Genomic DNA, 107,232 nt, shown 5'->3' on the forward strand with positions numbered 1-107,232 from the left:
GGCACGGCCTGCAGCGCGGCCGCGCGCAGCGCCTCCAGCCGCGTCTGGCGGCCGGGCGCCAGCCAGCCCAGGCCCACGCACAGGCCGGCCGCGCCGGACAGCACGATGCCGGTCAGCTCGAAGGCCGAATGCGTGGCCACGAAGGGCCAGAAGTTGTGCCCCAGGTCCACCCGCGTCAGATGCCCGGCGATGGCGCCGATGAGCAGGCCGTTGTAGACCAGCACCAGGGCGCTGCCCACGCCGGCCAGGATGCCGGCGCCGAAGCAGCGGAAGCCGATGCCGACGTTGTTGAAGATGTAGAAGCCGAACATCTGCCAGTCGCCGCCCGCCTCGCGCAGGCGACCGACCGACTGCCTGCCATCGGCATACATCTCCTCGTAGCGGCGCAGCTGGCCGGCTTCCAGCAGGCGCAGCGCAAAGTCCGGCCCCCACAGTGCCAGCAGGAAGGCCAGCAGCAGCGGCAGCGCGAACAGGCCCAGCGCCAGCAGCACATGGCGGCCTTGCGCACGGACAGCGCGCGGCAGCTCCACGCGCAGCAGCCGGCCGAGGGAACGCAGGCCATAGTCCTGCCGGCGGTAGATGAGCTGGTGGGCGTCCTGGGCCAGCGCCTCGAGCCGCGCCACCAGATGGATGGGATAGGCGCGCGACTGCGCCAGCGCCAGGTTCTCGCAGATGCGCCGGTAGCCCGCCGCCAGCCGCGCGGCGTCCACGCCCTTGCCCTGCCGGGCCAGCGCGAGCTGCTCGGCGAAGGCATCCCAAGAAGCGGCGTACTCGGCCTCGAAACGCATCGGAGTCATGACCGCCGTCCCATCACCCATTGCGCCACACCGAGCAGCCGTTCGGCGGTGTCGCGTTTGGGTTCATCGGCCTGCACGGCGGGCAGCACGGGGGCGGCGAGCTGGGCCAGCTCCTCGAAGCGCGCCGGCGTCAGCCGCTTGGACCGGCCGGCCCACGACAGGATGGCCGCTTGCTCGCGGGCGCTCAGCGGCCGGGCGGGCGCCAGGGCCGCGGCCGCCGGCGGCGCGTCGTGCAGCACGACGGGCTCGGCATGCACGACCAGGGTGCCCGCCGCCAGGTCGCCCAGGCGCTTGCAGTCGCGGTTCAGCAGCATGGCCACGATGCCGAAGCCGTAGGCCAGCGGCAGGAAATCGGCCACGCGCAGCATGTTGCGCGTGAACGAGGCCGCCGGTGTCACGGGCAGGCCCGTGTCCATCACCACGCGCAGGCCCAGGGCGCGCTTGCCCGGCGTCGCGCCCCAGCGGCTCAGCTCGAACACGATGGGATACAGCCATTCGACGCAGAACATGCCGATCAGCATCAGGCCCGCACCCGTGCCGGCCCAGGCGCCGAAGACCATCAGGATCACCAGGTCGATGCCCAGGCGGATCAGCAGGTCGAGCAGGAAGGCCATGGTCCGGGCCACCAGGCCCGCCGGCTGCAGGGACAGGCCTATGCCTTCCGGGGTCTCGACGAGGGCCAGCGTGTCGATACGCGGGGCCGCCGCCGCGTGCGGCGCGCTCAGAGCTTGATCACCTGGGTGTCGGCGATCGAGTCATGCAGACACTTGCGCGACTCGCGGAAGATCAGCAGCGAATCGACCAGCGCATAGATCATGGAGGTGACCATGTTCATGTTGAACGCGATGCCGATGCCATAGCGCAGTCCGAGCAGCCGCCAGGCTTCGGGCTTGGAGCCGTCGGAGCGAACGATGCGCAGCTTGAACAGGATCTTGCCGATGGTCTGGCCACGGGTCAGCAGCGGCCAGCCCTGCACGACGAGGAAGGTCACGAAGCCGAGGACGAAGGACAGCGGATTCCAGTGCCACATGCCCCGCATGGCCGACTTGGCCTGGTACTCGGCCAGCGGCTGCATCACGGGGATCATGAACACGGCCCAGAGGATGCCGGCGACGATGACGCCGTCCACGATGGCGGCCATGAGGCGCGTGCCGCGCCCGGCCAGCACCATCTCGCTCGTGGCGAGGTCAGCCACATGCGCCTGCGGCGGCGCGAAACGCTGGTCTGCAGCATCCGACATTTCTAACTCCCTGACTTTTGCCGTCCATTCTCAGCGCCGCATGGTGGCATGGTCGATTGGTGTCTTTACCAGCGGGCGGATGTGCTTATTTCCATGCGGCGGGCCGCGGCTCCCAGCCTTCCGAAGAAGGCGCCTCGACCAGGGCCGCGGCGCAGGCGCCGAGCGCTATGCCCAGCGTGCCGCGGGCGGCGCCGGCACCTGCATCCTCAGCATGGGCAGCGGCACGCACGAAGGCGGCGAAGCCCTCCCATGGCCGCGACATCTGCTCGACCAGGATGCGCGCCAGCTCATAGGACAGCAGCGTGTCGTCGCCGTCGATGCGGAAGAAGGACTCGCCCGACCACAGCTGCTGGACCCGGCCCGCATCCCAATGCGCACGGTGCATGGCGTGCAGCTCATGCGGCGTGTGCAGCGATGGCTGCGGCCCGGCCACGCGGCGCTCGCTGTTGACGGCGATGCCCTCGTCCAGCCAGCGCGGCAGCCGCAGATGGGACAGGGCGCTGTGCGTCAGCTCATGCGCGATGACGGGCTCGAGGACATTCAGATGCGCTCGCGCCACGACGAAATGCGGGCAGCCGGCGTCGATGAACATGCCACCCGAGGTGGCGAACTCGCCGTCCGCGTAGTAGAGGGACACATAGCGGTAGTAGACCGCCTCGCTGTCGAGCACCAGCACGAGGCTGCGCTGGCCGGCTGGGAAGCGGGCCAGGTCGCCGAGCAGCTTGGCGATGCGTGCGCGGGCGGTGCCGACATAGTCCGCGACGCCGCGCTCCTGGCGCTCGCCCAGCGAGGACAGCACGCAGGCGTGCGCGCTCTCCAGCAGGCCCATCCGGGGGCCCAGGGCCTCGGCCAGGTGCAGCAGCCAGGCGCGGCGGCCCTGCTCGAGGGCGGCGATGTGCTGAGCCTCGCCGGCTGGCGCGGCTGCGTCGCCGCGCGCCCAGGCATCGAGGGCGGCCCAGTCCAGCAGGGGCAGGCCGTCGGCCCATTGCAGATGGTCCGCGACGGTGAAGGCCGCGCCGCCCGCCGCGTGCGTCAGCGAGACGGGCGCCGGACCGCGTTCAGCGCTGCGGTCGCGCCCCTGCTCCTCGGCGATGGCGTCGTCCACCGTCCGCCGCGACGGCGTGCTGACGAAGGCGAAGAAGGCGCCGACGAAGGGCAGCAGCCAGATCGCAGCCAGCAGCATGTTCACTGGCAGGTGCACCCGCCGCCCCATGGCGATGACGCGACGCGACGCCCACAGGTTGACGGCCAGCCACAGGCCCAGGGCGAAGATGAGTTCAGCCATCGCGCCTCACATCAGCGCGTCGCCGGCGTCCGTGTCGCTGCGCTTGCGGCGCGCCGGCTGGGCCAGCGGCAGGCGCTTGTTGAGCACCAGGTCGCCATTGGCGAGCACGCTGTAGAGGAAGGGCCAGTCGTGGGCCAGCAGGCGCACGGGCAGGCCCGGGTTCAGCACCGTGGGCGGCAAGGGCTCGGCGGCCGGTGGCGGCTGCGCCTTCCTGCTGCGCGAGGCCATGGGTGGCGCGCGCTCCGGCCGGGGTCAGAGTTTCAGCTGCGCGAACGCCGCCTGCAGGCCGGCGACGCCGCCGACGCGCTGGTCGTTGATGAAGACCTGGGGCATCTGGCGCACGGCCGGGCCACATTTTTCATAGAAGGCCAGGCGCTGCTCTTCGTCGTCGATCTTGATCTCCTCGAAGGCCAGGCTTCTGGCCCTGAGCAGGCTCTTGACGGTATCGCACTGAGGGCAGGCGGACTTGGAATAGACGACGATGTTGAGCTGCATGCCTGAAGTCTAGAGGCTGCCGCTTCAGCCGGCCGCGCGCAGGGCTGCCAGCTCCTGGCGCAGGGCCGCGTTCTCGGCCTCGAGGGCGGCCACGCGCTGGCGCAGAGCGTCGACTTCAGAGTGAGCCGAGGCCGGGGGCGTATCACCCGCCGGCTCGCCCGTCTCCGCCGCTGGCGGCCTGCGCCGGGACTCGCGCACCCGCTTGGCGGCCTGCTTGATCTCCTCGGCACCCGCGGTCGCGGCGGCGGTCTGCTCCTCGGCCGGCAGCGTGGCGACGGCGGCCGCCGCATTGATCGAGACCCGGCCCGCCTTGACGGCGGCCACCAGTTCCGGCGCGCCCTGCTTCTGGATCTTCTCGATCAGCACCACCTGGCTGCTGCTCAGGCGCGCCGCCTTGGCCAGGGCCTCGCGCGTTTCCAGGGCTTCGTGCGCAGGCGCGGCGGCCGGCGCCTGCGTCGGGCCGCTCTCGGGGGCCGGCGCGGGCGGCGCGCTGCGGGCGCGGCGCTCGGCGACGATCTCGCGCTTGCGCAGGGCCAGCACGCCGCGCTGGAAGTCCGACAGGCTGCGCCGGCCCAGGTGCTGGTCGATCATCCACAGGTGCACGTCCTCCATGGACTTGAAGCGCGGGTTCTGCACCGTCTGGAAGGGCAGGCCATGCTTGCTGCAGATGCCGTAGCGGTTGTGGCCGTCCACCAGCACATTGCCCCACAGCACCAGCGCATCGCGGCAGCCTTCGGCCAGGATGCTGCGCTCCAGCGCCTCATGCTCCTCCTGCGTCAAGGGTTCGATATAGGCCTTGAGTTCTTCGTTGACGACGATATCCATGGAAAACCGGGAAGCAGGGGCTGGCGCGAAAGGGGCCGGATTCTAGAGACGGCCGGCGGCCGACAATCCGCGCCCATGCCCCGCCGCCCGACCCGCAGCCACCACCACGTCTATGTCGTGCTGCTGTCCGAGCGCGTCTGGAACGAGCCGGCCTTCCGCAAATCCAACCCCGGTCACGACATCCTCAAGCCCTGCGTCTATGTCGGCATGACGGGTCTGGACCCCGACCTGCGCTTTGACAAGCACATGGCCGGCGTGCAGGCCAACCGCTTCGTGCTGAAGTACGGCGTGCGTCTGATGCCCGAGCTCTACGAGTTCTACAACCCCATGCCCTATGAGGCCGCCCGCGACATGGAGGTCGAGCTCGCCATCGGGCTGCGCGAGGCGGGGTATGGGGTCTGGCAGGCTTAGTAGCCGAGGCGACAGCCGCGCCGAGGCCAGCGGCCCAGAATCGGCAACAACCGACCTCGGAGACACCCCATGACCGCACGCGCCAGCTTCACCCGCATGGACGAAAGCACCCGCGAGGACTGGGGCCTCATCGTGCCCGAGGCGATAAAGATGTCGCGCAGCCTGCCCGACCGCGTGCTCGAGCATCTGCGCCTGCTGGACGGCGATTTCGGCGGCTTTCCGGTCGACCGGCTCACGCATTGCCTGCAGACGGCCACGCTGGCCCACCGCGATGGCCGCGATGAGGAGTACGTCTGCTGCGCCCTGCTGCACGACATCGGCGACACCCTGGGCAGCTTCAACCACCCCGACATCGCCGCGGCCATCCTCAAGCCCTTCGTGACGGAGGACAACCTCTGGATGGTGCAGCAGCACGGCATCTTCCAGGGCCACAACTTCTTCCACCACATCGGCCTGGACCGCGACATGCGCGAGCAGTTCCGTGGCCACCCGCATTTCGAGCGCACCGCCGAGTTCGTCGAGCGCTACGACAACCCGGCCTTCGACCCCGAGGCCGAGGCCCTGCCGCTGGAATTCTTCGAGCCCATGCTGCGCCGGCTGATGGCCCAGCCGCGCCAATCCATCTACAAGGCGGCGATGAAGCCTTAGGCCTTCTGGTTCGCCTTCACGGCGGCCTTGATCAGCGCCTTCAAGGCCGTCTTGTCGATCTTGTCGCCCTCCTTGAAATCGATGGCGCGGCGCACATTCCCCTCCAGGCTGGAGTTGAAGAGGCCCTTGGGGTCGGCCAGCGAGGCGCCCTTGGGAAAGGTCATCTTCACGGCGCTCTTGTAGGCCTCGCCGGTGCAGACGATGCCGTCGTGCGACCAGACCGGGTTGCTCCACTTCCATTCCTCGACGATGCCGGGGTCGGCCTCGTGAATGAGGGCGCGCAGGGCCGTCAGCATCTCGGCGCGCCAGCCGCCGAGGCTGGCGATGCGCTCGTCGATGAGGGACGATGCCGGGGGCGTTGGGGTCGAGGCGGGTTTGCTGCTCATGGCAATGGCCGGTTGTCTTGCGGGAACTGAAGCCTAACGGCCGTCTGCCCGGCGCGCTTCTTGAAAACTGACGGCTTCAGGGCCGCCAGGCCGGCAGCATCAGCAGCCCCAGCAGCAGGAAGACGGCATACAGGGCCCGCTGGAACAGCAGGGCCGGCAAGCGCTCACGCAGGCGAGCGCCCAGCGCCATGCCGGCGAAGGCGGCCGCCAGGGCGACACCGCTGGCCCAGGCATCGGGCGGCGCCGCGGCCTCCAGGCCGCCCAGGCGCGCGGCCAGCGCGAGCGAGGCCGTCATGAAGCTGATGCCCAGGGCCTGGATCAGCACGCCCCGGCGCAACTGCAGCGACTGCAGATAGGGCACCAGAGGCAACACGAAGACCCCTGTTGCCGCACTGATGGCGCCGCCGAGCAAGCCCGCCAGCGCACCCAGCCAGCCGGCGTGCCGCCCCGGCTCCGGCAACCTCGGCCGGCACAGGCCGAACACGCCATAGGCCACCAGCACGGCGGCCAACGCCTGCCTGGCGCCACCGCCTCCCGTGCCCAGGCTGGGCACCGGCGCGAACAAGGTCCCCACCACCAAGCCCGCCCACAGCGGCCAGAGCCGGCGCCACAATTGGGCCGCATGCGGGCCGAGGCACTGGGCCACATTGGTCAGCAGGGCCGGCAGCAGCATCAGCGCTGCGGCCGGTGCCGACGGCAGGAAGAGGCTCAACAACGCCATGGCCAGCGTCGGCAGGCCCATGCCGGACACGCCCTTGACGAGGCCGGCCAGCAGGAATGTCAGCCCCACCCCGCCCAGCAGGCTTGCCGACAGCCATTCGATGTCATCCATGCCGGCATGGTCGGTGCCGTGCCGCCACGCGTCCATCGCGCAATGCCGCGCTTATCCTCCGGCATTGCCGAAGGATGGGCCATGAGCACTCGCAATCCTCACTACCGCATCGACCCCTTCGACCTGCGCCTGTTCACCGCCGTGGCCGAGACCGGCACCATCACGGCGGGCGCGCGGGCGGTGCATCTGTCGCTGGCGGCGGCCAGCACGCGGATGCAGGCCCTGGAGCAGGCCGTCGGCGCGCGGCTGATGCAGCGCGCCAAGACCGGCGTCACGCTCACCGATGCCGGCCGCACCCTGCTGCGCCATGCGGGCCGGCTGCAGCGCGAGATGGAGGCCCTGCATGCCGGCATGGCCGGCCATGCCCACGGCGTGCGCAGCACCGTTCGCCTGCTGTGCAACACGGCCGCGATCAGCGAGCACCTGCCGCCCCTGCTGGGCCCGTTTCTCGCCGCCCACGCCGACATCGACGTCGAGCTGCGCGAGCTGCAGAGCCAGGATGTGCTCTACGCGATGCGCCAGGAGCGCGCCGATCTCGGCATCGTGTCCGACCATGTCGGCACCGAGGGCCTGGACACGCGCACCTTCCGCGAGGACCGGCTCGTCGCCGTGCTGCCCGCCGCCTGGCAGCGCCGCCTGGGCGTGCGCAAGGCCGGCATCGCCTTTGCGGCGCTGCTGACTCAACCTTTTGTCGGCCTGTCCGCCGAGGCCGGTCTGAGCCGCTTCCTGCAGGCCCGCGCGCTGCAGCACGGGCGCGGCCTGCACCATCGCGTCCAGGTGCAGGGCTTCGAGGCCGTGCTGCAGCTGGTGGCCGAGGGTGTCGGCGTCGCCATCGTGCCCGCGCTGACGGCGCAGCGGCTGGCCCGCCCTGGCGTTTCAAGCGTGCCGCTGACCGAGCCCTGGGCCAGCCGCCAGCTGCTGCTTTGCTTCGGCAAAACCGAAGACCTGACGCCGGGCGCCGCCGCGCTGCTGGCCGCGCTGCAGGCCTAGGACCGGGCTTCGGTGAAACCGATGCCGGCGTGCTTTTCGTCGTAGAAGGCCATGCGGCCCTTCAGCGCGGCGTGCTCGTCATAGGGCGACTCATAGGACCAGATCGCATCCTTCAGCGTGCGGCCGCCATGGGTGACGCTGTAGTAGGTGGCGTCGCCCTTGAAAGGGCAATGCGTCGTCGTGTCGCTGCGCTCGATCTTGTCGACCTTGACCGCCTCGCGCGGGAAGTAGAAGCGCGGCGGCGCGCCGGTCTCGTCGACGCGGATGGCGTCGCTGGACTGGGCGGCCGTCCTGCCGTCGATGCTGGCCGTGACCTGGTGGGCCACGCGGGTTTCGGCCACGGTGTGCTCGGGATGCGCGTGGTGGCCAGGGGATTTGCTCATGGCGGGCCTTTCAGGAGGCGGCCAGCCGCCGGGCCAGCTGGGCCGGGCTTTCCTGCACCACGTCCTTGTCCTGGGTGCTGGCGATGATGGCGGCCAAGCCCGGTCCCAGCGCCTTGCGCAGATAGCCCAGCAAACGGGGTGCCGCCATGACGTGCAGCAAGTCGTACCGCTTTTGCCGATGGAACTCGGCCAGCCGGTCGACGATGCGCTGGGCAAACAGCTGCGCATGCTGGTGGCGCTCGCTGTCGGCGGCGGAGACGGTCGCCCCGCCCGAGCGGCGGCCATGGGCGTCATGGCGCATTTCGGCCTCGCGGGCATGGGCGCCGTGATCGGTCAGGTCTTCCACGGGCACCAAGTCGGCGCCGCCGGGCGGCTGCTCGAAGATGCGGGCGATGGCCTCATCGGCCACGAGAACCCAGGTGGTCTTCATCTCGACACTCCTGTCTGCATGGATGACGGACGACGGGCAATCGGGATGCCCATTGCATTTGCATGCCTTTGCGTGCCTCAGGGCGAACACCCCCATGGCGTGTCGGGGCGTTCCGCTTCGGCTACACCAGGAGGCAGTTCATCCCCCCAGGAAGGCATGCCATGGACCTGCAACTGAAGAACCGCCTCGCCCTCGTCTCCGGCAGCACCGCCGGCATCGGCTTCGCCATCGCCCAGGCGCTTGCCGCCGAGGGCGCGCGCGTCATCGTCAATGGGCGCATGCAGCCGGCGGTCGACGCGGCCGTCACGTCCATCAAGACCACCACCGGCCAGGACGCCCTCGGCTTTGCGGGCGACCTCAGCCAGCCCGACGTGGCCGAGGCGCTGGTCCGCCAGCACCCGGGCATCGAGATCCTGATCAACAACCTCGGCATCTTCGAGGCCAAGCCCTTCGAGGAGATCCCGGACGCCGACTGGCTGCGCTTCTTCGACATCAATGTGCTCAGCGGCGTGCGCCTGGCGCGGCTGGTGCTGCCGGCGATGAAGGCCGCCGACTGGGGCCGCATCGTCTTCATCTCCAGCGAGAGCGCGGTGCAGATCCCGGCCGAGATGGTTCACTACGGCATGACCAAGACGGCCCAGCTGGCCGTTTCGCGCGGCCTGGCCGAGTCGCTGGCCGGCACCGGCATCACCGTCAACAGCGTGCTGCCCGGCCCGACGCGCTCGCGCGGCGTCAACGACTTCGTCGAGCAGGTCTCCCAGGGCAAGTCCTTTGCCGAGTTCGAGACCGAGTTCTTCGAGAAGGTCCGGCCGACCTCGCTGATCAAGCGCTTCGCCACGCCCGAGGAGGTGGCGTCCCTGGTGGCCTATGTCGCCAGCCCGCTGGCCTCGGCCACGACGGGCGCGGCCCTGCGGGTGGACGGGGGCACGACGAAGAGCGCCTTCTAGGGCCCGCCAAGGCCCATCGACACGCCGCTTTCAGCCGGTCTGGCGAAGTCCCCTGACGAAGGCGTTGATGGTCAGCCGCCCCGGTTCCTCGCGGTAGGCGGCCAGCGGCGCGCCGCCGATGTCGCCGGAATGGAAGATGCCGCCGTCATAGAAGACGGCGCGGTTCCATTTCGCCGGCACGCGGCCGATGACCTCGAAGAAGCGGTTGCTCCGGGTCATGTAGCCCTGCGGGATGTCGTACTTGTCGCCGAAGACCGCAGGGGCCAGCGTGTTGGCGTCGCGCCAGAACTGCAGCGTGTCGGCACGCGACATCAACGGGCGGAAGAACACCGTGCCGCCCAGCGCCTCGTCCCGGAACAGGTAGTGGACGCACGCGGCCACCATCTCGCCGGATGGAAAGCCCGCGTCGTCGCGGTGGCAGACGCGCTGGCGGGCGTCCAGCGTGCCGGCCTCCTGCGTGACGCGGCCGAAGCGGGCGTACAGGCCCAGGAAGGCGCGGGCGCCCAGGCGCACGCGCATCTGCTGATCGAAGAAGTTGCCCAGTTCGCGGGACACGCCGTCGGGCAGATGCAGCTGGGGGCCGGGATAGGGATGGCCCGGCATGGGCTGGAACCGGCTCGCCGATTCACGCGCCAGTTCCACGAGGGCGTCCGGGTCCTGCACGAAGTCGTCGATGACGAAGATCCTGGCGCCGCCGTCCAGCGTCATCGTCTCGAGGCGCGCCGCCCGGTTGATCTGCAGCGCCGGCGCGGCGGCGATGCCTCCTGCGTCGGGCATGGGTGTCGGGCTCTGTGCGCCCAGCGGTTGCAGCATGGGGAGGTCGGATGCGGTGGTGGGCGGCACGACTAACGCCGCCATTGCGCATCAATATGACCTCGAAATGTTTCCCGAGTGCTAACACCTTCACCCTAGGGGGTCAGGCCGGAAAGGCTTGCAGCGGCTCGCCCTTGGCGCTGGCCATCGCGGGCGTGCGCGCGACGTTCATCACCCAGTTGACCATCGTGAAGTAGCCGATCAGCGTGGTGAGCTCGACCACGCCCTGCTCGCCGAACGCCGCCAGCGCCGCCGCGTAGCTGGGGTCGCTCACGCCATGCGTGCGCAGCAACTCGTGGGTGAAGTCCAGGGCCAGCTCTTCGTCGGCCTGCAAGCCCTTGGGGCGGGCGCCCAGCCGCAGGGACTCGATCGCCTCAGCGCTGACGCCCGCCTGCACCGCGAGCGGCGCGTGCATCAGCCACTCGAACTGGTTGCCCTCGTGGCGTGCGGTCGCGCAGGTCACGAGCTCTCGCACGCGCGCATCGATCACGCTGCCGAAGCGCAGGTATTCGCCGACCTTGGCGACGCGCTCCAGCAGGTCCGGGCTGCGCAGCAGCGGCAGGAAGGGGCCATAGACGCCCTTGCGCGGGCCGTCGATCAGGGCCTGTGCCGCGGCGCGCTGCGCCTCGTTCATCGCCTCGGCGGCGGGCATCGGCAGGCGCTCAGCGGCCTGCGCGGCAAAACCTTGTTCAGTGGGCATGGGAAGTCTCCGTGGGCAAGCGAGGGGCGCGCGACTCGCGCAAGAGCCAGGCGGCGGTGGCGAAGAGCGACGCTGCCGCGACCTGCAGCGCGATGTCAAGGCCGTTCGCGCGCAGCGCTGGCATATTCAACAGCAGGGCCGACATGACGGGGCCGGCAATCTGCCCGATGGCGAACGCCGCCGTCATGCGGCCGACCGCGCCGCGCGGGTCTCCCAGCGTGCGGGCCCGCGCGACCTGCACGCCGGCCAGCGTGACGATCATGAAGCTGCCACCGACCAGCAGGGCCGACAGCAGGATGGCAAAGCCGTTGCTCCACAGGCTGGGCAGCAGCGTCCCGGCCCCCATCAAGGCCTGGCAGACCGCCCACACCTCGACGTGCGGCCGCCGCTGCATCCAGCGCCCCGCGACCAGGGTGGAGACGGCGGCGATGCCACCGAACACCGGCCATGCCAGGCCGAACGAGGCCGGGTCATCGATCACGTTGCGCGCGAGCACGGGCAGGAAGGTGGCCGGCAGGATGTAGCCAAAGCCCATCACCCCGTAGCAGCACAGCAGGCCCCACGAAACGCCGCCGGCTGTCGTAGGCGCGGCTGGGGCCGCGGGCGCTGGCGCAGGCTTCGGCATCTGGTGCAGCACGAACACGACAGGCAATGACAGCACCAGCGCCAGCAGCGCGAGCCCAAGCCACAAGGCCGGCGTGCTCACATCGGCCACGCCGGCTGTCCATCCGAGCAGCCCGGCGAGCGCGATGCCCGAGCCGACACCGGCATAGACCAGGCCGGCCGCCTGCGCCTGGCCCGACTGAGCCAGGGCACCGAGACACCACACGGCCGTCGCGACGAACACCCAGGCCGAAGCCATGCCCGCGAGGAAGCGCCACGCGCCCCAGCACCACGCGCCAGGCCAGGCCATGGCGGCCGTCAGCACGACGGTCAGCACCAGACCCAGCAGTGCGAGCCGGCTGGCGCTGCCGGGCAGCTTGCGGGCAGTCAGCGCGCCGGCAAGGTAGCCAAGATAGTTGGCCGCCGCTATCCAGCCACCGGCGGCCACATCGAGCTGGCCCTCGCGGATCATCAACGGCAGCACCGGGGTGAAGGCAAAGCGGCCAATGCCCATCGCGACCGCCAGCGACAGTGCACCCGCGATGCACAGGGCGAAGGTTGATGGGGGACGTGCTGCGGTTGCCATGGCTCTGCAGTAGACCGAGAATTGGTGCCGCCGACAAATGAATAATCCTGAACAACCGTTCTCTTCATGAGAAGCATTGATCTGGACTCGCTGGAGATCTTCCGCGCCGTTGCCCAGGAGGGCGGCGTGATCCGCGCCGCGCAGAAGCTGAACCGCGTGCAGTCGAACGTGACCACGCGCGTGAAGCAGCTGGAGCAGCGCCTGGGCTGCCCGCTGTTCCGCCGGCAGGGCCGCGGGCTGGTGCTGTCGCCCGAAGGCGAGCGGCTGCTGGCCTATGCGCAGCGGCTGTTCCGGCTGGCCGACGAGGCCGAAAGCGAGCTGCGCAGCGGCAATCCCACCGGCGTGCTGCGACTCGGCTCGCTGGAGAGCACGGCGGGCAGCCGGCTGGCGCCCATCCTGTCGCGCTTCCATGCGCAATACCCCGACGTGGTGGTGGAGCTGGCCACCGGCACCACCGGCGCCCTGGTGCATCGCGTGGCCAGCTTCGAGCTGGACGCGGCCTTCGTGTCGCAGCCCTTCACGGCGCCCAGCCTCCACGCGATCCAGGTGTTCGAGGAGGAGCTGGTCTGCATCACCGCCCGCGGTGTCGCGCCGGTCAAGCGCGCGGCCGACCTCGCGGGCATGACCCTGATCGCCTTCGCCGACGGCTGCTCCTACCGCAAGCGCATGCAGGACTGGCTGGGCGCGTCGTCGGTGATGCCGGCGCGCACGCTGGAGTTCTCGTCCTACCAGGCCATGGTGGCCTGCGTGGCGGCCGGCACCGGCTTCGCCCTCGTGCCGAAGTCCTTGCTGGCAACCCTCAAGGCCTCCCGGGAAGTGCAGCAGCATGAAGTGCCGGCCAAGGTGCGCAGGAATTTCACGCATCTGGTCTGGCACGGCCAGGCGACGACGGCTTTGGAGAAACTACAGGAACTGCTGCAACCCGCATGAACAACATGCCGCTTCTTCTCATCATCGACATGCAGGTCGGCATGGCCTGGCCCCAGTCCGGTGTGCGCAACAACCCTTCGGCCGAGAACCGCATTGCGCGTCTGCTCGATGCCTGGCGCCGTGCCGGCGCGCCCGTCGTGCATGTGCGCCACATCTCGCGCACGCCCGGCTCGCCCTTCTGGCCTGGCCAGCCCGGCGCCGAGTTCCAACCCGCGCTGGCGCCGCTGGACGGCGAGCACGTCGTCGAGAAGAACGTGCCCGATGCCTTCACCCACACGGGCCTGGAGCGCTGGCTGCATGCGCGCGGCCAGCGCTCGCTGGTCATCGCCGGCGTCAGCACCAACAACTCGGTCGAGGCCACCGCCCGCAGCGCCGGCAACCTGGGTTTTCAGACCCGGGTGGTGGCCGATGCCTGCTTCGCCTTCGACCTGACCGATCTGCGCGGCACGCGCCACGTGGCCGAGGAGGTGCACCAGATGTCGCTGGCCAATCTGCAGGGCGAGTACGCGGCCGTTATCGACACCGAGGCGGCCATCGCGCTGCTGGCGGGCTGACGCGATGCGCCTGCTGCTTGTCGAAGACGACGCCATGATCGGCGACAGCCTGCGCGAGGCCCTGCGCCGCCAGGGCTTTGCGGCGGACTGGGTGAGAGACGGCCAGGCGGCCGACGCCGTGCTGGCCAGCGGCGAACGCTTTGACGCCGTGCTGCTGGACCTGGGCCTGCCCAGGCGCGGTGGCATCGAGGTGCTGAAGAGCCTGCGCGCCCGCGGCGATGCCACGCCCGTCATCGTGCTGACCGCCCGCGATGCGCTGACCGACAAGGTGGCCGGCCTGGACGCCGGCGCCGACGACTACCTCGTCAAGCCCTTCGAGCTGGACGAGTTGCTGGCCCGGCTGCGCGCCGTCACGCGCCGCCAGAGCGGCCGCACCGACACGGCCCTGGCCGTGGCCGACCTGCGCCTGGACCCGGCCACCCGCGAGGTCACTCGCGCTGGCCGGCCCGTCCTGTTGTCGGCGCGCGAGTTCGCGCTGCTGGAGGCCCTGCTCGAGCGCCCCGGCGCCATCGTGTCGCGCGCCCAGCTCGAAGACCGCCTCTATGGCTGGGGCGAAGAGCTGGAGAGCAATGCCATCAGCGTCTACATGCACCAGCTGCGCAAGAAGCTGGGGGCCGACCTGCTGCACACGGTGCGCGGCCTGGGCTACTACGCCGGACCTGAAAAGTCATGAAGCTGCTCGGTACCTTGCGTGGTCGTCTGTTCGCGCTGCTCGCCGTGCTCGGAGCGGTAACGGCCATCGCCGTGGCCGGCGCCACCTATATCAGCGTGCGCGCCGAAGCCGACGAGCTGTTCGACTACCAGCTGCGCCAGACCGCGCTGTCGCTGCGCGACCAGGGCCGCATCGCCGGCGACGAGGCCGCGGCCCTGGCCGACCCCAGCCTCGACTACCTCGTGCAGATCTGGTCCGTGCAAGGCCTGGAGATCTATTCCAGCCGACCCCAGGGCATGACCGAGGCGCTGCCGCCGCGCGCGGTGCTGGGCTTCTCCAATCTGCACCTGGCCGGCCAGGACTGGCGCGTGTTCAGCGCGGCGACGCCGCAGCGCGTCGTGCAGGTGGCCCAGCCCCTGGCCGTGCGCCAGCGCCTGGCCGCGGTGGCCGCGCTGCGCAGCGTGCTGCCGATCGCCATCGCCCTGCCCCTGGTCGCGGCGGCGATCTGGTGGCTGCTGGGCGTGTCGCTCGCGCCGCTGGCGCGTGTGACCCGCGCGGCCCAGGCCGGCGGCGCCAATGCGCTGGACCCGCTGCCCACGGCCGGCCTGCCCGGCGAGGTCGCGCCTCTGGTCGACGCCTTCAACGGCCTGCTGGGCCGGCTGTCATCGGCCTTCGAGGCCCAGCGCAGCTTCGTGGCCGACGCGGCTCACGAGCTGCGTTCACCGCTGACGGCGTTGAAGCTGCAGCTCGGCCTGCTGCGCGACTCGGCGCCGGGCGAACAGCAGGACCAGGCCATCGCGCGGCTGCGCGGCGGCATCGACCGCGCCGTGCATCTGGTCGAACAGCTGCTGGCCCTGGCGCGCGCCGAGCCGGGCGCCGCGTCGGCCGAACTGCCCCTCGATCTCGCCGAGCTGGCCCGCCAGGCCCTGGCCGACGTGCAGCCGCTGGCCGACAAGTCCGGCGTCGTCCTGTCACTGACGGCCCCAGATCCCCTGCCGCTGACCGGCGACCCGCAGGCCCTGCGCGGCGCCTTGCGCAACCTCATCGACAACGCCGTGAAGTACGGCGCCCGAACGGTTCAAGTGAGCGCATTGCGGGGCACGCGGGGTGCGCCGCTGCTGCGCGTCGACGACGACGGCCCCGGCATCCCGCTGGAGGCGCGCGAACGCGTCTTCGACCGCTTCCAGCGCGGCGACAACGCCGACGTCGAAGGCAGCGGCCTGGGCCTGGCCATCGTGCAGGCCGCCGCACGCCAGCAAGGCGCCACCGTCAGGCTGGCCACCTCGCCGGCCGGCGGGCTGAGGGTGGAGATGGCCTGGCCCGAAGGCTGACGGCGTTACTGGCCGCCGGTGCCCGTGGCCAGCAGGCCGTTCGATCCCCAGAACCAACCCGTCTTGGCGTCGATGAACTGCAGGCCCGTGAGCTCCATGCTGGAGCCCGTGCGCTGGACGGTCCAGGTCTTGCCACCGTCCACCGTGCGCAGCAGCTCGCCCGGTCGCCCGCTGTCCAGCCAACCACGCTGGGCATCCAGGAAATGGCCGGCTCCGATGGACGCGCCAACGCTGCCCGGCAGTTCTACCCGCACCCAGGTGGCGCCGACGTCCGTCGAATGCCAGACCTGGTTGTCCTTGTCGGCGACCCAGAGGTCCCGGCTGCCGGCACGTATCAGCACACGCAATCGCGCCTGATCCACGTGCAGGGTTTCGTTCCAGGTGCGCCCCGCATCGGTGCTCAGCCAGACCCCGGTCTCCCGCAGCATCACGAGCTCGGTATCGCTGAGCGCCCGCATGGCGGTGACGCTGCTGCCGCCCCCCGGGCCAGCGCCAACTTTCGTCCAGCTGACGCCGCCGTCCTTGGACTCGCTCAAGGCCGGGGGGCCGCCGTCGTTGGGTTCATTGCCATATCTCCAGGCATGCGCGTCGTTGGCAAAGGCGATACTGCAGCCGAACTGACCTTCGACAAGCGCCCAGGTCTGGCCCCCATCGCGGGTCAGCACCAGGTTGGCGCCGCACCTCCAGCCGGTCTTGGAAGACACGAACTCAAGCCGTCCGCCGAGGTTCAAGTCCTGGACCTTCTGCCAGTTCACACCGCCATCGCTGGTGCGCCACAAGGCCGGACCGGTATAGCTTGCGTCGCTTTCAATCTTCAGCCACTCCTTGGCATTGAAGGCATGGAAGCCCTGGACCAGTCGCTGAACACGCGGCGCCATGGTGGCCCGCCAGGTCTTGCCGCGGTCAGTGCTGACATAGACCCCGCCGAGAGTCCCGTCAGCAACAAGCAGCTCAGGGCCGGCCTGATGCAGCCGGCTCACGGCGTTGCCCGTCTGGATGTCGAGCTTGGCCATTTCGGTCCAAGTGTCTCCGTTGTCGAAGCTGATCCATTGCCCCCCCATCTGCAGGGTCAGCCAATAGGCCGATCCACCATCGACGGGCATCGGACTGCTGACCGGATTGCCCTGGGGCGGCCCGGCCAACGCCTGCCAGGTCGAGCCGAAATCCTTGCTCCGATACAGCGTGGAGCCATCGAGCAGCCATGCCAGGCCGGCCGGCGACAGTCCGCCCACACGGTAGACGATGTCTACGAGATCGAAATTGGCCGGCACGGGCAGCGTGCTCCAGGTGGCTCCGGCGTCGCGCGACAGATGGATGCGCCGATCGGCAACGCCGCCCTGGCTGAGTCGCCAGCTCAGCACCAGCACGACGGCCTCGTCCGGCACCAGGATGCGGCCGGTCCTGTCCTCCTCGAAGGGCAACACGGTCGACCAGGTCAGGCCGCCATCGCTGGAGCTCTGCAAGGGTCCGCTGGGCCTGTTGGCCAAAGGGCTGACGAACTGCAGCGTCTCGAATCGCCAGCGCTTGCCGCGGGGCGTCGCGATCCCTGTATTGACGCTGACCTCGCGCCAATGGGCGCCGCCGTCGCTCGAATGCTGCGCCATGCTGAAGCTGGTGATGCCAGGCGCGTAATAGCTGGCTACCAGCAACTTGTCGGTGCCCCGCGAGCTCAACGTCGCACCGGCACGGGCGCCAAAAACGTCCCCCGCGGTGGCGACCCTGCCCAGGGGTTGCCAGCTCTTGCCGCCGTCGCCGGTGGTCCACACATCGGTCTTGTAGCCGGGCGCCCTGCCCAGCGCCCAGCCGCGCGATGCGTCGGCGAAGTTCAGCTGGAAGAGCGACTGGCGAACATCGTTCGCCTGCTGCGCCCAGTTGAGGCCGCCGTCCACGGTCTTCCAGACCTCGCCGGCATCGCCGACCTGCCAGCCGGTCTGGCCTCCCAGCCAGACCGTCGGCGCCAGTGCGTTGGCCCCAGAGATCCAGCACCAGCCGCGGCCCTCCGCGCCGGTACAGCTGCGGCTCTGATAGGCCTGCGTGCGTTCAACACTGACGCGGCTGCGCTGCTCGATGCTCTGGCCGGCCTCGTTGCTGACGACCAGCTTGACATCGAAGTCGCCGGCCTGGGCATAGCTGTGAGTCGGGCTGGCCTGGTTGCTGCTGCCGCCATCGCCGAAATCCCAGGCGTAGCGCAGGCCGGCAGAGGCCGCGGCGCTGCTGCTGAAGCTCACGCTTGCGTCGGCCTGGGCCGTCGCGGGAACGGTCAGGGTCAGCGACGACGGCAGCACCACGGGTTCGGGCGGACTGCTGCCGCCCCCACCGCCGCCGCCGCAGGCCGAAAGCACCACCACCAGCGCAAGCGATGACAGCTTGCGAGGCCAATCCAGATTCACTCTCTGCACATCGACTCCCGTACCGCATGCGCGGCAAGTTGCAGTTATGTCTTGTCGTTGAATTGTGGTGGACGCCGGCGCGCCCCGCAGTGACGCCACCCTCGCGCTTGCATCCGGATGTGACGGTGCGCACTCGCGGCCTACTGCCCGCCCGAGCCCGTCATCAGCAGGCCGTGCGTGCCCCAGAGCCACCCCGTCTTGGCATCGATGAACTGCAGGCCGCTGGCCGCCATGCTGCTGCCGGTCCGCTGGACGGCCCAGGTCTGGCCGCCGTCCTCCGTGCGCCACAGCTCGCCTCTATCCAGCCAGCCGCGCCGGGCGTCCAGGAAGTGGGCCGCGCCCCAGACGGCGTTGTCGGGCCCGGGAACATTGACGCGCGTCCACGTCGCGCCGCCATCGGTGGAACGCCAGACCTGGTTGCGCCCACCCGTGGCCCACAGGTCGCGCGCTCCCGCGCGAACCAGGGCGCGGATGTCGCCTTCCTCGATCTTCAGCGTCTGGCGCCAGGTCTTGCCCGCATCGGTGCTGAGCAGGACCTGCTGCGACGCGCCGACGACCAGTTCCGTATCGCCGAGAGCGCGCACCACGCCCATGCTGACGTACTGGGGCAGGCTGCCCACTTCGTTCCACGTCGCGCCGCCGTCCTGGGTCTCGCGAACCGACGTCGTGCCATCGATGATGACAAAGGCCCAGCCATGCTGCTCGCTCGCGAAGACCAGGTTGCAGCCGCCGCCGGGGCGGGTCACCTCGGCCCAGGTCTGGCCACCATCCTGCGTCGCCTGGTAGACACCATCGCGGCACACCCAGCCGCGGTTGGCCGAGACGAAATCGAAGCGCGCCGCACTCGCGATGGCGGTATCCATCAGCTTCTGCCAGCTGCGCCCGCCATCCACGCTGCGCTGCAGGCTGTTGCGGTCCTGTCTCAGCCAGCGCTGGCTGTCCAGCGCCTGGAAGGCCAGCACCGGCGACCATTCCTGCACGGGGGCCAGGCTGTTGCGCCAGATCTGGCCGCCGTCGCTGCTGACGTAGACCGCGCCGCTGTTGGCCGACTGCAGCAGCAACTGGCGGGCCCCGGTCTGGCGCAGCGTCACCCAGGTAGCCTGGCTCTCCGGATAGCGGACCTCAGTCCAGGTCAGGCCTTCGTCAAAGCTGACATGCGCCGCGGCGGAGCCGCTTTGCTGCCACATCCAGTAGGCGCCCTGCTCCAGCCGGGAGGGCAGCACGACGGCAGTGCCCGGCGCCGTCACGGCGCTCCAGCTGGCACCGAAGTCTTCGCTGCGGTAGAGGCCGCCGCTGCGGGTCATCCACAGCACGCCGCTGGGCGACAGCCCGCCGATGGGGCCCGTCGATTCGGGGATCGCATAGGTCCGCCAGGTCAGGCCCCGGTCGCGGCTCAGGAGGTAGCGATTCGACTGCGGCTCGGTCGGCGAGTTGAGCCCCTGCTGGCGCCAGCTCGTCACCAGCACCGTGTCTTCGCCGGCCAGCGAGATCACGCCGGTCGTGCTGTCGGGCAGCGGCAGCTTCGTCTCCCAGGTCACGCCGCCATCGAGCGAACGCTGCAGGGAGCCATGGGCCAGGAAGCCGCCGAATTCCGTGCCCCAGCGCTGCTCGAAGCGCCAGCGGATGCCGCCCGGCGTGGCCTCCCCGGTGTTGGAATCGATGGTGCTCCAGGTCTTGCCGCCATCGGTGGACCGTGTTGTCGACTCGAACAGGTATTTGCCCGGCTGGCTGAAGCTGCGGACCTGCACGGCATCGCCTCCCAGCGAGCTCAAGACCGCGCCGCTGTAGTTGGTGGCGGCACTGCTGACCGTCGTATGGAAATTGTTCAGCGGCTGCCAGCTCTGGCCGCCGTTCTCCGTTGTCCAGAGCGTGTAGGTGTCGTTGGCCGTCCCCAGCGCCCAACCCCTCTGCGCGCTGCCGAACACCACCTGCCGCAGCGACTGGTGGATATCGGTGGATTGCTGGATCCAGCTGCCGCCGGCGTCGACGGTCTTCCAGATCTGGCCGTTGTCGCCGGCAATCCAACCCGTCTGGGCGTCGGAGAAGCTCATGCTGTAGCGCAGATTGCCATTCGGCTTGGGCTGCAGCCAGCACCAGCCATGGGCATCCGCGGCGCTGCACTCCAGGCCCGCGAGGCCAGCGGTGCGTTCGACGCTCAGGCGGCTGCGCTTCTCGATGCTCTGGCCGGCGTCATTGCTGACGACGAGCTTCACGTCGTAGTCGCCCGCCTGGGCATAGCTGTGGGTCGGGCTGGCCTGGCTGCTGGTGCCGCCGTCGCCGAAATCCCAGGCATGGCGCAGGCCGGCGGACGCTGACGCGCTGCTCGTGAAACTGACGCTCGCATCCGCCTGGGCCGTCGCGGGCACGGTCAATGTCAGTGACGACGGCAGCACCACCGGCTCCGGTGGGCTGGTGCTGCCACCACCGCCACCCCCACAGCCGGTGAGCACCGCCGCCATCGCCAGCGGGGCCAACCCGAGTGTCAGGGCCCCATGAAATCGTTGCACCCACATGCCTGCGTCCTCCACTTCAATGCGCAGTTATCCCTTGTGTTCTTTGGCGCATTGTGAAGGCGCCGGAATGCGCCATTCGGCAGCACCGCCCCCTAGGTCCATCGGGTCAGCGGCGTCCTCAAACCTGCGGACATCAACTTGACGTTTTGCTAACAATTCAGCCATCGTCACTGTATAAATAAACAGTATCAACAGCTTCCATCGATACCATGACTCCTCACGAAGCCCAGCGTGTCATCGATGCCCTTGCCGATGGCGCCGACCCCGAGACCGGGGAAATCTTCCCGAGCGAAAGCATTCTGTTGAGGCCCGCAGTGATCCGCGCGCTGTTCCTGGCGTCCCGGGCGCTGGAAGGCGCTCGCAGTGGCGCGGCTGGCGCCAGGGAACAACCGGCCCAGGCGGGCAAGCCCTGGTCGAAGGAGGAGGATCAACGCCTGCTCGAAGCCTTTGATCAAGGCGCCGACCTCGCGACGCTGACCGCCTCGCATGCCCGCTCCAAGGGCGGCATCGCCTCCCGCCTGGTGCACCTCGGCCGCATCCAGGAGAGGGCCGGGATCCGCGCCCGCGGCAAGGCCGGGACGCCCGCCGTGGCGCCTGCGGGCCCGCCTTAACTTTCGGCTTAACTTTCGCCTCATCTTCGCCTCACCCAGCCCTCATCTGGTGTCCCCAGACTCCCGGCATCGGCTGCAACCGCAGCCTGCTTGAGGAGCCCTTCGATGACCCAGACCGCCAAGACCACGCTGATCGCCACCGCCGCCGCGCTGCTGGCCGCCGGCGTCACCGTGACCACGACCGCTTCGGGCTGGACGGCGCCGGCCTGGCTGCCGGGCAGCAAGGCCCCGGTCAGCGCGCCGGTGGCCGGCGAAGCCGCGCCTGCAGCCACGGCCGCCACCGTCGCCGCCGCCACCACGCTGGCCGCGCCCGCCGTAACCCTGCCGCCGGCCCAGTTGCCCAACTACCGCGCCATCGTGCAGACCCAGGGTCCTGCCGTCGTCGGCATCACCGTCGCCGGCCTGCACAAGGCGGGCAGCGACGACGGCGAGGACAGCCCGGTCGCGCGCGGCGACGATGACCCCTTCTTCCGCTTCTTCCGCGGCATCCCCGGGCTGCGCATGCCCCAGCAAGGCCCTCAGCCCTTTCGCGGCCAGGGCTCGGGCTTCATCATCAGCAGCGATGGCCTGGTGCTGACCAATGCCCATGTGGTGCGCGAAGCCAAGCAGGTCACCGTCAAGCTCAGCGACCGCCGCGAGTTCTCGGCCAAGGTGCTGGGCAGCGACCCGGCCACCGACATCGCCGTGCTCAAGCTCGATGCCAAGGGCCTGCCCACCGTGCAGCTCGGCGACCCCAGGCAGGTGCAGGTCGGCGACTATGTGCTGGCCATCGGCGCGCCCTATGGCTTCGAGCAGACGGCCACGCAGGGCATCGTCAGCGCCAAGGGCCGCTCGCTGCCGGGCGACAGCGTCGTGCCCTTCATCCAGACCGATGCGGCCGTGAATCCCGGCAACTCGGGCGGCCCGCTGTTCGATGCCTCGGGCCGCGTCGTCGGCGTCAATGCGCAGATCTATTCGCAGAGCGGCGGCTTCCAGGGCCTGGCCTTCTCGATTCCCGTGGACGTGGCGCTCAAGGTCAAGGACCAGATCGTCGCCCACGGCAAGGTCGAGCATGCCCGCCTGGGCGTCGCGCTGCAGGACCTGTCGGCGCCGCTGGCCTCGTCCTTCGGCCTGGGCGCGCCCGACGGCGCCCTGGTGTCCAGCGTGCAGCCGGACAGCGCCGCCGCCAAGGCCGGGCTGAAGGCGGGCGACGTCATCACCGCCATCGACGGCGAGCCGGTGCGCGTGGCCGGCGATGTGTCCAGTCGCGTCGGCCTGGCCCGCCCCGGCGACAAGCTCAAGCTGGAGCTGTGGCGCGACAAGTCCCGCGTCAGCGAGACCGTCAGCCTGGGCCGCGCCGACAAGGACACGCAGGAGGCCAGCGCCTCGCCCCAGGGCGGCTCGCTCGGCCTGGCTCTGCGGCCGCTGGAGCGCCAGGAGCTGCGTGGCTCCGGGCTGGACCATGGCCTGCTGATCGAGCGCGTGACCGGCCCGGCCCAGCTGGCCGGCGTGCAGCCCGGCGACGTGCTGCTGGCCTTGAACGGCAAGCCGGTGCAGAACGTCGAGCAGGTGCGCGACGCGCTGAAGACCAAGCCGGCCTCGGTGGCCCTGCTGGTGGCGCGCGACGGCCAGCAGATCTTCGTGCCGGTGCGGCTCGGCTAAGGCCCGTCCACACGGCGGCAACAGGACCCGGTTCGACCGCCGGGTGGCTCGCACACCACCCGGCTCTGGCCCGCGCGCTTCACCGCCGCGGGCCTTTTTTCTGCATGCACGGCTCGCCCCAGGTGAAAACTCACCCGGCCGCCTGCGCGAGGCGCGCGCGATTGCTGAGCTAGGCTGCGCGCCTCGCACGCGTGGAGGCCTGCCCTGGAAATCCTGTTGACGTTCGCCATCCCAGGCGACAAGCGCGCGGCTGAAGCCCCATGAGCGCCCTGCGCTGGATCTTCATCCTGCTCGCCATCGGCGCCGCTGCGGCTGCCACGCTGTGGTGGGCGCTGAGCGAGCCGGCCCCAACCCCGGCTTCGACGGCGGCATCGCCCGTGGCGGCCTTGCCGCTGGCGCTGCCGGCCGCGGCCTTCACAGCCTCGGCGGCGGCCAGCAGCGCCCCGGCACGCGCCACGCCTGCGGCAGCCTTGCCTGCCGCGAGGGCAGCCGCACCCCGCGTAGGCTCCGAGGGCTATGGCCCGCACATCGAACGCGCCCAGGCCGGCGCCGACACCGCGGCGGCCTGGGAAGCCGTGCAGTGGCTGCGAAGCTGCGCCGACACCGAGCACCGCCGCCACAGCTTCGAGCAGATGCGCAACATGGGGGTGTCGCCGGAGATGATGACGCAGCTGATGCAGGAAGCCGACGCCGAGGGCCGGCGCTGCCAGACCGTCACGGACCAGCACCGCGCGCTGCTGCCGGAGCTGGCCCTGCGGTCCCTGCGCGCCGGCGTGCCCGAGGCCGCCTCGGTCTATGCGGGCGCGACCCGGCCCGAGGCTCTGGCGCCGGCACTGCGCGAAGAGGTCACGGCCGCGATGCGGCGCGACGCCCAGGCTGGCCATCCCGGCAGCCTGCTGGGCGCCGTCATCGCGGTCGAAGGCTGGCAGCTCGACCAGACCGAGAGGCTGGGCTATCTGTACGCCTACGGCGAGATGGCCGGCGCCCACGGGCAGGCGGTGGCCAAAGCCTTGATCGAGCAGCGCAGCCTGCGCCTGTCGTCGATGCCGACGCCCGAGCAGCTCACCGCCGCCACGCAGGCGGGTCGGCAGATCATCGACCGGGCACGGGCCAAGCCCTGATCAGGGCATGCCGTTGTTCACGTACTCCGCAAAGCCGGGCCGCCGGCTCAGGCGCTGCATCCAGGCCTCGACGGCCGGCAGCGCCACCCGCTCGATGGGTGCGTTCTTCCAGCGCTGGGCCGACAGGCCGAGCACGACATCGGCCAGCGTGAAGTCGTCGCCGGTCACATGGGCGCCGGTCTTCGCGAGCTGCGCATCCAGCATGCCCATGTGGCGATTCCAGCTCGCCACGCCCGCCGCAATGGCCTCAGGTGCCGCGGGCTGGCCGCGCACCAGGGCCATGAAGGCGACCCGCCAGCTGTTGTTCAGCTCGCCGGCCTGCCAGTCCATCCACTGCTCGACCCGGGCGCGCGCCTGCGCCTCGGTCGGCAGCAGCGTCGTCGCATAGCGCTGCGTGGCGAGGTAGCGGCAGATGCTGTTGCTCTCCCACAGCGTGAAGTCGCCGTCGACGAGGACGGGGATGAGGCCATTGGGATTCATCGCCAGATAGCCCGCTTCCTGCGGCGAGCGGAAGCCCGCGCCCCAGTCCTCGCGCTCGAGGTCCAGCTCGAGCTGGGCGGCGGTCCACATGACCTTGCGGACGTTGATGGAAGTGAGGCGGCCAAGGAGTTTCATGGCCGCGAGTGTGTCAGCTGGAGCGCTTCAACCACATCCCGAAGAGCAGTCCGGTGACATACATGCTGACGGAATACAGCGCCGCCGGCAGCGCGACCGGAAACTGCTGCAGCACGCCCAGAGCCAGATAGAGGGCCAGCGTCGAGTTGTGGATGCCCACCTCGAAGCCGATGGCGATGCACAGCGGGCGCGGCAGCTTCACCAGCCGGCCCAGGCCATAGCCGGCACCCAGGCTCAGCAGGTTGAACACCAGCACCGCGCCGCCCAGCTCGCCGGCGGCGCCCAGCAGGGCCTCGCGCTCCTTGGCGATGGCCAGCACGGTCAGCACCACCAGCAGCACGGCGGACAAGGCCTTCACCGGCTTGTCCAGTCGCGCCGCGATGTCGGGCCGCGAGCGCCGCACCGCCATGCCGGCCAGCACCGGCACCGCGATGACGCCAATGACCTCGGCCAGCTTCTGCCAGGGCAGGGGCACGACCTGGCCCCCGCCAGCGTAGTGGCTGATGGCCCAGTTGGCGATCAGCGGCAGGGTGACGAGGGACAGCAGGGTGTTCAGCGCCGTCAGCGACAGGTTCATGGCCACATGGCCGCCGAACAGATGGCTGAACAGATTGGCTGTGATGCCGCCGGGCGACGCGGCCAGCAGCATCAGGCCGACGGCGTAGAGCGGCGGCAGCTTGAAGGCCGCGATGACGCCGATGCAGACCAGCGGCAGCACCAGCAGTTGCAGGCCCAGGGCCAGCACCGCGGCCAGCGGGTGCTCGCGCAGGCGGCGGAAGTCTTCGACCGTCAGGCTCAGGCCCAGGCCCGCCATGACGACGGCGAGGACGGCGAGCAGCGCATTCGTCAGCACAACGGCGGTCATGGCTTCAGTCCTTGTATTGACTACCCATACGGTCCAGCTTGCGCAGCAGCGCCGGCCAGACAAAGGCACCGCCCATGCCCCCGGTCTGCACGCGCATGGCCTCGGCGGTGCCGCGCAGGATAGCCGGGTCCACCGGGGTCAAAGCGCCACCGCCGCTCTGCGCGGCCAGCTGGATGCGGCAGGTCGCCTCGAAGGCATGCATGGCCAGGAAGGCATCGGCCACCGAGGCGCCAACGGTCAGCAGGCCATGGTTCTTCAGCAGCAGGAAGGTGTTGGCGCCGAGGTCGGCCTGCAGGCGCGGGCCTTCATCGGGGCGGAAGGCCACGCCCTCGTAGCCATGCGTGCCCAGCGACGCCAGCACGAAGGTGGACTGCTGTGAGATGGGCAGCACGCCGCCGGCCTGGGCGCTGACGGCCACGCCGGCGGTGGTGTGGGTGTGCAGCACGCACTGCACGTCATGCCGCGCCGCATGCACGGCGCTGTGGATGACGAAGCCGGCCGGGTTGACCGGATAAGGCGACTCGATGACCTTGCGGCATTCGGCGTCGACCTTGACCAGGCTGCTGGCCGTGATCTCGTCGAACATCAGGCCATAGGGGTTGATGAGGAAATGGTGCTCGGGGCCGGGCACCCGGGCGCTGATGTGGGTGAAGACCAGGTCGTCCCAGCCCATCCAGGCCACCAGCCGGTAGCAGGCCGCGAGGTCCTCGCGCAGCTTCCATTCCTCGGCCGACACCTGGTCGCGCACGGTCATCGTCATGTCTGTCTCCTGGGTTGTTGTGCCGCGATTGGGGCATGCCAGGGGCGGGGCGCTCTGTCTGAAACCAGACAATCCAGGGCATGTCCGAACTCCAGGCCCTGCGCGCCAACCCCTGGTTCGCCTCCCTGCCCGCCGCGCTGTCCGAGGCGGTGCTGGCCGCCGGCCGCGTGCACAAGCTCAGCCCCGGCGAGGTGCTGTTCCGCCAGGGCGATGCGCCGGGCGACTGGCACGCCGTCTGCCGTGGCGCCATCAAGGCCAGCAGCACCTCGGTGGACGGCACCGAGTCCATCCTCGCGGTGCTGGAGCCCGGCAACTGGTTCGGCGAGATCTCGCTGCTGGACGGCGGTCCGCGCGTGCATGACGCCACCGCTGTTGGCGCCACGGCCGTCTTCGCCGTGCCGGCCGAAGCCTTCGCGCGCTTCATGCAGGACTCTGTCTTCGCGACGGCTCTGGCGCGGCTGATGGCCGGCCGGCTGCGCACGCTGTTCGGCATCGTCGAGGACGCGACGCTGCGCCCCACCCGGGCACGCCTGGCGCGCCGCCTGGCCCTGCTGGCGCGCGGCGACGCGACGCTGTCCAGCGAGCCGCGCCAGCGCCTGCCGGTGTCGCAGGAAGCCCTGGCCATGATGCTGGGCCTGACGCGCCAGACCCTCAGCAAGGAGCTGGGCGAACTGGCCAAGGCCGGCGCGCTGAAGCTGGGCTATCGCAGCATAGACATCGTCGACGCGGAGCTGCTCGATCGGCTAGGCGAGTAGACGAACCGTCCACCGCCCGGCGTCGTCGCAGGCCAGCTCCACCAATCCCGGCCCGGCCACGCCGCCGACGCGGGCGTCACTGAGCGCCGTCAGCTCACGCAGCAGCACGCTGACCCGCTCGTCCAGACGCTTGGCCAATCGCGTCAGCGCGACCGGCTCGCCGCACGGCGCCAGCTCATGCAGGGTCTGCAGCAATTGCTCGCGCATGCGGGCTCAGCACGACCGGAATGGACTTGGACGTCGGCGTGCGCGCCGTGATGGAAAAACTCTCCAGCGGCACCAACGGATTGGTCTCGGGGTAGTAGCTGGCCAGGCAGCCACGCGGGATGTCGTAGGCGACGAGCAGGAAACGCTCGGCGCGGCGCTGCTGCACCTCGCTGCCGGTCTCGCTGAAATAGAGGCTGGTGATGTCCACCCAATCGCCGGCCTTCAGGCCCAGGTCCTTGATGTCCTCGGCATGGATGAAGACGACGCGGCGGTGGCCGTAGACGCCCCGGTAGCGGTCGTCATGGCCGTAGATGGTGGTGTTGTATTGGTCGTGGGAGCGCAGCGTGGTCAGCGTGAAAACGCGGACGTCGCGTTGGCGGTCGGCCACGCGTTGCACGGCCAGGTCGGTCGGCATCGCGTGGGTGCTGAACTCTGCCTTGCCACTGGCCGTGGCCCAGACGCGCTCGCTGGCGGTGTTGCGCAGACGGAAGCCGCCGGGCGCCTTGATCTTGTCGTTGAAACCGGCGAAGTCGGGCAGCACGGCCTCGATCTTGTCGCGGATGCTGGCGTAGTTGCTGGCCAATTGCAGCCAGGGCGTGCGGCTGTGCTTCAGCGTGGCAGCGGCCATGCGCGCCACCAGCATGGGCTCGGAGATCAGGTGCTCGCTGGCCGGCGCATTCATGCCCGCCGACAGATGCACCATGCTCATGGAGTCTTCCACCGTGACGCCCTGAGGCCCCGTGGCCTGCACATCGATCTCGGTGCGGCCCAGCACCGGCAGCACCAGGGCCTGGCGGCCATGCACGACATGGCTGCGGTTGAACTTGGTGGTGATGTGCACGGTCAGCTCGCACTGGCGCAGCGCGCGCCAGGTGGCGGCCGTGTCAGGCGTCGCGGCGGCGAAGTTGCCGCCCATGGCGATGAAGACCTTGCCCTTGCCGTCCAGCATGGCCTGGATGGCGCCCACGGTGTCATAGCCATGCGCGCGTGGCGGCTCGAAGCCGAACACGGCGCCCAGCTTGTCGAGGAAGGCCGGCGCGGGCTTCTCGTAGATGCCCATGGTGCGGTCGCCCTGCACATTGCTGTGGCCGCGCACCGGGCAGGCGCCAGCGCCCTCGCGGCCCAGGTTGCCGCGCAGCAGCAGCAGGTTGACGATCATCTGGATGGTCGCCACCGAATGCCGGTGCTGGGTGATGCCCATGCCCCAGCAGGCGATGACGCGCTCGCTGCCGGCGTAGATATCGGCGGCCTGCTCGATCTGCTCGCGCGTCAGGCCCGAGGCCTCGACCAGGGGCTCCCAGGGCTGCTCGCGCAGCTCGGCGATGAAGGCCTCGAAGCCCGTCGTGTGCTCGGCGATGAAGGCCTGGTCCAGCTTGGCCGTTTCGACCACGCGCTTGCACATGCCCTTGAGCAGGGCGAAGTCGCCGCCGACCTTCAACTGGAAATAGTGGCTGCTGATGGGCGAGTCGCCCAGCGTCGCCATCTCCATCGCGTTTTGCGGATCGGCAAAGCGCTCCAGGCCCCGTTCGCGCAGCGGGTTGAAGCTGACGATGCGGGCACCTCGCTTGCGGGCCGCGCGCAGCTCGCCCAGCATGCGCGGGTGGTTGGTGCCGGGGTTCTGGCCGAAGACGAGGATGCAGTCGGCCTGCTCGAAGTCGTGCAGCGTCACCGTGCCCTTGCCCACGCCGATGGTGGGCCTGAGCCCCGAGCCGCTGGGCTCGTGGCACATATTGCTGCAGTCGGGGAAGTTGTTGGTGCCGTACTCGCGCACGAAGAGCTGGTAAAGGAAAGCAGCCTCGTTGCTGGTGCGGCCCGACGTATAGAAGATGGCTTCGTTGGGATCGGGCAGCGCCTGCAGCTCGCGCGCGATCAGCGCGAAGGCGGCGTCCCAGCTGGTGCGTTGATAACGATCAGTCTCGGCGTCATAGACCATGGGCTCGGTCAGCCGGCCGGTGGCTTCCAGGTCGAAGTCCGAGGCCTCGGCCCACTCCTTCAAGGTCTTGGCACCGATCACCTCGGGCGTCGCGCGCCGCGCGGTGGCCTCGGCGGCCACGGCCTTGGCGCCGTTCTCGCAGAACTCGAAGGTCGAGCGGTGATCGCGATCAGGCCAGGCGCAGCCGGGGCAGTCGAAGCCGTCGGTCTGGTTGGCATGCAGCAGGGTCTTGGCGCCCTTGATGGCCACGCCCTGCTCGTTCAAATGCTTGGCGACGCTCTTCAGCGCGCCCCAGCCCCCGGCGGGGCCGTCGTAAAGCTCGATCTTCTTTTGCTCGCTCATGCGGGCAGACTAGCACTGCGCCGAGAAGCTAGCGTCAGCGCGCTACATAGCCCGACCACGCACAAATGAGCAAAATGAGGATGCCGCCGATGATGCAGACAAGGTAGTGCTGCCTGGCCGAAGGACGGCTTTCTCGCCCCGTGTCAGCAGGCAGAAGCGCATCTGGTGGCGTGCGCGAGAAGCGCACCGCACCAAAGAGGATGGCGCCGGCACCCAACGCGACTCCGCAGAGCCAAAGATAGGACGGCGCGACGGCGTTGACACACAGGAAGATGAGCCAAACGGGGAGTATGAGGAAGCCAAGCACTCTCAATCCTGAGAGGAATTCAGCCAGTCTCCGTTGCCGCCATCGCTCGCGTTCTGCTGGTGTCATTGCACTCCTACTCATGGTCTATGCCGCACGGTGCGCTGCTCAACTCCAGCCTTTGACGCTCAACGCCACGCTGTTCGCGCCAGCCAACCTCTTGTCCGGCAAGCGAATTCGCCCTCCTGGCCATCGTTCCGCACAGCAATCCGGTTGCGCACCGACGCCGAGACTCTGCCAGCCGGGCCAGCGGCATGCAACGGCGGTTTGCACCCCAGCAAGCGAGTTCTGCTCTGCAGGTTTGCCCGCAAACGTCTGGTCTTGACGGACGCTGCGCGACAACAGACCCCGCAGTGCGTCCCGCTATCCTCCCCCCATGCCCCGCCTCCTCGCCACCCTGGCCCTGTGCCTCGCCCTTGCTGCCTGCAGCGAGGTCGCCCATGGCCCGGGCATGATCAGCCAGCGCATCGGCGATCTCGTGCGCGATCCGGCGGCCCAGGTGGTGGACCTGGCCAAGCTGACCAGCTTCGGCTGGGACCGCTTCTATGTCTTCAAGCCCGGCAGCAAGCGCGAGGAGATCTGCGAATTCATCGGCGCCGGCCGCACGCAATGCGGCCGCATCCTCCGCTACACCGTCGTCCCCGAGGACTGCGTGGCCCTGGTCTTCGCGCTCGGCCCCAACCTCACCCACACCGAATTGCACGCCCTGGCCAACGGCCGCTTCGACTTCTCGCCGCCACCCGGCGGCCAGCCGCGTGCGGCCGCCACGTTCCGCATCCGCCGCGAGACCTCGGAGCGCGTCTGGCTCGAGCCCCAATAGATCCCCCATGCGACGTGTACTGATCATCGACGACCACCCCGGCGTGGGCCAGGCCCTGGAGCTGCTGCTGTCCCTGCATGACATCGAGGCCAGCGTCGCCGCCAGCCCCGAGGCCGGCCTGGCCCTGCTGGACCAGCGCGCCTTCGGCCTGGTCATCCAGGACATGAACTTCACGGCCGACACCACCTCGGGCGAGGAAGGCGAAGCCCTGTTCCGCGCCATCCGCGCCCGCCGGCCCGACCTGCCCATCATCCTGCTCACCGCCTGGACACGGCTGGACGCCGCCGTGGCCCTGGTCAAGGCCGGCGCCGCCGACTACCTGGCCAAGCCCTGGGACGACGCCAAGCTCGTCGCCACCGTCGAGAACCTGCTCGAGCTGGACGAAGCCAACCGAGAGATCGCCCAGCTGCGCGAGGCGCGGCGCGAACGGCGCACGGCGCTGGCGCGGCGCCACGACCTCGCCGGCCTGGTGTTCGGCTCGGACGCCATGGCCAATCTGCTGGAGCTCGCCGGCCAGATCGCCGCGGCACCCGTGCCGGTGCTCATCACCGGGCCCAATGGCGCCGGCAAGGAGCGCATCGCGGCCTTCGTGCACGGCAACTCGACGGCCAAGGATGGCCCCTTCATCGCGCTGAACTGCGGCGCCCTGCCCGCCGATCTCATCGAGGCCGAGCTGTTCGGCAGCGACAGCGGCGCCTATACCGGCGCGGCCAAGGCGCGGGTCGGCCGCTTCGAGGCGGCCGATGGCGGCACCCTCTTCCTCGACGAGATCGGCAACCTGCCGCTGGCCGGCCAGGTCAAGCTGCTGCGCGTGCTGGAGACTGGCCAGTTCGAGCGCCTGGGCTCCAGCAAGACGCGCCAGGTCAAGGTGCGCGTGCTGAGCGCCACCAATGCCGACCTGCGCTCGATGGTGAAGTCAGGCCAGTTTCGCGAAGACTTGTTCTATCGCCTCAACCTCATCGAACTCAAGCTGCCCGCCCTGGCTGATCGCCGCGACGACGTGCTGCCGCTGGCTGAACACTTCCTCGCCGGCCGCGCCCGCCTCAGCGAGGCCGCCCGCGAGGCCCTGCTGGCCCACCGCTGGCCGGGCAATGTGCGCGAGCTGAAAAACGCCGTGGAGCGCGCCGCCCTGCTCTGCCAGGGCGGCGAGATCACGCCGGCCCTGCTGGGGCTGGAGGAAGCCAGCGGCAGCGGCGCCTACCGCAACCTGGACGAACCCAGCCGCGAGGCCGTCGTCGCGGCGCTGAACGCGGCCGGCGGCGTCGTCAGCCGCGCCGCCAGCCAGCTCGGCCTGTCGCGCCAGGCGCTGTACCGGCGGTTGGAACGTTACGGAATCGCGCCGTAAACATGGCACCCCTCGTCCAAGGATTACCTTGGCCGGTCCCCCGCGGGGACGGCGATGCTTGCGGCATTGAGCCGCAAGCACATCGCCAAAGCGGGCCGGCTAGGGAGCGGCCCGGCGCTCGGCCCGCAAGTATTCGAGTGATTCACCCATGAGGCCTTTTCTCTCGCTGCGGGCTCGCGCCCTGCTGGCGCTGGCGATCGCCGCCGTGATCCCGCCCATCGTCATCCTCGGCGTGCGCCGCATGGGGCTGGACGCCGGCGTCGCGCTGGCCGTGGCGGTGCTGGTCATGCTGCCGCTGATCGCCTGGCTGGCGGCCTTCTGGCTGGCGCCCCTGCTCAAGCTCACGCGCGCCCTCGAAGGCGCGGTGCTGAGCTACCGCGACGGCGACTTCAGCCTCAACCTGGCGCCCGACGGCCCGCCCGAGCTGGCCATGCTGACGCGCCTGCATGCCGAACTCGGCCTGGCCTTGCGCGAGCAGCGCCAGCACCTGGCCCAGCGCGAGCTGCTGCTGGACACCGTGGTGCAGAACACGCCCGTCGCCCTGGTGCTGACCGCCCCCAGCGAGCGCATCGCCATCGCCAACCTGGCCGCGCGCCAGCTGCTGGGCGACGGCCGCAGCCTGACCGGGCTGGACTTCGGCACCGTCATCGCCGAACTGCCCGAGACGCTGCGCGAGGCCCTGGCCGGCGACGGCGACCGCCTCTTTGCCGTGACCCTGCCCGACGGGTCGGAAGAGACCTTCCACCACAGCACGCGCGCGTTCCGGCTGCAGGGCCAGCCGCATCGCCTGCGGCTGCTCAGGCGCATGACGCGCGAGCTGTCGCGCGCCGAGGTGGCCACCTGGAAGCGCGTCATCCGCGTGCTCAGCCACGAGCTGAACAACTCGCTGGCGCCCATCTCGTCGCTGGCCCACAGCGGCGCCGAGCTGGCGCGCCGCGGCGACACCGAGCGCCTGACGCAGGTGCTGGCCAGCATCGGCGAGCGCGCCGCGCATCTGCATGGCTTCCTGGCCGGCTATGCCAGCTTCGCCAAGCTGCCGGCGCCGCGGCGCGAGCCCGTCGCCTGGGCCGCCTTCCTGAACCGGCTGGCGACGCTGGGCGAGTTCAACCTGGACGGCGAGCTGCCCGCCGAGGCCGGCTGGTTCGACCCGGCCCAGATCGAGCAGGCCCTGCTGAACCTGATCAAGAACGCCCACGAATCGGGCAGCGACCCGGACGAGATCGCGCTGCGCCTGGGCCTGGTGGGCGGCGAGCTGCGCATCGAGGTGCTGGACCGCGGCCCCGGCATGAGCGAGGCGGTGCTGCACCAGGCCCTGCTGCCCTTCTATTCCACCAAGCGCTCCGAGCCCGGCTCCCAGGGCGGCACCGGCCTGGGCCTGGCGCTGGCGCGCGAGATCGCCGAGGCCCATGACGGCCGCATCGCGCTGAGCAACCGCGACGGCGGCGGCCTGCGCGTGGCGATCAGCCTGCCGCAGCAGCCGCAGGCCAGGCCCTGCTGACGCCACGGCAATGGGGCCTACATGAGCAGGGTGGCCAGCGCGCTGAAGGTCAGGAAGGCCAGGGCCGTCGACGCCAGGATGATGCGGGCGATGCGGCCGTTGTCGGCACCGTAGCGCTCGGCCAGCAGGGACACATTGCTGGCGCTCGGCAGGGCCGCCGCCAGCGTCAGCGCGATGAGCTGGCCGCTGGACAGCGGCGCCCCCAGCCAGCGCGCCGCCGCGCCCAGCGCAAACACCAGGGCCGGATGCAGCAGCAGCTTGATGGCGGCCACCGGCAGGTAGAGACGCAGCGGCGTCACGCGGCTGGCGGCGCGGTTGGCGCGGCCCGAGCGGCTCAGCACGGCGCCGATGGTGAACAGGGCCACCGGCGAGGCCGCATCGCCCAGCATGGCGATGGTCTTGTTCACCGGCCCCACCAGCTCCAGGCCGCTGGCGCCGAGCAGGGCGCCGATGGCGATGGCCCAGGGCAGGGGGTTGGAGGCCGCGGCCTTGATGGCCTGCAGGAAGGCCGCCCGCTCGGCGCGCAGATTGGTGCCGGCCTGGGCCAGGGCGATGCAGAGCGAACTGGTCACGAAGAGGTCGGCCAGGATGGTGCTGACGACGACGCCGCCCGCCTGGCTGCCCAGCAGGGCCACGATGAGGGGCACCCCCATGAAGCCGGTGTTGGGGAAGGCCGCCACCAGGGCGCCGAGGGCCGCGTCCTTCATGCCCACCGGCGGCGCCAGCGTCACCGCCAGCGTGAAGAAGACGATGAGCAGGGCCGAGGCCAGGTAGACGCCGATCAGGGCCGGGTTCAGCAGCTGCAGGAGGGGCGTGTCGCGGCCGAAGCGGAACAGCAGGCAGGGCAGCGCGAAGAACAGCACGAAGCCGTTGAGGCCAGGGATGGCGCTGTCGGGCAACCAGCCGCGCTCGGCGGCCAGCCAGCCGCACAGCACCAGGGCGAAGAAGGGGAAAGTGGTGGCGAGGACGTCCAGCATCGATGGGTCAGTATCCCGCCAGGCCGGTCCGTGAAGCTTTCGGCAGCTGCGAGCCTAGCCCTCGGCAAAGCCGCGTGAGCGAATGCTCGGACGGTCGCCGTTTGTAACAACGAGGGGTGGCCGCACCCCTGGGGTCACCCCTAATATGCCGCGCCATGCGCATGCCCAACCTCTCACTGCCACCGCCAGCCGCCGCCGCGCCCCTGGACGAGGGGCAGGCCCTGGGCGTGTGGCGGCTGGAGAAGCCCCTGCCCGACGGCGAACAGGCCCATGCCGGCCAGTGGTACAGCGCCCACCATGCACTGGCGACGGAGCAGAAGTCCGCCGTCCTCGTGCTGGACCGCAGCGACCAGGGCGCGGGCGTCATGCTGCGCTATGCCGACCAGGCCGGCGACCTCGCCAAGCTGCAGCACCGCCACATCGCCGTGCCTAGCGACAGCGGCGTCACGCCCGACGCCCATCCCTATCTGATCATCGAGGGCGAGCATGGCGAGCCGGTGCTGCCGCAGCTGCACGGCCTGGGCCTGCGCCAGCGCGTCGACCTGCTGGTGCAGCTCTGCGAGGCCCTGCGCTCGGCCCACCAGCAGGGTTGGCTGCTGGCCGAGATCGACCCCGCCATGATCTGGCTCGGCCCCGAAGGCGACGTGCGCCTGATGGGCCTGGGCCTGACCAAGATTCCCGACCCCACCGATCCCTTCGACCGCGGCCTGAGCCTCGGCGCATCGCCCGCCTTCGTCGCCCCCGAGCGCCGCAACGGCGAGCCGCCCACCCTGGCCAGCGAGGTCTTCGGCCTCGGGGCCCTGGCGCGCGTCTTCATCTGCGGCTGGGAAGACACGCCCAAGGGCCTGGCCCCGCTGCGCGGCAGCGCCGGCGACCAGTGGCCGACGCTGAAGGAAGCCCAGCAGATCAAGCTCGACGCCGTGCTGCGCTCGGCCATGGCCGACTCGCCGGAGCTGCGCATGCGCGGCGCCGAAAGCCTGGCCGACGAGCTGCGCGAGTGGCTGGGCCTGAGTCCTTCCCGCAGTGCTGGCAGCGCCACCGCCCCCGCCCCGCTGGATGCCCTGCCCCCTCCCAAGCCCGGGGCCTGGTGGAAGCGCTGGCTGTGGCTGGGTGCCGCCGCCGGCGTCGGCCTGCTGGCGATGGCGGCCCATATCGCCGACCGGCCAGCGGCCACGGCCAGCACCCAGAGCCAGCCGCCCGGCTGACCCCCGGACCACGGGGGCAGGGAACTGTCTAGGGATGTCGCCGGGGCAGGCCCTCGGCCACCATGCGCGCCCCAACTGATCCTGGAGCGCCTGCCATGGCCCGTCGTCTTCTTGCGCCCTTCGTCGCCGCCGCCCTGGGCTTCGCCGCCTCCGCCGCGCTGGCCGCCGGCTTCGACACCGATGCCGAAGGCTGGACCACCAGCAACGGTGGCGACCAGGTCTGGATGGCCACCGGCGGCAATGGCGGCGGCTGGCTGCAGATCACGGACACCACCAGCGAAGACTTCCTGCTCAACGCCCCCGCGGCCTGGCTGGGCAACTGGTCGGCCTACGCCGGCGGCACGCTGTCCTTCGACGCCAAGAACATCAACGGCGACGCGCCGGACTGGGCGCCCTTCGGCGAGGTGACCATCACCGGCGCCGGCGGCAGCGTGGTGTTCGACATGGCCGCCGTCAACACCCCGCCGGCCGACGGCCAGTGGCATCGCTACAGCTTCGTGCTGCCGTCCTGGGCGGTGCTGTCCAACGTGACCAGCCTGACCATCAAGGGCGAGTTCCACAACGGCGTGTCCGAGATCGTCGGCTTCGACAACATCCAGGTCACCGCCGTGCCCGAGCCCGCCGGGGCGGCCCTGCTGCTGGGCGGCCTGGGCCTGCTCGCGCTGGCGCGGCGCAAGCGCTGAGCCGCGGGCTTCGGCCGGGGTTGCCCGGGATGCAGCGCCGAAGGTGCTCGGCAACAATGCGCGCTTCCCCGGAGGTTCCATGACCCGCCCGCAGCCTGCGCCCCTGTCCGCCACCCGTTCTGCTCTCCTCCCAGCCGGCCCGAGCCGGCGGGCGCGCTGATGGCTGCGATCGGGGCCTCCCCCGCCAACCCCGCTTCCGGCCTGCTCGGCTTCGGCGAGCTGCAGCTGCGGCTGCCCGCCACCAAGGCCCAGTGGCTGGCCCTGGCGGCCGGCCTGGGCCTGGGCCTGGTCGGCGCCGAGCTGGCCTGGCACCACCCGCTGTCGGGGCCGCTGGCCCTGGCCGCCTGGGGCGTCGCCGTGCTGCTGGCCGCGCTGTTCTGGGTCAAGACCCCGGTCCTGCTGCTTGCGCCCCTGCCCCTCATCGGCCTGGCGCCCTGGAGCGGCTGGATCAGCTTCGAGGAGCTGGACCTGCTCGCCACGGCCTGCGGCTGCGGCGGCTATCTCGCCTACGCGCTGCAGCTGAATGCGCGCGACCGCGCGCCAGCGTGGCGCCATGGCCTGGTCTATTCGCCCGGCGTCGTCGCGCTGCTGATCGCGCTGGCGCTGTCGGCTGCCTGGAGCGTGAAGCGCGGCTTCGCCGATGCCGGCGGCTTCAGCTTCGGCTGGTTCCACGGCTACCACGAGGCGATGAACTCGGTGCGCAACGCCAAGGCCATCTTCCTGGTCCTGGCCCTGCTGCCGCTGTGGACGGCCGCCGCGACCGCGCGCCCCCGCGGTTTCTCGCGCGGCCTGCTGCTCGGCCTGGTGCTGGCCCTGGCCGGCGGCAGCGCCGCCGCGCTGTGGGAGCGCCTGGCCTATACCGGTCTGCTGGACTTCTCCACCGACTACCGCACCACGGCCCTGTTCTGGGAGATGCATGTCGGCGGCGCGGCCCTGGACGGCTTCCTCGTGCTGACCCTGCCCTTCGCGCTGCTGGCCCTGCTGCGCACGCGCTCGCCCTGGCGCTTCGCCATCGGCATGGGTGTGGCCCTGCTGGCCGCCTACGCCTGCCTCACCACCTTCTCGCGCGGCGTCTACCTGGCGCTGCCGCTGGCCCTGATTCCCATGGTCATGCTGGCCGACGCGCAGCGCCGCCGCGCCGCCGCCTCCGGGCCCGACAGCAGCCACATCGACAGCACCCTCGGTGCCGTGGACGAGCCGCTGCCGCGCCTGGCCAAGATCGGCGCCCTGGCCATGGCCGGCGCCTTCGCGCTGGCGGCCGCCCTGGTCTTCGGCGGTGGCGGCTACCGCGGCCTGCTGGCCCTGTTCTTCGTCATGGTCATCCTGCTGACCATGCCGGCCAGCCTGTGGCTGCCGGCCTTTGGCCAGCGGCTGACGGCCGTCGTCATGGGCGGGCTGCTGGCCCTGCTGCTGGGGGTGCTGAGCTGGGCCCTGTCCATGGCCGTGCCCAAGGCGGCCTATGTGCTCAATGTCGTCGCCCTGGTGGCCTGCGCCGTGCTGCGCTGGCGCGACCGGCCCGGTGAAGTCCGGCCGATCTATGTGCTGCTGGTGTCGACCTGCTGGTTCTGGCTGCTGGCCACCATGGTCATCGTGGCCGACTACTGGGGCGGCACTGCCGGCCGCTGGACGGCGGGAGCCGCCGGCCTGGCCCTGGCCGGCCTGTGGGCCGCCATGCTGCTCGAGCAGCGCCTGTGGCCGCTGCGCGGCTCGGGCAAGTCGGGCTGGCGCAAGCGCGCCCTGCTGATTGCCGGCCTGCTGCTCGTCATGGCCATCGTCGCGGCCCTGGGTGGCGGCGCCTATCTGCGCGACCGCGTCGCCACCTGGAAGGAAGACGGCCAGACCCGGCTCACGCATTGGCGCGACGGCCTGGCCATGCTGCATGGCGGCCGCCAATGGCTGCTGGGCAAGGGCAGCGGACGCTTCGTGCCCAGCAATTTCTACGAGGGCCCGATCAGCAGCCAGGTCGGCGACTATCGGCTGCGCCACGACCCGACCGAGTCCTATCTGGCCCTGGCCGCCGGCAAGCATGTGCTGGGCCGCGGCGAGCAGTTCCGCATCAGCCAGCGCATCGCCACGCCGGTGCCGGGGCCGGTGGCCCTGACCCTGGTCCATCGCACCGCCGCCGACGCCAACCTGGTGCTGCAGATCTGCGAGAAGAACCTGATCTATCCGGACAGCTGCTACAGCCTCGAGACCCAGCTCAAGCCCTTGCGCGTGCAGGCCCAGGCCGAAGCGGGTGCCAGCGCCGAGGCAGACGCCCCGCCGGCCGCCACCGCCGGCATGGGCGCCTGGCAGACCAGCCAGTTCAAGCTCGGCCCGGTGCCGGCCCTCGGGGGCGACTGGTGGGCGCCGCGCTTCGTGACCTTCTCCATCGCGCTGGACACCCGCGCCGCGCGCGTCGACATCGCCCGCATCGCCATGCAGGACGCGCAAGGCCGCCAGCTGCTGGTCAACGGCGACTTCAACCGCGAGATGGCGCACTGGTTCTTCTCCAGCGACCGCCACCACATGCCCTGGCACATCAAGAACGCGGCCCTGCATGTGCTGTTCGAGCAGGGCCTGATCGGCCTGGCTCTGGTGGGCAGCGCCTATCTGCTGGCGCTGGCGCGGCTGTCCTTCGGCCGCGGCCGCGACCATCCGCTCGCGCCGGCCATCGTCGCCGCCCTGATCGGCTTCGGCACCGTCGGCGCCTTCGACAGCCTGCTGGACGCGCCGCGCATCGGCTTCATCTTCTTCATGCTGCTGCTGCTGGGGCTGGGGCTGAGAGCCTTGCCGGGAGAGGGAGTGGCCAGGGTGGCATGATGTGTGCCCCTCGGCCAAGGAGTACCTTGGCCGGTCCCCCGAGGGGACGGCGATGCTTGCCGGATCGACCGCCAAGCACATCGCCAGAGCGGGCCGGCTAGGGAGCGGCCCGTCGCTCGGCCCGCCCGAACCCAACCCACTCATGTCTTCCGCAGTACCCCCCCCCGGCCAACCCTCGGCCGGCCTCAACCCCGCCCAGCTCGAAGCCGTCCATCACCTGAGCGGTCCCTGCCTCGTCATCGCCGGAGCCGGCTCGGGCAAGACCAAGGTCATCACGACCAAGATCGCCCAGCTGCTGGTGTCGGGCTACCGGCCCAGCCAGATCGCGGCCATCACCTTCACCAACAAGGCCGCGCAGGAAATGCGCGAGCGGGCCAAGGCCCTGGTCGGCAAGAAGGCCGCCAAGGACCTGGCGATCTCGACCTTCCACTCCCTGGGCGTGCGCCTGCTGCGCGAGGAAGGCCACCGCGTCGGGCTGAAGGAGCAGTTCTCCATCCTCGACAGCGACGACGTGCTCAATGTGCTGAAGGACGCCGGCGGCACGACCGACGTGAAGCAGGCGCAGCGCTGGCAGTGGACCATCTCGCTGTGGAAGAACCAGGGATTCGGCCCGGCCCAGGCGGCCCAGGTCGCCCAGGATGAGGACGAGCGCTCGGCCGCCGCCGTCATGGTGCGCTACCAGGAGCGCCTGGCGGCCTACCAGGCCGTCGACTTCGACGACCTCATCACCCTGCCCCTGAAGCTGCTGACCACCGACGCCGAGGCGCGCGAGAAATGGCAGAACAAGCTGCGCTATGTGCTGGTGGACGAGTACCAGGACACCAATGCGGTGCAGTACGAGCTGCTCAAGGCCCTGGTGGGCGAGCGCGGCATGTTCACGGCCGTGGGCGACGACGACCAGTCCATCTACGGCTGGCGCGGCGCCACCATCGAGAACCTGAAGCGCCTGCCGACCGACTACCCGGCGCTCAAGGTCATCCCGCTGGAGCAGAACTACCGCTCGACCGGCTCCATCCTGCGCGCGGCCAACAATGTCATCGCAGGCAACCCCAAGCTGTTCGAGAAGAAGCTGTGGAGCGAATACGGCGACGGCGAACCCATCGCGCTGCTGGAGGCCGACGGCGAAGAGCACGAGGCCGAGCGCGCCGTGGCGCGCATCCAGCAGCTGCGCGCCGACGGCAAGGGCCCGCAGTTCAAGGACTTCGCCATCCTCTACCGCGCCAACCACCAGGCGCGCATCTTCGAGCAGGCCCTGCGCCGCGCCCAGATCCCCTACAAGGTCTCGGGCGGCCAGAGCTTCTTCGACAAGGCCGAGATCAAGGACCTGTGCGCCTGGCTGCGCCTGCTGGTGAACCAGGACGACGATCCGGCCTTCCTGCGCGCCGTGACGACGCCCAAGCGCGGCATCGGCCACACGACGCTTGGCGCCCTGGGCAGCTTCTCGGCGCAGTGGAAGTGCAGCATGTTCGAGGCCCTGTTCTCCGAGAGCCTCGCCACGGCCGTCACGGCGCGGGCGCTGGCCCAGCTGCATGAGTTCGGCCGCTATGTGAATGACCTTCAATTCAAGGCCAGGCACACCGAGGGCCACACCGCCGCCCACGCCATGCTGATGGAGTGGCTCAAGGACATCGCCTACGAGGCTCATCTCATCGACAACGAGGAGAACGAGAAGGTCGCCCAGGCGCGCTGGGGCAATGTGCTGGACTTCGTCGACTGGATCGCCAAGCGCTGCGGTGGCCAGCACAGCGAGGAAGACGGCGTCAGCTTCACCGAGCCCAAGCAGAGCGTGCTGGATGTGGCCCAGACCATCTCCGTCATCCTGTCCCTGGCCGAGCGCGGCGAGGAGCAGGACCAGGTCACGCTGACGACGCTGCACGCCTCCAAGGGGCTGGAGTGGCCCCATGTGGTGCTGGCCGGCGTCAACGAGGGGCTGCTGCCCTTCAAGCGTGAGGAGGCGGAGCTGACGGCAGAAGCCCTGCAGGAGGAAAGGCGGCTGATGTATGTCGGCATCACCCGCGCCCGCACAACCTTGGCGGTGTCGACGTTGCGCCGGCGCAAAAAAGGCCGCGACACCGTTGTGGGCATCCCCAGCCGCTTTCTGGCCGAAATGAAGCTCAACGAAGGCAGCACCCGGGAGGATCCCCGGGAAAAGCTCAAGCGCATGCGCGAAGAACTGGCCGCCAAGGCCGCCGCGAGGGCTTCCTCAGCAAGTCAAGGCTAGGGCGCTCATTCGCGGGGGGCCCCCTCAAGCGCGTGAAGTCTTCACAACTTCGCCACGCTAGGCTGCGAACAATGCGATCCAGCCCTTCTTTCCGGTGAGCCTGCAATGAAAGCCCTGGTCCTTGCTGCTGTCCTCGCTGCCCTCAGTTCGTCGACCCCGGCCGGTGCCACGCGTGAAGCGCGCCAACCCATCGTCGACACGACGACGGCAGCCGTCATCGCCGACGCTGGCCGTCTCGGCTCGGCCAGCCTGACGTCGCTGAACGCCAACAGCCCCTGGACCCAGCCCAAACGCCAGGTCGAGGTCGACTACGAAGTGCTGCCTGCCGAAGTCGACACCGGCGCGCTGCTGGTCGCCCTGGGCGTCGCAGCGCTGGCACTCGCACGCCCGGTCAGCCGCGCCCTGCGCCGCCAGGAACAGCAACGCCGTGCCACGGCGCTGGCGAGCAGCATCGCGCATACCCCGCGGTAAACGAGCCCCTCGCCCAATCACGCCCTACTCTACGTAGGCATGCTTGGTCGGTCCCCCGAGGGGACGGCGATGCTTGCGGCATCGCGAACTGGAGTCGGACACAAGTAGTCCCTGCGGACTGCTTGTGCCTACGGAAGGCCATGGGCCTCTGGCCCATGGCAGGCCCAGCGCTCGGCCCGAAACACCTCAGATCTCAACCAGCGTTTTCAGTGACTTGCGTCACAGCCCCTACACCGGTCTGAGGGGGGTGTTTGTGCGGGTGTGAACTCTGCACCCGGCAACGGAGCGGGCAGGCCAAAGAATCGCGGCCAGTCACACATCAAACCCTGCCCGCCGATGAAACGCGCCGCCTCCCTGCTCGCCCTGATCGCCCTCAGCTCCGCCGCCCTGGCCGCGCCGGTGCCGAGCAGCAACCTGCTGGTCAACGGCAGCTTCGAGAGCACCGCCGTCGCCAACGGCAGCTGGGTCAATGTCGCCACGACGCCGGGCTGGACCTGGCTGGCCGGCCCCGGCACGGGCTTCGAGATCCGCAACAACGTCGCGGGCCGGGCCCAGGATGGCCTGAACTACATCGAGCTGGACACCACCGGCAATTCCACGATCGGCCAGTATCTCGACAGCCTGTCGGCCGGTGCGCGCTACGACCTCAGCTTCTGGTACTCGCCGCGCGAGTTCCAGGCCGCGTCGACCAATGGCATGCAGGCGTTCTGGAACGGCCAGCAACTGGGCGCCACGCTGAGCGGCCTGGGCGCCAACGGCAATGAATGGACGGAGATCAAGTTCAGCGTGACGGCCCAGTCCGGCCGCAACCTGCTGAGCTTCGCGTCGACCGGCACCAGCGACAGCCTGGGCGCCAACCTCGACAACGTCAGCCTGAACCGCGTGCCCGAGCCCAACAGCCTGGCACTGACCTTCGCCGCACTCGCCGGCTGCCTGCTGCTGCCGCGCATGCTGCGCCGCAAGGCCGAGGCACGCCGCGCCACGGCCCTGGCCGCCGCGCTGGCCGCGCCGGTCCCGACGCGCCGCTAAGCGGGCAGAGGGCCGGGACGGCCCGACTCCACGACAAACCGGGCCACGGTGCTGATGCCGCTGTCCGGCTTCAGCGCATCCTCCAGCGCACGCACCGTGGCGCGCAGCCCCTGCTTGGCATCCAGCGTGAAGGCCATATAGCCGCGCTGGTCGTTGCGCGCATAGCGCAGATGCGGGTTCACCGCCCGCAATGCATCCAGGTTCTGCTTGCCGGCCCAGCTGGTGATGGAGCTGCCGCAGAATTCGCTGGCCACCGTGGGTGATTCCGCAGCGTCGAAATCCGCCTTCAGGTCGGCCACGACATGGCTGTGCACATCGCCGCCCAGCACCACCACATTGGGCACCTGGCGCTCTCGCACCGTGGCCAGCAGCCGGCTGCGCGCCGGCGCATAGCCGTCCCAGCCGTCGGTCCAGTAGGTGGGCTCGGCCGCGTTCCAGTTCATGCGCGCCATCAGGGTCTGCTGCGCGACCAGATTCCAGCGGCCCGGCGTCAGGTCCCAGCCCTCGGCCAGCCATTGCTCCTGCGCAGCGCCCAGCAGCGTCCGCTTGGGATCCAGCATCTCCGGGCATTCGCGCAGCGGCAGCGTGTTGCTGCCATAGCGGCCGGTCCGCGTGCAGACCTGGGGGTCGCGGTATTGGCGGTCGTCCAGGGCATGGATGACGGCCAGGCGCCCCCAGGCATGGCGGCCGTGCATGCGCATGTCCGCGCCGCGCGGGCGCCAGGCCTTGGGCAGGGGCTGGTGCTCCCAGTAGGCCTGGTAGGCGGCGGCGCGGCGGGCGGGGAAATCCTGGCCGATCCGGTCGCCGCGCAGGCCCGCGTAGTCGTTCTCGACCTCGTGGTCGTCCCAGACGAAGAGCCAGGGCACGGCGGCGTGCATGGCCTGCAGGGCGGGGTCGGACTTGTACTGCGCATAGCGGGCCCGGTACTGGGCCAGCGTCACCGCCTCGCCGCCTTCCTGGGGCCGCACGCGGCCGGCCGCGCCGCCGTACTCGTAGATGTAGTCGCCCAGGAAGAGGACGAGATCCAGCTCCTCGGCCAGCATGTGGCGCCAGGCGGCGAAGAAGCCGTGGTCCCAGCGCTGGCAGCTGGCGATGGCGAAGCGCAGCGGCTCCAGCGCAGCGGCGGCCGGCGTGGTGCGCGTGCGGCCGGCCGGGCTGCGCTGGCCCAGGGCCTCGAAGCGGTACCAGTACCAGCGGCCCGGTTTCAGCCCGGCGGGCTCGGCATGCACGCTGTGGCCCCAGGCCGCCTCGGCCGTCTCGGTGCCGGAGGCCAGCACGCGCTTGAAGCCCTCGTCCTCGGCCATCTCCCAGCGCACCTCGACGCGCTCCGGCAGGTCGATGCCGGTCAGGCGCGTCCACAGCACCATGCCGTCCGCCGTCGGATGGCCGGAGGCGATGCCCAGGTCAAAGCGTGGCGACGCATCCGCCCGTGCATGGCGCAGCCAACCGGGAGCGAGACCGGCGGCCAGTGACAGTTGCAGCAGATGGCGGCGTGAGGTGTCCATCGCCGCATTCTGGCTTCGTCAGATGGCCAGGGGATCCACGTCGACGGCCCAGCGCAACACGGCCTTGTGCTCGCGCTTGAGCGCAATCAGCCCCGGCACCCAGGCGCGCAGAAAGGCCTGCAGCCGCGCGCGCTGCGTCGCCTCCACCAGCATCTGCATGCGCTCCATGTCGGCCACGCGGGCGACGGCATGCGGCACCGGTGGGTAGACCAGCACCTGCGCGTCCTGCAGCAGCTCGGCCGCCGCGTCGAGAAAGGCCTTGGCGGCCTCGGTCGTGCGCGCTTCGGCACGCAGCAGGGCCAGGTGGGCAAAGGGTGGCAGGCTGGCGGAGCGGCGCTCGGCGAGCTGGTCGCTGGCGAAGCGCACATAGTCGTGGCGGGCCAGGGCCTGGTAGAGGGCGTGGTCGCGGTGCCAGGTCTGCACCCACATCTCGGCCGGCGTCTCGCCCGCGGCATCGCGCCCGGCGCGGCCGCCGGCCTGCATCAAGAGCGCGAACAGCCGCTCGGGGGCGCGGAAGTCGCTGCTGAACAGGGCGCCGTCCGGGTTCACCGCCGCGACGAAGCGGATGCGCCGGAAGTCGTGGCCTTTGGTGATCATCTGCGTGCCGACCAGGATGTCGACCTCGCCGTCGTGCACGGCCTGCAGCTGGGCCTCCAGCTCGCCCTTGCGGCGCGTCGAGTCGGCGTCGATGCGCAGCACGCGCGCGCCGGGCAGGGCCTCGCTCAACTGCTCTTCCAGCTTCTCGGTGCCGCGGCCGATGGGCGCGATGTCGTGGTTGCCGCAGTTGGGGCAGGCCTGCGGCACGCGTTCGGTGAAGCCGCAGTGGTGGCAGCGCAGCGTGCGGTCGCGCTTGTGGAAGACGCGCCAGGCGCTGCAATGCGGGCAGTCGCTCTTCCACTGGCATTCGCCGCAATGCAGCACCGGCGCGTAGCCGCGGCGGTTCAGGAACACCAGGCTCTGCTCGCCGCGATCCAGCCTCTCCTTCAGCGCGGCCAGCAGCGGCGCGGTCAGCGCGGTCGTCACGCCGGCGCTGGGTGGCAGGGCCTTCATGTCGAAGAGCTTCACGCGCGGCAATGCGCCGCCGCCGATGCGGGCGGCCAGCGTCAAACGCTCATAACGGCCACTCTCGGCGTGCTGCCAGCTCTCCAGCGAAGGCGTGGCCGAGCCCAGCACGACGGGGATGCGCCGGTCGTGGGCGCGCCAGATGGCCAGGTCGCGTGCCGAGTAGCGGGCACCGTCCTGCTGCTTGTAGGAGGGGTCGTGCTCCTCGTCGACGACGATCAGCCCCAGGTCCGGCAGGGAGGCGAAAACGGCCAGCCGCGTGCCCAGCACCAGGCGGGCGCGGCCGAGGTGGGCGGCCAGCCAGTTCTGCAGCCGCTGGGCCGGCGTCAGCGCGCTGTGCAGGGAGACGATGGCAAGAGGCTCGGGCAGCAGGCTCGCGAAGCGCTCGGTGAAGCGGGCCTCGAGTTGCGGCGTCAGGTTGATCTCGGGCACCAGCACCAGCACCTGGCGGCCGGCGGCCAGCGCGGCCTCGGCGGCGCGCAGATAGACCTCGGTCTTGCCGCTGCCGGTCACGCCGAACAGCAGCACCGGCTTGGCAACCCCGCCCTCGACCTGGGCCGCGATGCGCGCGACGGCCTCGGCCTGCTCCGGCGCCAACTCGGGCTTGACCGGTTCGGGCACTTCGACGGCCTTGGCCGCCTTGCGGTCCAGCTTGCGCAGGCGCGCGGCCAGCTGCTCGGGCGATAGTTCCCGCAGTTGCGGCGGCAGCACGGCGCTGGCCAGTTCGCCAACGCTACGCTGGTAGTAGCCGGCGGCGAAGTCCAGCAGCCGGCACCAGTCGTCGCCCAGGGGGACCAGGGCATCGAAAACGGCCGCCACGGGCTTCAGCGCAAGGCCTGCGGCCGGCTCGGCCTCGCCCGGCCAAACCACGCCCAGCAGTTCCCGTTTGCCCAGCGGCACCCGGACCAAAGTTCCCGATGCGAGCGCCTGCTCACTCGCGTAGTCAAGCGGGCCATTCAGGCCGCTGTGCTGGGGCGCGTCGACGGCGACACGCACCGTTGTGGAGCCCAACAAATCAGCCATGCGCAGCTCCGCGCTTCTTGTGAAGCATTGGCTCAGCAGTTGGCTGCAAGTGCATGATTTTGAAAGGCTCTTGGGTTGCCCACAATTTCTGTGGATAAGTTTGTGAGCAAATCAGCCCACAAGGGCCGATAGAGGGGCGAGCCGGGCGGGACTGCCCCAAATCCGTTCGTCGGACCGTTTTGTGCGCTGCGTTGAAAATCAAGCACTTAGCACAGATTCGGGAAAACTCTTAGGTGCGCCGCACCAACCGTGGTCCAGCGCCCCCGCCCCCCAATTTTTGGGGATAAGTCGCTGGTCAAGTGCAGATTTGACGGCCCAGTCAGGCTGCCGAACGCAGGCGGCGCGAGTGCTGGTGCACCTCGTCGACCAGGGCCGTCACGCTGTCGGGCGGCGTGAACTGGCTGATGCCATGGCCCAGGTTGAAGATGTGGCCCTGGCCGGCCGCGGGCTTGCCGAAACTGTCCAGCACGGCACGGGCCTGGGCGCGCACGGCCTCGGGCGGCGCGAACAGCACATTGGGGTCGAGATTGCCCTGCAGCGCGACGCGGTCGCCGACGCGGGCGCGAGCGCTGCCGAGATTCATCGTCCAGTCCAGGCCCACGACATCGGCGCCGGCGTCGGCGATCTCGTCCAGCCACAGGCCGCCGCCCTTGGTGAACAGGATGCGCGGGATGCGCACGCCTTCATGCTCGGTCTTCACTGCGCCGAGCACCTGGCGCGAATAGGCCAGGCTGAACTGCTGGAAGGCACCGTCGGCCAGCACGCCGCCCCAGGAGTCGAACAGCATGACGGCCTGGGCGCCGGCTTCGATCTGGGCGTTCAGATAGGCCGCGACCGCGCGCGCATTGATGTCCAGCATGCGGTGCATCAGGTCGGGGCGGGCATACATCAGGCTCTTGACGAGGCGGTAGTCGTCCGAGCCGCCGCCCTCCACCATGTAGCAGGCCAGGGTCCAGGGGCTGCCCGAGAAGCCGATCAGCGGCACGCGGCCGTTCAGGGCACGGCGGATGGACGTGACGGCGTCAAAGACATAGCGCAGCTTGTCCATGTCGGGCACTTCCAGCGCCGCGACGGCGGCCTCGTCGCGCACGGTCTTCGCGAACTTGGGGCCCTCGCCCTGCTGGAAGGACAGGCCCAGGCCCATCGCGTCGGGCACGGTCAGGATGTCGCTGAACAGGATGGCCGCGTCCAGCGGGTAGCGCTCCAGCGGCTGCAGCGTCACCTCGGTCGCGTAGTCGCGGTTGGTGGCCAGGCCCATGAAGCTGCCGGCCTTCTCGCGCGTGGCCCGGTACTCGGGCAGGTAGCGGCCGGCCTGGCGCATCAGCCAGATGGGGGTGTGTTCGGTGGGCTGGCGCAGGCAGGCGCGCAGGAAGGTGTCGTTCTGAAGCGGGGCAAACATATGCCCCGGATTATCGAGGTCAGAGCAGCTCGAGGCTTTGCCGCCCGACCCAGCCCTCGCCGGCCTGCAGCTCGATGGGGCGGCCGATGCCGGCCGCCTCAACGCACAGCATCTCCGACCAGCCTTCGGGCGGCATGTCGGCCAGCTGGGCGCAGCGCTCGGGGCCGGGGTTCCAGACCACGGCATCGTCGAAGCCCTGCTGGCGTACGGCCAACTGGCGGCGGTCCTCGCTGACCAGCAGCGGGCGCTCCTTCACGCCGAAGTAGACGCGGTCGAGGTCGAGCACGCCGTTCTCGCCGGTCAGCAGCAGGTCCATGCGCTGCAGGGCCTCGGCCTTCTTGATGTTGTCCCAGTAGCGCAGGCCCGAAAGGCCTTCGACACTGACGGCGTCCAGGTCCCCCACGCGCAGATAGGTGTGCAGGGCGGCGGTGAATTGCAGCGGTGCGTCGCCGAGGTTCTCGCAGGCGAGTTCGATGTCCAGGCTGCGGCCGCCGACGCGTGCGCTCAATTCCAGCTCGAAGGCATGCGGCCAGATCGCCCGCGTCGCGTCGCTGTCGCGCAGGCGCATGACGACCAGAGCGTCGTCCTTGCCCTGCTGCTGCTGGACCAGCTCCCAAGGCAGGGTGCGTGCAAAGCCATGCTTGGACAGGGGGCCGCGATCGGAGAACTGCGGAAAGCAGACTGGCACGCCGCCGCGGATGGCCTTGCCAGGTGCATATTCACTGCGCGGCGACAGATAGAGCTGCTCGGCCGCGCCGGCCGGCTTCCAGGACAGCAGATGGGCGCCCTGGCGCGACAGCTTCAGGCTCGCGCCATCGGGCGCCTGCAGGGTGATGAGGTCGTCGGTCATGCCGGCATTGTCCGTCCGGCCACCCCCTTGTTTGCTAGGGTCGGTGGCGCGGCCGCATCCATAGAATCGCGCGTCCTCAAAAAACCGCGCCCCGCCCCGGGGCCAGACGGTCTCGTGCGCACCCTCTTCCTCTGTCTCGCGCTGGCGGCGATTGCGCTGCTGGGCGGCTGCCGATCGGCGGCCCATCGCGTGGCCAGCCCCGACACGCCGCCGCTGCGCTTCCTGCTGACCTTTGACGACGGTCCCAGCATCCGCAGCGCGCCCAACCCCACCGAGCAGGTGCTGGGCACGCTGGCCCGCAACCCGGTGCAGCCCGGCCTCAAGGCCATCTTCTTCGTGCAGACCCGCGCGAGCAACGGCGGCGGCACGCCCCAGGGCCGCGAGCTGATCCGCCGCGAGCTGGCGGCCGGCCATGTGCTGGGTTTCCACACCGCGACGCCGGGCCATTCCAACCACCTCGGCATGAGCGCAGAGACGCTGAGCGCCACGCTGAAGACGGGCCTGGCCGACCACGCCGAACTCGGCTTCGTGCCGCGCATCGTGCGCCCGCCGATGTGGGCCTATGACGACCGCACGCTGCAGGCCTATGCCCAGGCCGGCCTGAGCGCCCTGCTGACCGATGTGACGGCCAACGACGGCAAGCTGATCCCGCCCTATGGCAGCCCGCGCCGCCGCCAGCACATGAAGTACCAGATGGAATTGCTGAGGCCGCGCGTGCTGGCCGGCGAACTGCCGGTGGTGGAAGGCGTGATCCCGGTCGTCGTGACCTTCCACGATCCCAACCCCTTCACGGCCGAGCACCTGGCCGAGTACCTGCAGCTTCTCGTCAACAGCGCCCGCTCGCAGGGGCTGCGCGTATCGGACCAGCCCTTCTACGGCCAGGCCGACGACGTCGAGGCCGTGGCCCTGGCCCGCACCGTCGCGCCGGGCGCTCCCGTCCAGCGCATCCCCGGCTTCTGGCACTCGCTGCTGAAGATGACCCCGTGAGGCGCGCCCTGCTGCTGGGGCTGCTCGCCTTGCTGAGCGCCTGTGGTCATTTCACTCGCCAGGACCCCGAGCCGGCGGGCAACGCACCGCGCCGCGAGACGCTGGGCGACGGTGTCGAACGCCTGGTGCAGCCGGTGCTGGCCGCGCACGAGACGCCGGGGGTCATCGTCGGCGTCGCCACGCCGGACGGCCGCCGCCGTTTCTTCAGCTACGGCCAGGGCGAGACCGATGGCACGCCACTCGGCCCCGATACGCGCTTTCCCATCGGCTCGCTGACCAAGGGCTACACCGGCGCCCTGCTGAGCGTGCTGGTGGATGAAGGCGTGCTGCGCTGGGAAGATACGTTAGGCGAACTGCTGCCCGGCCTGCGCACCACGCCGGCCGCCGCGCGGCTGACACTGCTGCAGCTGTCCACGCACAGCGCCGGCCTGCCGCGCCAGCCCACCGATCTGCGCATGCTGACCGGCCTGCTGCGCTTCACCTTCACCGGCAGCAACTTCTACGACGTGATGGACGCCGAGGGCCTGGCCCGCTTCATGGCCGGCTTCACGCCGCCGCCGCATCCCGAGCCGGCCTATTCCAACATCGGCTATGCGCTGATCGGCATGGCCATCGAGGCCCGTACCGGCCGGTCGCTGGACGCGCTGCTGGCCGATAAGGTACTGGCCCCGCTGCAACTGGCCCACACCGGCTTCGATCCCGGCCAGGCGCATCGCGCCCAGGGCCATGCCGGCGACCAGCCCTATTTCATGCCGCGCGGCCGGCCGGTGGCCGACTGGCGCTTCCCGGCCGCCATGCAGGGCTCGGCCGCGCTGTACTCGACGGCATCGGACATGCTGGACTTCGCCGTCGCCCACCTGGACGCCGACAGCGACCGCCTGCACGGCCTGCTGGCCGACAACCTGCGCGTGCGCACACCGCGCCCGGCCGACGCCCCCGGCATCGCCTGGGTCACCGACGACTTCGAAGGCATCGCCATCACCAACCAGGTCGGCATGGCGGTCGGCCACACCGCCTATGTCGGCGTGCAGCGCGAGGCCCGCATGGCCGTCGTCGTGCTGCAGACCAGCTTCAACTGGAACTTCAAGATCGGCCACAAGCTGCTGCTGCGCCTGGCGCGCGGCCACATCGACTGGGCCACACCGCCGCTAGAGTCGGCCGCCCAGACGGCGCAGCAGCCAACCCCTATCATCGCGGCCGCTCGGCCGGACAGGCCACCAGCCACTGCCACGCCATGAATTCGAATCCCTCCACGGCCGCGACCAAGGCGCTCGCCTTCGTTCCCGAAACCCGCTTCGGCCTGTGGTTCCTGTCCACGCCGACCTGGCGCATCCACGTGCTGCAGCGTGCCCTCAACGACCTGCAGCGCATGGCGCCCGACGTGCCGCCCGGCGGTGTCGTGCTGGACATCGGCACCGGCCAGGGCCACTCCCTGCCCGAGCTGGCCGAGCGCTTCAAGCCCAGCCACCTGCACGCCCTCGACCCCGAGCCCGACTTCAACGCCCGCTGCGACGCGATGCGCCAGGCCGCTGGCGTGCCGGTGACCCTGCACCATGCCCACGCCGAAGCCATCCCGCTGCCGGATGCGTCGGTGGACCTGGTGCTCTGCCACCAGACCCTGCACCACATCGTCGACCAGACCGGCGCCCTGGCCGAGGTCTTCCGCGTGCTCAAGCCCGGTGGCCGCCTGCTGCTGGCCGAGAGCACCCGCGCCTACATCCACAGCTGGGTCATCCGCCTGCTGTTCCGCCATCCCATGCATGTGCAGCGCAGCGCGCCGGAGTTCCTGGCCCTGCTGAAGGACGCCGGCTTCGACGTGAAGCCCGAGCAGGTCAGCACGCCCTATCTGTGGTGGAGCCGCAAGGACCTGGGCGCCCTGGAATGGCTGGGCTTCGGCGTGCCCGAGCAGCGCGAAGAGACGCTGCTGAACTGCATCGCGCGCAAGCCGGGCTAGTCCAGCATCCGGCTGCGGCAGCGCTGCCAGACCGCAGCCGGCAGGCCGTCGATCCGGGCGGTCAGCGCGGGGTCGGCGGCGAGTGCCAGCACGAGGTCGCCCACGCGGGTGACGGCCATGTCGCCTGCGCCATCGGCCTGGAACTCCAGCCGCCGCATCAACGCGAAATCCAGGCCCTCGCCACGCGCCTTCAGCCAGGCCTCCTTCAGCGTCCACCACTGCAGGAAAGGCAGCGCACGCGCGGCGGCGGGCAAGGCCGCCAGCTGCTCGCGCTGCGCGGGCCCATGCACGGCTTCGGCGAGCGCCAGGTGGTCGCGCGGCCGCCTGAGGTCCTCGAGGTCGATGCCCACCGGCACATCGCCGGCGACACAGGCCACGAAGCCGCCACTGTGGCTGATGGAGACATGGGCGCCGGCCACGACGCAGGCGCCGCTGTCGGCGACCTCCAAGACCGGCAGCGCGGCATCGCTCAGCAGGCGCTGCAGCGCGCGACGGGCCAGCCAGCGGCCGGCCAGAAAGGTGTCACGCCGCGCCGGCGTGCTGAAACCCCGCAGGCGCGCCGTCTCGGAAGCCGTCAGCCAGCCGGCCGGCGGCGCCATGCCGGCCCGCAACTCGGGCTCGGGCGCCAGCAGGCACAGCACGATGGATCAGTCGGCGATCTTGGCGTAGGTGCCGCGCAGGGCCACGCCGATGATGATGGCGCCCGCATGGCATTCGAAGTTGGTCGCGTTCTGGTACTCGACCTTCTTGTAGTAGCTGACGATGTCGACGACAGCATTGGCGCCATGGCGCTTGGCGCTGTCCTGCAGATTGATCAGCGCCGTCAGCGCCGCCCATTTGCAGCCGAACTCGTCGCTCTTGCCGACGCCATTGGTCTTGGGGTTGCTGACGTCGGTCGCGAAGCGCTTGATGACCTTGGGCGTGTTCTGGCCGGCGAGATAGAACTTGAAATTCGGATCCAGCTTGCCCTTGGCCTCGGGCAGTTCCAGTACGTCGGACAGCGGGATGTGCAGCACGGTGTCGCGCGCAAAGGCGGATGCGCACGAGAGCGCCGCAACAGCGGCCAGGGCAACAAAACGAGACTTCATGGACCAGCTCCTTGGATGGGTTCAAGCCCCGGGCGCTGGACGCCCGGGACGGGTCGCACCTTACTTGATGCCGACCAGCGTGATCTCGCTGCTGATGTCGCTGCTCAGGTTGCGCAGCCACATGTTGTAGGTCGGGTGGATGCGCTGGGTGCTGGGGTTGAAGTTGAGGTTGTAGCTGCTGACGTAGCTGAGCTGGTAGGTGCTGTTGTCATACGCAACCTTGACCGTGGCCTCGTGCTTGCCCTGGCGGCTCTGCTTGAGAACCATCTCGCCGGGGGCATCGCTCTCCACCGTCCAGTTGCGGCGTGCAGCGGCGCGGATGAAGACCTCGTGCAGCTTGGCCTGGTTGATGTCGGGCTTGCCTTGCGTGCTGATGCGTTCGGGCATCAGCATGGGCTCGTCACGGGCGTATGCCGTGCCCAGGGCCAGGCCCAGGCTGGTGGCGACCAGGAGTTGCTTGAGGCGAATGGAAGAAATCATCTTGGGCTCCCTTGCTGAGTGATGTCAGAGACGACGCAGGATCAGCGACGTGTTGATGCCGCCGAAGGCGAAATTATTGGTCATGGCGTACTCGGTCTCGAGCTTGCGCCCGCCCCCCAGAACATAGTCGAGCTCGCCGCAGCGCGGGTCGACCTGGCGCAGGTTCAGCGTCGGCGCGAACCAGCCGGCCTTCATCATCTCCAGCGTCATCCAGGTCTCGAGCGCACCGCAGGCGCCCAGGGTGTGGCCCATATAGCTCTTCAGCGAAGAGATGGCCGTGCGGCTGCCCAGCACCGACTGCGTGGCCTGGCTCTCGGCCACGTCGCCCTGGTCGGTCGAGGTGCCGTGGGCATTCACATAGGGAATGGCTTCGGGCGGCAGACCGGCGTCCTCCAGGGACAGCCGCATGGCCTGGGCCATGGTGGCGGACTGCGGCTGCGTCACATGGGTGCCGTCGCAGTTGGTGCCGTAGCCGACGATCTCGCCGAGGATGTGGGCGCCGCGCGCCTTGGCGTGCTCGTACTCTTCCAGCACGAAGGTGCAGGCGCCCTCACCCAGCACCAGGCCGTCGCGATCCTTGTCGAAGGGGCGCGGCGTCAGGCGCGGCTGATCGTTGTAGTTGGTGCTGGTGGCGAACAGCGTGTCGAACACGGCCGCCTGCGTCGGGTCCAGCTCCTCGGCGCCACCGGCCAGCATGGCGACCTGCTTGCCGCTCTGCACGGCCTCGTAGGCATAGCCCAGGCCCTGGCTGCCCGAGGTGCAGGCGCTGCTGGTCGTGATGATGCGGCCGGTGATGCCGAAGAACACCGCGATGTTGACGGTCGCCGTGTGCGACATCATCTTCACGTAGGTGTTGGCGTTGATGCCCTCGATGCTCTTGGCGCTCATCATGCGGCCGAAGTCGCCGACGGCGCTGGGCGTGCCGCTGGAGCTGCCGAAGCTCACGCCGAGCTTGCCGCTGGTCACCAGCGGGTCGCCGATGAGGCCGGCCTGCTGCAGGGCCAGCTCGGCCGAGCGTGTCGCCATCTGGGCCACGCGGCCCATGCTGCGCATGCTCTTGCGGTTGTAGCGGTCGGCCGGCAGCTCGAAGGGCGCGCAGGGCACGCCCACCTGGGTGTTGAGGCCTTCGTAGTCGGCCCACTCCGTCATGCGCTGGACCTTGTTGGTCTCGGCGCGCAGGCTGTCCAGCACCGTCTCGACGTCATGGCCCAGCGGCGACAGCGCCCCGATGCCCGTGATCACCACGCGTTTTCTTGTACTCATCCCACCATTCCCCCATTCACAGATATCACCTGCCTGAACGCCAACCCCTCGCCCGCCGGGTACGTCGGCCGATCCCCCGAGGGGATGCGAGCCGGCTTGGGGCGGCCCGGCGCTCGGCTCGCGCTCATCCCACCATCCCGCCGTTGACCGAGATCACCTGTCTGGTGATGTAGGCCGCGTCCTCGCCCATCAGGAAGCTCACCACGGCCGCAACCTCTTCGGGCCGGCCGACGCGTTTGGCCGGGATGATCTTCAGGGCCTCCTCGACCAGCGTCGGGTCGACCATGTCCGTTTCTATCAGGCCTGGCGCCACGCAGTTGACAGTGATCTTGCGGCTGGCCAGTTCGACGGCCAGCGCCTTGGTCGCGCCGATGATGCCGGCCTTGGCCGCGCTGTAGTTGACCTGGCCACGATTGCCCATGATCCCCGACACCGAGGCCAGCGTGACGATGCGGCCTGCCGCCTTGCGACGCACCAGCGGCATGGTCAGCGGCTGCAGCACGTTGTAGAAGGCGTCGAGGTTGGTGTGGATGACGGCATCCCAGTCCTCGCCGCTCAGCGCCGGGAAGGCGCCGTCGCGGGCGATGCCGGCATTGCAGACGATGCCGTAATAGCAGCCATGGGCCTCGACATCGGCCAGCAGCGCAGCAGCACTGGCCTCGCGGTCGGCCACGTCGAACTGCAGCACACGGGCGTTGCGGCCCAGGGCCGTGATCTCGGCCGCGGCGGCCTCGGCCTGCTCACGCTGATTGCGGCAATGCAGGACGATGTCGTAGCCATCTTTGGCCAGCCGCAGCGCAATCGCGCGGCCGATGCCCCGGCTCGACCCGGTGACAAGCACCGTACTCATACATCTTCTCCATTCAAAAAGGCGCTCGGATCCTTGGGACCGAACACCGTCAATTGCGCACTGGCCAGTTCCACGCCGTCTGCGTGGATGCGGCACTCGAACTGGCCCAGGCCGTTGTCGGCCTGGTAGCCGCGCTCGATATCGACCTGCAGGCGCTGGCCCGCTTCAAAACGCGCCACCTTGCAGCGGTAGCGCCGCGTGCCCAGCAGCAGGCCGATGCGCGGCGCTTCGCCGAGCTGGCGCGACTGCCAGCCGGCCCAGGCGGCGACGGCCTGGGCCATGTATTCGATGCCCACCCAGGCGCCCACGCCACCGTCGTGGCTGAACAGGCCGTCGGCCGGCACCACCACCTCGGCGCTCAGGCGCTCGCCTTCGACGGCGATGAGGCGGTCGAGCAGGCTCATCGGGCCGTCATGCGGCACGAGTTCGAGGATGGGCGGCAGGGTCGCTTCAGACATGGCTCAACACCAGGGACGCGTTGTTGCCGCCAAAGGCAAAGGAATTGCTCATCACATGGCGCGGCGCCTCGGGCAGGCGGCGGCCGGGTGTGACCAGGGCAATGGGCGGCAGCTCGGCGTCGCGCTGGCCGTCGAAGTGATGCACGGGCAGGCGGCCGTCGCCGGCCACCGTCAGCCAGGCGATGGCGGCCTCGAGGGCACCGGCCGCGCCCAGGGCATGGCCGGTCAGCGGCTTGGTCGACGAGCAGGGCAGGCCCAGGCCGAAGAGCTCGGCCACGGCGCGGCTCTCCATGGCGTCGTTCTGCGGCGTGGCGGTGCCGTGCAGGTTCAGATAGCCGATGTCGGCCGGCGTCAGGCCGGCGCGCTGCAGCGCTTCACGCATGGCGGCCAGGGCGCCGCGGCCGCTGGGTTCGGGCGCCGAGATGTGGTGGGCGTCGGAGCTTTCGCCCCAGCCCGACAGCCGCACTTGCGACGGCTCCTCGCTCAGCAGGAACAGGGCCGCACCCTCGCCGATGTTGATGCCGCTGCGCGTTGCGCTCATCGGCCGGCAACGGTGGGGGTCGACGGAATCCAGGGCCGTGAAGCCGGCCACCGTCATGCCGCACAGCGCGTCCACGCCGCCGACCAGCACGGCGTCGCACAGGCCGGCCTTGAGCAGGCGCGCGCCGCTGGCCAGGGCCTTGGCGCCCGAGGAGCAGGCGGTGGAGATGACATAGCTCGGGCCACCCAGGCCCAGCAGCTGGCTCAGCATCAGGGCTGGCGAACCCAGCTCCTGCTGCTCGACATGGAAGCCCTCGGGCAGCTTGCCGTCGCGGGCCTGGGCGGAGATGGCCGCCTCGCTCTCGCCGACACCCGAGGTGCTGGTGCCCAGCACGACGCCGATGCGATCGGCGCCATGACGGGCGATCGCTCCGTCCACTTGAGGGCGGATCTGCGCCAGCGCGGACAGCAGCAGGGCGTTGTTGCGGCTGCGCTGTTGCAGCGGCAGAGGCTCGACCGACGGCAGCTCGCCGCGCACCGCGCCCAGATGCAGCTCATGGCCCGGCCAGACCGAGGCATTCAGGGCCACGCCGCCGGGCGCATCGGCAAAGATCGCGTCGCGCAGGGCCGCCAGGTCCTGGCCGGCCGCGCAGATGACGCCGGGGGGCTGCAGATAGATCACGCGCCCTCCTGGGGTTGGGATTCGATCAGCAAGCGATAGCCCTCGGCCCGGTTGACGATCTCGACGATGTTGGCGCCCTGGCGCTGCAAGACCAGCCGGGCTTGCCCGCCTTGCTGCAGCTCCTGGGCCGTGGCGGTCTGCGTCCAGGCCCAGCCGGCGGGCAGGACCGCGCTCACGGCCTCGGCCGGCCAGAAGGTCAGGCAGAGGTCGCGCAGCATCCGGTCGGTGTCCACCTCGCGCGGCAGCATGGCGTGGCGCTGCACGTTCAGGTCCTTGCCATCCCATTGCATCAGCAGCACGCGCTGGCCGAAGGCAAAGCCGGCCAGCAGCAGGCCCGAGGCATCCAGCTGCAATTGCACCTCGACGCGCTGGGGCGGTGCGTCGGGCTGATCCAGGCGCGTGACCGACAGGCGCTGGTTCAGCGCGAAGCGCGCAGCACCCAGCGCCGCCGGTGGCAGGCGCAGCGGCGGCAGCTCGCTCGGCGGTGGCGGCGTGGCGCAGCCCGCCAGCAGCACGGCGCTGACCAGCAGCAGGGATCGGCGCGGAAGCTTCATGCGCGGGCGAACCTCAGCAGGCTGTGGCAATAGCCGATGCCGTCGCGCACCGTCAGCAGGCGCAGGCCGGCAGCTTCGGCCAGGCGGATGTAGTCGGCGCTCTCGTAGACCTTGCTGTTGCCGCTGGCCATGGCCGTGAAGTAGGGCGAGGTGTTGATGAGGCAATAGGCCGCGATGTCGTAGCGCTGGCGGTCCCAGAAGGTGTCCATGACCAGCACCTGGCCGCCCTCGGCCAGGCAGGCCGCCACGCGGCTGAAGATGCTGCCGATCTCGGCCTCGCCGAAGCAGCTCAGGAACTGGCTCATCCACACCAGGTCCATGCCCGTGGGCAGCACCGCATCCGGGTCGAGCAGGTTGCGCGCATGCAGCTGGGCGCGCTCGCGCTGGCCGTCGGCCACGAGATTCTTCTCGGCCACGGCCAGCTGCTGCGGCAGGTCCACCAGGTTGAGCTCGACGTTGGCGTCGTAGTTCAGCGCGGCGCGCGTGAACTTGCCGGTGTTGGCGCCAATGTCCATCAAGCGCTTGGGCGCGGTGGCGAACACGTCGGGCAGGATGTCGGGGAAGGAGGTGTCCGAGTAGTGGTGGTCGAAGGCGAACCAGCTCGACTTGGCCGGCTCCGGCAGCTCGGACAGCACCGGGTAGATGCTGGGCCAGTCGCCCTGGCCACTCAGGTGGGCCAGACCCAGCGGCTTGCCTTCGTCCAGCGACCGCTCCAGCTCGAACAGGCCCTGGTAGCAGACGTCGTGGATGAAGTCGAAGTTGACGCGCGTGATGTCGTCGGAGATGAGGCAGAAGCCCGTCTTGTCGAGCTGCCAGCGCCCGCCCTCGATCAGCACGACACCGGCCGACAAACAGGACTCCAGCACCAGCTTCAGCGCATAACGGCTCCAGCGGCCGGTGGCCTCGAGTTCGTCCAGCGTGATGCCGCGCTCGCCGGCGTCGCCCAGGGCTTCGAGGATGCCGCGCTTCCAGGCGTAGTGAACGCAGTGGAAGACGACCGGACCGAAGGCGATCTTCTGGGCCTCGAAGCGGGCATCGAAGGCGCGCTGCTTGGGCGGGGAGAACTTCTTGGTCTCAAGCATGGGGTGGCAGGAAGAGTGGGGTGAGCAGCCAGGCGAGGAAGACGCCGAGGAGCAGGGTCAGGCCAAAGGCCTGGAGGGCAGGCGTGCCGGACAGGGCCAGCAAACCAAAGGACAACAGGGTGGACGCGGCGGCCAGCGTCACCGACAGGAAAGGCCTGACCTCATCGCGGCCGGGCTGTTCGAGCAGGAATATGCCGTAGTCCACCCCCAGGCCCAACAGGATGAGCAGGGGCAGGATGTGAAACAGCTGCAAGGTCTGGCCGGCAATTGCAAGCAGGGCCACCGTCAGCACACAGGCCAGGGCCGTGGGCGCCAGCGCGCGCCAGGCGGCGCGGCCGAAGCGCCAGGCCAGAGCGGCCCAGGTCAGCAGGAAGCCGATCACCAGCACGCCGGACATCAGCTGGCGGTAGCGTCCCAGCAGGGTGCTGACCTCGCCGACCTTGTCGACCCAGGTCACGCCGTCGAGCCTGAGCGCCGCCAATGCCGCGCGAGCCTCGGCCGATTCGGCACCGCGCAGCAGCACGACGCTGGCCATGCCCTCGCCCAGGCGGCCCAGCCATTGGGCACGCACGGGTTCGCTGGCGGGGCTGGCCAGCCAGGCCTCGGGGGCGAGCGGCGCCGAAGCGGCGGCGGCGGGCGCGACCGGCTGGCCCAGCTTGTCGGCCAACACGGGCCGCATTTCAGTGGCGCGGCGCGTGGTCAGCTCGCCGTCCTCGCGCTGGCGCTTCAGCGAGGGCAGCCAGTCGCTGACGGCCTGGGCGCCGAGCTTCATGCCGCGCAGACGGCCCGTCAGCGCTTCCTCGTTCTCCAGCAACTGTTGCGCGTCACGCCCCTGCACGACGAAGAACTGGGCCAGGCCCGGCGCCTGCATCAATCGCGCGAACTCGCGCTGCTGGGCAATGAGGGCCGCCGGCGCGGACTGCAGCTGGCGGATGTCGTCATCCACGCGCAGCCGGCTCGCACCCCAGGCCACTAGCGCGGCGGACACGAGCAGCAGCACGGCCAGGCCGCGCCCTTTCAGGCTGGGCCACAGCGCACGACGCGAACCCAGCCATTCGGCAAAGCGCGTCGGCGCCATGCGGCCGGCACCGTCCAGCAGCGGGAACCACCACAGCACGGTGACAAAGGCCGCCACCAGGCCGACGGCCGAGAACACCGCGATCTGGCGCAGGCCCGGAAAGGGCGGCAGGGCCAGCAAGGCATAGCCGATGACGGTGGTTGCCATGGCCAGGCTGACGATGGGGATCTGGCGCTTCAGCATGGCCCAGCGCTCACTTGCCGCCAGGCCCTGGCGGGCGCTGAAGTAGTTGCTGCCGTAGTTCTCGGCCACGCCCAGCAGGCTGGCGCCGAAGATCAGGGTGACGAGATGCAGCTCGCCAAACACCAGCAGGCTGACCGAGGCGGCGACGCACAGGCCGACCGCCATCGACAGCGCGACCAGCAGGCGCGGCCGGAGGGAGCGGAAGGCCAGCAGCGTCAGCGCGACGATGCCGACGAGAGACCCGAGGCCGATGGTGTGGATCTCGCGCTCGGCCTGCTCGGCGGCGGCAGCGGCGAACAGCGGCACGCCGGCACGGATGACGCGGGCGCCCTGCCCTTCGGCCGCCTGCGTAGCGGCGTCCAGGCGCGGCAGCAGGGCGCGCTGGGCGCTGATCTCGAAGCCCGAGCCGGCAAGGTCGACCAGCACCAAGGCGTAGTGACGCTCCGGCGCGTCGGGGTCGGTCAGCATCAGCCGGCCGTCCTGCACGCGCACGCGGCTGCTCTGGCTGCGCTCGGCCAGCCACTGGCCGAAGAGATTGAGCGGGTCGTCGCCCCAGGCGCCTACGCGCGGGCCGCCAACGGGCTGGTAGAGGGCGGCCAGGGCCTGGTCGGCGAGTTCTTCGGTCGGCGCCTGGGCCAGGCGCTCGCGCGATTGCGGCGACAGCAGGCCGGCGCGCACGGGTGCGTAAAGCGTCAGCCAGGCTTGGCTGTCGGCATCGGCAACGCGGTGGCGTGCCGGAATGTCGCCCAGGGCTTTCAGGAAGGCATCGGCCGCGCGCTGGGCTTGATCTTTCTCGCCGCCACCGATCAGCACCGTGATGCGGCGCGCGCCGGCCTCGGCCAGGGCTTGCGTCGCCTGGGCCGCCAGCGGGCGCTGCTCGTCACGCGGCAGCATGGCCAGCATGTCGGTCACCGGGGCGCCCTTGTGCACGCCCCAGTACCAGGCGTTGTGGGCCAGGCAGGCGAGCACGACCACGAGCCAGACGGCCGCGAGGCGCCGGGTCGTGCGTTCGAGACTCACTGGAACAGGCCCGGCTCGGCGGCGCCGTCGCTGCGCTGGTTGGCGAGCTGGATCAGGCTCTCGTCGCCATTGGCCTCGAAGAGCTGGATGCGGCGCACGAAGCCGTCGCCTTCCAGCTCGACCTTCTTCAGCACCTGCTGCAGCGCGCCGGGCTTCGGGCTCAGGGCGAGCTGCCAGCCGGCGCCCTTGGTCGTGCCGCTCAGCTCGAACAGCTCGGCCAGGCCGCTGACGTCGCCATTGAGCAGGGCAAACATCAGCGTGTTGATGACGCGCACGGCCGGCTCGCGGGAAGCGTCCAGCTTCATCGCCGTCTGGCCGCCCTGGGTGGCACGGATCTCGTTCTGCGTCAGGCGCAGCTCGCTGGCAAAGGGCTTGAGCGTGCGCCACAGCACGCCGCGGCCACGCGCGGCGACGAAGTTGCCGGTCGACACCAGCGGCTTGGCGAAGCCGGGCACCTTCTTGCTCTGCGTGAAGTCGCCGCGCAGCCATTCGGGCTGCTGCAGGCGTTCGCGCACGGCTTGGGCGAGATTGGGCTCGGCCACCGCCAAGGCAGGCAGCAGGCTCAATAGCAGAGCGCGGCGCTTCATGCGGGACCCACCCCGAGCTTCTGCCACAGCACCGGCGGGCAGACGTACTCCATCTCGCGCGTGGCGATGTTGAGCGCCACCTGGATGGTGTGGGCCTTGTGGATGACCTTGGCCGTCACCGCATCACGGATGACGTAGTCGACCTTGATGCGGTTCTCCCATTCGACGATCTCGGCGCGCACGATGACGCGCCGGCCATAGGGCAGCATGTCCACGTACTTGAGCCGCATGTCGACGATGGGCCAGGCATAGCCCGACTCGCGCATCTGCGGGTAGTCGTAGTCGAAGCGGGCCATCAGCGCATTGCGGGCCAGCTCCAGGTACTTCACATAGTGCCCGTGCCAGACGATGTCCATCGGGTCCAGGTCATGAAAGGCCGGACTGATCTCGATCTCGTGCCAGAGCTCAGGCATACAGGTCCCAGGCTTGGCCACGGATGCCGTCGATGAGCGCGACCAGTTCCTTGTCCAGGGCGCGGTCCTCGTTGATCAGCGGCAGGCGCCCGGCCAGGTCGCCCTGCATGCCGGCGAGTGCGGGCGTCAGGGCCAGCGGCGCCTGGCGTTCGCGCAGGGCCAGGCCTTGGCGGGCGGCGATCAGCATGCCGGCCACGACCTGCTCGGTCAGGTCCAGCACCCGCAGCGCATCGCGGGCCGCGATGGTGCCCATGCTGACCTTGTCCTGGTTGTGGCATTCGGTGCTGCGGCTGAAGACCGAGGCCGGCATGGTCTGCTTGAGTGCCTCGGCCGTCCACGCCGAGACGCTGATCTGCAGCGCCTTCAGGCCGTGGTTGATGGGGGCACGCTCGCCGCTGGCACCGCTCAGATTGGCCGGCAGGCCATGGTTGTAGCGGGCGTCCACCAGCAGGGCCAATTGGCGGTCCAGCAGGTCGGCCACGTTGGCCACGGCCGTCTTCAGCGTGTCCATGGCCATGGCGATATGGCCGCCATAGAAATGGCCGCCGTGCAGCACGCGTTCTTCCACCGGGTCGATCAGCGGGTTGTCGTTGGCGCTGTTGAGCTCGTTCTCGATCAGCTGGCGCAGCCAGGGCAGCGAATCTTCCAGCACGCCGATGACATGGGGAGCGCAGCGCAGCGAGTAGCGGTCCTGCAGGCGTTGCTCGTTGCGCGAGGGCTTGTCGCTGGCGAGGTCGGCGCGCAGGCGCTCGGCCACGCGCTGCTGGCCGGCATGGGGCTTGGCGGCGAACAGGGTCGCGTCGAAATGGTGGGCATTGCCGGCGCTGGCGACGACATTCATGGCCGTGATGCGCGTGGCCAGCTTGGCGAGGTAGTCGGCGCGGGCGAAGGCCAGGCAGGCCAGGCCGGTCATGACCGCCGTGCCGTTCATGATGGCCAGGCCTTCCTTGGGCCGCAGGCGCAACGGCGTGGCACCCACGGCGCGCAGGGCGTCCGCAGCAGGCAGCGTCTCGCCATTGACCTTCACCTCGCGCTCGCCGCAGAGCACGGCGGCGAGATAGGACAGCGGCGTCAGGTCGCCACTCGCGCCGACCGAGCCTTCGCTGGGGATCAGCGGCAGGATGTCGTGCTGGAGCAGGGTCTCGATCTGGCGCAGCAGGTCCAGGCTGACACCCGACAGACCCTGGCACAGCGAGGCCAGGCGCGCGCCCAGCACGGCGCGGGTCTGCTCGGGCGTCAACAGCGCGCCGGCGCCGATGCCGTGATAGGTGTAGAGGTGATGGGGCAGGTCGGGCACCAGGGCCGGCGGCACGGCCACCGTGCAGGAGTCGCCATAGCCGGTGGTGACGCCGTAGACGACGCCATCCTCGGCCAGCAGGCGGGCGACGAAGTCGGCACCGGCCTGGATGCGGGCCTGGAACTCGGGCTCGCGGCCCAGCTCGGCGCTGGCCTGGCGGCGGGCCAGGGCGACGATGTCCTCGATGGCGAGGCGCTGGCCGTCAAACGTGATGGGTTGCATCGGGGCGGTCCCAGAAAGCGTAGAAGTTGAACCAGTCATAGGGCGAACGGCGCAGTCGCGCAGCCAGCGCATCGGCAAAGCGGCGGGCATGCTCGGTGAGCGCCTCCTCGCGGGCGCGGCGCGGCAGGTGGACGCGGTCGGCCAGCAGCTCGAACTCGAGCGAATAGCCCTCGCCCTCGTGCAGGCTGAGCATCAGATAGAGGGGGCAACCGAGCAGGCCGGCGATCAGATAGGGGCCGACCGGGAAATCGGCCTCGGCGCCGAGGAAGGGGATGCGCACCGTCTTGCTGCCGCGCACCGGCACGCGGTCTCCGGCGATGGCCAGGAACTCGCCGGCCGCGACGCGTTCGGCGAGCTTGAGCGTCAGGCCCATGTCGAGCTCGCTGACCTCGATGAGCTCGACGCCGCGCTGTGGGTTCAGGCGCGCCAGGATGCGGTTGAAGCTCTCGGCATGCTTGGTATGCACCAGCACATTGACCTTGAGCTCGGGATGGGTCTCGGCCAGCGCCTGGCAGAGCTCCAGGCAGCCGGTGTGAGCCGTCACCAGCACGGCGCCTTGGCCCCTCTGCGCCTGGGCATGCACGGCGTCGGTGCCGCGCGTCTGCACGCGGGCCAGCGGGTAGCGGCCGGCGATGGCCAGCAGCTTGTCCAGCATGGTCTCGGCGAACAGGCGCACATGGGCCAGGCCCTCGCGCCAGCCGGCCGAGGGCTGCATGCGGCGCAGATAGCCCAGGCTGTGCGCGCGCAGGCTGGCGTTGGTCAGCCAATAGACCGCCACGATGGGCCAAAGCAGCACGCGGAACACGGCGCGGCCGAGCAGGCGATGCACGAAGAAGAGCAGCCAGATGCCGGCGACGAAGGTGTTCTCGCCGATGGAGGCCCAGTGGCGCGCGGGCTTCATGCCGACAGCTTTCGCCACAGCAGCAGCGGCGCGCGCAGCAACATGCCGAAGAAGAGGCGGGTGTGCATGGCCGAGATCAGCACGTTGTCGCGCCAGACGCGGAAGTGCGAGACGCCGTCCTCGGGATAGCGCACCCGCGTCGGCATGTTGCGCACGCGCATGCCCGACCACACCAGGCGCACGGCGATCTCGGTGTCGAAGTCCATGCGGCGGCCGATGTAGTAGCGCTCCAGGCAGCGCAGCGTGGCGGCCAGCGGATAGATGCGCAGGCCGCACATCGAGTCCTTGATCTCGAAGCTCAGCGTGTTGATCCAGACCCAGATGTGGGTGGCATAGCGGCCGTAGAGGCGCGCCTTGGGCACGCTGTCGTCGTAGACCGGGTAGCCGCAGATCAGCTTGGCGGGTTCGGCGACCGCGGCGGCGGCGAAGGCCGGCACATCACGGGTGTCGTGCTGGCCGTCGGCATCGATCTGCAGCACATGGGTCCAGCCCAGGGCCGCGGCGCGGTGCATGCCGGCCATGACGGCACCGCCCTTGCCCTGGTTGACGGCCAGGCGCTCCAGGAACACCTCGGGCTGGCGGGCCAGCTCGTCCTGCACCGCCGCGCAGCCGGGCTCGCTGGCGTCGTCCACCAGCAGCACCGGCAGGCCATGGGCCCGCAGGGCCGCGACGACGCCGCCCAGCGGGCCGCCGTGGTTGTAGACCGGGATGACCGCACCCAAGGTGATTGAAGCACCCTTCGCGCTGCGCGCTGTCCCGCCGAGCGGGAGCTGAGCCTCTACGGGCGGCCGGGCGAGGCTCATGGCGTCGTGAACAGCAGGCGCCCGCTGGCGTGCTGGCCGAGGTCGGAGTGGTAGCGGAAGCCCAGCTTGCCGGGCGCCCAGCTCAGGCTCAGCGTGACGTGGCGCTGCGGCGTGATGACGCGCTGGAACTTCAGCGCCTCCATGCCGGCGAATTCACCGGCGATGCCGAAGCGTTCACGGCCGAACATCTCGGCCCATTCCAGCTGCACGACACCGGCCAGGATGGGGTGGTCGGTGAAGTGGCCCTCGAACTGCGGCAGAGCCGGGTCGATGAAGAGGGTCAGGTCCTGGCCGGCCTCGGTGGGCTCGATGGCGCGCAGCGCCGGCCGGCGCGCGTCGAATTCGGCCAGCAGGCGGGCCTGGGTGGACTTGCCTTGCGTGTTGACCGGCAGCTCGGGCAGGAAGCGGAAGCGCCGCGGCAGGGCCACGCGCTCGATGACATCGGCGAGGCCGGCGCGGAGCGCTTCCGCCAGGGCACGCTTGCCTTGCTCATCGTGCAGCCGCCAGCCGGCAGCGCTGGGCACGGCGACAACGCCCAGCTGCTCGCGCGGCTCGGTCAGCGTCACGAGGCGCAGGTCGGCGATCAGCGGCGAGGCGCGCAGCGCGGCTTCCACGGCCGTCAGCGAGACGCGCTTCTCGGCGATCTTGACGATGCGGTCGGCGCGGCCGCGCAGCTCGAAGCCACCGTCGACGGCCACGGCGCGGTCGGCGCTGGCCATCCAGCCGGACTCGTCGAGATGCGGCGAGCGCAGCCACAGGCCGTCGTCCTCGATGCGCCATTCGACGCCCGGCAGGGCCTGCCAATGCACAGGCGCGCCGGGGTTGCGCTGACGCCAGGCGACACCGCCGGTCTCGCTGCTGCCATAGACCTCGATGGGCGCCCGGCCGAAGACGCGCAGGCAGTCGGGCAGGGCGGCGTCCGGCAGCGGCGCGCCGGAGCTGAAGAGCTGGTCCACCGCAACGTTCTCGACGAGGGGCAAACGGCTCAAATGAGCGGGGCTGGCGATCAGGATGGCGCGGGCGCCGGGCGGCGTCAGCTCGGCCAGATCTTCCAGCACGACCAGGCTGTGCGCCTGCAGCGCGCGACCCGTGGCCAGCGGCCACAGCACGCGGAACAGCAGGCCGTAGACATGCTGGTGGGACACGCTGGCCAGCACGGTGGCGCCGGGGGCGATGGCGCCAAACGTCTGTTCCTGCGCGCTGATCTCGTCGAAGAGCTGGCGCAGACGCTTGGGCAGGGCCTGGGGCTCGCCGGTCGAACCCGAGGTGAAGACGACGAGTTGCTGGGCCTCGGGGTCCAGCGGGCGGCCGGCGACGGCCGGTGCCGCCGCGGGCTCGACAAGTTTCAGTTCGGCCGGCGGTGGCACATCGCCGGCAAAGCCATCCACGCGCGAGGCCAGGGCCTGGCGGCTGGCCGGCGTCAGGTCGCCTGGCAGCCAGGCCTGCTTGCCGGCCTGCCAGAGGCCGAACAGCGCGGCGGCGAAGCTGAGGCTGTCCTGGAAATAAAGGGCGAAGCGCTGGCCGGGATGGGCCGCGAAGGCGGCTTGCCAGCGGCCGGCCTGCTGGATGAACTCGGCGCCGGCGACCGGCTCGCGGCGGCGCCAGCCCACGACAGCGGGCGGCGGCAGCGTCAGCAGCGAGACCAGGCGCTCGGCAGGTGTCATTGGTGCACCCTTCGGCCCGCGGCCTGTCCCGCCAAGCGGGAGCGAGCTTGCTTGGGGCGGCCCGGCGCGGCGCTCATGCCTGCAGCCTCGCGTAGCGGGCGCGCAGATGGCGGCGCAGCAGCCACTCGCCGCCCATCAGCGTGCCGATGAGGATATAGGCGATGAGGCCGTTGTAGAGCGCCCAGGTCTTCTCGGAGGCCCACAGCGCCGTGGCCAGCGCGATGCCGCCGTTGAGCACGAAGAAGCCGCACCAGACCTGGGTTACGCGGCGGGTGTAGGCCACGCCGCGGGCATCGAGCTCGGGCTCCTGCAGGCGGGCGATGCGCTCGGCGATGGTCGGCCCGCGCACCAGGCTCAGGCCGAAGACGATGAGCAGCACGGCGTTGACGAGGACGGGATAGAGCTTGAGCGGCACGCTGGTGTTGAGCAGGGCCGTGCTGGCGGCGAGCAGCACGGCCGCGAGCGCGACCCAGCGGGCCTGCACGACCTGGGCACCGCCGGCCAGCCAGCGCAGGCCACCCAGCACCAGCAGCAGCAGGGCCAGGTAGCGGGGCTCGACATGCCCCAGGCTGAAATAGACGATCAGCGGATACGCGGCCGTCAGGGCCAGCACCAGGGCCCAGCGCATCGCGTTCCCCGGATCAGGCGGTGGCCGCCGCCGGCTTGTCGCCGACTTCAGCGTCCACGGCATCGGCCTTCAGCAGGCCCTGCAGCGCGTCGATGACATCCTGCACGGTGCGCACGGCCTTGAAGGCCTCGGGCTGCAGGCGCTTGCCCACCAGCGGCTTGAGCTTCACGATCAGGTCGACGGCATCGATGCTGTCGATGTCGAGGTCGTCATAGAGCTTGGCCTGGGGCGCGATGCGGTCGGCCTCGATGTCGAAGGTCTCGACGAGGATGCTGCGCAGGCGATCAAAGATTTCTTGGTCGGTCATGACGGCACCTCACGCGGCGATCTTGCGGTGGCTGGCAACAAACTCCGCCAGCGCACGGATGCTGGCGAAATGCCGGCGGGTTTCTGCGGAATCGGCAGCCATGCTCAGGCCATAACGCTTCTGCAGCGCGAGGCCCAGTTCCAGCGCGTCGATGGAGTCCAGGCCCAGGCCTTCGACGAACAGCGGCTGTTCGGCGTCGATGTCCTCAGGCTTGAGGTCCTCGAGTTGGAGTGCCGAGATCAGCAGTTCCTTGATTTCTTGTTCCAGCGCTTGCATGACTCCCCTTCGTGACGGTTTTCGGTGGCCTTGTAGGCTCAGAGAAAAACTGGATCAGGCTTTCCGTCAGGCGCCTGGCTGCCCGCCCATGTTCACCGCCGGCCGCCTCCAGAACGGGGGCGGATGGCAGGTCGTCGCCGACCTCGATGATGAAACGCAGCGGGCGTTTGGCGACGGTCCACCAGGGCTGCCCCTTGTACAGACCGAGCGGCTCGCATTGGATTCGCACCGGCGTGATGTCGAGTCCGCCGCGCAAGGCGATCTGCGCCGCGCCGCGCTGCATCTTCAGGGCCTGCCCGGGCCGCGACCGCGTGCCTTCGGGAAAGATGATCAGGTTGCTGCCCGCTGCCAGCGTATCGGTACAGGCCAGCAACAAATCAGACCCGGGATTGTTGCAGATGTAGCCTGTTGCACGCACCGGCCCCCTCGTACAGGGGTGGGTGGCAAGCGTGGACTTGACCACGCAACTGGCGTTGGGAATGAGGCCGATCAGGAAAGCGACGTCGATCAGCGTCGGGTGATTGGCCAGCACAAGCAGGCCGCGGCGTTGCAGTTTTTCAACACCGTGCACCTCGTAACGGATCAGGCCCAGCAGGCGCATGAAGGCTATGAAGAGGCGGAACACGGCCTGCACGACGGTTCGGGCGGCCTGTTGGCGGCGAGCCGCGTCGCGCCAGATCAGGGCCTGCAGCGGGAAGACGGCGAGCCAGAGCAGCAGGCCGCCGATGCCGAAACAGACAAAGGACAGGCCGGTGGCAAAGATGCGCCACAACCGGCCCGGCCAGTGCAGCAGCTCAGCCATGCCGGCTCCACAGCCAGCCCGCTTGCCGCCATTCGGGCGCCTGGCCGGCCAGGAAGCGCAGCGTCGCCAGGTCCGGCGGCAGCTCGGTGGCATCGACGGCCTTGCCCGGTGCCACAGCCTGCAGGCTCGGGCCGGTCTCGGCCGCTTCCAGCAGCACGGCCCAGGCGCGCAGCGGGCCGGGATGGGGTTCAAAGCCCTGGTAGGGCTCGGGCAGCTGGGATTCGACGGAAACCACCAGCACCTGCTTCTCGCCCTGGGCCAGCAGGCCGACGGCCTCGCAGATGCCAGCGGCGGCACTGGCCGGCCCCGCGGAGATGGCCGAGTAGTTGGCGGTGTCGCCCCGGGCGATGGAGTAGACGGCGCTGCTGGCGTTGTGCACGGACAGGCTGAAGGCCGTGGGCGACAGCGGCTCGCCCTGGCTCAATTGGCGCAGCAGGGCCACCGAGCGCGCGATCTCGCCCCAGCGCGAGGCGAACACCACCGCTCCGGTCGGCTCGGCGCCCTGCACCCACCAGGCCACCTGCAGGGCGGCACGCCCCAGGGGGTCGATGCGCCGGCGCGTCATGGCCGGCACTTCGGCCAGCGGCGCGACGCCCTCAGCCGCGGGCAGCGGCCAGACGGGGGCGGCCAGCCAGGCAACCCAGGATTCCTGCGTCTCCAGGCCGGGCGCCCAGGCGGCCCAGCGGCGAACTCGGAAATGGGTCATGGAAGCGGGGCCGGCGTGGTGCAGTCAGGGGAAGCCGCGGATTATCCGCAGCCCGCCCACCGCCAAGTGGAGTGAACAGTCCATATGCCATGGACAGCTTGCCGTCAGCTTGGAAACTCGGCTTGCAGCAGCAGGAAGTCGTCGTCCAGGCGGGTGCACTCCGCCATGCGGCGCAGGTGCACGAAAGCCTGCTCCGCGGCGTTGCCGCCGGCCGGTGGCAGGCAGGCCAGCAGGGCCTCGAGGTCGTCCAGCGTCAGGCAGCGGCCGCTGCGATCCATGAACTCGAAGGCGCCCTTGTTGAAGAGGTGGAGGCGGCTCCCGGGCGGGACGACCAGGCTGTCCTCGCTGAACTCGGTGCCGGGCAGCAGTCCGATGGGCGGGTTGAGGGCGTCCAGGCGCAGCATCTCGCCGTCGGGCACGCGCAGCAGGGCGGCGTGCTGGCCGGCGCAGGCATGGCGGAGCTGGCGGGTCGCAGGGTCGTAGACGGCGGCCCAGGCCGTGAAGAACAGGCCGACGTGGGCGCCCTGGCGCCAGCGCTCGTGCAGCTGCCGGAAGAGCTGGGCCGGCCCTTCGATGTCGCCGGCCTCCTGCAATTCCTGCAGCACGCGGGCGGCGTGGCGGGCGACATGCTCGGCGGGCCCGCAGACGTCGATGAGGATGAGCGCGAGGCGATCACCGCTCAGCGGCAGCACGGCGAAGCCGGCGCCGCGCGGCGGTTCGGCGGCGCGGTAGCAGGCCTCGGTACGGACTGGACCCTTGGTCAGCGGCGCGGGCAGCCAAGCGGCCACCGTCTGGTAGTGCTCGGCGTCCTGGTAGGCGGCACGCACCAGGCCGTCGGGCGACAGGAAGTCGTGGCGGAACAGGTGCTGGCCGACGGCCAGCGTGCCGCCGGGCGCCAGATAGGCGCTGCCCGTGACGCGGTGGCCGTTGATGAAGCTGCCGTTGGTGGAGTTGAAGTCGGTGATCTTCAGCGCCGCCCGGCCGGGCAGGATCTGCACGCGGCAGTGCAGGGCCGACACCTGCAGCTCCGGCAGCACGAGGTCGGCGGCGGTGCGGCGGCCCAGCACCAGGGGCTTGGCATCCAGCTCGATGCGGCGGCCGGGCTGCTGGCCCTCGAGCACCACCAGGCTGTGCCGCCACTCGTTCAGCGTGACGACGTCAGAAACACCAAACGCGGCCGGGGCCGCGCTCAGTGGGGGGTTGGCGAGCGTCTGCTCGTCCATGGGGTTCCGCGAGGCGGCGCCTTACTTCTTCAGGAACTTGCGCAGCGCGGCGATCTGGGCGGCCTGGACTGCCAGCTCGCTCCTGATGACGGCCTGGTCAAGTTCGCTCTTGGCGTTCTTGAGTGCTTCCTCGGCCTGCTTCTTGGCCTCGGTGGCCTTGGCTTCGTCGAGGTCCTTGCCGCGGATGGCGGTGTCGGCCAGCACGGTCACGCGGTTCGGCTGCACTTCGAGGATGCCGCCGGCGACGAAGACGAACTCTTCGCTGCCATCGGCCAGCTCGATGCGCACGGCGCCCGGCTTGATGCGGGTGATCAGCGGCGTGTGCTTGGGCAGGATGCCGAGCTCGCCACTTTCGCCCGGCAGGGCGACGAACTTGGCCTCGCCGGAGAAGATCTGCTCTTCGGCGGAGACCACGTCGACGTGGAGGGTTGCCATATCAATCGTCCTGGGCTTGAGGGTTGGGAAAATTCAGTGAAGCAACGGGGCCGAGGCCCCGCCGGCTTTACTGGATCTTCTTCGCCTTCTCGAAGGCTTCGTCAATCGTGCCGACCATGTAGAAGGCCTGCTCGGGCAGCGAGTCGCACTCGCCGTTGACGATCATCTTGAAGCCGCGGATGGTTTCCTTCAGCGGCACGTACTTGCCCGGGGTGCCCGTGAACACTTCGGCGACGTGGAAGGGCTGCGACAGGAAGCGCTGGATCTTGCGGGCGCGAGCGACCGACAGCTTGTCTTCCGGCGACAGTTCGTCCATGCCCAGGATGGCGATGATGTCGCGCAGTTCCTTGTAGCGCTGCAGCACCTGCTGCACGGCACGGGTCGTCGTGTAGTGCTCTTCGCCGACGACGTTGGGGTCGATCTGGCGGCTGGTCGAGTCCAGCGGGTCCACGGCGGGGTAGATGCCCAGCGAAGCGATGTCACGCGACAGCACGACGGTGGCGTCCAAGTGGGCGAAGGTCGTGGCGGGCGACGGGTCGGTCAGGTCGTCCGCAGGGACGTAGACGGCCTGGATGGACGTGATCGAGCCGACCTTGGTCGACGTGATGCGCTCTTGCAGGCGGCCCATTTCCTCGGCCAGCGTCGGCTGGTAGCCCACGGCGGAAGGCATGCGGCCCAGCAGAGCGGACACTTCCGTGCCGGCCAGCGTGTAGCGGTAGATGTTGTCCACGAAGAACAGCACGTCCTTGCCTTCGTCGCGGAACGACTCGGCGATGGTCAGGCCGGTCAGGGCGACGCGCAGACGGTTGCCCGGGGGCTCGTTCATCTGGCCGTAGACCATGGCGACCTTGGAGTCTTCGAGCTTCTCCTGCACGACGACGCCGGAGTCCGACATCTCGTGATAGAAGTCGTTGCCCTCACGGGTGCGCTCACCCACGCCGGCGAACACGGACAGACCGCTGTGCGCCTTGGCGATGTTGTTGATGAGCTCCATCATGTTCACGGTCTTGCCGACGCCGGCGCCACCGAACAGACCCACCTTGCCGCCCTTGGCGAACGGGCAGATCAGGTCGATCACCTTGATGCCGGTTTCCAGCAGGTCCTGCGACGGGCTCAGCTCGTCGTAGGCCGGGGCGGCGCGGTGGATGGAGGCGGTCAGCGTCGAAGCGACAGGGCCGCGCTCGTCGATGGGGTTGCCCAGCACGTCCATGATGCGGCCGAGGGTGGCCTTGCCGACCGGCACCTGGATGGTGTCGCCGGTGTTGTAGACCTCGGTGCCGCGGCGCAGGCCGTCGGACGAACCCAGCGCAATGGTGCGGACCACGCCGTCGCCCAGCTGCTGCTGGACTTCCAGCGTCAGAGCGGCGCCTTCCATCTTCAGGGCGTCGTAGACCTTGGGCATCTTGTCGCGCGGGAATTCCACGTCCACGACGGCGCCAATGCACTGAACGATCTTGCCGACTGCTTGAGTGTTAGACATTTGTGCGTTCCTTCAATTCAAATCTTTGCGTTCGGGCTATCAGCCCACCGCGGCCGCGCCGCTGACGATCTCGGAGAGTTCCTTGGTGATCGCAGCCTGGCGGGTCTTGTTGTAGACCAGCTTCAGCTCACCGATCAGCGTGCCGGCGTTGTCCGTCGCGGCCTTCATGGCCACCATGCGGGCGGACTGCTCGCTGGCCATGTTCTCGGCGACGGCCTGGAAGACCAGCGCTTCCGTGTAGCGCACCAGCAGGTCGTTGATGACCGTGGCGGCATCCGGCTCGTAGAGGTAGTCCCACGAGTGGCCGGCTTTGTCGGTGGCCATGTCGGCAGCCTTCAGCGGCAGCAGCTGGTGCACCTTCACCTCTTGCTTCATCGTGTTGATGAACTGCGTGTAGCAGAGGTAGACGGCGGACAGCTTGCCGGCGGCGTAGGCGTCGAGCAGCACCTTGACGGGGCCGATGAGGGCCTCGATGTGGGGCTGGTCGCCGAGCTGCGTGGCGTGAGCCACGACCTTGGCGCCGACGCGGTTCATGAAGCCCAGGCCCTTGCCACCGATGGCAACGACTTCGGACTTCTGGCCCGCCGCTTCCAGCTCGCGAAGCTTGGTGGTGGCGGCGCGCAGCAGGTTGGTGTTGAGACCACCGCACAGGCCCTTGTCCGTCGTGACGACGACCATGCCGACCGTCTTCGCTTCCTCGTTCTTGACGAGGAAGGGATGGCGGTACTCGGGGTTGGCCTTGGCCAGTTCGGCCGCGATGTTGCCGATCTTCTCAGCGTAGGGACGAGCCGACCGCATCCGCTCCTGCGCCTTGCGCATCTTGGACGCGGCGACCATTTCCATCGCCTTGGTGATCTTCTTGGTGTTCTCGACCGACTTGATCTTGCCGCGGATTTCTTTGCTTGAAGCCATTCGAACTCCTAGTTCAGTGCGGGGCTAGTTTTGAGGCTGGGCCCCGCGTGTTCCGTGGCTTAAGCGAAGGACTTCTTGAAGGAAGCGATCGCGGCGTTCAGTTCGGCTTCAGCGTCCTTGTCCATCGCCTTGTCGTTCTCCAGCTTGGTCAGCAGAGCGGTATGGCTGGTCTTCAGGAACTGGTGCAGGCCGTGTTCGAAGGCCAGGACCTTCTTCACTTCGATGCTGTCCATGAAGCCCTTGTTGGCGGCGTACAGCGAAGCAGCCATCAGCGAGATGGACAGCGGCGAGTACTGAGCCTGCTTCAGCAGTTCCGTCACGCGGGCACCGCGGTCCAGCTGCTTGCGGGTGGCTTCGTCCAGGTCGGAAGCGAACTGCGCGAAGGCAGCCAGCTCACGGTACTGGGCCAGGTCGGTACGGATACCGCCGGACAGCGACTTCACCAGCTTGGTCTGGGCAGCACCACCGACGCGCGACACCGAGATACCGGCGTTGATGGCGGGGCGGATACCGGCGTTGAACAGCGAGGTTTCCAGGAAGATCTGGCCGTCGGTGATCGAGATCACGTTGGTCGGCACGAAGGCGGACACGTCGCCGGCTTGCGTTTCGATGATGGGCAGGGCCGTCAGCGAACCGGTCTTGCCCTTGACTTCACCCTTGGTGAAGGCTTCGACGTAGTCGGCGTTCACGCGAGCGGCACGCTCCAGCAGGCGGCTGTGGAGATAGAACACGTCGCCGGGGAAGGCTTCGCGGCCCGGCGGGCGGCGCAGCAGCAGCGAGACCTGGCGGTAGGCCACGGCTTGCTTGGACAGGTCGTCATAGACGATCAGGGCGTCTTGGCCGCGGTCGCGGAAGTACTCGCCCATCGTGCAGCCGGAATAGGCCGACACGTATTGCATGGCGGCGGATTCCGAAGCCGAGGCAGCGACGACGATGGTGTATTCCATCGCGCCGGCCTGCTCCAGCGAGCGCACCACGTTCTTGATCGACGACGCCTTCTGGCCGATGGCGACGTAGACGCAGGTCATGTTCTGACCCTTCTGGTTGATGATCGCGTCGATGGCGACGGCGGTCTTGCCCGTCTGACGGTCACCAATGATCAGTTCGCGCTGGCCGCGGCCGACGGGAACCATGGAGTCGATGGACTTCAGGCCGGTCTGCACGGGTTGGTCAACGCTCTTGCGCGCGATCACGCCCGGGGCGACCTTCTCGATGACGTCGGTCATCTTGGCGTTGATCGGGCCCTTGCCGTCGATGGGCTGACCCAGCGCGTTCACGACGCGGCCGATCAGCTCGGGGCCGACCGGCACTTCCAGGATGCGGCCCGTGCACTTCACGGTGTCGCCTTCCGAGACGTGCTCGTAGGCACCCAGAATCACGGCGCCGACGGAGTCGCGCTCGAGGTTCAGGGCCAGACCGAAGGTCTGCGTGCCGTCAGCGGTCGGCGGGAATTCGAGCATTTCGCCCTGCATCACGTCGGACAGGCCGTGGACGCGGACGATGCCGTCGGAAACGGACACGACGGTGCCCTGGTTGCGGATGTCCGTGCTGCCACCAAGACCCTCGATGCGGCTCTTGATCAGTTCGGAAATTTCAGCGGGATTCAGTTGCATGCTTGGTCTCCCAGTTGGCCGTTCCTTCGCCTGATCAAGGGCGGGGTCTGACGCGGGGTAAATCGGAATGTCTTGCGTGGCTATCAGCAGCTGCGGATCAGGCAGTCAGCGCGACCTTCATGCGCTCGAGGCGGGCCTTGACGGAGGTGTCCAGCACCTCGTCGCCGACGACGACGCGAACGCCGCCGATCAGGCTGGGCTCCAGCTGCACATGGGTGTCGAGCTTGCGGCCGAAGCGCTTTTCCAGCGAAGCCTTGAGTTCGGCGAGCTGAGCGTCGCTGATCTCGTAGGCGCTGAAGATCTGCGCGTCGGACACGCCCGAAGCGGCGTTGGCCAGCACGTGGTACTGGGCCACGATCTCGGGCAGCGCGGCCAGGCGGCCGTTTTCGACGACGGTCTGCAGGAAGTTCTGCACGCCAGCGGCCAGCGTCTGCTTGGTGGCCGCGGCGACAACCGCGACGACCTGCTCGGACTGGGCCTTGGGGTGATCGGCGAACTGGCGCAGATCGGCGTCCTGCGCCACCTGGGCCAGCGCGTCGAGTTGACGGCCCCAGGCGGCGAGGTCTTGCGACTTGGCAACCTGGAACAGGGCTTCGGCGTAGGGCCGGGCGATGGTGGCGAGTTCAGCCATTTACAGCTCCGTCTTCAGGCGAGCCAGCAGCTCGGCGTGGACGCCGGCGTTGACTTCCTTCTGCAGGATCTGCTCGGCACCCTTGACGGCCAGCGCAGCGACTTGCTCGCGCAGGACTTCGCGAGCGCGGGAAACCTGCTGCTCGGCGTCGGCCTTGGCGGCGGCCAGGATCTTGGCGCCTTCTTCTTCGGCCTTGCCCTTGGCGGCGTCGACGATGGCGGCGGCGCGCTTCTCGGCATCCGAGATCAGCTTGCCGGATTCGGCCTTGGTCGCAGCCAGTTCCTTGGCGATCTGCGCTTCGGCGCCGGCCAGTTCGGCCTTGGCCTTGTCGGCAGCGGACAGGCCAGCAGCGATCTTCGCGGCACGCTCGTCGAGCGCCTTGATGATCGGCGGCCACACATACTTCATCGTGAACCCGACCAGGATCAGGAACACGATCATCTGAACGATGAGCGACGCGTTAATAAACACGGTGATGCCTCACAAAGTTTCGAGTGCTTGAAGCCGCCCCCAGGAGTCCGAGGGCGGGGCGGCAACGTCGAATTACTTGGCGGTGGCCGCGACGGCTTGGGCGATCTGGCCCAGGAAGGGGTTGGCCGTGGCGAACCACAGGGCGATACCGGTGCCGATGATGAAGGCGGCGTCGATCAGGCCGGCCAGCAGGAACATCTTGGTTTGCAGTTCGTTCATCAGCTCGGGCTGACGAGCGGCGGACTCAAGGTACTTGCTGCCCATGATGCCGATGCCGATACAAGCACCGAAGGCGCCCAGACCAATGATCAGACCAGCGGCGAGAGCAACAAAGCTAATGACTTCCACGATGACTCCTTAAGGGACTAGAGAAAAGGGGTTGAAGAAAAACTGCTTGGGGAAACTTGGGGTGACGCTCAGTGAGCGTCGTGGGCCTGACCGATGTAGACCAGCGTCAGCATCATGAAGACGAAGGCCTGCAGCGTGATGATCAGGATGTGGAAGATGGCCCACACCGAACCGGCAATGATGTGGCCGATGGCCAGGCCGATGCCGGTCGCCGACAGGCTCCAGGCGCCGCCCATCAGGGCGATCAGCATGAAGATCAGTTCGCCGGCGTACATGTTGCCGAACAGTCGCATGCCGTGGGACACGGTCTTGGCGACGAACTCGATCAGCTGCATGCCGAGGTTGACGGGGTAGAGATAGACCTTGTCGCCGAAGGGTGCCGAGATCAGTTCATGGCCCCAGCCGCCGGCGCCCTTGATCTTGACGTTGTAGACGATGCAGGTGATCAGCACGCCCAGGGACAGGCCCATGGTCATGGACAGGTCGGCGGTCGGCACGACGCGCAGATAGGCGTGGTGGTCGCCGGTGATCTGCTGCCAGATCCAGGGGAACAGGTCCACCGGGAACAGGTCCATCGCATTCATCAGGAAGATCCAGACGAAGACGGTCAGGGCCAGCGGAGCCACCAGCTTGCGGCTGTTGGCGTTGTGGACGATGCCCTTGGCCTGGTCGGCGACGATTTCGACGAGGATTTCAACGGCGGCTTGAAAACGGCCCGGGACGCCCGAAGTGGCGGACTTCGCAGCGCGCCACAGCAGGAAGCTGCCGATCAGACCCAGCAGCACGCTGAAGAAGATGGAGTCCAGGTTGACGACGGAGAAATCGACGATGCCCTTCTGGGTGCCGTTCTGCGCGTGATGCAAGTGGTGAATGATGTATTCACCGGCGCTCGGGGCGGCTGTTTCGTGGCCTGCTGATGCCATGTTTCGTTCTGCCTCGTCAGTTCTATCTGCGGCCACGCCACGCGAGCGCAAGCCAGTTCACTTTGATGCACACCGCGAGGGTGACCAGCAGGGCTGGCCAGCTCAGGCCCGGCACCACCTTTGGCGCCAGCACCAGCATCGCGATCGATGCACCGATTTTCAAAAATTCCCAAGCCATGAACCCGGCGGCCGCACCGACCGCAGAATCCACGCGCTTTGTCAGCCCCCGCGCAAGCAGCATGCCCGGCAGCACCACCGCCGCGACGCCGTACAGCGCCGAGGCCATGGCCACGCCGGACGCCGTCCACAGCCGGATCACGGCCACGCACAGCAGACCTGCCACCAGCTGCATCCCCAGCACACGCCAGGGCGACAACATCGGCAACGCGGACTTCAGCGCCGCCGCCTGCTCCGGGTTCAGCGCCTTGACGGGCGGCTCCTCTTGATCGTCGTCCCAGCCTCCGGCCGTCGAAACAGCGGGGGGCCAGGTCTTTCGGGGGCCGTTCTCGGTCATGGCGCCAGGTCCTGGGGTGGGCGGCTCAGCCTCCAAAACTACCGGAAAGCCGATTGCACCGGGATGACGCACAGGCGCCATCCAACAAAGCCACTCATTATAGGTGACGAGTTACACCGGGGTAAATACTCCCCCTCGCCGCCAAAGGATTCAGGCCCCGTTCAGGCGTCCGTCAGGGTCGCCGGCAAGCCCGGCACGTCAACGCGCAGCTGCAGCACGGCGCCGGCCAGCGGCTCACGTTCGAGCTCGTCGGCGGGGCGCTTCTCGCGGGCCGTCGTGATGAAGAGGGTGCGCCCGTCGGGTCCGCCGAAAGTGGGCATGGTCGGGCAGGTGGCCGGCAGCTCGACGCGCCGCACCACCTCGCCGGTCGGCGCGATGCGCAGGACGCAGCCGCCTTCGAACATGGCAGCCCAGTAGCAACCCTCGGCATCCATGGCGGCGCCGTCGGGGCGGCCGCCATAGGCCTCGCCCGCCGCCTTCGGCTTGAACTCGGCAAAGACGCGCGGGTTGGACAGCGCCCCGGTCGCGGCATCGAAGTCGGCCGCATAGATGCAGTGGGCCTTGGTGTCCGACCAATGCATGCGACGGCCATCCGGGCTCCAGGCCAGGCCGTTGGACGTCGTCAGGCCGGGCACCTGGGCGGTGAAGCTCTTGCCGTCGAAGCGATAGAGCGCCGCCTCGGGCTCTCGCGCATCCGAGATGCTGCCTATCCACAGGCGGCCAGAAGGGTCGACCTTGCCATCATTGAAGCGCAGCCGCGCCGCGTCATAGGGCGGCGCGGCGACCAGCCGCTGCTCGCCGGTCGTCGTGTCCAGCGCCCACAAGCCGTCACGCCGGGCGACCAGCAGGCCGCCGCTGGCACGCGCCGCGATGCAGCCCGGCTCGGCATCCTGGGCCCAGACATCCGGCGCGTCGGCCCCCTCGCGCCAGCGCAGCACCTGGCGGCCGGGGATGTCGACCGCATAGAGCTGCTGTTCCGTGGGGTGCCACAGCGGCGATTCGCCGAGCAGGCAGCGGTGAGAACCGAGGGCTTGGATGTCTTGAGAGGCCATCCCGCCACTCTAGGCCGTTATCCGAAGTAACTCGGCCGGAAGGCGCCGAGCTCGGCCTTCAGGTAGTGGGCGCCGGGGATGGGGTTGAAATAGAAGGGCGGCACTTCGGCAAAGCCCAGGCTTTCGTAGAGGCCGCGGGCGGCTTCCATGTCGTCCAGCGTGTCCAGCAGCATGGACGAGTAGCCGGCTTCGGTGGCGCGGTCCATCAACGCCTGGGCCAGGATGCGGCCCAGGCCGAAACGGCGGAAGGCCGGGCGCACGAACAGGCGCTTCATCTCGCAGGCGTTCGGGTAGTCGGCGTCGGGCAGGGGCCGGAAGGCACCACTGCCCGCAATGGCCCCGTCGACGGTGGCCAGCAGCATCAGGCCGCCGGGCGGTGCGTAGACACCGGGCAGGCCGGCCAGCTCTTCCTCGAAGCCCTGGAAACCCAGATCCACATCGAGGCTGCTCGCGTAGTCGCGCAGGATGAGGCGGGTCTCCTGCCAGTCCGCGGGGGACTCGGGCGTGATGATCTGTATGTCAGGGCCGGCCATAGGCGCCGCAGTTTATCCAGAGGAGTCAGGCGGCAAATCCCAAGACCACGCGTCTAGTCTTGGCACTCTTCTTGGTGATCACTCACGTTCGCGATGCGAACATGAGTGCTCCCCAGAAATCAGCTTCGGCCCGTGGCCGACTCGGCAAAGCCGAGCACGACCCTGCGGGCCTTGGCTGATTTCTTCTCAATCTTCGTCACCACCACTGAGCCAATCTCGGCGGTGTTCGAGACATGCGTGCCGCCGCAGGGCTGCAGGTCCACCCCTTCCACCTCCAACACGCGGATGCGCCCGAGACCCCGCGGCGGCTGCACGCTCATCGAGCGCACAAGCCCGGGATTCGCATCCAGCTCGTCTTCCGTGATCCAGCGATGCCCGACCGGATGCGCCTCCGCCACCAGCCGGTTCAGGCCGGCCTGGATGGCCTCCTTGTCGAAGGGCTCGTCGGTGTGGAAGTCCAGCCGTGCATAGCCCTCGGTGATGGAGCAGCCGTCGACCGGATAAGGCAGCAGCGCGCACAGCAGATGCGTGGCGGTGTGGAAGCGCCGATGGGCCATGCGGCGCGCGGCATCGACCTCCACGCGCACCGCCGTGCCGACGGCAGGCAGATCGCCTTCGATCAGATGGACGATGGCCTCGGGGTGCTCCTTGCTCTTGCGCGTGTCCGTCACGCGCCAGCGCTGCTCGCCGGCCACCAGCCAGCCGGTGTCGCCAGCCTGGCCGCCGCCGACCGGATAGCAGACGGTGCGGTCCAGCAGCACGCCGCCATCGACCTGGGCCGTGACGCTGGCGTCGCAGGCCAGCAGCGTCGCGTCTTCGCGAAACAGGTCTTCCGTCTTCATCAGCCGATCACCTCCAGTTCGACCTCGCCGCGCGGCGTGGCCAGGCGAGCCCGCAAACCGTCGCGGGCCTCGAAGCCCAGCAACTGCACGCCGGACTCGGCCATGCCATCGGTCGGATGTGCCTCGCCCCATTCGATCAGCACCGGCAAGGCCTCGCGGCGCAGCCGTCGGCCATCCTCGCGCAGCGCGATGCGCCAGCGCAGATGGCCGCGCGAGGCCCCCACCGCTTCGCCCGCATCGACACCCTCGCCACGCCAGTTGGCCAGGGCTGCATCCAGATTCGGCACGCGCGACACCCAGTGGATCAGGCCGGGGCCTTGCGACAGGCGCTCGCGCAGCGCGGGCAGGTCCAGGTCGAACCAGCGCGCACGGGCCGGCGGCGCGGCCTCGGGATCGATGGCGATGATCTCCAGATAGCAGCGCGGGTGATTCGGCGCGCTGACGTTGAGCAGGCGGTTGTGCGTGCCCATCAGCGCATGCTTGCCGCCGGGACCGGGCGTCACGCCCAGCACGCGCTCGCACCAGGCCACGCCCTCCTCCAGCGAGGCGGCGCCGACGACGAGGTGATCCAGCTCCATGGTCACAGCGCGACCTGGCCCTGCACCAGTGGCGTCACGTCGCCGCCTATCCAGATGGCCTCGCCCTCGCGTTGCACATGGACGCGGCCGGCGCGGCCCAGCGCCGTGCCCTGAGCCACCACATAGGCATCAGGCGCCAGCCCGGCGCCGATCAGCCATTGCGCCAGGCCGGCATTCAGGCTGCCGGTGACCGGATCCTCGGGCACGCCGTCGCCGGAGATGAAGGCCCTCACCTCGAATTGCGGCTCGTCCGACCGCGCCACGACGCCCACCTTGTGCGGCCCGACCACGCCCAGCTCCAGGCCGGCCATGCGCGACCAGTCGGGCTTGAGCGCCAGCACCTGCTCCGCCGAGGCCAGCATGACGGCGCACCAGCCGGGGCCGTTGTCCACCCACTGGTGGGTCACGATGTCTTCGCGCTTCACGCCCAGGCCGGCGCAGACCTGGCCCAGCTTGGGCTCGTCCAGCGGCCCGCTGCGCAGCAGGGGCGGCGCGGCAAAGGCCAGGCGGCCGCCATCGCGGCGCACCTTCACCAGACCCACGCCACATTGCTGCACGACCGCCTCTCCCTTGGGCTGGCCACCCGCAGCCAGCCAGGCGTGGCAGCTGCCCAGGGTCGGATGGCCCGCAAACGGCAGCTCGCGCGCCGTCGTGAAGATGCGCACGCGGTAGTCGGCCGCAGGGTCGGTGGGCGGCAGCAGGAAGGTGGTCTCGCTGAGATGGGTCCAGTTCGCGAAGGCCTGCATCTCGGCGTCGCTCAGGCCGTCGGCGTCGATGACGACGGCCAGCGGGTTGCCCTTCAGCGGCTGGGCAGTGAAGACATCGACCTGGGTAAAGCGGCGTGAGCGGGTCATGGCTTGATGTAGAGGCCGGGTCTGACGATTTCCATGCCGCGCTGCGGATTGGCCAGCGGCGTGAAGCCGTGGCCGGTGTAGACGGCATGGGCGTCACGAGTGAAGAGCATGAAGCGGCGCAGGCCTTGCAGATCAGGATGAGCCAGCAACGTCTCGATCATCCACGTCGCCAGGCCCCGGCCGCGATGGGTATCGAGCACATAGACGTCGCAGAGATAGGCAAAGGTCGTCCGGTCCGTCACGACGCGGGCAAAGCCGACCTGGCCGACGCCATCGGCATGCAGGGCTATGCACAAGGAATTCGCAATCGAGCGCTCGACCAGGGCCAGCGGAATGCCCTCGCTCCAGTAGGCGCGGGTCAGGAAGGCGTGCGCGGCCACCGCGTCGATGTCCGCGGGCGCGAAGCTGAGGCGGTAGCCGTCACGTTGCATCAGGGCGCGTGCTCCGTGGCCGGCTCCAGCGCCTCGTGCAGCACGCGGCCGAGCTTCTCGACGCCCTCGCGGATCAGGTCGGGCGTCAGCGTCACGAAGCTCAGGCGCAGCGTGCGCGGGTCGGGCTGGTGGGCGTAGAAGGCCGCACCGGGCACAAAGGCGATGCCGGCGTCCACGGCCCGCGGCAGCAGGGCCATGGCGTCCAGGCCCTCGGGCAGGCGGATCCAGAAGAACATGCCGCCCTGGGGCGACAGATAGTCACAGCCGGCCGGCAGGAATTCGCGCAGGGCCTCGGCCATGGCGTCGCGGTTGGCCTTGTAGCGGGCGCGGATGGAGGGGATGTGCTGGTCCAGGAAGCCGTCCTTGATGACCTCGTGGACGACGCGCTGGTTGAAGCCCGGCGTGTGCAGGTCGGCGGCCTGCTTGGCCTGCAGCAGCTTGGGATAGAGCTCGGTGGGGGCGACGATGTAGCCGAGGCGGAAACCCGGCGTCAGCACCTTGGAGAAGGAGCCGAGGTAGAGCGAGCCTTCCGGCCATAGCGAGGACAGCGAGGCCGGCGGCGGCTCGTCGAACCAGAGGTCGCCATAGGGGTTGTCCTCGACGATGGGCACGCCGGCGCGGCGCGAGGCCTCGACAACCTCGACGCGGCGCTGGGCGCCCATGACGCGGCCGGTGGGGTTCTGGTAGTTGGGCAGCAGATAGCTGAAGCGCGTGCCGGGCGCATCGTGCGGCAGGGCTGCGATGGCTTCGGGCAGCGGGCCCTCGCTGTCGCTGGCCAGGCTGGCGAACAGCGGCTCGAAGGGCGTGAAGGCCTGCAGGGCGCCGAGATAGGTCGGTGTCTCGACGGCCACCGGCGCGCCGGCGTCGCAGAGGATCTTGCCCACCAGGTCCAGGCCCTGCTGGGAGCCGCTGGTGATCAGCACCTGGTCGGGCGAGACCTGCATGCCGAGTGAGGCGACCCGCGACGCCACCCATTCGCGCAGCGGCGCAAAGCCCTCGCTGGCCGCGTACTGCAGGGCCTCGCGCGGCGACTTGCTCAACACGCGGTCGCAGGCGGCCTTCAGCGCGTCGACGGGGAAGGTGTCCGCGCTCGGCAGGCCACCAGCCATGGACAGGATGCCCGGCTTCTCGGTGACCTTGAGGATCTCGCGAATGATGGACGGGTTCATCCGCGCGGCGCGGCGCGCTTGGGTCCAGACGGTGCTCATGATGGAGTTACGTGGGATTTCAAAGCAGTCAGCCTAGCATCCACTCGACGGCGGCACGGGCCTGCAAATCGGTGGAATCGAACAGCGGCAGGGCGGCAGCGCTTTCAGCCGGCAGCAACAGGCCCAGCTCGGTGCAGCCCAGGATGGCCGCCTGGGCCCCGCGGTCGGCGAGGCCCGCGACCTGGCCGCGCAGGGCCTCGCGCGAGGCCGGCTCGAAGCGGCCGCGGCACAGCTCCTCATAGATCAGGCGGTGCACTTCGACGCGGCCGGCCTCGTCGGGCGTGATGAGTTCGATGCCGAAGCGCTCCCACATGCGCTCGCGGTAGAAGCCCTGCTCCATCGTGAAGCGCGTGGCCAGCAGGCCGGCGCGTTTAACGCCCGCAGCGCGCAGGGCCTCGGCCGTCGCGTCGACGATGTGCAGCACCGGCAGGCCGGCGGTGCGCTCGACCTCGGCGGCGACGAGATGCATGGTGTTGGTCGCGATCAGCAGGGCCTCGGCGCCGGCGCGCTTCAGGCCGGCGGCTGCATCGCCCAGCAAGCGCGCAGCCTCGCCCCAATCACCGGCCGACTGCAGGGCGGCGATGGGCGCGAAGTCCACGCTATGCAGCACGAGCTGCGCGCTGTGCAGGCCACCCAGGCGAGCGGCGACGCCGCGATTGATGAGGGCGTACAGATGCTGGGTCGATTCCCAGCTCATGCCACCGAGGATGCCGAGTGTTTTCATGCGGGTGCCAGGTTCATGCGCCAGCCACGCGCGGGCCGGGCTTCGGCACGGCGCTGCGGCAGGGGCTGCAGCAACTGGAATTCAGCCTCGTGCCAGGCCTCGACGACGACCTCCTGGCCCGACGCCAGTGTCAGGCCCTCGCCGGCACGCAGCCAGTGGTCATCGCTGCCACCCGAAATGGTCGCCCAAACCCGGCCGCCCATGACGACGAGGCGGCGCGGCGTGCGCGCGGCGGCCAGGGTCAGGGCCTGTCCGGGTGCGAGTCGGGTCGTGAAGCTATCGTTCATGAACATCTCCTTCAGTGAACCGGTTGCCGCTTGCCCAGCCAAACCACCGCGAGCACGGCGATGGCGAAGACCACGGTCATCGCATCCAGGGACTCGCCCAGGATGGGCACGGCAAACAGCATGGACAAGAACGGTTGCAGCACCTGCACCTGGCTGACACGCAGCGTGCCGCCCAGGGCCAGGCCGCGATACCAGGCAAAGAAGCCGATCCACATGGAGACCAGGGAGACGTAGACAAAACCGAGCCAAGCCGAGGGTGCGACGGGCGCCGTCGGCAGCGTCCACAGCGCCAGCGGCACGGTGATGGGCAGACTGATGACCAGCACCCAGCAGATGACCTGCTCGGCCGTCAGCGACTTGGACAGGCGGGCGCCGCTGACATAGCCGGCCGACGCGCTGACGACGGCGCCCAGCAGCAGCCCATCCGCCATCTCCAGGCCGCCGGCACCGCGCCAGGCCGCAAACCCGATGACCAGGGACAGGCCGGCCAGCGCGCAGAGCCAGAAGCCCAGGCTGGGCCGCTGCCTCAGCACCAGGGCCGCGATGACGGCCGTGGCCAGAGGCAGGACGCCAGACACGACGGAGGCATGCACGGCGTCGACATGCCGCACGGCAAAGCCCAGCAGCAGCGGCCAGCCGAAGACCACCCCCGCCGCCGTGAAGGCCAGCAGCCCCCACTCGCCACCACGCGGGCGGCGTGCGCCGGTGACCCACAGATAGAGGACCGACAGCAGGCCGGCGACAGCGGCGCGGCCGAAGGCGACAAATGCCGGGTCGAGCTGGGGCGCCGCCGCGCTGCCACCGGCCAGGCGCGTCATCGGAATGCTGAGCGCGAACATCAGCACGCCGGCCGCGCCAAGCAGCAGGCCGCGCGTGGCGTCGGAGGCGCTCGTCGTGGAGATGGCGGTGGACGTGGAAAACCCTGACATGGACTCAGTCTGAGGCATGAAACCGATACAGAACCAGTACAGTCAGCCCACCAGACCACGAATCTGTACTGCCATGCCGACCGGTACACATCCCCCGCTGCAGCGCGGTGCCAGCCTGCCCCTCGCCGGCCAGTTGGCCGAGCGCTATGCCCAGCGCATCCGCGAACGCCTGCTGCTGCCCGGCGCCCGCCTGCCCTCGGTGCGCGACTGCGCACGCCAGCATGGGGTCAGCCCCCACACGGTCGTGGCCGCCTACGACCAGCTGCAGGCGGCCGGCCTGCTGGAGGCGCGCCGCCAGCGCGGCTTCTTCGTGCGTGAAAGCCGGCCTGCCGCGACCCGAACCCCGGCTCGCGCCCCCGCCCTGGCCATGCCGCGCCAGGCCCCGATGGACGCCACGGCGCTGATCCGCGGCATGTTCGAGGCCGACGCCGCGCGCTCGCCCGGCCTGGGCACCCTGCCGGCCGACTGGCTGGACCCGACGCTGCTGCAGTCGGCCCTGCGCCGCCTCAACGCGGCCGACGCCCTGGCCGTGCAGACCAGCTACGGCGACCCCAGCGGCGACGCCCGCCTGCGCGCAGCCCTGAGCCAGCGCCTGCACGACCTCGGCATCCATGCCGGCCCGGCCCAGATCCTGACGACCAATGGCGCGACGCACGCGCTGGACCTCCTCATCCGCACCCAGCTGCAGCCGGGCGATGCCGTCCTCGTGGACGACCCCGGCTGGGCTGTCATGTTCGCGCGGCTGATGCAGGCCGGCATCCGCCTGCTGCCGGTGCCGCGCGGCGCCCAAGGGCCCGATCTGGACGTGCTGAACTCGCTGGCCGCCGCCCACTCGCCACGCGCCTACCTGACCGTGTCGGTGCTGCACAACCCGACGGGCCACAGCCTCAACCTGGCTGGCGCCCACAAGCTGCTGCGCCTGGCCGACGAGCACGACTTCTTCATCGTCGAGGACGACAGCTACGGCTTCCTCGCGCCCGAGCACCTGCCGCGGCTGGCGGCCCTGGACGGCCTGCGCCGCGTGACCTATGTGTCGGGCTTCTCCAAGGTGCTGACGCCGGCCTGGCGCGTCGGCTACCTGGCCGCCGCTCCCGAGCGCCTGCGCGCGCTGACCGACACCAAGCTGCTCGACGGCCTGACCAGCTCGGCCGTGCTGGAGCGCGCCGTCGCGCTGTGCCTGGAGCAGGGCCGGCTGCGCCGCCACGCCCAGCGCCTGCGCGAGCGCCTGGACGCGGCCCGCCAGCGCGTCTCGGCCCTCGCGACCCGGCAGGGCTTCCAGTGGGCCGCGCCGCCCGACGGCCTGTTCGGCTGGCTGGACGTCGGCGTCGACACCGAGAGGCTGGCCCAGCCCCTGCTGGACGCCGGCTGGCTGATCGCGCCCGGCGCCCTGTTCAGCGCCACGCGCCGCCCCGGCTCGCTGATGCGCATCAACATGGCCACCTCCCAGGACCCGGCTTTCTGGCGGGCCCTGCGGGCGGGCGTCGACGAGCTCGGCTGAACCGAACTGAAGGGGCCATGCCCCCTAACTTGTTCCCCCTTGTTCACGGGAGCAACCCCTGGCGCCGAGCCGGCGCTGCGAGTCCACTCACTCGCCTGACAACGCACGGGGAGGCTCCATGCCCAGCAAGCGCTTGTGTCTCGGCCACCTGCTCGGTGGCCTGCTCCTGGCCCTGTCCTCGCTGACCGCGCAGGCCGACTTCGCCGGCGACATCACGGTGAAGCTGATCGCACCCGGCGGCATTGCCGGCGACAGCACGCCCATCGACCTGTCCCAGACCGTCGCCTTCGCCGACCTCGCCGATGGCGTCAAGGCGGCCAACCTGGGCGGCTCGGGCGCCGTCAGCGACTTCATGCTGGACAACGAGCGTGTCTTCTTCTCCGGCACCATGATCCTGATGCGCCTGGGTGTTGGCGACGACAGCGGCGGCGTGCTGACGACAGGTTATCTGGGCAGCGGCGGCGCGCATGCGCGCTACCAGTTCGATGGCATCGCCTTCACCGGCCACGCCATCACCGGCGTGCTGGTCTATGCCTACGACGGCTTCGCGACCTCGGGGCCCGCCAGCACGAGCGGCTTGCTGAGCCCGGCCGACCCCATGGTGCTGCTGCACAAGATCGACGACGACTCCTACAGCTTCGATCTCGACACCCTGCAGTTCAAGCAGCGCTTCGCGGGCAGCGGCGACAACTACGCCGAGTTCCGCATCGACTTCATCACCACCGCCGTGCCCGAGCCCGCCACCGCGCTGCTGCTGGCCGGCGGCCTGCTGCTCGTCTTGCGCCGCCGCCGTGACTGAGGCCGACAACTTCACACTGGCGCGCTTCCAGCCGCTGGTGGGCAGCCGCTTCACGCTGCGGCTGGACGAGGCCAGCAGCCTGCCGGCCGAACTCATCGAAGCCCGTGCCGGCCAGGGCACGGCCCTCGAGGGCCGCCAGCCCTTCAGCCTGACCTTCGAGGCGCCGCCCGAGCCCGCGCTGCCGCAACGCATCTACCGGCTGGAGCATCCGCAGCTCGATGCGATGGACATCTTCCTCGTGCCGGTGGCCCGCGCGGCCGGCGGCCTGCACTACGAAGCCGTATTCGGTTAGGAGGTCTTCCATGTCGACTCCCTTCCTCGGTGAACTCAAGCTGATGAGCTTCGGCTTCCCGCCCAAGGGCTGGGCCCTGTGCCATGGCCAGCTGCTGCCCATCGCCCAGAACCAGGCCCTGTTCGCGCTGCTCGGCACCACCTACGGCGGCAACGGCCAGACCACCTTTGCCCTGCCGGACCTGCGCGGTCGCACCCCGCTGCATGTCGGCATCAGCGTGACGCTGGGCGAGAAGGCGGGCCAGGAGGCCGTCGCGCTGACATCCGGCCAGCTGCCCGCCCACACCCACGCGCTGACGGCCACCAACGACCTCGCCAATGCCAGCGTGCCCGGCGGCGCCGTGCCCGCGGCCAAGCCCCGCGGCGGCGTCAATCGCTACGGGCCGGCCGGCAACGACACCCTCATGGGCCCGACCTCGCTGGCCAGCGTCGGCGGCGGCCAGCCCCACCCCAATATGCAGCCCTTCACGGTGTTGAGCTGGGTCATCGCGCTGCAGGGCATCTTCCCCAGTCGCAACTGAATCAAGAGGAGACCGCGATGTCGACTCCCTACATCGGCGAGATTCGCCTCTTTGCAGGCAGCTTCGCACCCTCTGGCTGGATGTTCTGCCAGGGCCAGACCCTGTCCATCGCCGAGCACGAGGTGCTGTTCCAGCTGATCGGGACCACCTATGGCGGTGACGGCCAGACCACCTTCTCCCTGCCCGACCTCAGCGGCCGCGTGCCGGTGCATCAGGGCCAGGGGCCGGGCGGCTCGTCGCGCACGATGGGCGAGCTCGGCGGCACCGAGACCGTGACCCTGCTGGCCGGCCAGATGCCCCCGCACACGCATGCGCTGCGCGCCAACACGGCCGCCGCCACCGGTTCGGCGCCCGGCGGCGCGCTGCTGGCGAGCACGGCGGTGGCCAGCTACGACCCCGGCGCCGCGGCCACCGCCATGGCCGGTGGCGCCGTTGGCGCGGCGGGCGGCAACCAGGCCCACGAGAACATGGCGCCGACGCTGGCCCTGAGCTACATCATTGCGCTGTTCGGCATCTTCCCCTCGCCCACCTGAGGAGCCCGACATGTCCGACCCCTTCGTCGCCGAGATCCGCGTGCTGCCCTTCAACTTCGCGCCCACCGGCTGGGCCAGCTGCGATGGCCAGCTCATCCCCATCGCCCAGAACACCGCGCTGTTCTCGCTGCTGGGCACCAACTACGGCGGCAACGGCAAGACCACCTTCGCCCTGCCCAATCTGCAGGAGCGCTTCGCCATGGGTACCGGCACCGGCCCGGGCCTGAGCCCGCGCGACATCGGCCAGCCCGTCGGCCAGGCCACGGTGGCCCTGCAAGCCAGCGAGATGCCCATGCACAGCCATGCGCTGATGGCCGGCAGCTCGCCCACCGCCACCAGCCCCGCCGGCAACGTGATGGCGCCGGCCGCCAACGGTGCCAACGTCTATCGCGCGCCGGGTGCCGCAGCCCCCATGGCCGCCGGCGCCATCGGCGCGGCCGGCGCCGGCCAGCCGCACGACAACCGCCAACCCTATCTGGCGCTGATGTTCTGCATCGCGCTGCAGGGCATCTTTCCCTCACGTTCATGAAGCCCCTCGTCCAAGGAGTACCTTGGCCGGTCCCCCGAGGGGACGGCGATGCTTGCGGCATTGAGCCGCACGCACATCGCCACAGCGGGCCGGCTCGGGAGCGGCCCAGCGCTCGGCCCGAAAGAGCCTGGCACTACCGCCTGCGCGCCGCCACCGCGGCCGATGACGCCTGGCAGCTCGCCATCTACGCCGGCACGCGCGCCGACGAGCTGGCCCTGACCGGCTGGCCGCCCGAGCAGCGCGAGGCCTTCGTGCGCCAGCAGCACCGCGCCCAGCAGCAGCATTACCGCGCGCATTTCCCGCACTCGGTCTGCCAGCTCATCCTGGTCGACGGCGAGGTCGCCGGCCGGCTCTGGCTGGACGAGCGCGAGGACCGCCTGCACATCCTGGACATCGCCCTGCTGCCCGCCTGGCGCGGCCACGGTCTGGGCGGCCGCTGCCTGCAGGACCTGGCCGCGAAGGCCGATGCACTTGGGCGGGCCCTGGGCATCCAGGTCGAACTGCACAACCCCGCCCGGCGCCTGTACGAGCGCCTGGGCTTCGTCGCCGAGGGCCAGCCCCAGGGCCTGCACCAGGCCATGCGCCGCCCCGCCCCTGAAGGAGCACTGCCGTGATCAACAAGCGCGATTTCCTGAAGAGCGGCACCACCGCCATCGTCGCCAGCGGCGGCACCGCCACGGCCCTGGCCGGCGTGCGGCCCAGCCTCGACGGCCGGGCTCCGCTGGCCAGCTGGCAGGCTCACATCGGCCAGGCCTTCGAGGTCGACGGCCACACCGTCACCCTGCGGGCCGCCCTGGCCCTGCCCGGCCGCCAGATCGGCGAACAGTTCAGCCTGCGCTTCACTGGCCCTGTGCCGGCCCACATCGGCGATGCCATCCACGCCGTTTCCCGCGAGCACGGCGCCGCGCTGACCCTCTACCTGGCCCGCACGCCCGACGGCCTGCGCGCCGATTTCTGTCGCCTGCAAGGCTGACGATTAGTTCTCGCTCGACCGGGGTTTGACGCCGGTCCGCCGCCGGGCCGCCGGCAGAATTCGCTCGCCAGGCGCCGCTGCAGCTGCGGCGCCCGAAGTGACATGAGCGAGCCCTTGAAATTCCTTGTTGTAGACCCCCTGGCCGGGGTGCAGACCTTTGCCCGACAGCTGCTGCAAAGCCATGGTTTCACGGCCGACAGCATCCTCTGCTGTGCCGACACTGACGCCGCCCTCGCCCAGGGCCTGCTGTTCAAGCCCCATTTCCTGATCACCGACTGGTTCCCCAAGGCGACGCTGAACGGCCTCCAGCTCCACCAGCGCCTGCGTGAGGTGCAGCCCACGCTGCATCTGTCGCTGCTGAGCTTCGAAGTGACGCCCGACCACCAGTTCGAGGCCGAGGCCCATGGCGCCCACTTCCTGCTGAAGAAGCCCTTCACGGCCGAGCAGCTCAAGGCCGAGATGAACCGCTCGCTGGAAGCCCTGGCCAAGAACTCACCGGGCCTGCATGGCCAGGTGCGCGACGCCATGCGCGCAGCCAAGCCGGCGCCGCGCCCCGTGCTGCCGGTGATCGCGCCTCAGGCCGTCATCAAGCCCGGCGACAAGGTGCGCTTCAACGGCGCCGTACACGTGGCCCAGTACGTCGTGCACCGTCATGGCGAGACGGTGGTGCAGCTGAAAGGCAAGAACGAGCTGGTGCCGCTCGATAAATTGCACCCCGCCTAGATCACGACGATCAGGATCATCAGCAGCGGATAGGGCAGGGCCACCGTCGGGCGCAGGGCGCTCTTCAGGTATTGCGCGATCAGGCCGGCGCCGCGCGGCCGGCTGGCGAGCCAGTCGCTGTGCAATTGCATGGCCACGGCGCCCTCACCTGCTTTCAATCCCGCCTCGACGACAAGCAGGCGATCGCCCAGCCGCCCCTGGAAGGTCTTGAGCACACCTTCCTGCAGCCACAGCAGGGCCAGCAGGGCAAGAGCCAGGGTGTTGTCCGGCACCAGCACGGTGGCCGCGAAGGCCACCAGTTTCACGCCCAGGGCCAGGGCCTCGTAGCGTTCATGCTGGGTCTGCAGGGCCAGCCATTCCTGGTGCAGGGCGTTCATTTGGCTTCGAGCACTTCCCAGCGCTCCATCAATGCCAGCATTTCCGCATCGATTTCAGCAGCACGATCGGTGACCTCGGCGATGCGCTTGGCGCCCTGGGTGTAGAGCTCGCTGCCGGCGATCAGCGCATTCAGCTGCGTCTGCTCGGCTTCCAGCGCGGCGATCTGCTTGGGGAGCTCGTCGAGTTCGCGCTGCTCCTTGTAGCTGAGCTTGCGCTTGGTGGCGACGACGGGCGCCGGCTCGGGGGCTGGCGGCGGCGTGGGGGCTGCGGCCGCAGGTGCGGCCTTGGCCTGCAGCGCGGCGGCGCGCTTGGACTGCGTCAGCCAGTCCTGCACGCTGCCCTCGTACTCGCGCCAGCGCGCCTCACCCTCGTAGACGATGGTCGAGGTGACGACGTTGTCCAGGAACCGCCGGTCGTGGCTGACCAGGAAGACGGTGCCGTCGTAGTCGGCCAGCAGCTCTTCCAGCAGTTCCAGCGTCTCGATGTCGAGGTCGTTGGTCGGCTCGTCCAGCACCAGCACATTGGCCGGCCGCGCGAACAGGCGCGCCAGCAGCAGGCGGTTGCGCTCGCCGCCGGACAGCGTGCGCACCGGCGAGTTGGCCCGCGCCGGCGAGAACAGGAAGTCGCCGAGATAGCTCTTCACATGCTTCTTCTGCGTGCCGATCTCGATCCATTCCGAGCCGGGGCTGATGGTGTCGGCCAGCGTCGCGTCCAGGTTCAGCGTGTCGCGCATCTGGTCGAAATAGGCGACCGTCAGCCGCGAGCCCTGGCGCACCGTGCCGCTGTCGGGCGCCAGCTCGCCGAGGATCATCTTCAAGAGCGTCGTCTTGCCGGCGCCGTTGGGGCCGATCAGGCCGACCTTGTCGCCGCGCAGGATGGTGCTGGTGAAGCCGCGCACGATGGCTCTATCGCCATAGCTCTTGGACACGTCCTCCAGCTCCGCGACGATCTTGCCGCTGGCGCTGCCGGTGTCGATGTCCAGCCTGACCTTGCCCTGCACGTCGCGCCGCGCCGCATGGGCCAGGCGCATGGCCTCCAGGCGCTGGATGCGCGCCACCGAGCGTGTGCGGCGCGCCTCGACGCCCTTGCGGATCCAGATCTCTTCCTGGGCCAGCAGCTTGTCGAAGCGGGCATTGAACAGCGCCTCGTTCTCCAGCTCATAGGCTTTGGCGGCCTGGAAGGCGGCGTAGTTGCCGGGGTAGCCGCGCAGCTGGCCACGGTCCAGCTCGACGATGCGGTTGGCGACGTTGTCCAGGAAGGCGCGGTCGTGGGTGATCAGCAGCAGCGAGCCCTTGAAGTCGTTCAGCAGGCCTTCCAGCCAGGTGATGGCGTCCAGGTCCAGGTGGTTGGTGGGTTCGTCCAGCAGCAGCACGTCGGGCTGGGCGACCAGCGCGCGGCCCAGCGCGACGCGCTTCTTCAGGCCGCCGGACAGGCTGCCCACCAGCCGCGAGCCGTCCAGGCCCAGGCGCTGCAGGGTCTCTTCGACGCGCTGCTCCCAGTTCCAGGCGCCGATGTGTTCGATGCGCTCCTGCACCCAGGCCAGGTCGTCGTTCTCGTCATGGCGCTCATAGCGCTCGCGCAGGGCCTTGGCCTCGGCCACGCCCTCGCTGATGACGTCGAAGATGGTCGCGTCGCCGCGCAGCTCCGGCTCCTGGGGCACATAGACGTTGGTCAGGCCCTGCTGCTGCTGCAGCAGGCCGTCGTCGAGCTTCTCCAAGCCGCAGAGGATCTTCAGCAGCGAGGACTTGCCGGTGCCGTTGCGGCCGATGAGGCCGACGCGTTCGCCGGTTTCGAGCGAGAAATTGGCGCCATCGAGCAGGGCAACGTGCCCGAAAGCCAGATGGGCATTGGTGAGGGAAAGAACAGCCATGGGGGGATTGTCCCCCGGCGCTTCAGATCGCCCGCAATGCCGCTGTGGAACTCAGATGTCCCAGCACCTGCTGCATGACAGCCGGATCGCTCAGCAGGCGGCGGTGGCCCAGGCCCTCGGTGACATGCAGGCGCCCGGCCGGCAGGCCGGCGAGCAGGGTCTCGCTGCCGGCCAGAGGCGCCGTCACATCGCCGCGGTCGTGCACGATCAGCGTCGGCTGCGTCACGCGCTCGCCCAGCCAGGCCGGCTCGAACAGCGACAGCGAGACGCCCTCGCGCCTCTCGACATGCCCGCTCATGCGCGTAGCCAGGCTCTCCCCCGTGCCCATGGCCTGGGCGAACCAGCGCAGGAACTGGGCCGGCGGCGGCGCCAGCGCCAGCAGGGCGGCGCGCCGCGCGGGCAGGCCGCGGGCCAGCGCATGCGACACGGCCAGCGCGCCCAGGGAATGGGCCACGACGCCGTCCCACGGCCCGAAGCGGGCCGTCACGGTGAACAGCGCCCTCACCCACTGCAGCAGATTGCTGCGCCAGCCGCCGCTGCGGCCATGGGCCGGCAGGTCCAGCAGCAGGGGCTCGAAGCCGGCCGCTGCCAGCGTGTCGGCCAGCGGCCGCATCTGCTGGGCGTCCCCGGCCCAGCCATGGGTCAGCAGGACCTTGGGCCGGCCGGGCTCGACGTCGGCGCGCTGCCAGACGCTGACATGGCCGCCCTCGAAGGGCAGGCGCGTCTCCACCCAGGGCCGCGGCACCGCGCGCGAGCGGGCCAGCCATTTGGTGGGCATGGGCGTGAAGAACAGGCCCAGGGCGACGCGGGCGCCGAGGTCGGGCGAGACGCGGTGCAGGCCGCGCAGCAGGGCGGCAACGCCGCGCGCGGCCGGTGAGGCATAGAAGGCAGCGGCAGGGTTGTGGGCGGTCACGGCAATCTCCATATTTCGCACGGTCGTGCGATGAAAAGGCAAATGAAAGGAGGCGGGCAGTGCATCGCGGGCCTCAGGCGGGTTGGCAGTCCTTCAGCAGCCGCTGCCAGGCGCGCTCGGCGCGCTCGGTGGCCTGCGGATCGCGCAGAAAGCGGGCGTCGTGCAGCAGGATGGTGAAGATGGCATCCATCTCGAACACCATCTGCTGGGCATCGAGGTCGGCGCGCAGATGGCCGGCCTCCACGGCCTGCAGCACGGTGCGGCGCAGCGTGGCGCGCCAGCGCAGCACGCCGTCCAGCAGATGCTCGCGCACCGGGCCTTCGCGGTCGTCGTACTCGAAGGCGCCGGCCGTGTAGAGGCAGGTCTTGTGGCGGTCGACGTCGCTGGCCCAGTTCAGCCAGCGCTGCATGACGGCCTGCAGCCGCGGCAGGCCGCGCGCCTCCCGCATGGCGGGCAGGAAGACGGTCTGCACGAAGCGCTTGTCGAACTCGAGCAGCACGGCCACCTGCAGCTGCTCGCGCGAGCCGACGCGCGAGAAAACGCCGCTCTTGGACAGGTCCAGGCGCTTGGCCACCTCGCCGATGCTGATGCTCTCCAGGCCCTCGGCAACGGCCATGGCCAGGGCGGCATCAACGATGGCGGCCAGCGTGGTTTCGGCGCGTTCGCTGCGGGTTTCCATGCCCGCAATTTAGCACGGTCGTGCGACTTGTCTATTTCTCTTACTTTGCAGCCACCGCAGCGGGCATGTGCTGGTCCACCGCATCCAGCACCTCTTCCGGCTCATCGGCCTGGGCGGGCGTCTCGTTGTTCAGCACCGACTGCATGCGGCCCGTGTCGAGGTCGCCCGTCCACTTGCCGACGACGACGGTGGCGACGCCGTTGCCGATCAGGTTGGTCAGGGCCCGCGCCTCGGACATGAAGCGGTCGATGCCCAGGATCAGCGCCAGGCCCGCCACCGGCACGCCGCCCACCGCCGACAGCGTGGCCGCCAGCACGATGAAGCCGCTGCCCGTCACGCCGGCCGCGCCCTTGCTGGTCAGCAGCAGCACGCCGAGCAGCGTGAGCTGCTGGGTCAGCGTCATCGGCGTGTCCGTGGCCTGGGCGATGAAGACGGCGGCCATCGTCAGATAGATGGATGTGCCGTCGAGGTTGAAGGAGTAGCCGGTGGGGATGACGAGGCCGACGGTGGACTTGCGCACGCCGAGGTTCTCGAGCTTGGCCATCATGCGCGGCAGCACCGACTCGCTGGACGAGGTGCCCAGCACGATGAAGAGCTCTTCCTTGATGTACTTGATGAACTTCCAGACCGAGAAGCCGTGAAGCCGGGCGATGGTGCCCAGCACGACGAAGATGAAGATCAGGCAGGTGGCGTAGAACGAGCCCATCAGCTTGGCCAGCTGCAGCAGCGAGCCGACGCCGTATTTGCCGATGGTGAAGGCCATCGCGCCGAAGGCCCCGATGGGTGCGACCTTCATGATCATGCCGACGATGGCGAACAGCACATGCGAGGTCTTCTCAATGCCGTCGAACACCAGCGTGCCGCGGCCGCCGAAGCGGTGCAGCGCGAAGCCGAACAGCAGCGAGAACAGCAGCACCTGCAGCATCTCGCCCTTGGCGAAGGCATCGACCACCGTCGTCGGGATGACGGCGAGCAGGAAGTCCACCGTGCCCTGCAGCTTGCCCGGGCCCGTGAAGGCGGCGATGCCCTTGGTGTCCAGGGTCTTGGGGTCGACATGCATGCCCTGGCCGGGCTGCAGCACATTGACGACGACAAGGCCGACGACGAGGGCGATGGTTGAGACGATCTCGAAGTACAGCAGCGCATAGCCGCCGGTCTTGCCGACGCGCTTCATGTCCTCCATGCCGGCGATGCCCACCACCACCGTGCAGAAGATGATGGGCGCGATGATCATCTTGATCAGCTTGATGAAGCCGTCGCCCAGGGGCTTGAGTGCCTCGCCCGTCTGCGGCCAGAAATGGCCCACGACGACGCCGATGACGATGGCCGTGATGACCTGGAAGTACAGGGAGCGATAGAAGGGCTGAGGCCCGGCGGGTGTGGCTTGCATGCGCGTCTCCAGCCAGTGCTTCGATCGGCACTGGATTCGACGTCAGCTTAGGTTTTGGAGCGCGCCACGGCGAGTGTGGCTTCCCACATGAATTGCAAAGCCGTCAGGCCAGAAGCTGGGTTGCGTGATGGCGAAGGTGGTCGTCGACGAAGCTGGCGATGAAGTAATAGCCGTGGTCGTAGTCGGCCTGGCGGCGGATGTTCAGCGGCTGGCCGACGGCCGCACAGGCCGCTTCGAAGGCCTCTGGATGGAGCTGCTCGGCGAGGAATTTGTCGTTCAGCCCTTGGTCGATGAGGATGCCGCCGGGATAGGGCGCCGTCGCCTGCTGGCGCATCAACTCACTGGCATCGTGGGCGGCCCAGGCGGCGCGGTCCTCGCCGAGATAGCCGCTGAAGGCCTTCTGCCCCCAGGGGCATTGCATGGGCGCGCAGATGGGCGCGAAGGCCGACAGCGAGGCGAAGCGGCCGGGATGGCGCAGGGCCAGCGTCAGCGCGCCATGGCCGCCCATGGAATGGCCGAACAGACCAACGCGATCCTGGCCGCCAACCCCGACTTCGCGCTGCACCAGGGGCAGCAACTCCTTCATCAGCCAGCTTTCCATGCGCCAGTGCTTCGCCCAGGGCTCGCGCGTCGCATCGAGATAGAAGCCCGCGCCGACGCCGAAGTCCCAGCTCTCGCTCTCGCCTGGCACGCCGGCGCCGCGTGGGCTGGTGTCGGGCATCAGCAGGGCCAGGCCGAGCTCGGCCGCCACGGCCTGGGCGCCGGCCTTCATCGTGAAGGTCTCCTCGGTGCAGGTCAGGCCGGCGAGGTAGACCAGCAACGCCCTGGGCTCGGGCGGCGTGAAGAGGGCGAAGCGCATGGGCAGCCCGATCTCGGCCGAGTCGTGCTGGTGGAAGCGCTGCGTGCCGCCGAAGCAGCTGTGTTCGCTGAGGGTCTTCATGCCGCGAGTGTGGCTGCTGAGGAATGCCTTGTCCAAGTTACAGATCCGTCGCGCTGACCGCCAGCGGCATCGCTAGGATGAGTCCAAGCCTCACGGAGACCCGCCATGCCGCAACTGCAGACGCTGAAGTTCGAGACCCTCATCGAAGCGCCGGTCGAGCAGGTCTACACGACCATGATCGACCCGACCGACTACCGCGACTGGACCACGGCCTTTGCCGAGGGCTCCTACTACGAGGGATCGTGGGAGACGGGCGCCAGCATCCGCTTCCTGGCGTCCCCGGACGACGGCATGCTGTCCGAGATTGCCGAGAATCGCCCCAACGCCTTCATCTCCATCCGCCATGTCGGCATGCTCAACAAGGGCGTTGAGGACCGCAGCAGCGACGCGGTCAAGGCCTGGGCGCCTTCCTACGAGAACTACCGCTTCGAAGCCGTTCCGCAAGGGACCCGCCTCGAAGTGGAGATGCAGATCACGCCGGACTGGGCCGAACAGATGCAGAAGATGTGGCCACAGGCGCTGCTGCGGCTGAAGACGATCTGCGAGGAGCGCGCCAAGCGCTGACAGGCCGGCAGTCGCCGCGCCGATACTGGCGCCATGGCTGCCAGTTTCCAAACCTATCTCGTCGGCGGCGCCGTGCGCGACCGGCTGCTCGGCCTGGCCGTGCAGGACCGGGACTGGGTGGTCGTCGGCGCCTCGCCCCAGGATCTGCTCGCCGCCGGCTACCAGCCCGTGGGCAAGGACTTCCCCGTCTTCCTGCACCCCAAGACCCACGAGGAAGTGGCCCTGGCCCGCACCGAGCGCAAGACGGCGGCCGGCTATCACGGCTTCGCCTTCCACGCGGCGCCCGACGTCACGCTGGAGCAGGACCTGGCGCGCCGCGACCTGACCATCAACGCCATGGCCCAGGACGAGGCAGGCCAGCTCATCGACCCCTACAACGGCCAGCGCGACATCGCCGACAAGGTGCTGCGCCACGTCTCCCCGGCCTTTGCCGAGGACCCGGTGCGCATCCTGCGCCTGGCCCGCTTCGCCGCGCGCTTTGCCGACTTCACGGTGGCCCCCGAGACCGTCGAGCTGATGCGCGCCATGGTCGCCGCCGGCGAGGTGGATGCCCTGGTGGCCGAGCGCGTCTGGCAGGAACTGTCGCGCGGCCTGATGGAGAACAAGCCCTCGCGCATGCTCGAGGTGCTGCGCGAGGCCGGCGCCCTTGCGAAGCTGCTGCCCGAGGTCGAGGCCCTGTTCGGCGTGCCCCAGCCCGAGGCCCACCATCCCGAGATCGACACCGGCATCCACCTGCTGATGGTGCTGGACCAATGCGCGCTGCAGGGCGCGCCGCTGACCGTGCGCTACGCCTGCCTCTGCCACGACCTGGGCAAGGGCACGACGCGCAAAGAGGAGCTGCCCCGCCACATCGCCCACGAGAAGCGCAGCGAGGAACTGGCCAGCGCGGTCAGCGCGCGCTGGAAGGTACCGGCCGATTGCCGCGAGCTGGCCGAGCTGGTCGCCCGCGAGCACACCCACGTGCACCAGAGTGGCGGCTTCAGCGCCGAAGCGCGGCTGCGCTTGATGGAGCGCTGCGACGCCTGGCGCCGCCCCGATCGCTTCGCTGAATTGCTGTGGGCCTGCGAATGCGACGCCCGCGGCCGCCTCGGCCTGGAGGGCCGCGACTATCCGCAGCGCGAGCTGCTGCTGGCCGACCTGCGTGCAACCCAGGCGGTAGACCTGGCCGCCGCCAGCGCCGAGGCCATCGCCCGGGGCGCCAAGGGCCCCGACATCGGCCGCGCCGTGCAGCGTGCACGCCTGGCCGTCCTGCCGACCAGATGATGAACAGCCCGCAGGATCTGCTCGCGCAAGCCCGGCTGCAGCTGCGGAACTACCTCCAGCGCCACGCCGACGAGGCGCCGGGCCTGCAGCACCTCGCCGAGCAGCTGGCGCAGGACGAAGACGTCTTCGCGCGCGGCAATATGCGCGGCCACATCACCACCAGCGCCCTGGTCTACGACGCCCGCGCCGACGCCATCCTGATGATCCACCACCGCGTGCTGGACCGCTGGCTGCAGCCCGGCGGCCATCACGAAGGCCTGGACGGCCTGCAGGCCTCGGCGGCGCGTGAGGCGGCCGAGGAGACGGGCGTGGCCGGCCTTTGCGCCTGGCCGTGCGCGGCCCCGCTGGACATCGACAGCCACCGCATTCCGGCCAATCCCGCCAAGGGCGAAGGCGAGCATGTCCACCACGACTTCATCTATCTCTTCCGCCTGGACTCGGCCGCGGAGGTCAGGCCGCAATGGGCCGAGGTCAAGGGCGTGCGCTGGATGCCGCGAGAAGCGTTCGCCGCCCTCCCCGACACCCGTTTCGCCCGCCTGAGCGCCAAGCTGCAGGCCCTCGCCGCCGACCCATGACCGTCCAAGGCTTTGCGTTGCTTCACCTGCATGAAAGCGATTGCATGGCTACAGTCAACGGTTTTGCTCCGGGCGCCAAAGCCGGTGCCGGAGCGGGCCGTCGAGAGATAAGTCGAACAGGACGCAAAGATGAAGTTGGCATGGGGTAGCGGCGCGGGTCTGGGCATCTTGGCGGCGCTGGTCGCGGGGCTGGGCATGACGGCTTGCGGCGGGGGTGACGGCAAGCCCGCGGCCGCCGCGCCGCCGCCGCCCGAGGTGGGCGTCGTCACCGCCACGCCGGGCCGCGCCGACCTGACCACCGAACTGCCCGGCCGCCTGGAGGCCTTCCGCATCGCCCAGGTGCGCGCCCGCGCCGCCGGCATCCTGCAAAAGCGCCTGTTCACCGAAGGCAGCGACGTCAAGGCCGGCCAGGCCCTGTTCGAGATCGACTCGGCGCCCTACCGCGCCACGCTGGCCAGCGCCCAGGCCCAGCTCGCGCGCGCCGAGGCCAATCTGCTGCAGGCCCAGGCCCTGGCCGATCGCTATGCGCCGCTGGCCAAGACCCAGGCCGTCAGCCAGCAGGAAGCCCTGAACGCCCAGGCCGCCGCCAAGCAGGCCGCCGCCGACGTGGCCGCCGGCAAGGCCGCCGTGCAGACGGCCCAGATCAACCTCGGCTACTCGGCCGTCACGGCGCCCATCGCCGGCCGCATCGGCCGCGCCCTCGTCACCGAAGGCGCCCTGGTGGGCCAGGGCGAGACCACGCCGCTGGCCGTCGTTCAGCAGATCGACAAGCTCTATGTGAACTTCACCCAGCCGGCCGCCGAGGTCATGCGGCTGCGCGCCGCCCTGGCCAGCGGCCAGCTGCAACGCGCCGCCGGCAAGGAAGCGGCGCAGGTGCAGGTCGTGCTGGAAGACGGCAGCGTCTACGCCCAGACCGGCCGCCTGCTGTTCTCCGACCTCAGCGTGGACCCGGCCACCGGCCAGATCACGCTGCGCGCCGAGCTGCCCAATACCCAGGGCCAGCTGCTGCCCGGCCTGTATGTGCGCGTGCGCCTGGCCCTGGCCGAGGTGGCCGACGGCATCTGGCTGCCGCAGCAGGCGGTGGCGCGCACGCCGCAGGGCGACACGGTGCTGGTCGTCGCCGACGACGGCTCGGTCAGCGCCCGTCCCGTCAAGCTCGGGCCGCCGCGCCCTGGCCAGGCCCTGGTGCTGTCCGGCCTGAAGCCGGGCGAGAAGGTCATCGTCGACGGCCTGCAGCGCGCCCGTGCCGGCGGCAAGGCCCGCCCGGTGCAGTGGACGCCGCCGGGTGCGGCCTCCAGCCCCGCGCCCGCCGCTTCCGCCGCCTCCAAGGCCTGATCCCGCCATGGCGCAGTTCTTCATCAACCGGCCCATCTTTGCCTGGGTCATCGCCCTCTTCATCGCCGTCATCGGCGGCGTCGCCGTCAAGCAGCTGCCGATCGCGCAGTACCCACCGGTGGCGCCGCCCGCCATCTCGCTGTCGGTGACCTACCCCGGCGCCTCCGCCCAGACGCTGGAAGACGCCGTCATCAGCATCATCGAGCGCGAGATGAACGGCTCGCCCGGCCTCATCTACATGGAGGCCGTCAGCCAGGCCGACGGCACCGGCTCGCTGACGCTGAACTTCGACCCTGCCACCAACCCCGACCTGGCCCAGGTGGACGTGCAGAACCGCCTGGCCCGCGCCCAGCCGCGCCTGCCGGCCGCCGTCATCCAGCAAGGCGTGCGGGTGGACAAGGCCAATCCCAACTTCCTGCTCTTCACCATCCTGTCGAGCGACAACCCGGCCTTCGACCCGGTCGCGCTGGGCGACTACGCCTCGCGCACCGTGCTGCCCGAGATCCAGCGCGTGCCCGGCGTCGGCCAGGCCAGCCTGTTCGGCACCGAGCGCGGCATGCGCATCTGGCTGGACCCGGCCAAGCTGCAGGGCTATCGCCTGTCGCCGGCCGACGTCAACGACGCCATCCGCGCCCAGAACGCCCAGGTCGACTCCGGCACCATCGGCGACCAGCCCAGCCTGCCGGCCCAGGCCCTGTTCGCGACGGTCGTCGTGCGCGGCCAGCTGACCAGCGCCGAGCAGTTCGGCAACATCGTGCTGCGCGCCAATGCCGACGGCTCCACCGTGAGGCTGAAGGACGTGGCCCGCGTCGAGCTCGGCGCCCAGAGCTATGGCGGCCGCACCACGCGGCTGAACGGCCAGCCCTCGGTCGGCATCGGCGTGCAGCTGGCGCCCTCGGCCAATGCGCTGCAGACGGCCGACCTCGTCAAGCAGCGGCTGAAGGAGCTGCAGCCCTACTTCCCGGCCGGCATGAAGGCCAGCATCCCCTTCGACAGCTCGCTGTTCATCGACATCTCCATCTCCCAGGTCGTCGAGACGCTGATCGAGGCCGTGGCCCTGGTCTTCCTGGTGATGTTCCTGTTCCTGCAGAACATCCGCTACACCATCATCCCGACCCTGGTCGTGCCCATTGCGCTGCTGGGCAGCTTCGCCACGCTGCTGGCCCTGGGTTTCTCCATCAACGTGCTGACGATGTTCGGCATGGTGCTGGTCATCGGCATCGTCGTGGACGATGCCATCGTCGTCGTCGAGAACGTCGAGCGCATCATGAGCGAGGAGGGGCTGTCGCCGCTCAAGGCCACGCGCAAGGCCATGGGCCAGATCTCCGGCGCCATCGTCGGCGTGACGGTGGTGCTGATCTCCGTCTTCGTGCCGCTGGCCTTCTTCGGTGGCGCCATCGGCAACATCTACCGCCAGTTCGCGGCCGTGATGGTCAGCTCCATCGCCTTCTCGGCCTTCATGGCCCTGTCGCTGACGCCGGCCCTGTGCGCGACTCTGCTCAAGCCGGTCGATGCCGGCCACCACCTCGAGAAGAAGGGCTTCTTCGGCGCCTTCAACCGCGGCTTCAACCGCATGGCGCGGCGCTACGAGAACGGCGTTACCCGCATGCTCAAAAAAGCGCCGCGCTGGCTCATCCTCTACGTGGCCGTCATCGCGGTGGCGGTGCTGATGTTCCAGAAGCTGCCGACCTCCTTCGTGCCCAATGAAGACCAGGGCAGCATCCTCGTCAACGTGCAACTGCCGCCCGGCGCGACCCAGCAGCGCACGCTGGCCGTCATGCAGCAGACCGAGGACTACATGCTCAAGCAGCCCGAGGTGGAGAGCATGGTCAGCGTCGTCGGCTTCAGCTTCGCCGGCTCGGGCCAGAACGCGGCTCTGGGCTTCATCACGCTCAAGCCCTGGGACGAACGCAAGGGCGAGGAACACACGGCGCAGGCCCTGGTGGCCCGCTCCTTCGGCGCCTTGAGCAAGATCCGCGACGCCATCATCTTCCCGGTCAGCCCGCCGGCCATCCGCGACCTGGGCCGCGCCAACGGCTTCGCCTTCCGGCTGCAGGACCGCAGCGGCCACACGCGCGCCGAGCTGCTCGCCGCGCGCGGCCAACTGCTGGCCGCCGCCGCCAAGAGCCCGCTGCTGGCCAATGTGCGCCCCGACGGCCTGGAAGACGCCGCCCAGCTCGAGCTGCAGATCGACCGCGAACGCGCCCTGGCCCTGGGCGTGCCCATCGCCGCCATCAATGCCGTGCTCGGCACGTCGCTGGGCTCCAGCTATGTGAACGACTTCCCCAATGCCGGCCGGCTGCAGCGCGTCGTCGTGCAGGCCGAGGCGCAGGCGCGCATGACGCCGGAGGATCTGCTCAGGCTCAACGTGATGAACGGCAGCGGCCAGCCGGTGCCGCTGGCGTCCTTCGCCAGCAGCAAGTGGATCACCGGCGCCATGCAGACCGTGCGCTACAACGGCTACCCGACCATGCGCATCGCCGGCGAGGCGGCCAAGGGCGTGTCCAGCGGTGCGGCGATTGCCGAGATGGAACGCATCGCGGCCGAACTGCCTGCCGGCTTCGGCTATGAATGGACCGGCCTGACGCGCGAGGAGAAGCTGTCGGGCTCCACCGCCTTCATCCTGTTCGGCTTCTCGCTGCTGGCCGTCTTCCTGTGCCTGGCGGCGCTGTACGAGAGCTGGTCCATCCCGGCCGCCGTGCTGCTCGTCGTGCCGCTGGGGGTGCTGGGCGTCGTGCTCGGTGCCAACTTCCGCGGGCTGGAGAACGACGTCTATTTCAAGGTCGGCATGATCACCATCATCGGCCTCGCGGCCAAGAACGCGGTGCTCATCATCGAGTTCGCCAAGGACCTGCAGGCCCACGGCAAGAGCGCCGTCGAGGCCGTCATCGAAGCCGCCCACCTGCGCTTCCGCCCCATCCTGATGACCTCGCTGGCCTTCATCCTCGGCGTGATGCCGCTGGTGCTCGCCAGCGGCGCCGGCTCGGCCAGCCAGCGCGCCATCGGCACCGGCGTCATGAGCGGCATGATCTCGGCGACGGCCCTGGCCGTCTTCCTCGTGCCGGTGTTCTTCGTGCTGGTGCGCAGGTTCTTCCCCGGCAGCGAAAGGCAGCGCCGGCGCGACGCCCACGAGAACGAGGAAGCCTCGGGGAGCCAGGCATGAAGCCCGCGCTCCCGCTGATCGCCCTCATGGCCGTCACCACCCTGCTCGCGGCCTGCGCCGGCCCCGAGCCCAAGCGTCCGGTGGCCGCTGAAGCCGCCGCGGCCGCCGTGCCTCCCGCCTTCCCGCAGGCCGGCGGCCCTGGCAGCGCGGCCGCCGTCGAGCTGCCCTGGGCCCAGGCCTTCAAGGGCGCACGGCTGCAGCGGCTGATCCCGCTGGCCCTGGCCAACAACCGCGACCTGCGCATCGCCGCCCTCAACATCGAGACCGCGCGCGCCAGCGCCGCGGCTCGCGATGCCGACCTCTGGCCGACGGTCAACGCCGGTATCAGCGGCTCCCGCACGCCCACCGCCGCCGGCGGCATCAACAGCGTCTACCAGGCCGGCCTGCAGGTGTCGGCCTATGAGCTGGACCTGTTCGGCCGCCTGCGCGGCCTGAGCGCCGCGGCCGCCTCCCAGCTGCTGGCGGCCCAGTCCAGCCAGCAGGCCGTGCGCACGGCCCTGATCGCCAGCGTCGCCAATGCCGAGATCGCGCTGCAGGCCGACGAGGCCCTGCTCAAGCTGACGCGCGACACCCTGGCCACGCGCGAGCAGTCGCTGTCCCTGACCCGCCAGCGCTTCGACGGCGGCGTGTCCGGCGAGCTGGACCTGCGCTCGGCGGAGTCGTCCTGGCAGGCGGCCCGCGCCGTCCACGCCCAGGCCCAGCGCCAGCGCGCCGTGGACGAGAACGCCCTGGCCCTGCTGATCGGCGGCCCGCTGCCGGCCGACCTGCCCGCGCCCAGCGGCGACCTGGCCGACTTCGAGCCCCTGGCCGAACTGCCCGCCGGCCTGCCCAGCGAGGTGCTGACGCGCCGGCCCGACATCCGCCAGGCCGAGTTCCAGCTCGGCGCCGCCGACGCCAACATCGATGCCGCCCGCGCCGCCTTCTGGCCGCGCATCACGCTGACCGGCAGCGTCGGCACGGCCAGCGGCCATCTGTCCGACCTGTTCAAGAACTCGGCCTGGAGCTTCGCGCCGTCGCTGGTGCAGCCCCTCTTCGACGCCGGCCGCAACCGCGCCAACCTGGCGGGTGCGCGGGCGTCCCGGGACATCGCCCTGGCCCAGTACGAGAAGGCCATCCAGACCGCCTTCCGCGAGGTCGCCGATGGCCTGGCCGGCCGCGCGCTGCTGGCCGAGCAGCGCGCCGCCCTGGCCGCCCAGGTCGACGCCGAGACGCGCCGCCTGGGCGCCGCCGAGCAGCGCTACACGGCCGGCGTCTCCAGCGCCCTGGACAGGCTGGACGCGCAGCGCTCGCTGTTCGCGGCCCAGCAGAGCCTGGTGCAGGTGCAGAGCCAGCGCGCCCAGAGCCTCGTCACGCTCTACCGCGCCCTGGGCGGCGGGAGCTGACATGCGCGGCCTGGCCCTCGCCCTGGCTCTGCTGACGCTGCTGCCCGCGGCGCAGGCTCAGGGCATCCGCGCCCGCATCGAGCAGCGCCGCGCTGAACAGCAGGAGCCACCGGCGGGCCTGCAGGAGCTCAAGGTGCAGGGCCGCAAGGTGCTGGTGCACCTGCCCAGCGGCTACGACGCCGCCCGTCCCGCGCCGCTGGTACTGGCCTTTCACGGCGGTGGCGGCCATGCCGAGTACATGGCCGACGACCGCCGCTATGGCCTGCAGAGGAAGGCCGACGAGGCCGGCTTCGTCGTCGCCTTCCCGAACGGCTACAGCAAGATCCTGGGCGGCAAGTTCGCCACCTGGAATGCCGGCGGCTGCTGCGGCGATGCGCGCGACCGCCAGGTGGACGACGTGGCCTTCGCCCGCGCCGTCGTCAAGGCCGTGCAGGCCCGCCACGCCATCGATGCGGCCCGCGTCTTCGCCACCGGCATGTCCAACGGCGGCATGCTCAGCCACCGCCTGGCCTGCGAGGCGGCCGACGTGTTCAGCGCCGTCGCGGCCGTGGCCGGCACCGATGCCACCGCCAACTGCACGCCGAGCCGGCCCATCGCCGTGCTGCACATCCACGCCCGCAACGACGACCATGTGCTGTTCGACGGCGGCGCCGGCCCCAACGCCTTCCGCGACGAGAGCAAGGTGATGGACTTCGTGTCCGTGCCCGACACCGTCTCGCGCTGGGTGCAGCGCGACCGCTGCACCGCCCGGCCCCAACGCACGCTGGACAAGCCCGGCGCCTACTGCGAGACCTACAGCGGCTGCGCCGGCGGCAGCCAGGTGCAGCTCTGCGTCACCGAGACCGGCGGCCATTCCTGGCCGGGCGCGGCCAGCGTGCGCCGCGGCAAGGAAGCCGCGTCCCAGGCCCTGGACGCCAACGACGTGATCTGGCGCTTCTTCGAGCAGGCCTCCCGCTAGCGCCTGGAATCGCTTCCAATTTCCTGTCCCATACTGCATCGCCATGCGCTTCCTGACCGCCTCCCTCCTCCTCGCCACCAGCCTCGCCGCCCATGCCGGCGGCCCACCGGCCATCTATGACGAAGGCGCCGACGCCAAGGCCGCCATCCAGGCCGCGCTGGCCGAGGCCGACAAGGCCAAGGTTCCCGTCCTGGTCGTCTTCGGCGCCAACTGGTGCGGCGACTGCCGCATGCTGGACGCCACCTTCAAGAACGGCCCCAGCGCCCCGCTGATCGCCAAGAGCTTCAAGGTGGTCAAGGTCGACGTCGGCCGTTTCGAGCGCAATGTCGACATCGCCGAGGCCTACCGCGTGCCGCTGAAGAAGGGCATCCCGGCCGTCGCCGTGCTGTCGCCCCAGGGCAAGCTGCTCTATTCGAC

115 protein-coding genes (2 of these 115 cut by a window edge) are annotated in these 107,232 nt (G+C 69.8%); 41 read left to right on the forward strand and 74 right to left on the reverse strand.

The genetic code is table 11. The features are described 5' to 3' along the window. The 7 genes from AC07OY_RS08875 to AC07OY_RS08905 form a co-directional block, all read right to left on the reverse strand. Nucleotides 1-797, reverse strand: the 5' portion of a protein-coding gene (locus tag AC07OY_RS08875) for a stage II sporulation protein M (protein WP_495042194.1). It extends 172 nt beyond the left edge of the window; 797 of the gene's 969 nt are visible here — the first part of the coding sequence; it begins with the start codon at nucleotides 795-797; its stop codon lies off the left edge, out of view. Continuing rightward, nucleotides 794-1,522 carry an RDD family protein gene (locus AC07OY_RS08880; RefSeq protein ID WP_495043517.1) on the reverse strand — a complete coding sequence of 243 codons (729 nt, stop codon included), beginning with the start codon at nucleotides 1,520-1,522 and terminating at the stop codon, nucleotides 794-796. Before AC07OY_RS08880 ends, AC07OY_RS08875 begins: the two co-directional genes overlap by 4 nt. Beyond that, complete coding sequence (locus AC07OY_RS08885; RefSeq protein WP_495042195.1) at nucleotides 1,519-2,037, reverse strand: RDD family protein; 519 nt, start codon at nucleotides 2,035-2,037, stop codon at nucleotides 1,519-1,521. Before AC07OY_RS08885 ends, AC07OY_RS08880 begins: the two co-directional genes overlap by 4 nt. A gap of 85 nt (nucleotides 2,038-2,122) precedes the next feature. Then, a complete protein-coding gene (locus tag AC07OY_RS08890) occupies nucleotides 2,123-3,322 on the reverse strand; it encodes a hypothetical protein (protein WP_495042196.1) in 1,200 nt (399 codons plus the stop codon). Between the two features lie 6 nt (nucleotides 3,323-3,328). Next, nucleotides 3,329-3,550 carry a hypothetical protein gene (locus AC07OY_RS08895; protein ID WP_495042197.1) on the reverse strand — a complete coding sequence of 74 codons (222 nt, stop codon included), beginning with the start codon at nucleotides 3,548-3,550 and terminating at the stop codon, nucleotides 3,329-3,331. A 24-nt stretch (nucleotides 3,551-3,574) separates the two neighbouring features. Then, complete coding sequence (locus AC07OY_RS08900) at nucleotides 3,575-3,817, reverse strand: glutaredoxin domain-containing protein (protein ID WP_495042198.1); 243 nt, start codon at nucleotides 3,815-3,817, stop codon at nucleotides 3,575-3,577. A 24-nt stretch (nucleotides 3,818-3,841) separates the two neighbouring features. Next, the gene (locus AC07OY_RS08905) at nucleotides 3,842-4,642 is read right to left on the reverse strand and encodes a ParB N-terminal domain-containing protein (protein WP_495042199.1); all 801 of its coding nucleotides are present in this window, start codon (nucleotides 4,640-4,642) and stop codon (nucleotides 3,842-3,844) included. Between the two features lie 75 nt (nucleotides 4,643-4,717). On the opposite strand from AC07OY_RS08905, the gene AC07OY_RS08910 reads away from it, so the two are divergent. Together AC07OY_RS08910 and AC07OY_RS08915 are read left to right on the forward strand one after the other, a co-directional pair. Then, on the forward strand, nucleotides 4,718-5,053 hold the full coding sequence (locus AC07OY_RS08910) for a hypothetical protein (RefSeq protein WP_495042200.1): 336 nt from the start codon (nucleotides 4,718-4,720) through the stop codon (nucleotides 5,051-5,053). 69 nt (nucleotides 5,054-5,122) lie between these two features. After that, a complete protein-coding gene (locus AC07OY_RS08915) occupies nucleotides 5,123-5,701 on the forward strand; it encodes an HD domain-containing protein (protein ID WP_495042201.1) in 579 nt (192 codons plus the stop codon). On the opposite strand, the gene AC07OY_RS08920 is transcribed toward AC07OY_RS08915, so the two are convergent. Next, nucleotides 5,698-6,087 carry a DUF1801 domain-containing protein gene (locus tag AC07OY_RS08920; RefSeq protein WP_495042202.1) on the reverse strand — a complete coding sequence of 130 codons (390 nt, stop codon included), beginning with the start codon at nucleotides 6,085-6,087 and terminating at the stop codon, nucleotides 5,698-5,700. The two genes, AC07OY_RS08915 and AC07OY_RS08920, sit on opposite strands and share 4 nt — an antisense overlap. Nucleotides 6,088-6,163: 76 nt before the next feature. After that, on the reverse strand, nucleotides 6,164-6,955 hold the full coding sequence (locus tag AC07OY_RS08925; protein WP_495042203.1) for a sulfite exporter TauE/SafE family protein: 792 nt from the start codon (nucleotides 6,953-6,955) through the stop codon (nucleotides 6,164-6,166). Between the two features lie 45 nt (nucleotides 6,956-7,000). Between AC07OY_RS08925 and AC07OY_RS08930 the strand changes: the two genes are divergently transcribed. After that, the gene (locus tag AC07OY_RS08930) at nucleotides 7,001-7,909 is read left to right on the forward strand and encodes a LysR family transcriptional regulator (RefSeq protein ID WP_495042204.1); all 909 of its coding nucleotides are present in this window, start codon (nucleotides 7,001-7,003) and stop codon (nucleotides 7,907-7,909) included. Here the strand turns inward: AC07OY_RS08930 and AC07OY_RS08935 are convergent. Both AC07OY_RS08935 and AC07OY_RS08940 read right to left on the reverse strand, forming a co-directional pair. After that, nucleotides 7,906-8,292 (reverse strand): DUF427 domain-containing protein, encoded by a 387-nt coding sequence (locus tag AC07OY_RS08935; protein ID WP_495042205.1) that lies wholly within the window; start codon nucleotides 8,290-8,292, stop codon nucleotides 7,906-7,908. The genes AC07OY_RS08930 and AC07OY_RS08935 overlap by 4 nt on opposite strands. Before the next feature lie 10 nt (nucleotides 8,293-8,302). Next, the gene (locus AC07OY_RS08940; protein ID WP_495042206.1) at nucleotides 8,303-8,722 is read right to left on the reverse strand and encodes a host attachment protein; all 420 of its coding nucleotides are present in this window, start codon (nucleotides 8,720-8,722) and stop codon (nucleotides 8,303-8,305) included. A 161-nt stretch (nucleotides 8,723-8,883) separates the two neighbouring features. Here AC07OY_RS08940 and AC07OY_RS08945 point away from each other — a divergent pair, with 161 nt between their 5' ends. Next, nucleotides 8,884-9,669, forward strand: coding sequence for an SDR family NAD(P)-dependent oxidoreductase (locus AC07OY_RS08945; RefSeq protein ID WP_495042207.1), 786 nt, complete (start codon nucleotides 8,884-8,886; stop codon nucleotides 9,667-9,669). Nucleotides 9,670-9,699: 30 nt separating this feature from the next. On the opposite strand, the gene AC07OY_RS08950 is transcribed toward AC07OY_RS08945, so the two are convergent. From AC07OY_RS08950 to AC07OY_RS08960, 3 genes are all read right to left on the reverse strand, one after another. Next, complete coding sequence (locus AC07OY_RS08950; protein WP_495042208.1) at nucleotides 9,700-10,482, reverse strand: DUF6445 family protein; 783 nt, start codon at nucleotides 10,480-10,482, stop codon at nucleotides 9,700-9,702. Nucleotides 10,483-10,585: 103 nt separating this feature from the next. Beyond that, nucleotides 10,586-11,182 (reverse strand): carboxymuconolactone decarboxylase family protein, encoded by a 597-nt coding sequence (locus AC07OY_RS08955; protein WP_495042209.1) that lies wholly within the window; start codon nucleotides 11,180-11,182, stop codon nucleotides 10,586-10,588. Next, a complete protein-coding gene (locus AC07OY_RS08960; RefSeq protein WP_495042210.1) occupies nucleotides 11,172-12,371 on the reverse strand; it encodes a YbfB/YjiJ family MFS transporter in 1,200 nt (399 codons plus the stop codon). Before AC07OY_RS08960 ends, AC07OY_RS08955 begins: the two co-directional genes overlap by 11 nt. A 66-nt stretch (nucleotides 12,372-12,437) precedes the next feature. Here AC07OY_RS08960 and AC07OY_RS08965 point away from each other — a divergent pair, with 66 nt between their 5' ends. The 4 genes from AC07OY_RS08965 to AC07OY_RS08980 are packed head-to-tail and all read left to right on the forward strand — an operon-like array spanning nucleotide 12,438 to nucleotide 15,838. Next, on the forward strand, nucleotides 12,438-13,301 hold the full coding sequence (locus AC07OY_RS08965; protein ID WP_495042211.1) for a LysR family transcriptional regulator: 864 nt from the start codon (nucleotides 12,438-12,440) through the stop codon (nucleotides 13,299-13,301). A gap of 5 nt (nucleotides 13,302-13,306) precedes the next feature. Further along, nucleotides 13,307-13,855: a cysteine hydrolase family protein gene (locus tag AC07OY_RS08970; RefSeq protein WP_495042212.1), complete on the forward strand. Its 549-nt coding sequence runs from the start codon at nucleotides 13,307-13,309 to the stop codon at nucleotides 13,853-13,855. 4 nt (nucleotides 13,856-13,859) lie between these two features. Then, entirely contained in the window at nucleotides 13,860-14,528 is a 669-nt protein-coding gene (locus tag AC07OY_RS08975) for a response regulator (RefSeq protein ID WP_495042213.1), read from the forward strand. Continuing rightward, on the forward strand, nucleotides 14,525-15,838 hold the full coding sequence (locus AC07OY_RS08980) for an ATP-binding protein (RefSeq protein ID WP_495042214.1): 1,314 nt from the start codon (nucleotides 14,525-14,527) through the stop codon (nucleotides 15,836-15,838). Before AC07OY_RS08975 ends, AC07OY_RS08980 begins: the two co-directional genes overlap by 4 nt. 5 nt (nucleotides 15,839-15,843) lie before the next feature. On the opposite strand, the gene AC07OY_RS08985 is transcribed toward AC07OY_RS08980, so the two are convergent. Continuing rightward, nucleotides 15,844-18,327, reverse strand: coding sequence for a PKD domain-containing protein (locus AC07OY_RS08985; RefSeq protein ID WP_495042215.1), 2,484 nt, complete (start codon nucleotides 18,325-18,327; stop codon nucleotides 15,844-15,846). 41 nt (nucleotides 18,328-18,368) lie between these two features. Then, a complete protein-coding gene (locus AC07OY_RS08990; RefSeq protein WP_495042216.1) occupies nucleotides 18,369-20,741 on the reverse strand; it encodes a PKD domain-containing protein in 2,373 nt (790 codons plus the stop codon). Nucleotides 20,742-21,055: 314 nt separating this feature from the next. Here AC07OY_RS08990 and AC07OY_RS08995 point away from each other — a divergent pair, with 314 nt between their 5' ends. The 3 genes from AC07OY_RS08995 to AC07OY_RS09005 all read left to right on the forward strand — a co-directional run bounded on the left by AC07OY_RS08995 (nucleotide 21,056) and on the right by AC07OY_RS09005 (nucleotide 24,114). Continuing rightward, entirely contained in the window at nucleotides 21,056-21,352 is a 297-nt protein-coding gene (locus AC07OY_RS08995; RefSeq protein WP_495042217.1) for a hypothetical protein, read from the forward strand. 105 nt (nucleotides 21,353-21,457) lie between these two features. Then, on the forward strand, nucleotides 21,458-22,993 hold the full coding sequence (locus AC07OY_RS09000) for a Do family serine endopeptidase (RefSeq protein ID WP_495042218.1): 1,536 nt from the start codon (nucleotides 21,458-21,460) through the stop codon (nucleotides 22,991-22,993). A gap of 260 nt (nucleotides 22,994-23,253) precedes the next feature. Then, complete coding sequence (locus AC07OY_RS09005; protein ID WP_495042219.1) at nucleotides 23,254-24,114, forward strand: hypothetical protein; 861 nt, start codon at nucleotides 23,254-23,256, stop codon at nucleotides 24,112-24,114. Here the strand turns inward: AC07OY_RS09005 and AC07OY_RS09010 are convergent, their stop codons facing one another. From AC07OY_RS09010 to AC07OY_RS09020, 3 genes are read right to left on the reverse strand one after another with little or no spacing between them, the layout of a single operon-like run. Further along, the gene (locus AC07OY_RS09010) at nucleotides 24,115-24,729 is read right to left on the reverse strand and encodes a glutathione S-transferase family protein (RefSeq protein ID WP_495042220.1); all 615 of its coding nucleotides are present in this window, start codon (nucleotides 24,727-24,729) and stop codon (nucleotides 24,115-24,117) included. A 13-nt stretch (nucleotides 24,730-24,742) separates the two neighbouring features. Then, complete coding sequence (locus AC07OY_RS09015) at nucleotides 24,743-25,594, reverse strand: bile acid:sodium symporter family protein (RefSeq protein WP_495042221.1); 852 nt, start codon at nucleotides 25,592-25,594, stop codon at nucleotides 24,743-24,745. A 4-nt stretch (nucleotides 25,595-25,598) separates the two neighbouring features. Next, the gene (locus AC07OY_RS09020) at nucleotides 25,599-26,354 is read right to left on the reverse strand and encodes a class II aldolase/adducin family protein (RefSeq protein ID WP_495042222.1); all 756 of its coding nucleotides are present in this window, start codon (nucleotides 26,352-26,354) and stop codon (nucleotides 25,599-25,601) included. 80 nt (nucleotides 26,355-26,434) lie between these two features. Here AC07OY_RS09020 and AC07OY_RS09025 point away from each other — a divergent pair, with 80 nt between their 5' ends. Then, on the forward strand, nucleotides 26,435-27,109 hold the full coding sequence (locus tag AC07OY_RS09025) for a Crp/Fnr family transcriptional regulator (RefSeq protein ID WP_495042223.1): 675 nt from the start codon (nucleotides 26,435-26,437) through the stop codon (nucleotides 27,107-27,109). Here the strand turns inward: AC07OY_RS09025 and AC07OY_RS09030 are convergent. The 3 genes from AC07OY_RS09030 to AC07OY_RS09040 are packed head-to-tail and all read right to left on the reverse strand — an operon-like array spanning nucleotide 27,098 to nucleotide 29,898. Then, entirely contained in the window at nucleotides 27,098-27,316 is a 219-nt protein-coding gene (locus AC07OY_RS09030; RefSeq protein WP_495042224.1) for a hypothetical protein, read from the reverse strand. The genes AC07OY_RS09025 and AC07OY_RS09030 overlap by 12 nt on opposite strands. Further along, a complete protein-coding gene (locus AC07OY_RS09035; RefSeq protein WP_495042225.1) occupies nucleotides 27,285-29,591 on the reverse strand; it encodes an FdhF/YdeP family oxidoreductase in 2,307 nt (768 codons plus the stop codon). Before AC07OY_RS09035 ends, AC07OY_RS09030 begins: the two co-directional genes overlap by 32 nt. 34 nt (nucleotides 29,592-29,625) lie before the next feature. Continuing rightward, nucleotides 29,626-29,898 (reverse strand): hypothetical protein, encoded by a 273-nt coding sequence (locus AC07OY_RS09040; protein WP_495042226.1) that lies wholly within the window; start codon nucleotides 29,896-29,898, stop codon nucleotides 29,626-29,628. A 373-nt stretch (nucleotides 29,899-30,271) separates the two neighbouring features. Here AC07OY_RS09040 and AC07OY_RS09045 point away from each other — a divergent pair, with 373 nt between their 5' ends. From AC07OY_RS09045 to AC07OY_RS09055, 3 genes are all read left to right on the forward strand, one after another. Next, on the forward strand, nucleotides 30,272-30,715 hold the full coding sequence (locus tag AC07OY_RS09045; protein ID WP_495042227.1) for a hypothetical protein: 444 nt from the start codon (nucleotides 30,272-30,274) through the stop codon (nucleotides 30,713-30,715). A 7-nt stretch (nucleotides 30,716-30,722) separates the two neighbouring features. Then, a complete protein-coding gene (locus AC07OY_RS09050; protein ID WP_495042228.1) occupies nucleotides 30,723-32,060 on the forward strand; it encodes a sigma-54-dependent transcriptional regulator in 1,338 nt (445 codons plus the stop codon). Between the two features lie 148 nt (nucleotides 32,061-32,208). Continuing rightward, the gene (locus AC07OY_RS09055) at nucleotides 32,209-33,558 is read left to right on the forward strand and encodes a sensor histidine kinase (protein WP_495042229.1); all 1,350 of its coding nucleotides are present in this window, start codon (nucleotides 32,209-32,211) and stop codon (nucleotides 33,556-33,558) included. A gap of 17 nt (nucleotides 33,559-33,575) precedes the next feature. On the opposite strand, the gene AC07OY_RS09060 is transcribed toward AC07OY_RS09055, so the two are convergent. Continuing rightward, entirely contained in the window at nucleotides 33,576-34,535 is a 960-nt protein-coding gene (locus AC07OY_RS09060) for an AEC family transporter (protein ID WP_495042230.1), read from the reverse strand. A gap of 155 nt (nucleotides 34,536-34,690) precedes the next feature. Between AC07OY_RS09060 and AC07OY_RS09065 the strand changes: the two genes are divergently transcribed. From AC07OY_RS09065 to AC07OY_RS09090, 6 genes are all read left to right on the forward strand, one after another. After that, nucleotides 34,691-35,740, forward strand: coding sequence for a serine/threonine-protein kinase (locus tag AC07OY_RS09065; RefSeq protein ID WP_495042231.1), 1,050 nt, complete (start codon nucleotides 34,691-34,693; stop codon nucleotides 35,738-35,740). Between the two features lie 95 nt (nucleotides 35,741-35,835). Continuing rightward, nucleotides 35,836-36,423 (forward strand): PEP-CTERM sorting domain-containing protein, encoded by a 588-nt coding sequence (locus tag AC07OY_RS09070; protein ID WP_495042232.1) that lies wholly within the window; start codon nucleotides 35,836-35,838, stop codon nucleotides 36,421-36,423. A 159-nt stretch (nucleotides 36,424-36,582) separates the two neighbouring features. Continuing rightward, nucleotides 36,583-39,225, forward strand: coding sequence for a hypothetical protein (locus AC07OY_RS09075; protein WP_495042233.1), 2,643 nt, complete (start codon nucleotides 36,583-36,585; stop codon nucleotides 39,223-39,225). Between the two features lie 142 nt (nucleotides 39,226-39,367). Next, on the forward strand, nucleotides 39,368-41,446 hold the full coding sequence (locus AC07OY_RS09080; RefSeq protein WP_495042234.1) for a UvrD-helicase domain-containing protein: 2,079 nt from the start codon (nucleotides 39,368-39,370) through the stop codon (nucleotides 41,444-41,446). Between the two features lie 105 nt (nucleotides 41,447-41,551). Beyond that, nucleotides 41,552-41,917, forward strand: a complete 366-nt coding sequence (locus tag AC07OY_RS09085; protein WP_495042235.1) for a hypothetical protein — start codon at nucleotides 41,552-41,554, stop codon at nucleotides 41,915-41,917. 336 nt (nucleotides 41,918-42,253) lie between these two features. Beyond that, a complete protein-coding gene (locus AC07OY_RS09090) occupies nucleotides 42,254-42,946 on the forward strand; it encodes a carbohydrate binding domain-containing protein (protein WP_495042236.1) in 693 nt (230 codons plus the stop codon). Here the strand turns inward: AC07OY_RS09090 and AC07OY_RS09095 are convergent. The 4 genes from AC07OY_RS09095 to AC07OY_RS09110 all read right to left on the reverse strand — a co-directional run bounded on the left by AC07OY_RS09095 (nucleotide 42,943) and on the right by AC07OY_RS09110 (nucleotide 48,785). Then, nucleotides 42,943-44,451 (reverse strand): alkaline phosphatase D family protein, encoded by a 1,509-nt coding sequence (locus AC07OY_RS09095; protein ID WP_495042237.1) that lies wholly within the window; start codon nucleotides 44,449-44,451, stop codon nucleotides 42,943-42,945. The genes AC07OY_RS09090 and AC07OY_RS09095 overlap by 4 nt on opposite strands. Nucleotides 44,452-44,469: 18 nt before the next feature. After that, a complete protein-coding gene (locus AC07OY_RS09100; protein WP_495042238.1) occupies nucleotides 44,470-46,536 on the reverse strand; it encodes a primosomal protein N' in 2,067 nt (688 codons plus the stop codon). 319 nt (nucleotides 46,537-46,855) lie between these two features. Beyond that, on the reverse strand, nucleotides 46,856-47,935 hold the full coding sequence (hemE, locus tag AC07OY_RS09105) for a uroporphyrinogen decarboxylase (RefSeq protein WP_495042239.1): 1,080 nt from the start codon (nucleotides 47,933-47,935) through the stop codon (nucleotides 46,856-46,858). A gap of 19 nt (nucleotides 47,936-47,954) precedes the next feature. Continuing rightward, complete coding sequence (locus tag AC07OY_RS09110) at nucleotides 47,955-48,785, reverse strand: D-hexose-6-phosphate mutarotase (RefSeq protein ID WP_495042240.1); 831 nt, start codon at nucleotides 48,783-48,785, stop codon at nucleotides 47,955-47,957. 114 nt (nucleotides 48,786-48,899) lie between these two features. Here AC07OY_RS09110 and AC07OY_RS09115 point away from each other — a divergent pair, with 114 nt between their 5' ends. Genes AC07OY_RS09115 through AC07OY_RS09125 form a run of 3 tightly spaced genes read left to right on the forward strand, consistent with a single transcriptional unit; the run spans nucleotide 48,900 to nucleotide 51,726 of the window. After that, nucleotides 48,900-49,772, forward strand: a complete 873-nt coding sequence (locus tag AC07OY_RS09115) for a polysaccharide deacetylase family protein (RefSeq protein WP_495042241.1) — start codon at nucleotides 48,900-48,902, stop codon at nucleotides 49,770-49,772. Further along, nucleotides 49,769-51,010, forward strand: a complete 1,242-nt coding sequence (locus tag AC07OY_RS09120) for a serine hydrolase domain-containing protein (RefSeq protein ID WP_495042242.1) — start codon at nucleotides 49,769-49,771, stop codon at nucleotides 51,008-51,010. The genes AC07OY_RS09115 and AC07OY_RS09120 overlap by 4 nt, the downstream gene beginning before the upstream one ends. Further along, nucleotides 51,007-51,726, forward strand: a complete 720-nt coding sequence (locus tag AC07OY_RS09125; RefSeq protein WP_495042243.1) for a class I SAM-dependent methyltransferase — start codon at nucleotides 51,007-51,009, stop codon at nucleotides 51,724-51,726. Before AC07OY_RS09120 ends, AC07OY_RS09125 begins: the two co-directional genes overlap by 4 nt. Here the strand turns inward: AC07OY_RS09125 and AC07OY_RS09130 are convergent. The 41 genes from AC07OY_RS09130 to AC07OY_RS09330 form a co-directional block, all read right to left on the reverse strand. Beyond that, entirely contained in the window at nucleotides 51,723-52,367 is a 645-nt protein-coding gene (locus AC07OY_RS09130; protein WP_495042244.1) for a 4'-phosphopantetheinyl transferase family protein, read from the reverse strand. The two genes, AC07OY_RS09125 and AC07OY_RS09130, sit on opposite strands and share 4 nt — an antisense overlap. Nucleotides 52,368-52,373: 6 nt before the next feature. Further along, nucleotides 52,374-52,814, reverse strand: a complete 441-nt coding sequence (locus tag AC07OY_RS09135) for an excinuclease ATPase subunit (RefSeq protein ID WP_495042245.1) — start codon at nucleotides 52,812-52,814, stop codon at nucleotides 52,374-52,376. 60 nt (nucleotides 52,815-52,874) lie between these two features. Then, a complete protein-coding gene (locus AC07OY_RS09140; RefSeq protein ID WP_495042246.1) occupies nucleotides 52,875-53,294 on the reverse strand; it encodes a hypothetical protein in 420 nt (139 codons plus the stop codon). A 24-nt stretch (nucleotides 53,295-53,318) separates the two neighbouring features. Beyond that, nucleotides 53,319-54,557 (reverse strand): beta-ketoacyl-ACP synthase, encoded by a 1,239-nt coding sequence (locus AC07OY_RS09145; protein ID WP_495042247.1) that lies wholly within the window; start codon nucleotides 54,555-54,557, stop codon nucleotides 53,319-53,321. Nucleotides 54,558-54,681: 124 nt separating this feature from the next. Next, nucleotides 54,682-55,407 (reverse strand): 3-ketoacyl-ACP reductase FabG2, encoded by a 726-nt coding sequence (locus AC07OY_RS09150; protein WP_495042248.1) that lies wholly within the window; start codon nucleotides 55,405-55,407, stop codon nucleotides 54,682-54,684. Beyond that, complete coding sequence (locus tag AC07OY_RS09155; protein WP_495042249.1) at nucleotides 55,404-55,865, reverse strand: hotdog family protein; 462 nt, start codon at nucleotides 55,863-55,865, stop codon at nucleotides 55,404-55,406. Before AC07OY_RS09155 ends, AC07OY_RS09150 begins: the two co-directional genes overlap by 4 nt. Next, nucleotides 55,858-57,027, reverse strand: coding sequence for a beta-ketoacyl-ACP synthase (locus AC07OY_RS09160; RefSeq protein ID WP_495042250.1), 1,170 nt, complete (start codon nucleotides 57,025-57,027; stop codon nucleotides 55,858-55,860). The genes AC07OY_RS09155 and AC07OY_RS09160 overlap by 8 nt, the downstream gene beginning before the upstream one ends. Next, a complete protein-coding gene (locus AC07OY_RS09165) occupies nucleotides 57,024-57,581 on the reverse strand; it encodes a DUF3261 domain-containing protein (RefSeq protein WP_495042251.1) in 558 nt (185 codons plus the stop codon). Before AC07OY_RS09165 ends, AC07OY_RS09160 begins: the two co-directional genes overlap by 4 nt. After that, nucleotides 57,578-58,663 carry a class I SAM-dependent methyltransferase gene (locus AC07OY_RS09170; RefSeq protein ID WP_495042252.1) on the reverse strand — a complete coding sequence of 362 codons (1,086 nt, stop codon included), beginning with the start codon at nucleotides 58,661-58,663 and terminating at the stop codon, nucleotides 57,578-57,580. The genes AC07OY_RS09165 and AC07OY_RS09170 overlap by 4 nt, the downstream gene beginning before the upstream one ends. Next, nucleotides 58,656-60,944 (reverse strand): MMPL family transporter, encoded by a 2,289-nt coding sequence (locus AC07OY_RS09175; RefSeq protein WP_495042253.1) that lies wholly within the window; start codon nucleotides 60,942-60,944, stop codon nucleotides 58,656-58,658. The genes AC07OY_RS09170 and AC07OY_RS09175 overlap by 8 nt, the downstream gene beginning before the upstream one ends. Further along, nucleotides 60,941-61,531, reverse strand: a complete 591-nt coding sequence (locus tag AC07OY_RS09180; RefSeq protein WP_495042254.1) for an outer membrane lipoprotein carrier protein LolA — start codon at nucleotides 61,529-61,531, stop codon at nucleotides 60,941-60,943. Before AC07OY_RS09180 ends, AC07OY_RS09175 begins: the two co-directional genes overlap by 4 nt. Next, on the reverse strand, nucleotides 61,528-61,944 hold the full coding sequence (locus AC07OY_RS09185; protein WP_119038721.1) for an acyl-CoA thioesterase: 417 nt from the start codon (nucleotides 61,942-61,944) through the stop codon (nucleotides 61,528-61,530). Before AC07OY_RS09185 ends, AC07OY_RS09180 begins: the two co-directional genes overlap by 4 nt. Next, nucleotides 61,937-63,463 carry an HAL/PAL/TAL family ammonia-lyase gene (locus AC07OY_RS09190; protein WP_495042255.1) on the reverse strand — a complete coding sequence of 509 codons (1,527 nt, stop codon included), beginning with the start codon at nucleotides 63,461-63,463 and terminating at the stop codon, nucleotides 61,937-61,939. Before AC07OY_RS09190 ends, AC07OY_RS09185 begins: the two co-directional genes overlap by 8 nt. Next, complete coding sequence (locus tag AC07OY_RS09195; protein WP_495042256.1) at nucleotides 63,444-64,364, reverse strand: lysophospholipid acyltransferase family protein; 921 nt, start codon at nucleotides 64,362-64,364, stop codon at nucleotides 63,444-63,446. The genes AC07OY_RS09190 and AC07OY_RS09195 overlap by 20 nt, the downstream gene beginning before the upstream one ends. Next, a complete protein-coding gene (locus AC07OY_RS09200; RefSeq protein ID WP_495042257.1) occupies nucleotides 64,361-65,086 on the reverse strand; it encodes a glycosyltransferase family 2 protein in 726 nt (241 codons plus the stop codon). Before AC07OY_RS09200 ends, AC07OY_RS09195 begins: the two co-directional genes overlap by 4 nt. Before the next feature lie 77 nt (nucleotides 65,087-65,163). Next, nucleotides 65,164-66,831: an ApeI family dehydratase gene (locus tag AC07OY_RS09205; RefSeq protein ID WP_495042258.1), complete on the reverse strand. Its 1,668-nt coding sequence runs from the start codon at nucleotides 66,829-66,831 to the stop codon at nucleotides 65,164-65,166. A gap of 73 nt (nucleotides 66,832-66,904) precedes the next feature. Continuing rightward, complete coding sequence (locus AC07OY_RS09210) at nucleotides 66,905-67,459, reverse strand: COG4648 family protein (protein WP_495042259.1); 555 nt, start codon at nucleotides 67,457-67,459, stop codon at nucleotides 66,905-66,907. Nucleotides 67,460-67,472: 13 nt separating this feature from the next. Then, on the reverse strand, nucleotides 67,473-67,766 hold the full coding sequence (locus tag AC07OY_RS09215; RefSeq protein ID WP_495042260.1) for an acyl carrier protein: 294 nt from the start codon (nucleotides 67,764-67,766) through the stop codon (nucleotides 67,473-67,475). A 9-nt stretch (nucleotides 67,767-67,775) separates the two neighbouring features. After that, nucleotides 67,776-68,042, reverse strand: a complete 267-nt coding sequence (locus tag AC07OY_RS09220) for a phosphopantetheine-binding protein (protein ID WP_119038735.1) — start codon at nucleotides 68,040-68,042, stop codon at nucleotides 67,776-67,778. Then, on the reverse strand, nucleotides 67,972-68,844 hold the full coding sequence (locus AC07OY_RS09225) for a lysophospholipid acyltransferase family protein (protein WP_495042261.1): 873 nt from the start codon (nucleotides 68,842-68,844) through the stop codon (nucleotides 67,972-67,974). The genes AC07OY_RS09220 and AC07OY_RS09225 overlap by 71 nt, the downstream gene beginning before the upstream one ends. Further along, complete coding sequence (locus AC07OY_RS09230) at nucleotides 68,837-69,550, reverse strand: beta-ketoacyl synthase chain length factor (protein WP_495042262.1); 714 nt, start codon at nucleotides 69,548-69,550, stop codon at nucleotides 68,837-68,839. The genes AC07OY_RS09225 and AC07OY_RS09230 overlap by 8 nt, the downstream gene beginning before the upstream one ends. Before the next feature lie 104 nt (nucleotides 69,551-69,654). After that, complete coding sequence (locus AC07OY_RS09235; protein WP_495042263.1) at nucleotides 69,655-70,773, reverse strand: SpoIIE family protein phosphatase; 1,119 nt, start codon at nucleotides 70,771-70,773, stop codon at nucleotides 69,655-69,657. A gap of 21 nt (nucleotides 70,774-70,794) precedes the next feature. Continuing rightward, complete coding sequence (locus AC07OY_RS09240) at nucleotides 70,795-71,208, reverse strand: F0F1 ATP synthase subunit epsilon (RefSeq protein ID WP_495042264.1); 414 nt, start codon at nucleotides 71,206-71,208, stop codon at nucleotides 70,795-70,797. A gap of 67 nt (nucleotides 71,209-71,275) precedes the next feature. Then, complete coding sequence (gene atpD, locus AC07OY_RS09245; protein ID WP_495042265.1) at nucleotides 71,276-72,688, reverse strand: F0F1 ATP synthase subunit beta; 1,413 nt, start codon at nucleotides 72,686-72,688, stop codon at nucleotides 71,276-71,278. Between the two features lie 39 nt (nucleotides 72,689-72,727). After that, nucleotides 72,728-73,600 carry a F0F1 ATP synthase subunit gamma gene (gene atpG / locus AC07OY_RS09250; RefSeq protein ID WP_495042266.1) on the reverse strand — a complete coding sequence of 291 codons (873 nt, stop codon included), beginning with the start codon at nucleotides 73,598-73,600 and terminating at the stop codon, nucleotides 72,728-72,730. A gap of 59 nt (nucleotides 73,601-73,659) precedes the next feature. Then, nucleotides 73,660-75,213 carry a F0F1 ATP synthase subunit alpha gene (gene atpA, locus AC07OY_RS09255; RefSeq protein ID WP_495042267.1) on the reverse strand — a complete coding sequence of 518 codons (1,554 nt, stop codon included), beginning with the start codon at nucleotides 75,211-75,213 and terminating at the stop codon, nucleotides 73,660-73,662. Nucleotides 75,214-75,310: 97 nt separating this feature from the next. Next, nucleotides 75,311-75,844 (reverse strand): F0F1 ATP synthase subunit delta, encoded by a 534-nt coding sequence (locus tag AC07OY_RS09260; protein ID WP_495042268.1) that lies wholly within the window; start codon nucleotides 75,842-75,844, stop codon nucleotides 75,311-75,313. Continuing rightward, nucleotides 75,845-76,315, reverse strand: a complete 471-nt coding sequence (locus AC07OY_RS09265) for a F0F1 ATP synthase subunit B (RefSeq protein WP_495042269.1) — start codon at nucleotides 76,313-76,315, stop codon at nucleotides 75,845-75,847. A gap of 72 nt (nucleotides 76,316-76,387) precedes the next feature. Then, the gene (gene atpE, locus AC07OY_RS09270) at nucleotides 76,388-76,663 is read right to left on the reverse strand and encodes a F0F1 ATP synthase subunit C (RefSeq protein WP_492658041.1); all 276 of its coding nucleotides are present in this window, start codon (nucleotides 76,661-76,663) and stop codon (nucleotides 76,388-76,390) included. A gap of 68 nt (nucleotides 76,664-76,731) precedes the next feature. Then, a complete protein-coding gene (atpB, locus tag AC07OY_RS09275) occupies nucleotides 76,732-77,586 on the reverse strand; it encodes a F0F1 ATP synthase subunit A (protein WP_495042270.1) in 855 nt (284 codons plus the stop codon). A 22-nt stretch (nucleotides 77,587-77,608) separates the two neighbouring features. Next, nucleotides 77,609-78,100 (reverse strand): ATP synthase subunit I, encoded by a 492-nt coding sequence (locus AC07OY_RS09280; RefSeq protein WP_495042271.1) that lies wholly within the window; start codon nucleotides 78,098-78,100, stop codon nucleotides 77,609-77,611. Between the two features lie 161 nt (nucleotides 78,101-78,261). After that, nucleotides 78,262-79,152 carry an SMP-30/gluconolactonase/LRE family protein gene (locus AC07OY_RS09285; protein ID WP_495042272.1) on the reverse strand — a complete coding sequence of 297 codons (891 nt, stop codon included), beginning with the start codon at nucleotides 79,150-79,152 and terminating at the stop codon, nucleotides 78,262-78,264. A 17-nt stretch (nucleotides 79,153-79,169) separates the two neighbouring features. Beyond that, nucleotides 79,170-79,685 (reverse strand): GNAT family N-acetyltransferase, encoded by a 516-nt coding sequence (locus tag AC07OY_RS09290; RefSeq protein WP_495042273.1) that lies wholly within the window; start codon nucleotides 79,683-79,685, stop codon nucleotides 79,170-79,172. Between the two features lie 119 nt (nucleotides 79,686-79,804). After that, nucleotides 79,805-80,527 (reverse strand): alanyl-tRNA editing protein, encoded by a 723-nt coding sequence (locus tag AC07OY_RS09295; RefSeq protein WP_495042274.1) that lies wholly within the window; start codon nucleotides 80,525-80,527, stop codon nucleotides 79,805-79,807. Further along, the gene (locus tag AC07OY_RS09300; protein ID WP_495042275.1) at nucleotides 80,527-81,105 is read right to left on the reverse strand and encodes a VOC family protein; all 579 of its coding nucleotides are present in this window, start codon (nucleotides 81,103-81,105) and stop codon (nucleotides 80,527-80,529) included. Before AC07OY_RS09300 ends, AC07OY_RS09295 begins: the two co-directional genes overlap by 1 nt. A gap of 2 nt (nucleotides 81,106-81,107) precedes the next feature. Continuing rightward, entirely contained in the window at nucleotides 81,108-81,959 is an 852-nt protein-coding gene (locus tag AC07OY_RS09305; RefSeq protein ID WP_495042276.1) for a PhzF family phenazine biosynthesis protein, read from the reverse strand. Then, nucleotides 81,956-82,390, reverse strand: a complete 435-nt coding sequence (locus tag AC07OY_RS09310) for a GNAT family N-acetyltransferase (RefSeq protein WP_495042277.1) — start codon at nucleotides 82,388-82,390, stop codon at nucleotides 81,956-81,958. Before AC07OY_RS09310 ends, AC07OY_RS09305 begins: the two co-directional genes overlap by 4 nt. Further along, complete coding sequence (locus AC07OY_RS09315) at nucleotides 82,390-83,598, reverse strand: aminotransferase-like domain-containing protein (protein ID WP_495042278.1); 1,209 nt, start codon at nucleotides 83,596-83,598, stop codon at nucleotides 82,390-82,392. Before AC07OY_RS09315 ends, AC07OY_RS09310 begins: the two co-directional genes overlap by 1 nt. Before the next feature lie 28 nt (nucleotides 83,599-83,626). After that, on the reverse strand, nucleotides 83,627-84,322 hold the full coding sequence (locus AC07OY_RS09320) for an aspartate/glutamate racemase family protein (RefSeq protein ID WP_495042279.1): 696 nt from the start codon (nucleotides 84,320-84,322) through the stop codon (nucleotides 83,627-83,629). Next, nucleotides 84,319-84,609, reverse strand: coding sequence for a DUF2917 domain-containing protein (locus AC07OY_RS09325; protein ID WP_495042280.1), 291 nt, complete (start codon nucleotides 84,607-84,609; stop codon nucleotides 84,319-84,321). The genes AC07OY_RS09320 and AC07OY_RS09325 overlap by 4 nt, the downstream gene beginning before the upstream one ends. An 11-nt stretch (nucleotides 84,610-84,620) precedes the next feature. Beyond that, entirely contained in the window at nucleotides 84,621-85,538 is a 918-nt protein-coding gene (locus AC07OY_RS09330) for a DMT family transporter (protein ID WP_495042281.1), read from the reverse strand. Nucleotides 85,539-85,611: 73 nt separating this feature from the next. Between AC07OY_RS09330 and AC07OY_RS09335 the strand changes: the two genes are divergently transcribed. From AC07OY_RS09335 to AC07OY_RS09375, 9 genes are all read left to right on the forward strand, one after another. Continuing rightward, entirely contained in the window at nucleotides 85,612-87,036 is a 1,425-nt protein-coding gene (locus tag AC07OY_RS09335) for an aminotransferase-like domain-containing protein (RefSeq protein WP_495042282.1), read from the forward strand. Nucleotides 87,037-87,154: 118 nt separating this feature from the next. Next, on the forward strand, nucleotides 87,155-87,835 hold the full coding sequence (locus tag AC07OY_RS09340) for a PEP-CTERM sorting domain-containing protein (protein WP_495042283.1): 681 nt from the start codon (nucleotides 87,155-87,157) through the stop codon (nucleotides 87,833-87,835). Beyond that, nucleotides 87,828-88,127 carry a DUF6916 family protein gene (locus AC07OY_RS09345; RefSeq protein ID WP_495042284.1) on the forward strand — a complete coding sequence of 100 codons (300 nt, stop codon included), beginning with the start codon at nucleotides 87,828-87,830 and terminating at the stop codon, nucleotides 88,125-88,127. Before AC07OY_RS09340 ends, AC07OY_RS09345 begins: the two co-directional genes overlap by 8 nt. 10 nt (nucleotides 88,128-88,137) lie before the next feature. Then, nucleotides 88,138-88,647 (forward strand): phage tail protein, encoded by a 510-nt coding sequence (locus AC07OY_RS09350; RefSeq protein WP_495042285.1) that lies wholly within the window; start codon nucleotides 88,138-88,140, stop codon nucleotides 88,645-88,647. Nucleotides 88,648-88,664: 17 nt separating this feature from the next. Next, entirely contained in the window at nucleotides 88,665-89,180 is a 516-nt protein-coding gene (locus tag AC07OY_RS09355; RefSeq protein WP_495042286.1) for a phage tail protein, read from the forward strand. 10 nt (nucleotides 89,181-89,190) lie between these two features. Beyond that, a complete protein-coding gene (locus AC07OY_RS09360; protein ID WP_495042287.1) occupies nucleotides 89,191-89,709 on the forward strand; it encodes a phage tail protein in 519 nt (172 codons plus the stop codon). Next, nucleotides 89,706-90,323 (forward strand): GNAT family N-acetyltransferase, encoded by a 618-nt coding sequence (locus tag AC07OY_RS09365; protein WP_495042288.1) that lies wholly within the window; start codon nucleotides 89,706-89,708, stop codon nucleotides 90,321-90,323. The genes AC07OY_RS09360 and AC07OY_RS09365 overlap by 4 nt, the downstream gene beginning before the upstream one ends. Further along, nucleotides 90,320-90,682 carry a DUF6916 family protein gene (locus AC07OY_RS09370; protein ID WP_495042289.1) on the forward strand — a complete coding sequence of 121 codons (363 nt, stop codon included), beginning with the start codon at nucleotides 90,320-90,322 and terminating at the stop codon, nucleotides 90,680-90,682. The genes AC07OY_RS09365 and AC07OY_RS09370 overlap by 4 nt, the downstream gene beginning before the upstream one ends. A 114-nt stretch (nucleotides 90,683-90,796) precedes the next feature. Then, nucleotides 90,797-91,405 carry a response regulator gene (locus AC07OY_RS09375; RefSeq protein WP_495042290.1) on the forward strand — a complete coding sequence of 203 codons (609 nt, stop codon included), beginning with the start codon at nucleotides 90,797-90,799 and terminating at the stop codon, nucleotides 91,403-91,405. Here the strand turns inward: AC07OY_RS09375 and AC07OY_RS09380 are convergent. The 6 genes from AC07OY_RS09380 to fghA all read right to left on the reverse strand — a co-directional run bounded on the left by AC07OY_RS09380 (nucleotide 91,402) and on the right by fghA (nucleotide 97,575). Then, nucleotides 91,402-91,782, reverse strand: coding sequence for a hypothetical protein (locus tag AC07OY_RS09380; protein WP_495042291.1), 381 nt, complete (start codon nucleotides 91,780-91,782; stop codon nucleotides 91,402-91,404). The two genes, AC07OY_RS09375 and AC07OY_RS09380, sit on opposite strands and share 4 nt — an antisense overlap. Continuing rightward, complete coding sequence (locus tag AC07OY_RS09385; RefSeq protein WP_495042292.1) at nucleotides 91,779-93,653, reverse strand: ATP-binding cassette domain-containing protein; 1,875 nt, start codon at nucleotides 93,651-93,653, stop codon at nucleotides 91,779-91,781. Before AC07OY_RS09385 ends, AC07OY_RS09380 begins: the two co-directional genes overlap by 4 nt. Before the next feature lie 22 nt (nucleotides 93,654-93,675). Continuing rightward, on the reverse strand, nucleotides 93,676-94,566 hold the full coding sequence (locus AC07OY_RS09390) for an alpha/beta hydrolase (protein ID WP_495042293.1): 891 nt from the start codon (nucleotides 94,564-94,566) through the stop codon (nucleotides 93,676-93,678). 73 nt (nucleotides 94,567-94,639) lie between these two features. Further along, nucleotides 94,640-95,245, reverse strand: a complete 606-nt coding sequence (locus AC07OY_RS09395) for a TetR/AcrR family transcriptional regulator (protein WP_495042294.1) — start codon at nucleotides 95,243-95,245, stop codon at nucleotides 94,640-94,642. A gap of 40 nt (nucleotides 95,246-95,285) precedes the next feature. Then, nucleotides 95,286-96,635 (reverse strand): dicarboxylate/amino acid:cation symporter, encoded by a 1,350-nt coding sequence (locus AC07OY_RS09400; RefSeq protein ID WP_495042295.1) that lies wholly within the window; start codon nucleotides 96,633-96,635, stop codon nucleotides 95,286-95,288. Between the two features lie 103 nt (nucleotides 96,636-96,738). Beyond that, entirely contained in the window at nucleotides 96,739-97,575 is an 837-nt protein-coding gene (gene fghA / locus AC07OY_RS09405; protein WP_495042296.1) for an S-formylglutathione hydrolase, read from the reverse strand. Between the two features lie 105 nt (nucleotides 97,576-97,680). On the opposite strand from fghA, the gene AC07OY_RS09410 reads away from it, so the two are divergent. The 8 genes from AC07OY_RS09410 to AC07OY_RS09445 form a co-directional block, all read left to right on the forward strand. Continuing rightward, nucleotides 97,681-98,139: an SRPBCC family protein gene (locus AC07OY_RS09410; RefSeq protein WP_495042297.1), complete on the forward strand. Its 459-nt coding sequence runs from the start codon at nucleotides 97,681-97,683 to the stop codon at nucleotides 98,137-98,139. A 33-nt stretch (nucleotides 98,140-98,172) separates the two neighbouring features. Beyond that, complete coding sequence (locus AC07OY_RS09415) at nucleotides 98,173-99,402, forward strand: multifunctional CCA addition/repair protein (protein ID WP_495042298.1); 1,230 nt, start codon at nucleotides 98,173-98,175, stop codon at nucleotides 99,400-99,402. Further along, a complete protein-coding gene (locus AC07OY_RS09420; protein WP_495042299.1) occupies nucleotides 99,399-99,977 on the forward strand; it encodes an NUDIX hydrolase in 579 nt (192 codons plus the stop codon). The genes AC07OY_RS09415 and AC07OY_RS09420 overlap by 4 nt, the downstream gene beginning before the upstream one ends. Before the next feature lie 129 nt (nucleotides 99,978-100,106). Continuing rightward, on the forward strand, nucleotides 100,107-101,312 hold the full coding sequence (locus AC07OY_RS09425) for an efflux RND transporter periplasmic adaptor subunit (protein ID WP_495042300.1): 1,206 nt from the start codon (nucleotides 100,107-100,109) through the stop codon (nucleotides 101,310-101,312). A gap of 7 nt (nucleotides 101,313-101,319) precedes the next feature. Beyond that, a complete protein-coding gene (locus tag AC07OY_RS09430) occupies nucleotides 101,320-104,475 on the forward strand; it encodes an efflux RND transporter permease subunit (RefSeq protein WP_495042301.1) in 3,156 nt (1,051 codons plus the stop codon). Next, nucleotides 104,472-105,857, forward strand: a complete 1,386-nt coding sequence (locus AC07OY_RS09435; RefSeq protein ID WP_495042302.1) for an efflux transporter outer membrane subunit — start codon at nucleotides 104,472-104,474, stop codon at nucleotides 105,855-105,857. Before AC07OY_RS09430 ends, AC07OY_RS09435 begins: the two co-directional genes overlap by 4 nt. A gap of 1 nt (nucleotide 105,858) precedes the next feature. After that, nucleotides 105,859-106,815, forward strand: a complete 957-nt coding sequence (locus AC07OY_RS09440; protein WP_495042303.1) for an extracellular catalytic domain type 1 short-chain-length polyhydroxyalkanoate depolymerase — start codon at nucleotides 105,859-105,861, stop codon at nucleotides 106,813-106,815. A gap of 43 nt (nucleotides 106,816-106,858) precedes the next feature. Further along, nucleotides 106,859-107,232, forward strand: the 5' portion of a protein-coding gene (locus tag AC07OY_RS09445) for a thioredoxin family protein (RefSeq protein WP_495042304.1). The gene runs 91 nt beyond the window's last position; the window shows 374 of its 465 coding nt (coding positions 1-374); its start codon is at nucleotides 106,859-106,861; its stop codon lies off the right edge, out of view.

The organism is Roseateles sp. GW821-FHT09H10, assembly GCF_059415865.1.

What these genes read in the sequence shown, in the direction of transcription:
- AC07OY_RS08885 (WP_495042195.1), bottom strand. Translation starts at nt 2,037, where the DNA reads ATGTCGGATGCTGCAGACCAGCGTTTCGCGCCGCCGCAGGCGCATGTG.
- AC07OY_RS08890 (WP_495042196.1), bottom strand. Translation starts at nt 3,322, where the DNA reads ATGGCTGAACTCATCTTCGCCCTGGGCCTGTGGCTGGCCGTCAACCTG.
- AC07OY_RS08895 (WP_495042197.1), bottom strand. Translation starts at nt 3,550, where the DNA reads ATGGCCTCGCGCAGCAGGAAGGCGCAGCCGCCACCGGCCGCCGAGCCC.
- AC07OY_RS08900 (WP_495042198.1), bottom strand. Translation starts at nt 3,817, where the DNA reads ATGCAGCTCAACATCGTCGTCTATTCCAAGTCCGCCTGCCCTCAGTGC.
- AC07OY_RS08905 (WP_495042199.1), bottom strand. Translation starts at nt 4,642, where the DNA reads ATGGATATCGTCGTCAACGAAGAACTCAAGGCCTATATCGAACCCTTG.
- AC07OY_RS08910 (WP_495042200.1), top strand. Translation starts at nt 4,718, where the DNA reads ATGCCCCGCCGCCCGACCCGCAGCCACCACCACGTCTATGTCGTGCTG.
- AC07OY_RS08915 (WP_495042201.1), top strand. Translation starts at nt 5,123, where the DNA reads ATGACCGCACGCGCCAGCTTCACCCGCATGGACGAAAGCACCCGCGAG.
- AC07OY_RS08920 (WP_495042202.1), bottom strand. Translation starts at nt 6,087, where the DNA reads ATGAGCAGCAAACCCGCCTCGACCCCAACGCCCCCGGCATCGTCCCTC.
- AC07OY_RS08925 (WP_495042203.1), bottom strand. Translation starts at nt 6,955, where the DNA reads ATGGACGCGTGGCGGCACGGCACCGACCATGCCGGCATGGATGACATC.
- AC07OY_RS08930 (WP_495042204.1), top strand. Translation starts at nt 7,001, where the DNA reads ATGAGCACTCGCAATCCTCACTACCGCATCGACCCCTTCGACCTGCGC.
- AC07OY_RS08935 (WP_495042205.1), bottom strand. Translation starts at nt 8,292, where the DNA reads ATGAGCAAATCCCCTGGCCACCACGCGCATCCCGAGCACACCGTGGCC.
- AC07OY_RS08940 (WP_495042206.1), bottom strand. Translation starts at nt 8,722, where the DNA reads ATGAAGACCACCTGGGTTCTCGTGGCCGATGAGGCCATCGCCCGCATC.
- AC07OY_RS08945 (WP_495042207.1), top strand. Translation starts at nt 8,884, where the DNA reads ATGGACCTGCAACTGAAGAACCGCCTCGCCCTCGTCTCCGGCAGCACC.
- AC07OY_RS08950 (WP_495042208.1), bottom strand. Translation starts at nt 10,482, where the DNA reads ATGCTGCAACCGCTGGGCGCACAGAGCCCGACACCCATGCCCGACGCA.
- AC07OY_RS08955 (WP_495042209.1), bottom strand. Translation starts at nt 11,182, where the DNA reads ATGCCCACTGAACAAGGTTTTGCCGCGCAGGCCGCTGAGCGCCTGCCG.
- AC07OY_RS08960 (WP_495042210.1), bottom strand. Translation starts at nt 12,371, where the DNA reads ATGGCAACCGCAGCACGTCCCCCATCAACCTTCGCCCTGTGCATCGCG.
- AC07OY_RS08965 (WP_495042211.1), top strand. Translation starts at nt 12,438, where the DNA reads ATGAGAAGCATTGATCTGGACTCGCTGGAGATCTTCCGCGCCGTTGCC.
- AC07OY_RS08970 (WP_495042212.1), top strand. Translation starts at nt 13,307, where the DNA reads ATGCCGCTTCTTCTCATCATCGACATGCAGGTCGGCATGGCCTGGCCC.
- AC07OY_RS08975 (WP_495042213.1), top strand. Translation starts at nt 13,860, where the DNA reads ATGCGCCTGCTGCTTGTCGAAGACGACGCCATGATCGGCGACAGCCTG.
- AC07OY_RS08980 (WP_495042214.1), top strand. Translation starts at nt 14,525, where the DNA reads ATGAAGCTGCTCGGTACCTTGCGTGGTCGTCTGTTCGCGCTGCTCGCC.
- AC07OY_RS08990 (WP_495042216.1), bottom strand. Translation starts at nt 20,741, where the DNA reads ATGTGGGTGCAACGATTTCATGGGGCCCTGACACTCGGGTTGGCCCCG.
- AC07OY_RS09000 (WP_495042218.1), top strand. Translation starts at nt 21,458, where the DNA reads ATGACCCAGACCGCCAAGACCACGCTGATCGCCACCGCCGCCGCGCTG.
- AC07OY_RS09005 (WP_495042219.1), top strand. Translation starts at nt 23,254, where the DNA reads ATGAGCGCCCTGCGCTGGATCTTCATCCTGCTCGCCATCGGCGCCGCT.
- AC07OY_RS09010 (WP_495042220.1), bottom strand. Translation starts at nt 24,729, where the DNA reads ATGAAACTCCTTGGCCGCCTCACTTCCATCAACGTCCGCAAGGTCATG.
- AC07OY_RS09015 (WP_495042221.1), bottom strand. Translation starts at nt 25,594, where the DNA reads ATGACCGCCGTTGTGCTGACGAATGCGCTGCTCGCCGTCCTCGCCGTC.
- AC07OY_RS09020 (WP_495042222.1), bottom strand. Translation starts at nt 26,354, where the DNA reads ATGACGATGACCGTGCGCGACCAGGTGTCGGCCGAGGAATGGAAGCTG.
- AC07OY_RS09025 (WP_495042223.1), top strand. Translation starts at nt 26,435, where the DNA reads ATGTCCGAACTCCAGGCCCTGCGCGCCAACCCCTGGTTCGCCTCCCTG.
- AC07OY_RS09030 (WP_495042224.1), bottom strand. Translation starts at nt 27,316, where the DNA reads ATGCGCGAGCAATTGCTGCAGACCCTGCATGAGCTGGCGCCGTGCGGC.
- AC07OY_RS09035 (WP_495042225.1), bottom strand. Translation starts at nt 29,591, where the DNA reads ATGAGCGAGCAAAAGAAGATCGAGCTTTACGACGGCCCCGCCGGGGGC.
- AC07OY_RS09045 (WP_495042227.1), top strand. Translation starts at nt 30,272, where the DNA reads ATGCCCCGCCTCCTCGCCACCCTGGCCCTGTGCCTCGCCCTTGCTGCC.
- AC07OY_RS09050 (WP_495042228.1), top strand. Translation starts at nt 30,723, where the DNA reads ATGCGACGTGTACTGATCATCGACGACCACCCCGGCGTGGGCCAGGCC.
- AC07OY_RS09055 (WP_495042229.1), top strand. Translation starts at nt 32,209, where the DNA reads ATGAGGCCTTTTCTCTCGCTGCGGGCTCGCGCCCTGCTGGCGCTGGCG.
- AC07OY_RS09060 (WP_495042230.1), bottom strand. Translation starts at nt 34,535, where the DNA reads ATGCTGGACGTCCTCGCCACCACTTTCCCCTTCTTCGCCCTGGTGCTG.
- AC07OY_RS09065 (WP_495042231.1), top strand. Translation starts at nt 34,691, where the DNA reads ATGCGCATGCCCAACCTCTCACTGCCACCGCCAGCCGCCGCCGCGCCC.
- AC07OY_RS09070 (WP_495042232.1), top strand. Translation starts at nt 35,836, where the DNA reads ATGGCCCGTCGTCTTCTTGCGCCCTTCGTCGCCGCCGCCCTGGGCTTC.
- AC07OY_RS09075 (WP_495042233.1), top strand. Translation starts at nt 36,583, where the DNA reads ATGGCTGCGATCGGGGCCTCCCCCGCCAACCCCGCTTCCGGCCTGCTC.
- AC07OY_RS09080 (WP_495042234.1), top strand. Translation starts at nt 39,368, where the DNA reads ATGTCTTCCGCAGTACCCCCCCCCGGCCAACCCTCGGCCGGCCTCAAC.
- AC07OY_RS09085 (WP_495042235.1), top strand. Translation starts at nt 41,552, where the DNA reads ATGAAAGCCCTGGTCCTTGCTGCTGTCCTCGCTGCCCTCAGTTCGTCG.
- AC07OY_RS09090 (WP_495042236.1), top strand. Translation starts at nt 42,254, where the DNA reads ATGAAACGCGCCGCCTCCCTGCTCGCCCTGATCGCCCTCAGCTCCGCC.
- AC07OY_RS09095 (WP_495042237.1), bottom strand. Translation starts at nt 44,451, where the DNA reads ATGGACACCTCACGCCGCCATCTGCTGCAACTGTCACTGGCCGCCGGT.
- AC07OY_RS09100 (WP_495042238.1), bottom strand. Translation starts at nt 46,536, where the DNA reads ATGGCTGATTTGTTGGGCTCCACAACGGTGCGTGTCGCCGTCGACGCG.
- hemE (WP_495042239.1), bottom strand. Translation starts at nt 47,935, where the DNA reads ATGTTTGCCCCGCTTCAGAACGACACCTTCCTGCGCGCCTGCCTGCGC.
- AC07OY_RS09110 (WP_495042240.1), bottom strand. Translation starts at nt 48,785, where the DNA reads ATGACCGACGACCTCATCACCCTGCAGGCGCCCGATGGCGCGAGCCTG.
- AC07OY_RS09125 (WP_495042243.1), top strand. Translation starts at nt 51,007, where the DNA reads ATGAATTCGAATCCCTCCACGGCCGCGACCAAGGCGCTCGCCTTCGTT.
- AC07OY_RS09135 (WP_495042245.1), bottom strand. Translation starts at nt 52,814, where the DNA reads ATGAAGTCTCGTTTTGTTGCCCTGGCCGCTGTTGCGGCGCTCTCGTGC.
- AC07OY_RS09140 (WP_495042246.1), bottom strand. Translation starts at nt 53,294, where the DNA reads ATGATTTCTTCCATTCGCCTCAAGCAACTCCTGGTCGCCACCAGCCTG.
- AC07OY_RS09145 (WP_495042247.1), bottom strand. Translation starts at nt 54,557, where the DNA reads ATGAGTACAAGAAAACGCGTGGTGATCACGGGCATCGGGGCGCTGTCG.
- AC07OY_RS09150 (WP_495042248.1), bottom strand. Translation starts at nt 55,407, where the DNA reads ATGAGTACGGTGCTTGTCACCGGGTCGAGCCGGGGCATCGGCCGCGCG.
- AC07OY_RS09155 (WP_495042249.1), bottom strand. Translation starts at nt 55,865, where the DNA reads ATGTCTGAAGCGACCCTGCCGCCCATCCTCGAACTCGTGCCGCATGAC.
- AC07OY_RS09165 (WP_495042251.1), bottom strand. Translation starts at nt 57,581, where the DNA reads ATGAAGCTTCCGCGCCGATCCCTGCTGCTGGTCAGCGCCGTGCTGCTG.
- AC07OY_RS09170 (WP_495042252.1), bottom strand. Translation starts at nt 58,663, where the DNA reads ATGCTTGAGACCAAGAAGTTCTCCCCGCCCAAGCAGCGCGCCTTCGAT.
- AC07OY_RS09180 (WP_495042254.1), bottom strand. Translation starts at nt 61,531, where the DNA reads ATGAAGCGCCGCGCTCTGCTATTGAGCCTGCTGCCTGCCTTGGCGGTG.
- AC07OY_RS09185 (WP_119038721.1), bottom strand. Translation starts at nt 61,944, where the DNA reads ATGCCTGAGCTCTGGCACGAGATCGAGATCAGTCCGGCCTTTCATGAC.
- AC07OY_RS09190 (WP_495042255.1), bottom strand. Translation starts at nt 63,463, where the DNA reads ATGCAACCCATCACGTTTGACGGCCAGCGCCTCGCCATCGAGGACATC.
- AC07OY_RS09195 (WP_495042256.1), bottom strand. Translation starts at nt 64,364, where the DNA reads ATGAAGCCCGCGCGCCACTGGGCCTCCATCGGCGAGAACACCTTCGTC.
- AC07OY_RS09205 (WP_495042258.1), bottom strand. Translation starts at nt 66,831, where the DNA reads ATGACACCTGCCGAGCGCCTGGTCTCGCTGCTGACGCTGCCGCCGCCC.
- AC07OY_RS09210 (WP_495042259.1), bottom strand. Translation starts at nt 67,459, where the DNA reads ATGCGCTGGGCCCTGGTGCTGGCCCTGACGGCCGCGTATCCGCTGATC.
- AC07OY_RS09215 (WP_495042260.1), bottom strand. Translation starts at nt 67,766, where the DNA reads ATGACCGACCAAGAAATCTTTGATCGCCTGCGCAGCATCCTCGTCGAG.
- AC07OY_RS09220 (WP_119038735.1), bottom strand. Translation starts at nt 68,042, where the DNA reads ATGCAAGCGCTGGAACAAGAAATCAAGGAACTGCTGATCTCGGCACTC.
- AC07OY_RS09225 (WP_495042261.1), bottom strand. Translation starts at nt 68,844, where the DNA reads ATGGCTGAGCTGCTGCACTGGCCGGGCCGGTTGTGGCGCATCTTTGCC.
- AC07OY_RS09230 (WP_495042262.1), bottom strand. Translation starts at nt 69,550, where the DNA reads ATGACCCATTTCCGAGTTCGCCGCTGGGCCGCCTGGGCGCCCGGCCTG.
- AC07OY_RS09235 (WP_495042263.1), bottom strand. Translation starts at nt 70,773, where the DNA reads ATGGACGAGCAGACGCTCGCCAACCCCCCACTGAGCGCGGCCCCGGCC.
- AC07OY_RS09240 (WP_495042264.1), bottom strand. Translation starts at nt 71,208, where the DNA reads ATGGCAACCCTCCACGTCGACGTGGTCTCCGCCGAAGAGCAGATCTTC.
- atpD (WP_495042265.1), bottom strand. Translation starts at nt 72,688, where the DNA reads ATGTCTAACACTCAAGCAGTCGGCAAGATCGTTCAGTGCATTGGCGCC.
- atpG (WP_495042266.1), bottom strand. Translation starts at nt 73,600, where the DNA reads ATGGCTTCAAGCAAAGAAATCCGCGGCAAGATCAAGTCGGTCGAGAAC.
- atpA (WP_495042267.1), bottom strand. Translation starts at nt 75,213, where the DNA reads ATGCAACTGAATCCCGCTGAAATTTCCGAACTGATCAAGAGCCGCATC.
- AC07OY_RS09260 (WP_495042268.1), bottom strand. Translation starts at nt 75,844, where the DNA reads ATGGCTGAACTCGCCACCATCGCCCGGCCCTACGCCGAAGCCCTGTTC.
- atpB (WP_495042270.1), bottom strand. Translation starts at nt 77,586, where the DNA reads ATGGCATCAGCAGGCCACGAAACAGCCGCCCCGAGCGCCGGTGAATAC.
- AC07OY_RS09280 (WP_495042271.1), bottom strand. Translation starts at nt 78,100, where the DNA reads ATGACCGAGAACGGCCCCCGAAAGACCTGGCCCCCCGCTGTTTCGACG.
- AC07OY_RS09285 (WP_495042272.1), bottom strand. Translation starts at nt 79,152, where the DNA reads ATGGCCTCTCAAGACATCCAAGCCCTCGGTTCTCACCGCTGCCTGCTC.
- AC07OY_RS09290 (WP_495042273.1), bottom strand. Translation starts at nt 79,685, where the DNA reads ATGGCCGGCCCTGACATACAGATCATCACGCCCGAGTCCCCCGCGGAC.
- AC07OY_RS09295 (WP_495042274.1), bottom strand. Translation starts at nt 80,527, where the DNA reads ATGAAGACGGAAGACCTGTTTCGCGAAGACGCGACGCTGCTGGCCTGC.
- AC07OY_RS09300 (WP_495042275.1), bottom strand. Translation starts at nt 81,105, where the DNA reads ATGGAGCTGGATCACCTCGTCGTCGGCGCCGCCTCGCTGGAGGAGGGC.
- AC07OY_RS09305 (WP_495042276.1), bottom strand. Translation starts at nt 81,959, where the DNA reads ATGACCCGCTCACGCCGCTTTACCCAGGTCGATGTCTTCACTGCCCAG.
- AC07OY_RS09310 (WP_495042277.1), bottom strand. Translation starts at nt 82,390, where the DNA reads ATGCAACGTGACGGCTACCGCCTCAGCTTCGCGCCCGCGGACATCGAC.
- AC07OY_RS09315 (WP_495042278.1), bottom strand. Translation starts at nt 83,598, where the DNA reads ATGAGCACCGTCTGGACCCAAGCGCGCCGCGCCGCGCGGATGAACCCG.
- AC07OY_RS09320 (WP_495042279.1), bottom strand. Translation starts at nt 84,322, where the DNA reads ATGAAAACACTCGGCATCCTCGGTGGCATGAGCTGGGAATCGACCCAG.
- AC07OY_RS09325 (WP_495042280.1), bottom strand. Translation starts at nt 84,609, where the DNA reads ATGAACGATAGCTTCACGACCCGACTCGCACCCGGACAGGCCCTGACC.
- AC07OY_RS09330 (WP_495042281.1), bottom strand. Translation starts at nt 85,538, where the DNA reads ATGTCAGGGTTTTCCACGTCCACCGCCATCTCCACGACGAGCGCCTCC.
- AC07OY_RS09335 (WP_495042282.1), top strand. Translation starts at nt 85,612, where the DNA reads ATGCCGACCGGTACACATCCCCCGCTGCAGCGCGGTGCCAGCCTGCCC.
- AC07OY_RS09340 (WP_495042283.1), top strand. Translation starts at nt 87,155, where the DNA reads ATGCCCAGCAAGCGCTTGTGTCTCGGCCACCTGCTCGGTGGCCTGCTC.
- AC07OY_RS09350 (WP_495042285.1), top strand. Translation starts at nt 88,138, where the DNA reads ATGTCGACTCCCTTCCTCGGTGAACTCAAGCTGATGAGCTTCGGCTTC.
- AC07OY_RS09355 (WP_495042286.1), top strand. Translation starts at nt 88,665, where the DNA reads ATGTCGACTCCCTACATCGGCGAGATTCGCCTCTTTGCAGGCAGCTTC.
- AC07OY_RS09360 (WP_495042287.1), top strand. Translation starts at nt 89,191, where the DNA reads ATGTCCGACCCCTTCGTCGCCGAGATCCGCGTGCTGCCCTTCAACTTC.
- AC07OY_RS09365 (WP_495042288.1), top strand. Translation starts at nt 89,706, where the DNA reads ATGAAGCCCCTCGTCCAAGGAGTACCTTGGCCGGTCCCCCGAGGGGAC.
- AC07OY_RS09380 (WP_495042291.1), bottom strand. Translation starts at nt 91,782, where the DNA reads ATGAACGCCCTGCACCAGGAATGGCTGGCCCTGCAGACCCAGCATGAA.
- AC07OY_RS09385 (WP_495042292.1), bottom strand. Translation starts at nt 93,653, where the DNA reads ATGGCTGTTCTTTCCCTCACCAATGCCCATCTGGCTTTCGGGCACGTT.
- AC07OY_RS09395 (WP_495042294.1), bottom strand. Translation starts at nt 95,245, where the DNA reads ATGGAAACCCGCAGCGAACGCGCCGAAACCACGCTGGCCGCCATCGTT.
- AC07OY_RS09400 (WP_495042295.1), bottom strand. Translation starts at nt 96,635, where the DNA reads ATGCAAGCCACACCCGCCGGGCCTCAGCCCTTCTATCGCTCCCTGTAC.
- fghA (WP_495042296.1), bottom strand. Translation starts at nt 97,575, where the DNA reads ATGAAGACCCTCAGCGAACACAGCTGCTTCGGCGGCACGCAGCGCTTC.
- AC07OY_RS09410 (WP_495042297.1), top strand. Translation starts at nt 97,681, where the DNA reads ATGCCGCAACTGCAGACGCTGAAGTTCGAGACCCTCATCGAAGCGCCG.
- AC07OY_RS09415 (WP_495042298.1), top strand. Translation starts at nt 98,173, where the DNA reads ATGGCTGCCAGTTTCCAAACCTATCTCGTCGGCGGCGCCGTGCGCGAC.
- AC07OY_RS09420 (WP_495042299.1), top strand. Translation starts at nt 99,399, where the DNA reads ATGATGAACAGCCCGCAGGATCTGCTCGCGCAAGCCCGGCTGCAGCTG.
- AC07OY_RS09425 (WP_495042300.1), top strand. Translation starts at nt 100,107, where the DNA reads ATGAAGTTGGCATGGGGTAGCGGCGCGGGTCTGGGCATCTTGGCGGCG.
- AC07OY_RS09430 (WP_495042301.1), top strand. Translation starts at nt 101,320, where the DNA reads ATGGCGCAGTTCTTCATCAACCGGCCCATCTTTGCCTGGGTCATCGCC.
- AC07OY_RS09435 (WP_495042302.1), top strand. Translation starts at nt 104,472, where the DNA reads ATGAAGCCCGCGCTCCCGCTGATCGCCCTCATGGCCGTCACCACCCTG.
- AC07OY_RS09440 (WP_495042303.1), top strand. Translation starts at nt 105,859, where the DNA reads ATGCGCGGCCTGGCCCTCGCCCTGGCTCTGCTGACGCTGCTGCCCGCG.